The sequence below is a fragment of the Acinetobacter sp. ESBL14 genome (assembly GCF_036668815.1).
In the GTDB taxonomy this organism is placed as follows: domain Bacteria; phylum Pseudomonadota; class Gammaproteobacteria; order Pseudomonadales; family Moraxellaceae; genus Acinetobacter; species Acinetobacter gyllenbergii.
Genome location: NZ_JAZEVS010000003.1, coordinates 343,040 through 452,991 on the forward strand (window position 1 = coordinate 343,040; position 109,952 = coordinate 452,991).

107 protein-coding genes, 1 tRNA gene and 4 pseudogenes (1 of these 112 cut by a window edge) are annotated in these 109,952 nt (G+C 39.3%); 74 read left to right on the top strand and 38 right to left on the bottom strand.

The genetic code is table 11. The features are described 5' to 3' along the window. A protein-coding gene (gene queG, locus V6E90_RS12720; RefSeq protein ID WP_332605596.1) for a tRNA epoxyqueuosine(34) reductase QueG crosses the window boundary here: on the bottom strand, nucleotides 1-1,072 show its 5' portion. The gene continues 53 nt to the left of window position 1, outside the view; the window shows 1,072 of its 1,125 coding nt (coding positions 1-1,072); the start codon lies at nucleotides 1,070-1,072; the stop codon falls past the left edge of the window. Nucleotides 1,073-1,095: 23 nt separating this feature from the next. On the opposite strand from queG, the gene V6E90_RS12725 reads away from it, so the two are divergent. Beyond that, complete coding sequence (locus V6E90_RS12725; protein WP_332605525.1) at nucleotides 1,096-2,583, top strand: NAD(P)H-hydrate dehydratase; 1,488 nt, start codon at nucleotides 1,096-1,098, stop codon at nucleotides 2,581-2,583. Nucleotides 2,584-2,638: 55 nt separating this feature from the next. Here the strand turns inward: V6E90_RS12725 and V6E90_RS12730 are convergent, their stop codons facing one another. Both V6E90_RS12730 and ruvC read right to left on the bottom strand, forming a co-directional pair. Further along, the gene (locus V6E90_RS12730; protein WP_065342771.1) at nucleotides 2,639-3,034 is read right to left on the bottom strand and encodes a hypothetical protein; all 396 of its coding nucleotides are present in this window, start codon (nucleotides 3,032-3,034) and stop codon (nucleotides 2,639-2,641) included. 36 nt (nucleotides 3,035-3,070) lie between these two features. Continuing rightward, nucleotides 3,071-3,616, bottom strand: a complete 546-nt coding sequence (ruvC, locus tag V6E90_RS12735; protein ID WP_005241027.1) for a crossover junction endodeoxyribonuclease RuvC — start codon at nucleotides 3,614-3,616, stop codon at nucleotides 3,071-3,073. A 319-nt stretch (nucleotides 3,617-3,935) separates the two neighbouring features. On the opposite strand from ruvC, the gene V6E90_RS12740 reads away from it, so the two are divergent. The 10 genes from V6E90_RS12740 to V6E90_RS12785 all read left to right on the top strand — a co-directional run bounded on the left by V6E90_RS12740 (nucleotide 3,936) and on the right by V6E90_RS12785 (nucleotide 9,624). Further along, nucleotides 3,936-4,012: transfer RNA gene (locus V6E90_RS12740), tRNA-Met, on the top strand. A 189-nt stretch (nucleotides 4,013-4,201) separates the two neighbouring features. Continuing rightward, entirely contained in the window at nucleotides 4,202-4,435 is a 234-nt protein-coding gene (locus V6E90_RS12745) for a hypothetical protein (protein WP_016540430.1), read from the top strand. Between the two features lie 110 nt (nucleotides 4,436-4,545). Next, complete coding sequence (locus V6E90_RS12750) at nucleotides 4,546-4,755, top strand: cold-shock protein (protein ID WP_004653101.1); 210 nt, start codon at nucleotides 4,546-4,548, stop codon at nucleotides 4,753-4,755. A gap of 451 nt (nucleotides 4,756-5,206) precedes the next feature. Beyond that, entirely contained in the window at nucleotides 5,207-5,419 is a 213-nt protein-coding gene (locus V6E90_RS12755) for a cold-shock protein (protein ID WP_004653102.1), read from the top strand. A 232-nt stretch (nucleotides 5,420-5,651) separates the two neighbouring features. Beyond that, the gene (locus V6E90_RS12760) at nucleotides 5,652-5,783 is read left to right on the top strand and encodes a hypothetical protein (protein ID WP_262758204.1); all 132 of its coding nucleotides are present in this window, start codon (nucleotides 5,652-5,654) and stop codon (nucleotides 5,781-5,783) included. Nucleotides 5,784-6,002: 219 nt separating this feature from the next. Continuing rightward, nucleotides 6,003-7,421: an NAD(P)/FAD-dependent oxidoreductase gene (locus tag V6E90_RS12765; RefSeq protein WP_332605526.1), complete on the top strand. Its 1,419-nt coding sequence runs from the start codon at nucleotides 6,003-6,005 to the stop codon at nucleotides 7,419-7,421. Between the two features lie 180 nt (nucleotides 7,422-7,601). Further along, nucleotides 7,602-7,763, top strand: coding sequence for a hypothetical protein (locus V6E90_RS12770; RefSeq protein WP_262758201.1), 162 nt, complete (start codon nucleotides 7,602-7,604; stop codon nucleotides 7,761-7,763). 32 nt (nucleotides 7,764-7,795) lie between these two features. Next, on the top strand, nucleotides 7,796-8,344 hold the full coding sequence (locus V6E90_RS12775) for a hypothetical protein (RefSeq protein WP_332605527.1): 549 nt from the start codon (nucleotides 7,796-7,798) through the stop codon (nucleotides 8,342-8,344). A gap of 98 nt (nucleotides 8,345-8,442) precedes the next feature. Beyond that, nucleotides 8,443-8,877 (top strand): putative hemolysin, encoded by a 435-nt coding sequence (locus V6E90_RS12780; protein ID WP_332605528.1) that lies wholly within the window; start codon nucleotides 8,443-8,445, stop codon nucleotides 8,875-8,877. Between the two features lie 186 nt (nucleotides 8,878-9,063). Continuing rightward, a complete protein-coding gene (locus V6E90_RS12785) occupies nucleotides 9,064-9,624 on the top strand; it encodes an FxsA family protein (protein WP_016660343.1) in 561 nt (186 codons plus the stop codon). Between the two features lie 44 nt (nucleotides 9,625-9,668). On the opposite strand, the gene V6E90_RS12790 is transcribed toward V6E90_RS12785, so the two are convergent. After that, the gene (locus tag V6E90_RS12790; protein ID WP_332605529.1) at nucleotides 9,669-9,854 is read right to left on the bottom strand and encodes a hypothetical protein; all 186 of its coding nucleotides are present in this window, start codon (nucleotides 9,852-9,854) and stop codon (nucleotides 9,669-9,671) included. Between the two features lie 242 nt (nucleotides 9,855-10,096). Here V6E90_RS12790 and V6E90_RS12795 point away from each other — a divergent pair, with 242 nt between their 5' ends. After that, complete coding sequence (locus V6E90_RS12795) at nucleotides 10,097-10,354, top strand: hypothetical protein (protein ID WP_004653110.1); 258 nt, start codon at nucleotides 10,097-10,099, stop codon at nucleotides 10,352-10,354. Between the two features lie 59 nt (nucleotides 10,355-10,413). On the opposite strand, the gene metK is transcribed toward V6E90_RS12795, so the two are convergent. Further along, nucleotides 10,414-11,580 (bottom strand): methionine adenosyltransferase, encoded by a 1,167-nt coding sequence (gene metK / locus V6E90_RS12800; protein WP_332605530.1) that lies wholly within the window; start codon nucleotides 11,578-11,580, stop codon nucleotides 10,414-10,416. A gap of 383 nt (nucleotides 11,581-11,963) precedes the next feature. Between metK and tkt the strand changes: the two genes are divergently transcribed. Beyond that, nucleotides 11,964-13,952 carry a transketolase gene (gene tkt / locus V6E90_RS12805; RefSeq protein WP_332605531.1) on the top strand — a complete coding sequence of 663 codons (1,989 nt, stop codon included), beginning with the start codon at nucleotides 11,964-11,966 and terminating at the stop codon, nucleotides 13,950-13,952. Nucleotides 13,953-14,092: 140 nt separating this feature from the next. Then, a complete protein-coding gene (locus V6E90_RS12810) occupies nucleotides 14,093-14,725 on the top strand; it encodes a hypothetical protein (protein ID WP_332605597.1) in 633 nt (210 codons plus the stop codon). A 36-nt stretch (nucleotides 14,726-14,761) separates the two neighbouring features. Here the strand turns inward: V6E90_RS12810 and V6E90_RS12815 are convergent, their stop codons facing one another. Then, on the bottom strand, nucleotides 14,762-15,172 hold the full coding sequence (locus tag V6E90_RS12815; protein ID WP_332605532.1) for an OsmC family protein: 411 nt from the start codon (nucleotides 15,170-15,172) through the stop codon (nucleotides 14,762-14,764). Between the two features lie 227 nt (nucleotides 15,173-15,399). Between V6E90_RS12815 and V6E90_RS12820 the strand changes: the two genes are divergently transcribed. Beyond that, nucleotides 15,400-15,978, top strand: a complete 579-nt coding sequence (locus V6E90_RS12820) for a YceI family protein (protein ID WP_005189293.1) — start codon at nucleotides 15,400-15,402, stop codon at nucleotides 15,976-15,978. Between the two features lie 123 nt (nucleotides 15,979-16,101). On the opposite strand, the gene V6E90_RS12825 is transcribed toward V6E90_RS12820, so the two are convergent. Next, entirely contained in the window at nucleotides 16,102-16,779 is a 678-nt protein-coding gene (locus tag V6E90_RS12825) for a LexA family protein (protein WP_332605533.1), read from the bottom strand. Between the two features lie 136 nt (nucleotides 16,780-16,915). Between V6E90_RS12825 and V6E90_RS12830 the strand changes: the two genes are divergently transcribed. The 6 genes from V6E90_RS12830 to V6E90_RS12855 all read left to right on the top strand — a co-directional run bounded on the left by V6E90_RS12830 (nucleotide 16,916) and on the right by V6E90_RS12855 (nucleotide 21,963). Further along, a complete protein-coding gene (locus tag V6E90_RS12830; RefSeq protein ID WP_016540419.1) occupies nucleotides 16,916-17,323 on the top strand; it encodes a hypothetical protein in 408 nt (135 codons plus the stop codon). A gap of 133 nt (nucleotides 17,324-17,456) precedes the next feature. Beyond that, nucleotides 17,457-18,008 carry a hypothetical protein gene (locus tag V6E90_RS12835; protein WP_332605534.1) on the top strand — a complete coding sequence of 184 codons (552 nt, stop codon included), beginning with the start codon at nucleotides 17,457-17,459 and terminating at the stop codon, nucleotides 18,006-18,008. A 223-nt stretch (nucleotides 18,009-18,231) separates the two neighbouring features. Continuing rightward, nucleotides 18,232-18,978 (top strand): hypothetical protein, encoded by a 747-nt coding sequence (locus V6E90_RS12840; RefSeq protein ID WP_332605535.1) that lies wholly within the window; start codon nucleotides 18,232-18,234, stop codon nucleotides 18,976-18,978. 135 nt (nucleotides 18,979-19,113) lie between these two features. After that, nucleotides 19,114-20,832, top strand: coding sequence for a hypothetical protein (locus tag V6E90_RS12845; RefSeq protein WP_332605536.1), 1,719 nt, complete (start codon nucleotides 19,114-19,116; stop codon nucleotides 20,830-20,832). Between the two features lie 123 nt (nucleotides 20,833-20,955). Beyond that, nucleotides 20,956-21,351 carry a hypothetical protein gene (locus V6E90_RS12850; protein WP_332605537.1) on the top strand — a complete coding sequence of 132 codons (396 nt, stop codon included), beginning with the start codon at nucleotides 20,956-20,958 and terminating at the stop codon, nucleotides 21,349-21,351. A gap of 60 nt (nucleotides 21,352-21,411) precedes the next feature. Further along, nucleotides 21,412-21,963 (top strand): hypothetical protein, encoded by a 552-nt coding sequence (locus V6E90_RS12855; protein ID WP_332605538.1) that lies wholly within the window; start codon nucleotides 21,412-21,414, stop codon nucleotides 21,961-21,963. Nucleotides 21,964-22,021: 58 nt separating this feature from the next. Here the strand turns inward: V6E90_RS12855 and V6E90_RS12860 are convergent, their stop codons facing one another. The 3 genes from V6E90_RS12860 to V6E90_RS12870 form a co-directional block, all read right to left on the bottom strand. After that, a complete protein-coding gene (locus V6E90_RS12860) occupies nucleotides 22,022-23,089 on the bottom strand; it encodes a bifunctional HD family hydrolase/N-acetyltransferase (RefSeq protein ID WP_332605539.1) in 1,068 nt (355 codons plus the stop codon). Between the two features lie 110 nt (nucleotides 23,090-23,199). Beyond that, nucleotides 23,200-23,457, bottom strand: a complete 258-nt coding sequence (locus tag V6E90_RS12865; protein WP_005241091.1) for a YjhX family toxin — start codon at nucleotides 23,455-23,457, stop codon at nucleotides 23,200-23,202. 231 nt (nucleotides 23,458-23,688) lie between these two features. Next, complete coding sequence (locus tag V6E90_RS12870; protein WP_016540412.1) at nucleotides 23,689-24,222, bottom strand: lecithin retinol acyltransferase family protein; 534 nt, start codon at nucleotides 24,220-24,222, stop codon at nucleotides 23,689-23,691. A gap of 167 nt (nucleotides 24,223-24,389) precedes the next feature. Here V6E90_RS12870 and V6E90_RS12875 point away from each other — a divergent pair, with 167 nt between their 5' ends. Next, a complete protein-coding gene (locus V6E90_RS12875) occupies nucleotides 24,390-25,133 on the top strand; it encodes a phosphodiester glycosidase family protein (RefSeq protein ID WP_332605540.1) in 744 nt (247 codons plus the stop codon). Between the two features lie 43 nt (nucleotides 25,134-25,176). Here V6E90_RS12875 and V6E90_RS12880 read toward each other — a convergent pair whose 3' ends face one another. Together V6E90_RS12880 and trmA are read right to left on the bottom strand one after the other, a co-directional pair. Next, on the bottom strand, nucleotides 25,177-25,404 hold the full coding sequence (locus V6E90_RS12880) for a hypothetical protein (RefSeq protein ID WP_005152392.1): 228 nt from the start codon (nucleotides 25,402-25,404) through the stop codon (nucleotides 25,177-25,179). A gap of 249 nt (nucleotides 25,405-25,653) precedes the next feature. Next, nucleotides 25,654-26,739 carry a tRNA (uridine(54)-C5)-methyltransferase TrmA gene (gene trmA, locus V6E90_RS12885; RefSeq protein WP_332605541.1) on the bottom strand — a complete coding sequence of 362 codons (1,086 nt, stop codon included), beginning with the start codon at nucleotides 26,737-26,739 and terminating at the stop codon, nucleotides 25,654-25,656. A gap of 148 nt (nucleotides 26,740-26,887) precedes the next feature. Between trmA and V6E90_RS12890 the strand changes: the two genes are divergently transcribed. Beyond that, entirely contained in the window at nucleotides 26,888-27,322 is a 435-nt protein-coding gene (locus V6E90_RS12890) for a hypothetical protein (protein ID WP_332605542.1), read from the top strand. 81 nt (nucleotides 27,323-27,403) lie between these two features. Here the strand turns inward: V6E90_RS12890 and putA are convergent, their stop codons facing one another. After that, nucleotides 27,404-31,165, bottom strand: a complete 3,762-nt coding sequence (putA, locus tag V6E90_RS12895; RefSeq protein ID WP_332605543.1) for a trifunctional transcriptional regulator/proline dehydrogenase/L-glutamate gamma-semialdehyde dehydrogenase — start codon at nucleotides 31,163-31,165, stop codon at nucleotides 27,404-27,406. A 120-nt stretch (nucleotides 31,166-31,285) separates the two neighbouring features. Here putA and V6E90_RS12900 point away from each other — a divergent pair, with 120 nt between their 5' ends. After that, nucleotides 31,286-31,777, top strand: a complete 492-nt coding sequence (locus V6E90_RS12900; protein WP_004653132.1) for an Lrp/AsnC ligand binding domain-containing protein — start codon at nucleotides 31,286-31,288, stop codon at nucleotides 31,775-31,777. A gap of 44 nt (nucleotides 31,778-31,821) precedes the next feature. On the opposite strand, the gene putP is transcribed toward V6E90_RS12900, so the two are convergent. Then, nucleotides 31,822-33,318 (bottom strand): sodium/proline symporter PutP, encoded by a 1,497-nt coding sequence (putP, locus tag V6E90_RS12905; protein WP_332605544.1) that lies wholly within the window; start codon nucleotides 33,316-33,318, stop codon nucleotides 31,822-31,824. A gap of 480 nt (nucleotides 33,319-33,798) precedes the next feature. Between putP and aspA the strand changes: the two genes are divergently transcribed. Continuing rightward, nucleotides 33,799-35,241: an aspartate ammonia-lyase gene (gene aspA / locus V6E90_RS12910; RefSeq protein ID WP_332605545.1), complete on the top strand. Its 1,443-nt coding sequence runs from the start codon at nucleotides 33,799-33,801 to the stop codon at nucleotides 35,239-35,241. A 262-nt stretch (nucleotides 35,242-35,503) separates the two neighbouring features. Further along, entirely contained in the window at nucleotides 35,504-36,661 is a 1,158-nt protein-coding gene (locus V6E90_RS12915; RefSeq protein WP_332605546.1) for a lytic polysaccharide monooxygenase, read from the top strand. A gap of 73 nt (nucleotides 36,662-36,734) precedes the next feature. Here the strand turns inward: V6E90_RS12915 and gcvH are convergent, their stop codons facing one another. The 4 genes from gcvH to V6E90_RS12935 all read right to left on the bottom strand — a co-directional run bounded on the left by gcvH (nucleotide 36,735) and on the right by V6E90_RS12935 (nucleotide 40,631). Beyond that, a complete protein-coding gene (gene gcvH / locus V6E90_RS12920; RefSeq protein WP_332605547.1) occupies nucleotides 36,735-37,109 on the bottom strand; it encodes a glycine cleavage system protein GcvH in 375 nt (124 codons plus the stop codon). A gap of 80 nt (nucleotides 37,110-37,189) precedes the next feature. Further along, entirely contained in the window at nucleotides 37,190-38,215 is a 1,026-nt protein-coding gene (locus tag V6E90_RS12925; protein ID WP_016540403.1) for an AraC family transcriptional regulator, read from the bottom strand. Nucleotides 38,216-38,343: 128 nt separating this feature from the next. Then, a complete protein-coding gene (locus V6E90_RS12930) occupies nucleotides 38,344-38,784 on the bottom strand; it encodes a MaoC family dehydratase (protein ID WP_065342754.1) in 441 nt (146 codons plus the stop codon). Beyond that, a complete protein-coding gene (locus V6E90_RS12935; RefSeq protein ID WP_016540401.1) occupies nucleotides 38,784-40,631 on the bottom strand; it encodes an ABC transporter ATP-binding protein in 1,848 nt (615 codons plus the stop codon). Before V6E90_RS12935 ends, V6E90_RS12930 begins: the two co-directional genes overlap by 1 nt. Nucleotides 40,632-40,838: 207 nt before the next feature. Here V6E90_RS12935 and V6E90_RS12940 point away from each other — a divergent pair, with 207 nt between their 5' ends. Both V6E90_RS12940 and V6E90_RS12945 read left to right on the top strand, forming a co-directional pair. Continuing rightward, on the top strand, nucleotides 40,839-41,024 hold the full coding sequence (locus V6E90_RS12940) for a hypothetical protein (protein ID WP_023269954.1): 186 nt from the start codon (nucleotides 40,839-40,841) through the stop codon (nucleotides 41,022-41,024). A gap of 212 nt (nucleotides 41,025-41,236) precedes the next feature. After that, nucleotides 41,237-41,599: a hypothetical protein gene (locus V6E90_RS12945; protein ID WP_016540399.1), complete on the top strand. Its 363-nt coding sequence runs from the start codon at nucleotides 41,237-41,239 to the stop codon at nucleotides 41,597-41,599. A 29-nt stretch (nucleotides 41,600-41,628) separates the two neighbouring features. Here V6E90_RS12945 and V6E90_RS12950 read toward each other — a convergent pair whose 3' ends face one another. Both V6E90_RS12950 and gltS read right to left on the bottom strand, forming a co-directional pair. Then, nucleotides 41,629-42,573: a metal-dependent hydrolase gene (locus V6E90_RS12950; RefSeq protein ID WP_016540398.1), complete on the bottom strand. Its 945-nt coding sequence runs from the start codon at nucleotides 42,571-42,573 to the stop codon at nucleotides 41,629-41,631. A gap of 232 nt (nucleotides 42,574-42,805) precedes the next feature. Beyond that, nucleotides 42,806-44,035: a sodium/glutamate symporter gene (gene gltS / locus V6E90_RS12955; protein ID WP_016540397.1), complete on the bottom strand. Its 1,230-nt coding sequence runs from the start codon at nucleotides 44,033-44,035 to the stop codon at nucleotides 42,806-42,808. A 662-nt stretch (nucleotides 44,036-44,697) separates the two neighbouring features. Between gltS and V6E90_RS12960 the strand changes: the two genes are divergently transcribed. The 10 genes from V6E90_RS12960 (at nucleotide 44,698) to V6E90_RS13005 (ending at nucleotide 51,009) form a co-directional block, all read left to right on the top strand. Next, on the top strand, nucleotides 44,698-44,892 hold the full coding sequence (locus V6E90_RS12960; protein WP_023269952.1) for a hypothetical protein: 195 nt from the start codon (nucleotides 44,698-44,700) through the stop codon (nucleotides 44,890-44,892). A 93-nt stretch (nucleotides 44,893-44,985) separates the two neighbouring features. Continuing rightward, nucleotides 44,986-45,291: a hypothetical protein gene (locus tag V6E90_RS12965; RefSeq protein ID WP_016540395.1), complete on the top strand. Its 306-nt coding sequence runs from the start codon at nucleotides 44,986-44,988 to the stop codon at nucleotides 45,289-45,291. 189 nt (nucleotides 45,292-45,480) lie between these two features. Beyond that, nucleotides 45,481-46,137, top strand: a complete 657-nt coding sequence (locus tag V6E90_RS12970; RefSeq protein ID WP_332605549.1) for a hypothetical protein — start codon at nucleotides 45,481-45,483, stop codon at nucleotides 46,135-46,137. A 184-nt stretch (nucleotides 46,138-46,321) separates the two neighbouring features. Then, on the top strand, nucleotides 46,322-48,193 hold the full coding sequence (locus tag V6E90_RS12975) for a non-contractile tail sheath protein (protein WP_332605550.1): 1,872 nt from the start codon (nucleotides 46,322-46,324) through the stop codon (nucleotides 48,191-48,193). Between the two features lie 133 nt (nucleotides 48,194-48,326). Then, entirely contained in the window at nucleotides 48,327-48,707 is a 381-nt protein-coding gene (locus V6E90_RS12980; RefSeq protein WP_332605551.1) for a hypothetical protein, read from the top strand. Beyond that, nucleotides 48,686-49,084 carry a DUF4882 family protein gene (locus V6E90_RS12985; RefSeq protein WP_332605552.1) on the top strand — a complete coding sequence of 133 codons (399 nt, stop codon included), beginning with the start codon at nucleotides 48,686-48,688 and terminating at the stop codon, nucleotides 49,082-49,084. The genes V6E90_RS12980 and V6E90_RS12985 overlap by 22 nt, the downstream gene beginning before the upstream one ends. Nucleotides 49,085-49,149: 65 nt before the next feature. After that, nucleotides 49,150-49,482 (top strand): hypothetical protein, encoded by a 333-nt coding sequence (locus tag V6E90_RS12990; RefSeq protein WP_016540391.1) that lies wholly within the window; start codon nucleotides 49,150-49,152, stop codon nucleotides 49,480-49,482. Between the two features lie 126 nt (nucleotides 49,483-49,608). Then, nucleotides 49,609-50,121, top strand: a complete 513-nt coding sequence (gene lptA / locus V6E90_RS12995; protein ID WP_332605598.1) for a lipopolysaccharide transport periplasmic protein LptA — start codon at nucleotides 49,609-49,611, stop codon at nucleotides 50,119-50,121. Between the two features lie 160 nt (nucleotides 50,122-50,281). Beyond that, nucleotides 50,282-50,563: a hypothetical protein gene (locus V6E90_RS13000; RefSeq protein ID WP_016540389.1), complete on the top strand. Its 282-nt coding sequence runs from the start codon at nucleotides 50,282-50,284 to the stop codon at nucleotides 50,561-50,563. A 191-nt stretch (nucleotides 50,564-50,754) separates the two neighbouring features. Further along, a complete protein-coding gene (locus V6E90_RS13005; RefSeq protein ID WP_332605553.1) occupies nucleotides 50,755-51,009 on the top strand; it encodes a hypothetical protein in 255 nt (84 codons plus the stop codon). Nucleotides 51,010-51,044: 35 nt separating this feature from the next. Here the strand turns inward: V6E90_RS13005 and V6E90_RS13010 are convergent, their stop codons facing one another. The 10 genes from V6E90_RS13010 to V6E90_RS13055 all read right to left on the bottom strand — a co-directional run bounded on the left by V6E90_RS13010 (nucleotide 51,045) and on the right by V6E90_RS13055 (nucleotide 61,706). Further along, nucleotides 51,045-52,286, bottom strand: coding sequence for a mechanosensitive ion channel family protein (locus V6E90_RS13010; protein ID WP_332605554.1), 1,242 nt, complete (start codon nucleotides 52,284-52,286; stop codon nucleotides 51,045-51,047). Nucleotides 52,287-52,406: 120 nt separating this feature from the next. Further along, nucleotides 52,407-52,946, bottom strand: a complete 540-nt coding sequence (locus V6E90_RS13015) for a DUF2058 domain-containing protein (RefSeq protein ID WP_065342746.1) — start codon at nucleotides 52,944-52,946, stop codon at nucleotides 52,407-52,409. Between the two features lie 3 nt (nucleotides 52,947-52,949). Continuing rightward, the gene (locus tag V6E90_RS13020) at nucleotides 52,950-53,630 is read right to left on the bottom strand and encodes a YoaK family protein (protein ID WP_005203216.1); all 681 of its coding nucleotides are present in this window, start codon (nucleotides 53,628-53,630) and stop codon (nucleotides 52,950-52,952) included. A gap of 6 nt (nucleotides 53,631-53,636) precedes the next feature. Beyond that, nucleotides 53,637-54,839 carry a serine/threonine transporter SstT gene (gene sstT, locus V6E90_RS13025; RefSeq protein ID WP_016540384.1) on the bottom strand — a complete coding sequence of 401 codons (1,203 nt, stop codon included), beginning with the start codon at nucleotides 54,837-54,839 and terminating at the stop codon, nucleotides 53,637-53,639. Between the two features lie 197 nt (nucleotides 54,840-55,036). Continuing rightward, the gene (locus V6E90_RS13030) at nucleotides 55,037-56,737 is read right to left on the bottom strand and encodes a SulP family inorganic anion transporter (protein WP_332605555.1); all 1,701 of its coding nucleotides are present in this window, start codon (nucleotides 56,735-56,737) and stop codon (nucleotides 55,037-55,039) included. A gap of 81 nt (nucleotides 56,738-56,818) precedes the next feature. Then, entirely contained in the window at nucleotides 56,819-57,130 is a 312-nt protein-coding gene (locus V6E90_RS13035) for an ArsR/SmtB family transcription factor (RefSeq protein WP_065342743.1), read from the bottom strand. 561 nt (nucleotides 57,131-57,691) lie between these two features. After that, a complete protein-coding gene (locus V6E90_RS13040; RefSeq protein ID WP_065342742.1) occupies nucleotides 57,692-58,258 on the bottom strand; it encodes a TetR/AcrR family transcriptional regulator in 567 nt (188 codons plus the stop codon). A gap of 477 nt (nucleotides 58,259-58,735) precedes the next feature. Continuing rightward, entirely contained in the window at nucleotides 58,736-59,248 is a 513-nt protein-coding gene (locus tag V6E90_RS13045) for a hypothetical protein (protein WP_065342741.1), read from the bottom strand. A 37-nt stretch (nucleotides 59,249-59,285) separates the two neighbouring features. Next, nucleotides 59,286-60,341 (bottom strand): linear amide C-N hydrolase, encoded by a 1,056-nt coding sequence (locus V6E90_RS13050; protein WP_332605556.1) that lies wholly within the window; start codon nucleotides 60,339-60,341, stop codon nucleotides 59,286-59,288. A gap of 198 nt (nucleotides 60,342-60,539) precedes the next feature. After that, on the bottom strand, nucleotides 60,540-61,706 hold the full coding sequence (locus V6E90_RS13055; RefSeq protein WP_016540378.1) for a cupin domain-containing protein: 1,167 nt from the start codon (nucleotides 61,704-61,706) through the stop codon (nucleotides 60,540-60,542). A 202-nt stretch (nucleotides 61,707-61,908) separates the two neighbouring features. Here V6E90_RS13055 and dnaX point away from each other — a divergent pair, with 202 nt between their 5' ends. The 19 genes from dnaX (at nucleotide 61,909) to V6E90_RS13150 (ending at nucleotide 82,001) form a co-directional block, all read left to right on the top strand. After that, nucleotides 61,909-63,957 carry a DNA polymerase III subunit gamma/tau gene (dnaX, locus tag V6E90_RS13060; RefSeq protein WP_332605557.1) on the top strand — a complete coding sequence of 683 codons (2,049 nt, stop codon included), beginning with the start codon at nucleotides 61,909-61,911 and terminating at the stop codon, nucleotides 63,955-63,957. Nucleotides 63,958-64,066: 109 nt separating this feature from the next. Then, a complete protein-coding gene (locus tag V6E90_RS13065; protein WP_016540376.1) occupies nucleotides 64,067-64,705 on the top strand; it encodes a vWA domain-containing protein in 639 nt (212 codons plus the stop codon). A gap of 34 nt (nucleotides 64,706-64,739) precedes the next feature. Further along, entirely contained in the window at nucleotides 64,740-65,381 is a 642-nt protein-coding gene (locus V6E90_RS13070) for a TerD family protein (protein ID WP_332605558.1), read from the top strand. A gap of 37 nt (nucleotides 65,382-65,418) precedes the next feature. Continuing rightward, entirely contained in the window at nucleotides 65,419-66,054 is a 636-nt protein-coding gene (locus V6E90_RS13075; RefSeq protein ID WP_004807629.1) for a vWA domain-containing protein, read from the top strand. Nucleotides 66,055-66,084: 30 nt separating this feature from the next. Beyond that, nucleotides 66,085-67,143: a TerY-C metal binding domain-containing protein gene (locus tag V6E90_RS13080; protein WP_278491856.1), complete on the top strand. Its 1,059-nt coding sequence runs from the start codon at nucleotides 66,085-66,087 to the stop codon at nucleotides 67,141-67,143. 21 nt (nucleotides 67,144-67,164) lie between these two features. Then, nucleotides 67,165-68,973, top strand: coding sequence for a PP2C family serine/threonine-protein phosphatase (locus V6E90_RS13085; RefSeq protein WP_332605559.1), 1,809 nt, complete (start codon nucleotides 67,165-67,167; stop codon nucleotides 68,971-68,973). Beyond that, the gene (locus V6E90_RS13090) at nucleotides 68,966-70,495 is read left to right on the top strand and encodes a helix-hairpin-helix domain-containing protein (protein WP_332605560.1); all 1,530 of its coding nucleotides are present in this window, start codon (nucleotides 68,966-68,968) and stop codon (nucleotides 70,493-70,495) included. The genes V6E90_RS13085 and V6E90_RS13090 overlap by 8 nt, the downstream gene beginning before the upstream one ends. Next, entirely contained in the window at nucleotides 70,492-71,547 is a 1,056-nt protein-coding gene (locus V6E90_RS13095) for an ATP-grasp domain-containing protein (RefSeq protein ID WP_332605561.1), read from the top strand. The genes V6E90_RS13090 and V6E90_RS13095 overlap by 4 nt, the downstream gene beginning before the upstream one ends. 42 nt (nucleotides 71,548-71,589) lie before the next feature. Continuing rightward, nucleotides 71,590-72,729 (top strand): phosphoribosyltransferase domain-containing protein, encoded by a 1,140-nt coding sequence (locus V6E90_RS13100; RefSeq protein ID WP_332605562.1) that lies wholly within the window; start codon nucleotides 71,590-71,592, stop codon nucleotides 72,727-72,729. Continuing rightward, nucleotides 72,722-73,543: an HAD hydrolase family protein gene (locus V6E90_RS13105; RefSeq protein WP_004653179.1), complete on the top strand. Its 822-nt coding sequence runs from the start codon at nucleotides 72,722-72,724 to the stop codon at nucleotides 73,541-73,543. The genes V6E90_RS13100 and V6E90_RS13105 overlap by 8 nt, the downstream gene beginning before the upstream one ends. Further along, nucleotides 73,527-74,678, top strand: coding sequence for a cysteine protease StiP (stiP, locus tag V6E90_RS13110; RefSeq protein ID WP_332605563.1), 1,152 nt, complete (start codon nucleotides 73,527-73,529; stop codon nucleotides 74,676-74,678). Before V6E90_RS13105 ends, stiP begins: the two co-directional genes overlap by 17 nt. 4 nt (nucleotides 74,679-74,682) lie before the next feature. Beyond that, complete coding sequence (locus V6E90_RS13115) at nucleotides 74,683-75,564, top strand: HpcH/HpaI aldolase/citrate lyase family protein (RefSeq protein ID WP_016540367.1); 882 nt, start codon at nucleotides 74,683-74,685, stop codon at nucleotides 75,562-75,564. Between the two features lie 25 nt (nucleotides 75,565-75,589). Next, complete coding sequence (locus tag V6E90_RS13120; protein ID WP_332605564.1) at nucleotides 75,590-76,789, top strand: TerD family protein; 1,200 nt, start codon at nucleotides 75,590-75,592, stop codon at nucleotides 76,787-76,789. 103 nt (nucleotides 76,790-76,892) lie between these two features. Further along, nucleotides 76,893-77,471 (top strand): TerD family protein, encoded by a 579-nt coding sequence (locus tag V6E90_RS13125; protein ID WP_016540365.1) that lies wholly within the window; start codon nucleotides 76,893-76,895, stop codon nucleotides 77,469-77,471. Nucleotides 77,472-77,530: 59 nt separating this feature from the next. Then, nucleotides 77,531-78,601: a DUF475 domain-containing protein gene (locus V6E90_RS13130; RefSeq protein ID WP_023269938.1), complete on the top strand. Its 1,071-nt coding sequence runs from the start codon at nucleotides 77,531-77,533 to the stop codon at nucleotides 78,599-78,601. An 87-nt stretch (nucleotides 78,602-78,688) separates the two neighbouring features. After that, nucleotides 78,689-79,264: a TerD family protein gene (locus V6E90_RS13135; protein ID WP_016540363.1), complete on the top strand. Its 576-nt coding sequence runs from the start codon at nucleotides 78,689-78,691 to the stop codon at nucleotides 79,262-79,264. Between the two features lie 81 nt (nucleotides 79,265-79,345). Next, entirely contained in the window at nucleotides 79,346-80,644 is a 1,299-nt protein-coding gene (locus tag V6E90_RS13140) for a VWA domain-containing protein (RefSeq protein ID WP_332605565.1), read from the top strand. Nucleotides 80,645-80,658: 14 nt separating this feature from the next. Beyond that, entirely contained in the window at nucleotides 80,659-81,378 is a 720-nt protein-coding gene (locus V6E90_RS13145) for a TIGR00266 family protein (RefSeq protein ID WP_004807604.1), read from the top strand. Between the two features lie 41 nt (nucleotides 81,379-81,419). After that, nucleotides 81,420-82,001, top strand: a complete 582-nt coding sequence (locus V6E90_RS13150) for a TerD family protein (RefSeq protein WP_016540361.1) — start codon at nucleotides 81,420-81,422, stop codon at nucleotides 81,999-82,001. 79 nt (nucleotides 82,002-82,080) lie between these two features. Here the strand turns inward: V6E90_RS13150 and V6E90_RS13155 are convergent, their stop codons facing one another. After that, a complete protein-coding gene (locus tag V6E90_RS13155) occupies nucleotides 82,081-82,515 on the bottom strand; it encodes an acyl-CoA thioesterase (protein WP_332605566.1) in 435 nt (144 codons plus the stop codon). Continuing rightward, nucleotides 82,512-83,672: an iron-containing alcohol dehydrogenase gene (locus V6E90_RS13160; protein ID WP_332605567.1), complete on the bottom strand. Its 1,161-nt coding sequence runs from the start codon at nucleotides 83,670-83,672 to the stop codon at nucleotides 82,512-82,514. The genes V6E90_RS13155 and V6E90_RS13160 overlap by 4 nt, the downstream gene beginning before the upstream one ends. Nucleotides 83,673-84,224: 552 nt before the next feature. Between V6E90_RS13160 and V6E90_RS13165 the strand changes: the two genes are divergently transcribed. After that, nucleotides 84,225-84,686 (top strand): hypothetical protein, encoded by a 462-nt coding sequence (locus V6E90_RS13165; protein ID WP_332605568.1) that lies wholly within the window; start codon nucleotides 84,225-84,227, stop codon nucleotides 84,684-84,686. 65 nt (nucleotides 84,687-84,751) lie between these two features. Here the strand turns inward: V6E90_RS13165 and V6E90_RS13170 are convergent, their stop codons facing one another. Next, the gene (locus V6E90_RS13170) at nucleotides 84,752-85,507 is read right to left on the bottom strand and encodes an SDR family NAD(P)-dependent oxidoreductase (RefSeq protein ID WP_023269933.1); all 756 of its coding nucleotides are present in this window, start codon (nucleotides 85,505-85,507) and stop codon (nucleotides 84,752-84,754) included. A gap of 238 nt (nucleotides 85,508-85,745) precedes the next feature. Beyond that, entirely contained in the window at nucleotides 85,746-85,988 is a 243-nt protein-coding gene (locus V6E90_RS13175; protein ID WP_016540355.1) for a hypothetical protein, read from the bottom strand. A 933-nt stretch (nucleotides 85,989-86,921) separates the two neighbouring features. Here V6E90_RS13175 and V6E90_RS13180 point away from each other — a divergent pair. From V6E90_RS13180 to V6E90_RS13200, 5 genes are all read left to right on the top strand, one after another. Next, nucleotides 86,922-87,620: a hypothetical protein gene (locus V6E90_RS13180; protein ID WP_332605569.1), complete on the top strand. Its 699-nt coding sequence runs from the start codon at nucleotides 86,922-86,924 to the stop codon at nucleotides 87,618-87,620. 547 nt (nucleotides 87,621-88,167) lie between these two features. Then, complete coding sequence (locus V6E90_RS13185; RefSeq protein ID WP_332605570.1) at nucleotides 88,168-88,677, top strand: low molecular weight protein-tyrosine-phosphatase; 510 nt, start codon at nucleotides 88,168-88,170, stop codon at nucleotides 88,675-88,677. 13 nt (nucleotides 88,678-88,690) lie between these two features. Then, nucleotides 88,691-89,725: a UDP-N-acetylmuramate dehydrogenase gene (gene murB / locus V6E90_RS13190; protein WP_262758172.1), complete on the top strand. Its 1,035-nt coding sequence runs from the start codon at nucleotides 88,691-88,693 to the stop codon at nucleotides 89,723-89,725. Between the two features lie 8 nt (nucleotides 89,726-89,733). Further along, the gene (locus V6E90_RS13195; protein ID WP_016540351.1) at nucleotides 89,734-90,870 is read left to right on the top strand and encodes a YdcF family protein; all 1,137 of its coding nucleotides are present in this window, start codon (nucleotides 89,734-89,736) and stop codon (nucleotides 90,868-90,870) included. Next, nucleotides 90,870-91,898, top strand: a complete 1,029-nt coding sequence (locus V6E90_RS13200) for an alpha/beta hydrolase (protein ID WP_016540350.1) — start codon at nucleotides 90,870-90,872, stop codon at nucleotides 91,896-91,898. The genes V6E90_RS13195 and V6E90_RS13200 overlap by 1 nt, the downstream gene beginning before the upstream one ends. A gap of 30 nt (nucleotides 91,899-91,928) precedes the next feature. Here V6E90_RS13200 and V6E90_RS13205 read toward each other — a convergent pair whose 3' ends face one another. Then, complete coding sequence (locus tag V6E90_RS13205) at nucleotides 91,929-93,599, bottom strand: FMN-binding glutamate synthase family protein (RefSeq protein WP_023269926.1); 1,671 nt, start codon at nucleotides 93,597-93,599, stop codon at nucleotides 91,929-91,931. Nucleotides 93,600-93,872: 273 nt separating this feature from the next. Between V6E90_RS13205 and V6E90_RS13210 the strand changes: the two genes are divergently transcribed. Next, on the top strand, nucleotides 93,873-94,622 hold the full coding sequence (locus tag V6E90_RS13210) for an IclR family transcriptional regulator (protein WP_332605571.1): 750 nt from the start codon (nucleotides 93,873-93,875) through the stop codon (nucleotides 94,620-94,622). 43 nt (nucleotides 94,623-94,665) lie between these two features. Here the strand turns inward: V6E90_RS13210 and V6E90_RS13215 are convergent, their stop codons facing one another. Genes V6E90_RS13215 through V6E90_RS13225 form a run of 3 tightly spaced genes read right to left on the bottom strand, consistent with a single transcriptional unit; the run spans nucleotide 94,666 to nucleotide 98,791 of the window. Then, entirely contained in the window at nucleotides 94,666-96,162 is a 1,497-nt protein-coding gene (locus V6E90_RS13215) for a CoA-acylating methylmalonate-semialdehyde dehydrogenase (RefSeq protein WP_332605572.1), read from the bottom strand. 36 nt (nucleotides 96,163-96,198) lie between these two features. Then, nucleotides 96,199-97,362 (bottom strand): iron-containing alcohol dehydrogenase, encoded by a 1,164-nt coding sequence (locus V6E90_RS13220; protein WP_332605573.1) that lies wholly within the window; start codon nucleotides 97,360-97,362, stop codon nucleotides 96,199-96,201. Nucleotides 97,363-97,399: 37 nt separating this feature from the next. Next, complete coding sequence (locus tag V6E90_RS13225) at nucleotides 97,400-98,791, bottom strand: GntP family permease (RefSeq protein WP_332605574.1); 1,392 nt, start codon at nucleotides 98,789-98,791, stop codon at nucleotides 97,400-97,402. Between the two features lie 808 nt (nucleotides 98,792-99,599). On the opposite strand from V6E90_RS13225, the pseudogene V6E90_RS13230 reads away from it, so the two are divergent. The 10 genes and pseudogenes from V6E90_RS13230 to V6E90_RS13280 all read left to right on the top strand — a co-directional run. Continuing rightward, nucleotides 99,600-102,599: pseudogene (locus V6E90_RS13230) on the top strand (hemagglutinin repeat-containing protein); the annotation flags it as partial. A 1,323-nt stretch (nucleotides 102,600-103,922) separates the two neighbouring features. Next, nucleotides 103,923-104,276, top strand: a complete 354-nt coding sequence (locus V6E90_RS13235; RefSeq protein WP_332605575.1) for a hypothetical protein — start codon at nucleotides 103,923-103,925, stop codon at nucleotides 104,274-104,276. 41 nt (nucleotides 104,277-104,317) lie between these two features. Continuing rightward, nucleotides 104,318-105,658: a hypothetical protein gene (locus V6E90_RS13240; protein ID WP_332605576.1), complete on the top strand. Its 1,341-nt coding sequence runs from the start codon at nucleotides 104,318-104,320 to the stop codon at nucleotides 105,656-105,658. Beyond that, nucleotides 105,659-105,973, top strand: a complete 315-nt coding sequence (locus V6E90_RS13245; protein WP_159724577.1) for a hypothetical protein — start codon at nucleotides 105,659-105,661, stop codon at nucleotides 105,971-105,973. A gap of 58 nt (nucleotides 105,974-106,031) precedes the next feature. Continuing rightward, nucleotides 106,032-106,346, top strand: a pseudogene (locus V6E90_RS13250) (EndoU domain-containing protein); the annotation flags it as partial. Between the two features lie 56 nt (nucleotides 106,347-106,402). Beyond that, on the top strand, nucleotides 106,403-106,684 hold the full coding sequence (locus V6E90_RS13255; RefSeq protein WP_332605578.1) for a hypothetical protein: 282 nt from the start codon (nucleotides 106,403-106,405) through the stop codon (nucleotides 106,682-106,684). Nucleotides 106,685-106,968: 284 nt separating this feature from the next. Further along, nucleotides 106,969-107,352: a hypothetical protein gene (locus tag V6E90_RS13260; RefSeq protein WP_332605579.1), complete on the top strand. Its 384-nt coding sequence runs from the start codon at nucleotides 106,969-106,971 to the stop codon at nucleotides 107,350-107,352. 63 nt (nucleotides 107,353-107,415) lie between these two features. Beyond that, nucleotides 107,416-107,946 (top strand): DUF2247 family protein, encoded by a 531-nt coding sequence (locus V6E90_RS13265; RefSeq protein ID WP_332605580.1) that lies wholly within the window; start codon nucleotides 107,416-107,418, stop codon nucleotides 107,944-107,946. 162 nt (nucleotides 107,947-108,108) lie between these two features. Beyond that, nucleotides 108,109-109,553, top strand: a pseudogene (locus tag V6E90_RS13270) (VENN motif pre-toxin domain-containing protein); the annotation flags it as partial. Next, nucleotides 109,550-109,952 (top strand): annotated as a pseudogene (locus V6E90_RS13280) (hypothetical protein); the annotation flags it as partial. The pseudogenes V6E90_RS13270 and V6E90_RS13280, both read left to right, overlap by 4 nt.

Genomic DNA, 109,952 nt, shown 5'->3' on the forward strand with positions numbered 1-109,952 from the left:
CATTGACGATCTCGTCGTGCCGTGTTTTTGCATCTTGCAATTGCGTCACGATCTCAGGCGAGTATGGAGCATTTCCTAGACCGATTGCAATATTGCGCTTAAAGGATTGGTAGCCTGTACGGCGGATTGGACTGCCTTCGGTATTGGCGAGAAATGTTGCCTCATCCCATTGCCAAATCTCTAGTAAGCTGATGTCATCTAGGTTATGTCTTGGGTCAAAGTCTGGAATTGAAGCCTTTTTAGCAAAGCTATTCCAAGGGCAAATCAACTGACAATCATCACAGCCAAAGATGCGGTTGCCGATACCTGAACGTAACTCTTCAGGAATGATGCCTTTATATTCAATGGTTAAGTATGCAATACACTTTCTGGCATCTAACATATAAGGTTCAACAATTGCCTGTGTGGGGCAAATGTCGATACAGGCTGTACATGACCCACAATGCGCGCTAGCAGGCTGATCAAAGGGCAGATCAAGAGAGGTGAACAGTTCACCTAAAACGAAAAAAGAACCTGATTTTTTATGAATCAATAAGGTGTGTTTACCCGTCCACCCCATACCCGCACTTTCAGCCAAGGATTTTTCAAAGATTGGGGCTGAATCAGCAAAAGGGCGTGATTCAAAATCGCCCACTTTTTCTTTAATACGAGTCGCTAAAGTCTTTAAGCGTCCACGCATGACTTTATGATAGTCACGACCACGTGCATAGCGCGCAATAATGGCCGAGTTGGGTTCAAATGGTACATAACGGGGCTTCGGTGATGCCACAAGATAGTTCATACGCACACAAATAATGCTTTTTGTGCCAGGAACGAGCAAGGTTGGATCAGCGCGTTTTTCCAAGTTTTCTTCTAAATAGTGCATATCTGCATGATAACCACGTTCTAAATATTCCTTAAAACGTGGCATTTGATCTTGAGCATCTGGTTTGGCAATGACACAATCAGCAAAGCCCAAGTCTAAAGCCTGTGCTTTGATCCAGTCTTTTAATGCTTGCGGGTCAAGTTGTTGTAACTTGATTTTATCAGGCATTTTCTGTGACTGTGTTTGAGATGGTGTGCTTGAAGCCATAAAACGAGAATAAGGAAAAAAACATGCAAGCTGTAGTTTACCATAGCCAAAGTATCCAAGCATGGGAGCAGCGTTGGTTTGCTCAGCAAAATTCATCTTTAGGGCTCATGCAGCAAGCGGCTTGGACAATTACACAACAGTTAATGCAACAATTTCAGCAAAATAAAATTCAAAAGATCGCAGTTTGGTGTGGGCCGGGCAATAATGCTGGCGATGGCTATTATATTGCTGCATTTCTAAAGCAACTGGGGGTTAACATCACTGTTTATGCGACTGAACTCGGTCAATCAGTAGATTTAAAACAAGCAGCTGATTATGCACAGTCTCATCAAGTCGATATTCAAAGCATTGATTATTTATTGTCAGAAAACGCAATTCAGCAAAAAATTCCCACTTTTGACTGTCATATTGATGCTTTATTTGGCATTGGCCTCAACCGAACACTAGACCTAAAATGGCAAGAAATTATTCAGCTGTATAATGCGCAAACAGGCTTAAAAGTTTCAATCGATATTCCGAGTGGCTTACAGGCCAACACAGGACAAGCTTTGCCGTGTGCAGTACAAGCCGATCAAACCTTTACCATTCTGGGCTATAAAGCAGGTTTGTTTACGGGTCAAGCTAAGCAATATGTGGGAAAACTACATTTGCTGAGTTTGATTCCTGTTGACCCAGAGTTAAACCCACTTGCCTATCTGTCACCCGAAAAAATCGTATTACCCAAGCGTCAAGCTTTTGGACACAAAGGCAGTTATGGGCATGTATTGGTTGTAGGTGGACATGCCGATATGGGAGGTGCAGTCATTATGGCTGCTGAAGCTGCGTTTCATGCAGGTGCAGGCAAAGTCAGTGTGATCTGTCATGCTAAACATCATCAGGCCATTTTGGCACGTTCACCAAATATTATGGTGCGAGACATTAATGCTTTAGATCAACAAACCATTCAACAGCTATTAACACAGGTGGATGCAGTCTGTTTTGGGATGGGCTTAGGTCGAGATGAATGGGCAGAGCAGATATATTTGCAATGGTTTGATTTACTCAAGCAAAACTCTCATTTAGAGGTTGTACTTGATGCCGATGGCTTGTGGTTTCTGGCCAAGCATCCGCAACAATTAAACCAGCATCTCTATGCAACGCCACATTCAGGTGAGGCTGCAACACTCTTGGGGTGTACTGCTGCGGATATAGAACACGACCGTATCGCTGCAATTTATCAGTTACAAAAAAAATATGCTGGACGGTGGGTGTTAAAAGGCGCAGGTAGTTTAATTTTAGAAGAGCAATTATTTATCTGTACACAAGGTAATGCGGGCATGGGTACTGGTGGAATGGGCGATGTGCTGGCAGGCATGATTGCCAGTTTAAAAGCCCAATTCCATCAACAGATTGCTTTGCATGAGATCGTCAGCCTGCATGCGCAGGCAGGTGATCTGTTGGCTGAGAAGGGGATGAGAGGATTACAAGCCCATGACATGGGAAGAATGATTTATCATGTGGTGAATCAATAATTTTTATTGATGGTGGTGAGGGGGAGTTAGGTTTTTTAACTAGATTGCTTTTAGATTAATCCCATAAATGCTGATAATAGCTTGTAAATAATCTCAAACCTTCCTCGATTTGTTTTTCAGCCTCTGTACTATGATTTCCTGCCAAGACCAACTCAAAAGCAAGAATCATTTTATTTAGATAGTCCAACCAGATGGAATTTAGCTCATCATCACTGAAATCTTGAGGATACTTTGAGTCTACAACCCATGTAGGTAGAGATATATTGTCTTTTTTAATAATTAATTTTCTATATGATCGTAATATAGGAAGAATTTTGTGGGCAATTTCTTTTTTAGAGTCAGCATAATAAGAAATGGGGACAAAGCCGTACCCTTTAATCAAACTTTCCAACTTTTCTTTAAAGTCTATACATGGCTTGATGATTTTATCTAATAGATTACTTTTAATCATATTGGTTTCTTATTTATTTATAGGTTTGTTCATAATTTAACGACGTCTCGTACTGGCACGGCTACGCCCACGAGCCATACCCCCTAAAGCATTAAGTACTGCCATTTTGCTCATACTACCAGAAGCATGGGCGTGACAAATTGCAGCAGCAAGCGCATCGGCAGCATCGGCCTGTGGCTTAATGGTCAAATTGAGTAGACGCATCACCATCATTTGCACTTGTTCTTTATCTGCAGCGCCGTAACCGACAACAGACTGTTTAATTTGGCGAGCAGTGTATTCTGCAACCTGTAAATCCAGATTGACTAATGCGGCAATTGCCGCCCCGCGTGCTTGACCAAGCTTTAAAGCAGAGTCAGGGTTTTGCGCCATGAAGACTTGTTCGACCGCTGCTTCTGTTGGTCCATGAAATTTAACAATTCGCTCAACACCTGCAAAAATACGTTTTAAGCGTTCAGGCATACCTTGTGTTTCAGTACGAATGGTTCCTGCATCAACAAACCGCAGCTTATTGCCATCTTTTTCGATAATTCCATAACCTGTTAAGCGTGAACCAGGGTCAATACCAATAATTAATGACATGAAGCACTATAAAAATAAAAGATTGCCAATATTGTTACATAATGGACTTTTTACTGCATAGCTTTTTTGTAGTATTTTGAATTATAAGAAAATAGTTGATTTATTGAACGATTCATTAAATCACACTTAAAAAAATTAAAATTGAAGCATGATCTGAGTGCAATCTATAGGAGTAAGGAAAAGTCGTAAAAATGATCGATTTGTACTTAATTTAGGCATTAAGAAGGAAATTATGTGATTTTTCTAAAAAAAATTTGCATTGTGGGGGAGATGGGCGTATAAAGCATCTCATTGATCAGATGTGATGATCAAATGTTGATGCGGGATGGAGCAGTCTGGTAGCTCGTCGGGCTCATAACCCGAAGGTCGTTGGTTCAAATCCAGCTCCCGCTACCAATTTAAAAGTTAATTGAATATTAGCTCTGTGATTATTGAATTGCTGTCTACTTAAGAAGTTAGACAGTAAAAAGTTAGCTGAAATAACCCTAAAGAAAGCTAAAAATTATTAGATTCTAGAATTGTAGTTATCCTCTCTCAATTAATCTAGCGTTATAGTAAATCCAAATCGATCACTTGAGCTCAGGAATGAGTGATTTTGTGTTGAAAATTATTAATGAATGGCGTGTAGCCAAAGCCATAAATGGCAATGAGATTTGTGTGCAAATCATCCCTTTAAAGCGTCAGCAAAACACGTTGAACGGCTTTAAATGGGTGGAAGTAGGAAAGAAAGTACTGTTGGAATCGGGTCAGGAAATTGACTTTAATCTAGACGGGAAAAGTTTCTATACCGATGTTAATCAACTTTATCGATTGACATAAATGGTTTACATACTTGTAGTATCTATTTAATACAGATAGATTGTATTAAATCATAATGTAAAAGTTATGGTTTAATTCATAAATGAACAAAGTTTAAAAGGTTTAAAGGTATGTCTGATACAGTTACTGGTACTGTTAAGTGGTTCAACGAAACTAAAGGTTTTGGTTTTATTCAAGCTGACTCTGGCGAAGACGTTTTTGCTCATTTCAGCGAAATCCAAAGCAAGGGCTTCAAAGTATTGAATGAAGGCCAACGCGTTTCGTTTGTTCTTGGTCAAGGTAAAAAAGGACCACAAGCAACTCTAATTACTGTTATCTAATTACTTTAGACCAGTGAAAAAAAAGCTCACACTCTGTGGGCTTTTTTTGTACCTTAAAAAATGCTCATGAATGATGGATATTTGTGAGCATATGGAAATGAAATAATATGTTAAAAATTTATATAAAAAGCAGAATTTTGAATGTTAAATAAAATGAAGTTTTTTAACTATATGAATATTAAAATAAAAAAAATATTAATCTTTACTCGGTTTTGCAGAAATGCCTGCTTAAAAACATCATTTAAGCCAGCTGTAAAAGATAGAGATTGCGTGAAAAATGTAAAGTCGTGTATAGTAAAACTGACTAGAAGAATAACACTGTTGATTCAGAAAATCTTTGATCTCGTAGTTTTAGACAAACCTTTCGTTTTATCAGATTTCCTTTCAAAGTTTATGATTCCAAGTTGCTCGCTGCCAAGCGCCCCAATTTTTTAAATATAGGTTTAAGTATATGTCTGATACAGTTACTGGTACTGTTAAGTGGTTTAACGAAACTAAAGGTTTTGGCTTTATTCATGCAGATTCTGGACAAGATGTTTTTGCTCATTTCAGTGAAATTCAAAGCTCTGGCTTCAAAGTTCTAAAAGAAGGTCAACGCGTTTCATTTATTTTAGGTGAAGGCAAGAAAGGACCTCAAGCAACCCAAATTACTGTGATCCAATAATCTTAGATCAGTAAATAAAAAAAGCTCACGATTGATGGGCTTTTTTTATGGCAATCTTTTGAGCATACGTTCCTTTACATAATTCGGTTTATTTTTAAATTTTTTAAATAAACTGTCACTTTTTGTCATAAATTAACCATCTGGTTGAAAAATTGCACTAGTCAGATATACGACTTTTTGCTAATTTATTCTTGTTAATTTATTAGGCAAATTAACAAGTGTGGTACATTTAATGAGCGTTAAAGTTATGGAAAACTTGGAGCCGTATGCTCAAGGGTTTGAGCAAGAAGTTCATGTACATTGTAAAAGATCTTTAGGGACGTTGTTATTCAGCTTTGTCGTCTTGATTGCAACCAGCCTATAAGAAAGAAAAGCACCTTCGGGTGCTTTTTTAATGCTCACTCCTCAGTTTTATTTCGACTTTGGTGTATTTCATTGTTGGCTAGATTTATAAAACAATAAATAGAAAGATTTAGGTAAATAACCTATCAAAAATATTGAAAGATTCTGGTTTTATTGCTCATTTTTTTTGCGATAAACTATAGCAATTAATCAGTAAGAAATTGTTTTAGGTGAATTTCAAATGTATAGCGGTATAAACAAGCCAGCGCATTTAGATGATGTTGTTTTTAAAGAAAGTAAAGCATATAAAAATTCGAATGAGTGGAGCTGGGTAAATCCGAAACATGGTCAGTTTGATCATCCTGCAAACTATTATGAAAGTTCCTTAGCGGATTGGCATTGTTTTGATGCGCTTAATTCGGATCAAACCTGTGATGTCGTTGTGATCGGTGGCGGATTATTGGGTGCTTCAGCGGCATTGCATTTGGCTGAACAAGGTGTGGATACCATTTTGGTTGAAAAGAACCGAATTGGTTCGGCCGCTTCAGGCCGAAATGGAGGGCAGCTTACGCCTGGCTTAGCCCGTTGGGAAGCCGAGGAGATGATTAAGCGCTTTAGCTATGAAGATGCTAAAAAACTTTGGCATTTTACGTCGACAGAAGCGATGTCTTTAATTGATCATATCGCAGAAAAATATGCTGTTAACTTAGCACGTAAACGTGGACATATTACCGCTGCTGTACATGAAGGACATTTGATTGCTTTGACTCAAGGTGCAGATGCTCGGAAGTATTTGGGCGAAGATCATACACAGGTTGTTGGTGAATACGAACTTAAGGCTTTAATCAAATCTGATCTTTATAAGGGTGGCTTGGTTGATGACTTAGGTGGCCATATTCATCCACTGGCACTTAACCGCGCCTTAGTACACGGCTTCTGCCAGAATGGCGGGCAGGTGTTTGAACAAACGGAAGTGTTATCAATCACTGAGCAAGCTGATGGTGTTTATGTACAGACAGCATCGGGGGTAATAAAAGCACGTAAAAGTGTAGTCATTGCAGTACATCATAATGCATTTAGACTACTTCCAGAGAAGAAGCAAACAGCCATCCCATTTCATACCTACATTGCCGTTACTGCACCTTTACAACTGCCATTAATAGATTTGTTGCCACAAGATCATCCTGTTTATGACACGCAATTACAGATTGATTATTATCGTGGAGTCTCCAAAAACCGTTTGCTGTTCGGTGGGCAAGGAACAGGTACAAGTTGGTCTGCTGCTAAGATGAATCAATACTTGCTTGGGCGTATTCACAAAGTTTTCCCTCAACTGGAGACTGTTGAGATGGATTTCTGTTGGAGTGGGGTCAGTGATTTGACCATGAATGGCGCGACAGATAACCGTAAGTTTGGAAATAAGTATCCAATTTATGCAGTACATGGTTGGAGTGGGCATGGTGTGGCGCAAACGGTACGAATTGGAAAAGCAATTGCAGACGATTTTTCTGGTGCAAATGCAGATTATGCAATGCTCACCAAAATTCAGCACAGCGATATCTTATTTGGTCGTTTATTGGCTCCGCTAGCGATCCCAATGTCTAAAGGGTGGTATGGTGTAACAGGGATGCTGAATCCTGGAAAAATGATATCGTTCTAATCTGCGTTCTTATTTGGAAAAAATGTCTCTTCAATGTGAGACATTTTTTCTAGTCTCTAATGAAAAAGTTGTATAAAGCATGGCCTGATCGAAAGCTACGACAACTGACTGATTAGGCTTTATTTTATTCTATATATGAATAAATATAATATGTTAGGCTAAATAAAAAGGATGAAGTCCATGGATGTTATACAAGTTAAAGATTTTTCAGCGGCGACGGGGTACACGCAGGCCATTATGGAAATGGATGAGTGGATCCATACTCGACCTTATTTTTATCTCATCAAAGAGCATTACTTGGTCGATGAGGCGATTCGATTGGAGTTTATTATTATTCAATAATCATGATGAGTATTTTAAAGGGAGATTCGGTTTTGGATTATTATGCAAAAGTAGATGCATTCTGGGGGAGTGTGAATATTGCTGATGAAAATAAACTCACTTATTTGATAGAAATGTTTGAGCGTGGCGTTCAGCAAAGTGATACCGATATGCTTGAGTTTGTGGCTGATTTGGCATTTAAGATAGAAAATCAAGAGATCAAGGTTTCAGTTTTAAATCATTTGTTATTGTTAGATGGGCATTACCAGCATCAAATGATAACAAAAGAGCTGCAAGATATTGCCCATCCATCAAGTGTGGCTAGTATTGCAAAGGTTCTTGAGCAGGGTTTTAAGCGGTTTGAATATACGGCTTCTGATGATGGGGTCATCACAAAATGGTTTAGTCATGCCTTGGCAGATATTGGCACTGAAGAAGCGATCGCTTTAATAAGGCAGCATGCACAAAGCGAAAATGAAGAAATAGCTCAGGAGATGAAATACCGCTTAAGGCGGATAACAGATAAACAATATGGTAGTTTGATAAACAAACCGAAAATGAATGTATTTAAGAGATTTGTGAGTACTTTTAAAAAATTATAAATTAGAGTGTATCGGTTTGCTTCCTGTTTCAAATCATAGACATAATAATCTAAACTATTTTGTTATCTTTGCTTTTTTACTTTATCAGAATTCAAATCATGAAAAAGATCTTACTTTTAGGTGCAATTGTAGCCTCATTGGCAGCGTGTTCCACAACACCAAATAAAGAGATGACGCCACCAAAAATTGGTATGGCAAACCCTGCGAGCAAATATTGTGTAGAGCAAGGTGGTCAGTTAGAAATTAAAAATGAAGCCAATGGTCAGGTTGGATACTGTAAGTTACCCAATGGTCAAGTTGTCGAAGAGTGGGAGTTATTCCGCGCAAACCAGCCAAAATGTCTAGCAGATGAAGCGACGAAGCTCATTGGTCAGTCTGGATTAAGCGAAGATCAAATCAAACAGAAAACCAAATCAGAGATTGTTCGCAGTGTTGGACCAAACCAGCCTGTCACCATGGATTATCGTGAAAATCGTGTGACGGTAACGATTGACCCTCAGTCTAAGAAGATTACTCAAGCAACGTGTGGTTAATCATTAAAGGCTGTTTAGGCTCTCAATTAGATCAAATTTAATTGGGAGCTTTTTTATACAAGCTATCACATTGGACTTGATAAATTGAGAAATGTACCCATCAATTAGTTTATTGAGTTTATTTTATTTGTTGTGTCAGGATTGATTGTTCAAGATTGCACAAGGTTTTAATTTTCGAGATTTGACATGAATCTACTTCTTATCGTGGTATTTGGCACAATTGCTGAAGTTTTAGTCTGGATTGGCGTGGGTGACCTCGTTGGAAGTATGTGGTATGTCTTTTTCTGGTTCATTATCGCATTCTTCATTGGCCTGAATATGGTTCGTTCAAGTACATCGGGTATTATGCCTCAATTGCAGCAAATGCAGATGACAGGCCAATTAGGTGGTGATCCAGCAGTCACCAAGAAATTAGCACTGGCGATGTCTGGTTTTCTATTGATGGTTCCCGGTTTAATTTCTGATGTATTGGCTGTATTAGTTTTAATTCCACCTGTTCAAACGGCGTTTCGCAATGCATTGATGAAAACCATGGCCAAGCGTCAGCAAGCCATGATGGATAAAATGATGGGTGGTATGGGCGGTGGTGCTGCAGGCCCGAATCCATTTGCTGATTTGATGCGTCAGATGCAGGATATGCAGAATCAACAAGGTGGTGGTCAGTATCGTGATTCAACCATTATTGATGGTGAAGCACGTGAAGTAAAACCTGATCAGAAGAAAATTGAATTTAAAGATGTGAATTGATTTTAATTTGCTTCAAAAAGCACACTTGATCAAGTGTGCTTTTTTTATGGCTTATCTTTTGGGTCTTGAGGATTCTGTCTGGGTTCGGAGGTAGCAGCTAAGTTGGCTTCCTTACTTTGTGGTTGGTAATGGCTCGGTTGCAGTGTCGTAACCTCATTTTCTGATTGTTTATACTTTCGACTGCGGTTTGCCCGTTCGCGAAATCCACCTTTATTAATTAATTGAGTCATGCTGTATTCCATAACATGCAAAAGTTTATTTTATCAAATTACGTGAAAGATCAAAATAATATTAAGCACTTAAAGATTTGCTTAAAATCAAAATTCTAATCAAATTGTCATAAAAAATTGTTAATTTGAATGGGTAGGTCAGAAAACTAGATTGAATTCTTGGTTTTTTTTTCATAGGATAAAAGTGCGACATATGAAATTGTTGTAAAAAGAAAATAAAAAATAAGTGGTAGGAGGAATTAATGATGTTATATCAATATCATTGTGCATGTTGTGACAAGGTTGTTGCATCAACTGATAAAGAGTGCCCACACTGTGGCTCTCATCATATCCGCAGTCCGTATGGCATGTGGATGTTCTGTGTGGCGGCATGTCTGGCAGTTGTGGTAGTCATTAAGCTTGCACATTTGTATACGCAACATCATCAAGAAGATCAGCCAGTTCAAAGCAATTCACTCTTTGAAATGTTTAAGCAAGATAATACCAATTCGAATAAATGATGTTAGGGGTAATAAAAAAGCTCGCAAATGCGAGCTTTTTTATAAAAGAGCAGTGTGGATTACAATCCAGCAGCATCTTTAAGGATTTCAACTTTATCAGTTTTTTCCCACGTGAATGCAGAATCAGAACCTTCACGACCAAAGTGACCATAAGCTGCAGTTTGCTTATACATCGGTTGGATCAGGTTCAGCATACGAGTAATACCATATGGGCGTAAGTCAAAGTGTTCGCGCACCAATTGAATAATTAACTCGTCTGATACTTTACCAGTATTGAACGTATTAATAGAAATTGACGTTGGTTCAGCAACACCGATTGCATAACTCACTTGGATTTCGCATTTATCTGCTAAACCAGCAGCAACAATATTTTTTGCCACATAACGACCGGCATATGCAGCAGAGCGGTCTACTTTCGATGGATCTTTACCAGAGAAAGCACCACCACCATGGCGTGCCATACCGCCATAAGTATCGACAATAATTTTACGGCCTGTTAAACCACAGTCACCTACAGGGCCGCCAATTACAAACATACCCGTTGGGTTGATGTGGAATTTAGTACCAGCATGGAACATTTCAGCAGGGATGATTGGCTTAACAATCTCTTCAATAATCGCTTCTTTAAGCTGAATTTGAGAGATTTCAGGATCATGTTGAGTTGATAATACAACTGCATCTAAACGAACTGGTTTGCCATTTTCATAAGCAAAAGTCACTTGGCTTTTCGCATCTGGGCGTAACCAAGGTAATACACCTGAACGGCGTAATTCTGCTTGACGCTCCATTAAGCGGTGTGCATAAGAGATCGGAGCAGGCATGAGTACATCTGTCTCACGGCTTGCATAACCAAACATAAGGCCTTGGTCACCTGCACCTTGATCTTCTGGCTTTTGGCGGTCAACACCTTGTGCAATCTCAGGAGATTGTTTACCGATCATGTTGATCACGGCACAAGTCGAACCATCAAAACCTAAATCAGAATGGTGGTAGCCGATCCCATTTACGGTTTGACGTACAATCGCTTCGAAGTCCACATTTGCTGTTGTTGTGATTTCACCAGCAAGAACAACCGCACCTGTTTTTACTAATGTTTCACAAGCGACACGCGCATACGGGTCTTCTTTTAGGATTGCATCTAAAATTGCATCGCTAATTTGGTCAGCCATTTTATCTGGATGACCTTCGCTTACAGATTCTGAAGTAAAAACAGCATACTCGCGCATGAACGTCCTATCATTGGTATTTTCAAAAAGACAGAGTATGTTACATCGACTTGGCGGATAGGACTAGCACAAGCTGACTAAAAAGCATGAATTTATTTCATTTTCATGATGTTTTTATTGATATGAGTATCAGCAAAAGTGATATTTGGTGATTTTGATATGAATAAATCTGTAATTTGATGTTCTAATTATTATCATTCTGTTGTGTGTTCTGTTTATCACTTGAACATTTACACAGATAATGCCAAATGAATGCGGGAAAAATAAGAAATATCGTGTATTGCACTTTACCCACTGTCGTTTTTTTAAGACAATAGTCTCAGTTTTTGAAAGATGATTTCTCATCTTCTCTCATCTTATTTGATTTAATCGGATTCTGACTTATGACAACCCCTTTAAATGAACGTCGTATTGCAAACGCAATTCGTGTCTTGGCAATGGATGCTGTGCAACAAGCAAACTCAGGGCATCCAGGTGCACCAATGGGGATGGCAGATATCGCTGATGTTGTTTGGCGTGAATTTTTAAATCATAACCCAAGCAACCCACAATGGGCGAACCGCGACCGTTTCGTATTGTCGAATGGCCATGGTTCAATGTTGCAATATGCATTATTGCATTTGACTGGTTATGATTTATCTATTGAAGATTTAAAACAATTCCGTCAATTACATTCTAAAACACCGGGCCACCCTGAATATGGTTATGCGCCTGGTATCGAAACTACAACAGGTCCATTGGGTCAGGGTATTGCCAATGCGGTTGGTTTCGCTTTAGCTGAAAAAACTTTAGCAGCTCAGTTCAACAAAGACGGTTTGAATGTTGTTGACCACTTCACTTACTGTTTCTTAGGTGATGGCTGTTTGATGGAAGGTATTTCTCACGAAGTATGTTCACTTGCAGGTACTTTGGGTCTTGGTAAACTTGTTGCGTACTATGACGACAACGGTATTTCGATTGATGGTGAAGTTGAAGGTTGGTTCAGCGATGATACTGAACAGCGTTTCAAAGCGTATGGTTGGCAAGTTCTTCGTGTAGATGGTCATGATGCCGCTGCAATTCGCCAAGCAACTGTTGAAGCGAAAGCTGAAACCAATAAACCAACCATCATCATCTGTAAAACGATTATTGGTCTAGGTTCACCAAATAAACAAGGTAAAGAAGATTGCCACGGTGCACCATTGGGTAAAGACGAAATCGTTTTAACTCGTGAAGCATTAGGCTGGAAAGAAGATTCATTTGTTATCCCAGAAGATGTATATGCAGCTTGGGATGCAAAAGCAAAAGGTCAAACTTCTGAAGCAGCTTGGAATGAATTGTTCGCGCAATACCAAGCAAAATATCCAACTGAAGCGGCTGAATTATTACGTCGCATCAATGGTGATTTACCTGCTGAATTTGCTGCACAGGCAGATGCATTTATTGCTGAGACTAATGCAAAAGCGGAAACCATTGCAACGCGTAAAGCAAGCCAAAATACCTTACAGGCCTTTGGTCCATTACTTCCTGAGTTATTGGGTGGTTCTGCTGACTTGGCGGGTTCTAACTTAACACTTTGGAAAGGTTGCCAAGGTGTACAAGAAAACCCAGCGGGTAACTACGTGTACTACGGTGTGCGTGAATTCGGTATGACAGCAATTGCAAACGGCGTGGCTTTACACGGTGGCTTTGTTCCTTATGTTGCAACATTCTTGATGTTTATGGAATATGCACGTAATGCGGTACGTATGTCTGCATTGATGAAGCAACGTGTGATTCATGTGTATACGCATGACTCGATCGGTTTGGGTGAAGATGGTCCTACGCATCAACCAATTGAACAAATTGCATCATTGCGTGGTACACCAAACTTAAATACATGGCGTCCATGTGACACAGTTGAAGCTGCTGTTTCTTGGAAATCTGCACTTCAACGTAAAGATGGCCCATCAGCGTTAATTTTCTCTCGTCAAAACTTGCCATTCCAAGCACGTAATGAAGCTCAAATTCAAAACGTTGCAAAAGGTGGTTATGTACTTGCTGAAGAAAAAGGCGAGTTAAAAGCAATCATCATCGCAACAGGTTCAGAAGTTTCATTGGCAATGGAAGCATATGCACAGCTTGAAGGTGTACGTGTCGTATCTATGCCATGTGCTGAAGAGTTTATGAAGCAAGATGCTGCTTACCGTGAAACTGTATTACCAGCGCATATCCGTGCGCGTGTAGCGGTAGAAGCGGCTCATGTGGATTACTGGTGGAAGTTTGTTGGTTTAGACGGCAAAGTGATCGGTATGACCACTTACGGCGAATCTGCACCAGCAAAAGACTTGTTCCAATTCTTCGGTATTACCACTGAAGCGGTTATTGCTGCGGTTAAAGAATTGACTGCTTAATCAAATTAAGTGGTATAAAAAAGCGTCCTGATTCAGGGCGCTTTTTTACATATGTGCATTGAGTTTCTTAAAACAATGATGATAGAAAGTTAAAGAAATTATGAAATACTCTTTGGTTTTATAAGTGAATAAAAATTATGATGAATTACATACACCCACATTTATTTTCAATAATTTGTAGAATCGCTGCTAACCAGACTTATTATTTTGAGTGTGATGACTGGCGTTTAAAACTTAGAGAAGCTTTATTTGAACAAAGTACCATGGCTGATCTCGATATAGGTTTTGATACAGAAATTCTTTTCACAGAAGATCCAAAACAAAATTTATTTAAATATCAATTGTTTAAATATACAGACAGTTTAATTCAGAGTTTGAACGACGTTGAAAATTTATCTACTTGGCGGGTCTTTGGAGTCAATTGTATTGATATGTATGAAACACATTTTTTGAAGATGGCAAGCTTGGATATGGTTCATAATTTTGAAAAAACAGAGTTTTTTCCGCAATACAAGACCAAAATTATGGAACTGATTAACATGCTTTTAACCAATAAGTATGGTTATGAGTTAAGAAGTGTCGATGAAAAATATATTAAATTGGACCAGAAACAGGGGCTTTTCTTCTGTCCAGATGACAAAAGCGAAGCGAATTGGTATGACTTAATGTATATGATTATAAGTCCAGAAGCAAAACAGATCATTCCTCCAGATATGTTGGAGGAATTTAAATGTCAGGAATTATCTTACCAGTTCAGTATTAGTTTTTTATAAATATGGTCTTTAAAATAAAGACCATATTTATATGTGTTATCTGATACTTAATTCACTCTGAATCGAAATATTTGATGTTAATAACTTATGAATCGGGCAGCTTTCCGCGACTTTTAATAAACGCTTATGCTGATCCTCGGTAAATTCACCTTTTAAGATAATTTTACGTTCAATATTATTTTGACCTGATTCAGGCTCACCATTAGGATTTAAGGCTAAATCGACCTGCACATGCTCAAGTTTAATCCCTTTATGATTGGCATACATTTCTAGAGTAATGGTCGTACAGGCACCTAAAGCCGACAGTAAAAGCTGAACTGGGTTAGGTGCTGTATCTTGACCACCTTTATCTGTAGGTTCATCTGCATACCAAGTATGACCAGCAGGGTCTGTCAAGCTAACGCGATAAGGTGTGGATGTACTGAGTGCTTGTGCTGTATGTGTCATGTTTTACCTTGTTGTTTATCGTGAAGTATCTAAATCAAAATATACTCATTGATCATGTGAGCTTGCCGATCAATTGTCCAGTATCGAATAGGCTTATGATATTGATTTTTGATAAGCGCTGTAACGCTTTTATTGTTGCACTGGTGAAACATATCGTTTTATAAAGACTAGTGAATAAAAATACTTGATCTATACACTAATCACTATATCAAACAAGGATACGAAAAATGCAATTTAAAACATTAAGCCTCGGTTTAGCAGTCGCTTTAGCTAGTTCTGTAACGTTGGCTGCGCCAGTCGACTATAAAATTGACCCAACCCACACAGCAACTGTATTCAGCTGGAATCACTTTGGTTTCTCTACACCAAGTGCAAATTTCACTGATATTCAAGGGACAATTAAAGTTGATACTGCAAAACCTGCAAATTCATCTGTGGAAGTGACGATTCCTTTAAGTAGTGTAAATACTAATGTTGCTGCTTTGGACAAAGAATTCCAAGAAGAAGCTTGGTTTAATGCTGCGAAATACCCGAACATTACTTTCAAAAGTACTAAAGTAGAAACTAAAGACAAGAAACACTTCAAAATTACAGGTGATTTAACCGTGAAAGGCGTAACTAAACCTGTGGTATTAGATGCTGTACTGAATAAACAAGGCGAGCATCCAATGGCGAAAGTACCTGCAATTGGTTTTAATGCAACAACAAGCTTTAACCGTTCTGCATTTGGTATCGGTAACTATGTACCTAATGTTGGTGACAAGATCACGGTGAATATTACAACCGAAGCAACTGCTGCGAAGTAATATCATATTGCATAAAAAAGCCTAGATCATCATCTAGGCTTTTTTATGGTTGTGATGGTCAGATTTATTAAAATACTAATATTTATATAAAATAAGAGTACTAATAAGTCATTTGATGAAAAATTAGCTATGTTTTATTTTAGATCTACGTTTGGATTGGTAAATATAGCGAATGGAGTCGACCACTTCACCAACAAAAATACATTCTTCATCTAGGGGAATGATATTGGGCTTGAATTCTGGATTCAATGCTTGTAGATATCTTGAATTATCGGTTTCGATCACTAGACGCTTAAATGTCGCATCTTCATGCTTTCTCACCACAATCATGTCACCCGATTGCATATCGCTATATTGCACAGTAGGGTCAACTAAAATGTAATCACCCTCATGAAAGACAGGATAATTACTTAAACCTTGTACCTTTAAATAAAAACAGTCATCACAATCATCGGGTAGTGGCAGCCATTCCTCAATCTGTGTGATATCAACCGATTCAACATTGGTAAACACACCAGCCTGTACCCAAGACAATACGGGCGCCATATTGGCCTTTACCGGGGTGATATTCAAAATATCATCATGGCCTGATTCTTTTGGCGTAGCACTGCCAAGACCCGTTTGTAGCCAATAAGCATCTACACCCAAAAAATTAGCAATCGAGGGTAAATGAGATGAGGAACTGACCAGTCCGGTCTCAAGCTGGCTGAGGGCTGATTGGGTAATGCCTACAGCAACAACCACATCTTTTTGAGACTTCTTGGCTTTTTTTCTTGCTTCTTTGAGCCGATCTTTAAGCATTTTAATGCACCTTAAATCAATAAATTAAGAATATTAGCAAGCTAATGTGAAGTCAAATTAGTATACTTATTGAATTAATATTAGTTTGCTAATATAATTGACCTATCCATGAAGTTATAAATGCTAGAGGTGCGGTATGAACAAACTCATCAATCCAAACATGCATATTAAGCAGAATTTAAATGCAGAAATTGAAGCATGGTTGGCTCAAGGTAATGCAATCACAACGATTCAAAATAACTATGAACAAAGATTGAAAGCAAGACCAAGCCATGTTGCAACGTTTGTATCTCAAGAAAAAACACAAAAAGAATTAAAGCGGCTCGAAAGAGTTGCGAAGCAGGCCACAGAAGATCAAATCCAGATGTTCAGTGCTTGGTTGGATGAGCAAAAGGGGCGAGCGAAAGCCTTGGTGAACGTTTTAGGTTGTGCACATAGTTATATTTCTCAAATTAAAAGTGCAACCAGACCTTGTACTAAAACACGATTTGAAGAAATTTATCAGGCAATGAAGCTTGTAGAAGTCAGGGAAAAATATCACTAAGCACATCAAACTTGAACTTAAAGTAAGTGCACGATGAATACTGAGAAATAACACAAGACTTGATTTATTCAATTTACATTTTATAAAACATGAATCAAGCCCAAAATGAAATGACATTGGTTTAGGTGACGATATGAATGCAAGTATTGCAAAGTTTGAAAAATTTGAATGGTTGACGCAGGGTTTAACACTAAGCTCAGCGGGTTTAGAGCCATTTATTCGTGGGACAGGCGATCGTCCTTTAAATTATGAAGATCGTTTAGGTGCAATCGCATCTATGAATACACAATTGGCAAAGTCGGTGACAGCGCTCATTGTATTTGAGCATAAAAGCAAGAGCGATTATGACTATGTTCGCCAGTATTTGACAGACCTTTTTATAGAACAAGCCGAGCGAGATAAAAAACGTGAGCCAGAACGTATTGCGATGTATCACTTGGCTTGGTTAGTGGCGCGGATGGTATTGGATTTTGTGCTAGATCCTGAGTTGGAGGAAAACTATACAGCAAAAGGGCGTCTTGCTTATGCAGGTATTCATCGACTACAGATGAATGTCGAGAGTTATAGAAAGACATGGAAGGGTTATGAAAGCTTAATGATTCAGACGATTGAAATAGCTATCTATGAGGCTGAAACCACAATTGAACAATACCGGAAAAATACTTACAAAAATATGCAGGCTTAGGGATTCCATTATTTCGGAAACTAGGCTATAGTTTTTATATACTGGTCGTATTACATTTGACTTCGACCAAATTGAAAAGCTCACATCTAGTGGGCTTTTTTATTGCCTAAAAACTCGGTATCCGTCAGGAGCCGAGTTTTTTTATATCTGAAGAAAAGCAATCGTCCATTTAATTTTATAGCTGGGTGCTTTAAAAGCCACTCAATAACGCAAGGTGATTAAAATGAATTGTATCAATAATATGATGTTGGGTTCTTTTTCAATTAAACACTTAGACATTCTTTCTTATGCAGAAATTGTACCTGCGGTCATGCGTACCACAGCAGATCGATCTGGTATGACGTATATCCATGGAAATGATCAACTTGGTTCAATAAAAATAACAGAGGTAGTCGATGGATCTTTAGCTGTTTCTGCCTATTTTCAAGCACAAAAAGGCCGATTTTCATTTACCCATGCCAGTACCGCAAACCAGTCAATTGTGATTTTGGGGGTAAATCACCAGCCTGAAAATATCGTGGCAGTCAATCAAATTGAATATGGTTTTGTCATTTATAGTCATTTTGACGCTGGTAAATTCGTGGTGGTATTGGGTGATTTTAATAGCTTAAACAATGTCACTTATATCCAAGATAACCCATCCGAAAACCCCATAGTGACCTTTGAAATTACCAGTTCTCAATCGATGAATGTTTATATTGATTATGAATTTGTTGGTGCATGGCATTCAAATAATGCATTGAAATTGCCACAGTATTATCAAGTGGTTGCACAGGAAGGTTTAACTCAGCTTGATTTTGATTTGCGTGAAGCCTACGCCAGTTTGGATTTTAAAATGCCTCCTGAACTTGAAGATGGTATCTATTATCACTTAACCAGTCATGGTGAAATCTTGGGTTCAGAAGTCAAGGTCGGGGACTTTGTGCAGTTTCATGATCAGCAAAGTTGGATGATGCATTATCCGCAATAAATTATAGATTGTATTTTTAATTGTTTTAACTGTGGGAGGATATTAATAAGCAATTTATTTTAACTTTTATTAACCGAGTATTAAATCCTTTATTTAAATTATAAGTCACCATTCGGTGATTTTTGGAGAAGAAAAATGAATATTTTATCTGTAGAGAGTATTTCTGAATTACTATCAATTAAAGGGCCTGTGGATGGACAAGTAGTTATAGTGAAAAATTATTATGATAATAAAATTGGTCTAGGAGGTAATTTTGTATATAGGTCGGAAAATATTAATAAAACTGATAATGGAATTTTTTTTAATGGTTGGGAAAGGCAGGTTGAAGGTGAGTACCTAATAGAGTTCTGGGGGGTTGTTTCAGACGGTAAAGATCAATCTTTAAATATCCAAAAGGCACTAGATTTTTGTTTGAAGAACTCAATCAATTATTTGACAACTTTAGGTAAATCTAGTTATCTGTTAGATAGGACCATATTTTTTAAACCATCTTTAGTGATAGAACCTTGGGGTTATGGTGATAAACAATTTGTATTTGATTTAAAAGGTACTTCGTTTATAACAAATAATGATAGTTTAACCTTTTTTAAAATATTGAGAGATCATATCCTTATAAAAAATATTGGAATTTTTGGAACTTATGGTAAGCAGCAAAGAGGGATAGTATATGGCTATGATATGGAGGAAAAGCATATAGCGAATACGAGAGAGTCAGTAATGTGGTGTGGACTAGATAATGTTAAATTTGGTGGTCTGGATATTGGAATGCAATTAAATCCAAATTATGGTGGCTATGGTATGTATTATCATAAATTTTGTAATATTGATGCTAGAGATGTAAAAATATTAATTTATGGTGAACAGACAACAACAACAAAGATTGATATTGATGCTGGGCGAGGAAGTAATAAAGTAACTAGAACAGAATTTAAAAATATTACGCATAATCGCGGTTCTTGCACAATCTTTTTTAAAGACATAGAAACAACTAATTTTAGTGGAATTTATGCTGAAGATATAAATTATGATGATTCAAGATTGCCAGATGGAAAGGCTGTTTGTGTTTTTATACCAAAAGCTCAAAGCTATAATCAGCTTGCCTATGATAATAATGGTTTGAGTTTTAATGGTGCTTTTGAGTATATTAATAGATCTTATAATTTTCAGCAGCCTAATCAACCGGTAATATGGGATGTTGTTGATTCTATTGCTTTAAGAGATGAGGTGTTGGGGAAGCAAGGTGAAAGTTTGGTGATTAGTGGGAGTAATATTGGGAAAAATTTATTTAACAGAAATTTAAATATAAATAACAATCTTGGTTCTATTGATGCATATCCTGTCACAATGATTAAAGATAAAACATCACCTTCAGATAGAGCTAGCTATCCATTTCCTGATTCTGATTTTTGGGGAGCTTTGATTAATATAAGTTCTACGGCATATCAATCGCCTGAAACAATGCAAATATTAGGATCAGCAGTAGAGAATATATTAAGATTAAGATTTTTTTCATCTGGTAACTGGAGTAATTGGCAGGAAATATTAACAACAAAAAATAGTTATGGTTTAGGTAGCTCTTGGAAATATTTAGAAAATCAGAACTTAAATAATTTTAAGTTCACTGGTGGGGGATTGAGAATAGCTCAGGTTAATTTTAATAATGGTAATATAAGTATAGCCAGTAGTTACCCCCAAAATAATAATGTTTATGGGGCCTTAGCATGGATTGGATCAACTTCACCAAATTCTCAAGAAGGAATGCAAGTTTTATTTTCAGTTTCACCATTAAATATTTATTATCGAGCTTATACAAGTGTTTGGTCTGAATGGAGGAGACTATCTACTTCTAGTTAATGGAATATTTACTCTTTAAATGGAGTTGGTTAGCCGATTGGATAAATTTTTAATATAAAACCTAATCACTAAAACCCAAAATCCCTAATTTAATTAGGGATTTTTTTATTTATGGAGGATAAAATGACAGAGGTTGTTTCAGCGGGTGCAGGGATTGCAGCCGTGATTAAATCCTATGGAGTATTTTTTATAGTTGTCATGGCACTCACTTTTATGTTTTTGGCATGGATGGTGGTGATTATGACAAGGTTACCCAAGTCTCGACGTGAATGGGTGGTTTCACTTATTTCAACAGCAGTTGGCAGTATTGCAGGAGGTGCTTTTGTGATTCAGCATTTTGGCTTGCAAGCCTGGAGCGAAAATGCTTATGGCGCATTCGCATTAGGTGGTTTGTATTTTCTGTGTGGATTACCCGTTTGGGCAATTATTCGCTGGACTTTTAACTATATTAATGCCAGAGAAAACGCCACCATTTTAGATGTAGCAAAAGAGGTGAAAGACTTTAAAGACAAATTTTAAATAATAGATTCAATCAAATGCCGCCTTCGGGCGGTTTTTTATTATAAAGAGGAAAAAGACATGACAATAATACAAGATGGTTTCAATATTTTACGCAACAACTTTGGCAAGTTGAGTCAATCCCAAGTCGATGGCATCAACTTCCTCGTCTCGGTACTGGTTGGTGAGCAAACAATTACATCTGCTCAAGCTGCTTATATCTTGGCAACAGCTTGGCATGAAACAGCCAGAACCATGCAACCTGTGATCGAGTACGGTTCTGAAAAATATTTAAAATCTAAGCAGTATTATCCCTATATTGGCTATGGCTATGTGCAACTGACTTGGTTGGCAAACTATAAGAGAATGGGGGATTACTTAAAAATTGATTTAGTGAAAAATCCAAAATTGGCTTTACAAGCTGATATTGCAGCGCGTGTCATGATTGTCGGTATGAAAAAAGGGATGTTTACGGGCAAAAAGCTCGAAAATTACATCAATCAAGATAAAAAAGACTATATCAATGCGCGACGAATTATTAATGGAACAGATAAAGCCGAGCTGGTCGCAGGTTATGCAGAAATCTTTGAGCAAGCCCTGCAAGTTTCCGAAACAATGGTCATGCCTGATTAAAGTGCAGAAGTTCATTCCATATTGTTATGAACTTCTGTCTCGTCATTTAGCAGTTAGCTTATGCAGTCGCATTAAATGCATCTACATAAACGACTTCACCAGTGGGGATATGTTCAGTAAATGGCAAGATTTGGAAATATTCAGCAGGTACACCTTGCAAAACAAGTCTTGCATCTGCTTTAAAGCCAAATTTACTGTAATAAGCTGGATCACCCAGTAAAACACAACCCATAGCATCTAAATCTTTGAGTGCTTCAAGGCCAGCATGCATCAGTTTTGCACCCACACCCTGACCTTGATATTCAGGTAAAACTGAAATTGGCCCTAAGCCATACCAACCTTTGGTTCCATCTGAGATTTTCACAGGGGAAAATGCAATATGTCCAATCAGTTTATGGTTACTGATCGCAACCAAAGATAAACTCAATTGGCCTGAATTACGTAAAGCATTCACAATAAATTGCTCTGTATGACTGGAATGCTCTACAGTCACGAAAGCCGCTTGAGTTAAATCGAAAATACTTTGAATGTCTGTTGGCCGTTCATCACGAATGTGTATATTCATCTTTATTTTCTCTTGTGTTTCCTGATTTAGGATGGCCCGAATCTGCTTGAGAGCAGGGTTGGCTTGAGTGTATTTTTCACCATAACTAAGATTAAATGCATAATCGAAATTAACGGGGTTAATACCTTGATTGTGTTGCAAAATGGTCTCTAACTTATCCAATGCTTTAACCAGTCTGGCTTCAGCTGTTTTTGCATTTTCATATTCTTGCCATAATGCTCGAATCAAATTTTTCGTGTGTTCATCAAGACATTCGGTCAATTGATCAAGATCCTGTTTTTCCTGCTGATTCTTCGTTGGAAATTGATCTTTCATAATGGCTGGAATATCACCATGAAGAGCTTCACCCAAGTCATGAATCAGGCACATTTTTAGTGTCTTCTCGAGATTAATGTCCTCGAATTGATCTGCAAAGGTCATGGCCATTAAGCATAAACGCCAGCTATGTTCAGCGGTACTTTCTTGGCGACCATTGGAAGTATGTGAAAATCGCAGCACATTTTTTAGTTTTTCCGCTTCTCGTAAAAAAGCTAAGCGGTTTTGAATTACGTCTAGTTCCATTTTCTTTCTCAAAATAAACCATATGTAATTTGGATAAACCCGATCTAAGATTAGATTGATAGACATCATCTAAGTACAACCAAGGATTTATCCAAACCTATGGTTGTGTGTTAACGATTGTCTAACTGTGGGCGTACTGATCTAAGCCCATGTAAATTAATTTGATAGGGCTGTCCATTGATGGATTTAATCAGTTTTTTCTTTCTTAGCTTATTAAAAACGGCAAGGTCGCAATCGGACAGCAAGAAACCTTCACGGCTATAGCACTCTACAGCAATGGTTTGACCTGAGTCATCACGAAGTTTTACGATTTTTCCGCCTTTTGCTAAGACGTGCAGTGTCCGTTGTTCGGACTTAGATAAGTTCATGTTGTTATCCAGATAGAAATAATCAGAGGCAAAGTTAGGCTTAAAGCCCAAAAAATCGCGCAGATAACCAATTTCAATGTGCTACTGAAATTTAGTTACCAGATTACTGCTATCTCCAACATAGAACCCTCGATAAGGATGGGATACGACATGTATCGAAGAAAATATTAATGCAAGCTGAGTGAAAAATCAATCAATTGCTGGAAAAACGTTTTAAGGATCGTGTGACAATTATTTTTTTGAATGCTTTTGTTTGAGTTGTAAGTAAGCAGGTACGGATTTTTTGGCTTGCCGACGTAACATCATTTTGATGTATAGCACGATTGCAAAGCAGGCAGTAGCTACAGTGAGCATTAAACCGTTCATATAACTCATAACTGAACTGACATAGCCAATGGTGGCAAGACGACGCTGCATACGTTCAACTTGAGTGCTGGATTCAACACCTGTAATCGCCCAAGTACATAAATGTTCACAGTTGTTAATGATGAGATGGTAGTGGTTTTCGTGCATGCGTGAACGCATACGCCGTACCACTGTTTTGGCTTTGTAGCGTGGGGATGGATAATTCCTGATGTAAATTGGCTTATCACGTGCAAAACGTTGGATAGAAGTCATTTCAATGGGATGCTTTTTAAAGATATGGGCAAATCCAGAATAATGAATGACTCGACCGCGACCTGCATAAATGCCGTGGTGACTATAACCAAAGTGTTTTACGATCAGATGTGCGCCAATTGGAAAGCGTGGATGTCTTTGCTGCATGTGGATACAAGGTTATTGTATTTACCCTATTATTTTAGTGAAAAAATGTGAATCAATCGAGCTTATTTGTTCCGCTAAATCGATGATTGTGTGTGGTGTTTGTATCTGTCATTCAGCCTTGAGCTTTGCTATGAGAAAATAGACCAAATTGATCTTAAATATTTACCATGATGAAAAATTGGCTACTGTTCACTTTTACATTTTTAGCTGCCTCCACTCCTTATGCAATGCAGCATCAAACCATTCAATTTAAGCAACAACACTATGATGTCATCAAAGTCGAACAGCTGGATCAATTACAATTATTTTTAAAAAGTCCTAAAACTAATCGCTACTACCAAAAGTTTGCCGCGATTCAAAAAGCGCTACCTGCTTGTGAGCAACTCAGTTTTGCCATGAATGCAGGGATGTATCATGCAGATTCTCAACCTGTAGGTTTATATGTCGAAAATGCTAAAGAGCTAGCGAAATTAAATGAGACACAGGGCTTTGGTAATTTCTTTATGCAGCCGAATGGGGTGGTGGCGTGGAATGATCATCGTGCTGTGATTAAAACGACTGCTGATTATAAGCATGATCAATTTAAAGCGCAGTTTGCAACACAGTCAGGGCCCATGTTGATCTATAAGGGCAAAATCAATAGCCAGTTTCTCGCTGATTCGAGCTCATTAAAAATTAGAAATGGGGTGGGTATTAAAGACAATCAGTTGTATTTTGTGATTTCACAACAACGGGTGAGTTTTTATCAATTTGCACAATTTTTTAAGCAGCAATTGAAAATCGACAATGCTCTGTATTTGGATGGTTCGATTTCAAGTTTGTATTCAGCACAAACTAAACGACATGATAAAAATTTTAACTTAGGACCAATTGTGGCAGAAGTGAATAGAGAGAAGTGTAAGTCGTATTGACTCCCTAATCTCTTAATCAAAAGAGATTAGGGAAAGCTTATTTTTATTGGATTGGCGGGTTGATCATCGCAAGTAATTCTTTGCGGCTATAACCTCGGGAAATCAGTACTTTTTTGATGCCTTTAATCACATCTTCATCTGTTGCTTTGACTAAAGCATCCAACAGTTGTTCATTGGTTTTGCAAGAACAATCATTTTCAACGCAAGAAGTTTGGTTCTTGTGTTCGTTATATTGTTCATCTGCATTGAACAGTTTTTGCCAAAAACTCATAGAGCCTTCATATACAACCTAACATAGCTCGAAATATAGCCGCTTTAAAATAAAATACAAGTCAGCTTAAGTGATAAAAGCAGCAGTTGAACTTCAATTTTTTCGATGAGACTTTTAAAGTTTAACGAAATTATGACATTTGGATGACTTGACCTTTGAAAAACATCACTTTTTTATAAATATACTTTGAGAAAAAATAAAGGGTTACTGGAACCCTTTATATAATATTGTTACGTTGAAATAATTTGTTTAAATCTTTTCAAGTAAAATGCCTGATTCCACATGATGGGTAAAAGGGAATTGATCGAACATGGCAAACTTGACAATGCGATGGGTTTGGCTAAGTATTTTTAAGTTGTCATGCAGGGTATCTGGGTTGCATGAAATATATAGAATACGTTCAAAACCCTGTAATAGTTTAAGTGTTTCATCATCGATGCCTGCACGCGGTGGGTCAACAAAAACCGTGTCAAAGTCGTAGCTTTGCATGTCGATTTTAGCTTCTTGCAACCGTCTAAATTCACGCTCACCTTGATAAGCTTGAGTGAATTCTTCCGCAGATAAACGAGCAACTTGAATATTCTCAATCTGGTTTTGCTCAATGTTCCATTGTGCCGCGTAGACGGAAGACTTGGCCAGTTCAGTTGCGAGTACACGCTTAAATTTCAAGGACAGTGGTAAGGTAAAGTTACCATTACCACAGTACAATTCTAACAAGTCTTTTTGGGATTCTTGCGCAGCATCGCAAGCCCATTCCAACATATGCTGACACACTTGAGCATTAGGCTGGGTAAAGCTGCTTTCGATTTGTTTATATTTAAAGGTGCGACCGTGAACATTCAGTTGTTCAACCACATAGTCATCACCAATAATCACTTTTTGGCCACGGCTACGACCCATGATTTTAATATTCAGTTTTTCAGCTAATGCTTTAGCTGCTGTTTCCCATTCAGCATCTAATTTACGGTGATAAATCAGGGTAACTAGCATTTCTCCACTTAAAGTTGAGAGAAAGTCAGCTTCAAAAACTCGTTGTGATAGAATCGGGACTGCTTTTAATTCTTCTAATAGGCGGGGCATTAAATCATTAATGCTTTGATCCGCGATGGGAAATGTATCCACGCGGACAACTTCTTTTTGCTTACCATCTTCAGCACGTTCAAACATGGCATAGAACAAATCATCTTCGGTATGCCAGATACGAAATTCTGCTCGCATACGGAAATGTTGTTCAGGCGATTGAAACACTTCTAAAGCAGGTGGATTGAACGGGGCAAATTGTGCGGTAATGCGTTCAACTTTCTCTTGAAGTTGCTGCTGGTAAGATACGGTCATAAAAAAGAAAACTACAGCTGAAATCTAAACGGGAATGGTATCAAAAAAGTGCAATCAGGTGCAGGAAATTGAGAGTTTCATTCATTAAATATAATTTTTATTAGGTATATTGAGCTAAGGTATTAAATTTTATTAAGTAGGAATTATTATGTTTAGAATAAGAATTTCTTTGCGACTACAGTGCTTGAGAGTATTTCTTTTATGTTTACTTCTTCTCGGTTCTAACATTATTAAAGCAGATCAGAATTTCATCGATAATTTTCAACGAGAACTTAAAAATTATAAGCAAGTTGAGCAAGAGTTTTATGAACTTGTTGGTGTTGAGGAAGATAGAAAGTTTACTTTTTATGAAGAGCTAAAGTTTGCTAATTCTATTTGTAAACTCGTTGAATCTAAAAATAAATTAAAGATGATTTTAAGGGATAATTTTGATCAGGCTAAATTGATTTTTCCAGAAGTAACTTCTATGAGTGATTTGGAAAAAGAGCTTGAAAAAGAAATACAACCATTTCATGGCATGATTGATAAAGCTGCTAATACTCCATATGAATGTGCTAAGCAGAATTATAAAGAGATTCTTTAGTAGATAATAAAAAACCCGAACCATGTAAACATGATTCGGGCTGGGATGAGGAACGTTTGAAGTTCCGCAAGGGATTTAAAATTAATCTTCAGATAAAGTCATTAAACTCGCGTTACCACCAGCTGCAGCGGTATTCACACTGATTGCACGTTCGATAACAAGACGCTCTAAAGGAATTTGCTCATTGGCTTGTAACTGAGTAATCCCGACAATCGCACCTGAACGAGCAGCAACTTGTGTTTGCAAGTTTTGCAATTGCTCAACAGAACCGTGATGAAGCACTGCATCAAACGCATCTTTTTCAACACTTGAAATCACAGTGATTGCATCTAACACATCTTTTGGTAAAGACGCTTTGTGTTTTGCCAAGAACGCATTGTCTTTCAACACAGCCGCAGTACTGCTGACGGAGAAAATCGCAAGTAATTGCTGTAACTGGCTTGCTTCATCATTGGCAATCGACAGCACACGGTGACGTGGCAAGATAATGTATTGGTTGCTTTCACCCGTTGGGCCTTGCAGCTCGTAGAACTTGCCTACACCAAATGCTGGGATTGTAGTAATTGCTTGCGGCATGTTTTGGTTTGCCCAAGACAATAAGCTTTGATAAGCAACATTTGATACAGCATCAAACTGAGAGATTTCAGCTTTCACCGCAAATGGGGTTGCTAAAACTTTCTCTGAACAATGTTCCATCAAGCGGTACATATAAAGCGGACCACCTGCTTTCGGACCTGTACCCGATAAGCCCTCACCACCAAATGGTTGAACGCCAACCACTGCACCCACGATGTTGCGGTTGATATATAAGTTACCCACCTCAGCACGTTGGATCACTGTATTAATAGTTTCATCAATACGTGTGTGTAGACCCATGGTTAAGCCATAGCCTTTGGCATTGATACGGTCGATCAACTGTTCAAGTTCACCATACTTATAAGTAATGATGTGCAAGACAGGACCAAACACTTCGCGTTCTAGATCGTCAAGGTTTGGTAATTCGATCGCTGTTGGCGGAACAAATGTACCTTGTGCAAGTGCTTGTTGGCTCACTGCATCGTTAAACATTAATTGATGAACAGGGTAGCCCTTAGATTTCATCTTTTGAATGTGCGTATCAATGGTCTGCTTTGCTTCAGTGTCGATTACAGGCCCAATGTCAGTTTTTAGGATTGCAGGATTACCTACGATCAACTGTTGCATCGCACCTTTCAACATTTTGATGACCGTTGCAGCGCTATCTTCTTGAACACATAAAATACGAAGTGCAGAACAACGTTGACCAGCACTGTCAAATGCAGAGCTTACAACGTCTAATACCACTTGTTCAGTCAGCGCAGATGAATCAACGATCATCGCATTTTGACCACCGGTTTCCGCGATTAACGGAATTGGTTGACCGTTTGGAGATAAACGTTTTGCCACAGTTTTTTGCAAGATTTTTGCAACTTCAGTCGAACCTGTGAACATAATGCCTTGAATACGATCATCTTGGCTTAATTGCGCACCAACTGTTTCACCACGACCAGGAAGAAGTTGAACAACGCCGTGCGGTACACCAGCTTCCCAAAGCATTTCAACGGCTTGTGCTGCAATCAATGGTGTTTGTTCAGCAGGTTTGGCAATCACACAGTTACCGCTCACCAATGCCGCTGCAATCTGACCAGAGAAAATCGCAAGAGGGAAGTTCCATGGGCTAATACACAATACGGTACCTAATGGCTTGACTTGTGCATTCGCAGGTAAAGCTTCGATTTGAGTTGCGTAGTAACGTAAGAAATCTACCGCTTCACGGACTTCGGCAATGGCATTGGCATAGGTTTTACCACTTTCGCGGCAAAGTAATACCATCAATTCTTGAATGCGTGCTTCCATCAAGTCAGCAGCGCGTTTTAAACAAGCAGCGCGTTCAACTTTATCGGTTGCAGCCCAGCTTTGCTCAGCTTGTACTGCAGCTTCTAGTGCCAGTTGTACATCAGCGCTGGTCGCTTCATTGACATAACCGACAACTTCGCTATTTTGTGCAGGGTTTGTAATTGCAAGTGCATTACTTTGGTCGTGTACTGTTGATTCGAAGCCAAGTAATGGTGCACTTTTCCAAATCTGACTACGCAATTTCTGTGCAGTCGCATCCAAGTCAGCTAATGGTTGATCGTTATTCAGATCAAAGCCATTTGAGTTTGGACGTAATGGGTAAAGATCATGCGGAAGTGGAATCGCAGGGTGTTTTAAGCCAAGCTGACCTTCGTCTTTTGCAGAAGTTTGAATATCTTTGATTGGAGACTGAATTAGGTCTTCAACTTTTAAAGTCTTATCTGCAATACGGTTTACGAACGAAGTATTGGCACCATTTTCAAGTAAACGACGGACTAAATAAGCCAATAAAGTTTCATGGTTACCAACAGGCGCGTAAACACGACATGGAACACCTAACTTGCCATCTTCTTTTGAACCAACAACTTGCTCGTACAATGGCTCACCCATACCGTGCAAGCATTGGAACTCGTATTGACCTGGATAGTACTTGCTTGGATCAGCAAGGTTGTAAATGGTTGCAAGTGATTGCGCATTGTGTGTCGCAAATTGTGGGTACACTTGGTCTGGTGCGGCAAGAAGTTTTTTCGCGCAAGCAATGTATGACAAATCCGTGTGAACTTTACGAGTAAACACAGGGTAGTCCGTCATACCATCAATTTGTGCTTTCTTGATTTCGCTGTCCCAATATGCACCTTTCACCAAACGGATCATCAGGCGTTTGTTACTGCGTTTTGCAAGGTCAACGATGTAATCCACCACGTAGAAACAACGTTTTTGATAGGCCTGAATAACGAAACCGATGCCTTTCCAGTTAGCAAGTTTCGGTTCGAAACATAAGCGCTCAAGTAATTCGAGTGAAATTTCTAAACGTTCAGATTCTTCAGCATCGATGTTTAAGCCGATATCATATTGTTTTGCCAAGCACGCAAGTTCAAAAACTTTGTTATAAAGTTCGTGATGAACACGGTCAATTTGCGCACGTTGATAACGTGGATGCAAAGCAGATAGCTTGATTGAAATACCTGGGCCATCATAAACACCACGACCGTTCGATGCCTTACCAATGGCATGAATCGCTTGTGTGTAGTCGTTGTAGTAGCGATCTGCGTCATGTTCAGTCAGTGCAGCTTCACCCAACATGTCGTATGAATAACGGAAACCTTTGTGTTCAAATGGTTTTGCATGTTCAAGCGCTTCTTCGATGGTTTCACCTGTAACGAATTGCTCACCCATCATACGCATGGCAACATCAACCGCTTTACGGATGATACCGCGACCACTACGTGCTAAAAGGCCAGTCAAAACACTTGATAAGCTGGTTTGCTTCGGTGTTTCCATTAACTTGCCTGTTAACATCAAGCCCCATGCAGCAGCGTTGACGAACATCAGGTTACTTTGACCAACGTGTTCCTTCCAGTTACCTTGGTTGATTTTGTCGCGGATCAACAAATCACGTGTTGCTGTATCTGGAATACGAAGCAATGCTTCTGCTAAACACATCAATGCCACACCTTCTTGTGAAGAAAGTGAGAATTCTTGTAGAAGACCTTGAACGATTCCTGCTTTACCCGCCGAGCTTTTACGTTCTCGTAAATTATGCGCTAGGCTAAAAGCAAGTTCATAAATTTTTTGATCAAGCTCAGGGGAAATGTTTGCAGCTTCAGCAAGTACAGCGACTGCTTCAGGCTCTGCGCGTCGCCAAGCCGTATTAATGCGTTGCTCAAACTCACTTTTTTCTTTAAATTCGGTAATATAACCGTCGATGTGAGCTGTTTCCATTTGTGCGGGAGTATCCAATGTATTCATACTAAATTCCAATAACAATCTCTAGAACATATTGAGTAGAGAGGTTTAGATAATTTATGATTACAGAATAAATCCCGAGTAACTCACTATAATTTACCCATTTTTTAGAGGAAAATTCAGTTGAATGGCCCTATTTATACACTAGATCGAACCGATCTAAAAATTCTGGATATTCTTCAAGCAGATGGGAGAATTTCTAATAGTAAATTGGCAGAATTAGTGAACCTTTCACCGACTGCGGTGATGGCACGTGTTCAGAAGCTGACCAAGGATGAATTTATCTTGGGATATGAGGCAAAGCTTAATCCGAATAAGCTGAATGCGAACTTTTTAGTGTTCGTGGAAGTGTTACTTGATAAGACCACACCACACGTATTGGATGATTTTATTGATGCGGTGACGCAATATCCTGAGATCGTGGAATGCCATATGGTCAGTGGTGGCTTTGATTTCTTGATTAAGCTGCGGAGTGCTGGGATGGAGGAGTTTCGCCGTATTGCAGGGCAGATTTTATGGCAGCTCCCTGGTGTGAAGGAAACACGGAGTTATCCTGTGATGCAGGTGGTGAAAGACAGCTCTAAAATAAAAATTAAATCAAAAACAAAATTTTAAGTAAAAGAAAAGGGGCTCGAAAGCCCCTTAAATTTTTATCAGAATTATTTCATTTCACGTGCATAGATTTCATCAGCTTGTTCAAAGCGACTGGTTACAGCAGCATTTGGTGCTTTACCAAGTAAGCTCACTACAACGATGCTGATCAAGGCAAAAACGAAACCTGGAATAATTTCATAGATGCCCGTGTAACCGAAGAAGTTTTTCCATAGGATTACAGTCAAAGCACCCACAATCATACCCACCAATGCACCGTTTAACGTCATACGTTTCCAGAACAATGAAAGAATAATCAATGGACCAAATGCCGCACCAAAGCCAGCCCAAGCATAAGCAACTAAGCCAAGAACTTTACTGTCTGGGTTTTGAGCAAGAGAGAGGGCAAGCATTGCAACAGCAAGTACCATTGCACGTCCAATCCAAACCAGCTCTTTTTGAGAAGCATTCTTACGGATAAAGCCTTTGTACAAATCTTCGGTTAAAGCGCTTGAACATACCAGAAGCTGACAGCTTAACGTACTCATGATTGCAGATAGAATCGCAGCAAGGATCACACCCACAACCCAAGGGTTGAATAGGATCTTGGTGAGTTCCATAAATACCGTTTCAGGGTTAGCTGTTACTGCTGCTGCAAATTCAGGATGCATTTGGAAATAAGCAATGCCGATAAAGCCCGAACCCACTGCACCTGCTAAGCATAAAATCATCCAGGTCATGCCAATACGGCGTGCAGCTGGAATTGATTTTACTGAATCAGCTGCCATAAAGCGGACAAGGATATGCGGTTGACCAAAATAGCCGAGACCCCAAGCTGCAGCAGAAAGAATCGCAACAACGCTTAAGTTTGTCGCAAAATCAAATGCATGTGGACGTACACTTTCAACAACCGCAGTAAACTCTTCCATACCAATGCCTAAAGACATGTAGGTCACGATTGGAAGCAGCAATAATGCAAAAATCATTAAGCCTGCTTGGAAAGTATCAGTCCAGCTGATTGCAAGGAAACCACCGATACACACATAACCAATGGTTGCAAAAGCACCTAACCATAAGGCTGTGCTATACGGCAAATGGAATAATGTTTCGAATAAACGTGCACCAGCGACCATGCCAGAAGCACAATAAATCGCAAAGAAAACAAGAATAATCAATGCAGATGTGACGCGTAAGATTTTCTTCTGATCATCAAAACGACCAGTAAAATAATCTGGTAAGGTGAGGGCATTGTTTTGTACTTCAGTGTGTACACGTAAACGTCCTGCAACCAAATACCAGTTTAGCCATGCACCAATAATTAAACCGATGGCAATCCACGATTCAGATAAGCCAGTTAAGTAAATAGCGCCAGGTAAACCCATGAGTAACCAACCACTCATGTCTGATGCGCCCGCAGATAAAGCGGTTACAAAACTGCCTAGACTTCGGCCTCCAAGAATATAATCGTCAAGGTTTTTGGTAGAAAAATAGGCGTATAAACCGATGCCAAGCATGGCCAGGATATAGACCACGAATACAACAACTGTGGGATTAGAAAAATTCATAATGGATGCCTGTCCTTACATATCCATAATTTGCAATCACACCTGAATAGCTAAAAAAATCATTGACTATTCTTGGGATTGATAAGGTCACAGATTCAAGCACAAATGATTTTTAAAATACTGTTATGTTTATGTATTTTATTTGTATGTTTTGTGTAATTTAAAATAAGTGTATGAATCTTAATTTTTTAATTCAAAAAATAGGTTTTTTTTTCATCAAAATATGAATAGGTAACGTTCAAAAAAAACTCAAAATGTATACAGAAGTTACAATTCATAAAATGTACATCTGTAGATTAAGTTGATTCAGTTAAAAACTAGGCAAAAATTCAGAAATATAAAGTTACAAAAGCTACAATCTAGAGAAATTCCATTATAAAAAAATATAATCTTAAGCGCTTTTGCTAATGAAAAGTCAGTTGCAATCTTTCATATTAATCCATTGCACCATTAGGGTGCATTGTCTGAGAGAAATGGAAAGTGGAAACGGTTCAAACGGCAACGATAAGAATAGAGCATGATTTGCTTGGTGCGAAGGAAGTTCCAACAGAATGTTATTACGGAATTCATACCTTACGTGCCATGGAAAATTTTAAGATCTCCTCACAAAAAGTTGGACAAAATGCTTATTTTATCCGCGCTTTGGCACAGGTAAAAAAGGCCTCGGCACAAGCGAATTTAAGCTTTGGCAAACTCACTGAAACTCAAAGTCTGGCAATTCAACATGCCTGTGATGTACTCATCACTGATGCAGAAAAATGGCAAGATTCCTTCCCAATTGATATTTATCAAGGTGGAGCGGGCACTTCAATTAATATGAACACCAATGAAGTGATTGCCAACATCGCATTGGAGTCATTAGGTCATCAAAAAGGTAAATATGAGGTGATCCATCCCAATGATCATGTCAATAAATCCCAATCGACCAATGACATATACCCAACAGCGCTTCGTCTATCAACCTACTGTTCTTTAGATGCTTTGTTCACACAAATGGACAAGCTAATTACCTCATTTGAAAACAAGGCGATCGAGTTTCGTTATGTGTTAAAGATGGGGCGTACTCAATTGCAAGATGCGGTTCCTATGACATTGGGCCAAGAGTTCCGTGCTTTTGCAACGCTATTAAAAGAAGATATCCGATTAATCAAACGCACTCGTGAATTATTGCTTGAAGTGAATTTGGGTGCGACAGCCATAGGAACAGGTGTGAATACACCCAAAGGTTATGCCATCAAAGTCATTTCTTGTTTAAAAGATATTACAGGCTTGAATTTGGTTGGTGCAGAAGACTACGTTGAAGCAACCAGTGACTGTGGTGTATTCATCATTTTATCAAGCGCCTTAAAGCGTCTTGCGTGTAAGCTTTCAAAAATCAGTAATGACTTACGTTTACTGAGTTCAGGTCCACGTACAGGATTAGGTGAAATTCAGTTACCTGAGTTGCAGGCCGGTTCTTCGATTATGCCAGCGAAAGTAAATCCTGTAATTCCAGAAGTGGTGAATCAGATTGCATTTAAAGTGATTGGTAATGATTTAACCATTACCTTTGCTGCGGAAGCGGGTCAATTACAGCTCAATGTGATGGAACCTGTGATTGCAATTTCATTGAACGAATCGATTGAATTGCTTACGCATGCAATTCAAAGCTTGGATGAAAAATGTGTACGTGGCATCAAAGCAAATGAACAAGCTTGCCATGATGCCGTCATGCGTAGTGTGGGGATTATCACTTTACTTGATCCGCTCTTAGGTCATGCTTTATGTGATGAAATTGGTAAACAATGTATTGCAGAGAATAAAACCATTCAAGAGGTGGTTTTAGAACGTGGGTTACTGACTCAAGTCCAACTGGATGAGATTTTCTCTTTTGAAAACTTGGTTTCAGAAGTCGATGGCATTCAAGTGGACGATGTCGCTTAAATCCTGAAAATTAAGTTGTGAAAAAGCCCAGTTCAAATCGAATTGGGCTTTTTTTGATTGCACTGAGAATTAATGGATTTATAAAATAATTTGATCGGGTCATCATAAGCTTTTATTGCTGTGATCAAGTCAACTGGCATATTACAGATTATTACAGCGTAGGGAGTTGTCTTGTTTGAGTGGCTGACCTATGGTCTAAGAGGTGTCTTAAGAACACCAATGCTTAACAACAATAAATAACTGAAATGACAAAGGTAGAAGAATGATGATGCATCACTTTATTAGACGCAGTTTAATCTCGATTGGAATATTGGTACTGTCTATTATACCTTCTTTGGTTTTTGCACATGGCTATGTACTGAAACCAGAATCTCGAGCCTATGCCTGTAAATTAAATAAGAATACTCAATGTGGCAGCATTGTTTGGGAGCCGCAAAGTTTAGAAGCTCCGAAAGGTTTTCCTCAGTCTGGACCAGCTGATGGGCAAATTGCCAATGCAAATTTGAGTCAATTTTCAGAATTAAATGCACAATCACCGACACGATGGTTCAAAACAAATTTGCCCACAGGCGCAAATGACTTTACTTGGCAATTTACCGCACAACATGTGAGCCAAGGTTGGCGTTATTTCATCACTAAGCAAGGCTGGAATTCTTCAGCAGCTTTGGCTCGTAGTTCTTTTGATCTCAATCCCTTTTGTACAGTAGATGGCAAATACCAAAAGCCTGCCAGTGTGGTCACACACCGTTGTCACGTGCCTGCTGACCGCAGTGGCTATCATGTCATTCTCGCGGTATGGGATATCGGAGATACCAGTAATGCCTTTTATAATGTCATTGATGTAAATGTCGGTTCAGGCAACCCAACTACACCAGTCGATCCGCAACCCCCAAAACCAGTTCAAAGCTGGAACGATATCGGTGATATTAATCCGCTTGATGACCTATTGGTAAATGATCGGGTATCCACACGAGTTTTTGATACCAATGGCGAAAATCCAAATTTGAAAACAGAATTACGGATTACCAGTACTGCCAATGGCAATCGAAATGTTTGGCCACGCTTATTGGCAGAAGCCATTAATCGAGAGCACAGTGCTTTACGCGCAGGGGTTAAAAATGCACAGGGTGAGATTGTAGCTGTAAGTGGAAAAAATGATGTTTATAGTAGTTTAAATAGCGGTATTCAGCGTGTCGAAATCAAAATTGAGCGTGCTCCGATCAGTGGCGGTGGTTCTTATGATTTTGTTTATCCGAAGAGTATTGCTACATATAAAGCGGGGACAAAAGTATTGGGCAGTGATGGGCGTATATATCAGTGCAAGCCTTTTCCTTATAGTGGTTGGTGCACCATTCAAGCACATCAATATGTTCCTGCTACTGGTTCGAACTGGCAGGATGCATGGATTCTCATAAAATAATAATAGTCGGTGTAGAAATAAAAAACCGAGTGAATACATCACTCGGTTTTTTTTAATATTCAAGATCTAAGAATTATAAACCTGATTCGTATTCGTTATTTGAAAGCAGTTTTTCAACATCAGCCATATTATCTGGCTTAATCTTATAGATCCAACCCTTACCATACGGCTCGTCATTGACAAAGTCAGGATCGTCTTCAAGATCAGTATTCACTTCAACCACAGTTCCAGAAATAGGTGCGTGAATATCAGAGGCTGTTTTAACTGATTCAACAATGCCTGCTTGTTCAGTTGCGGTGACATGGCTGCCCACTTCTGGCGTTTCCACATATACTAAATCACCCAACTCATCTTGTGCATGGTCAGTAATCCCCGTGACAACGAGGTCACCCTCAATTCTTACCCACTCATGCGTACGTGCATATTTCAATTCTGCTGGATGATTCATGACAACTCCTTAACAATCTGTCGTATCATTTTTATTTGGTTTATACATGCTTTTCAACAAAAACAAAAGCTTTCGTGAACTTATAAGTATGGGTCTTTACGCCAGTTACTTGGGCTACGACCACTCCAACGTTTAAAGGCACGGCTGAAATTCGCGACATCCGAATAACCGAGTTCGTCTGCAATTTGTTCCAAACTATAATCGGTACGAGACAGCAAAGAGGTTGCATGACGATAACGGACTTCATCCACGAGCGTAGAGAAGGACGTGCCTTCCGCAGCCAATTGGCGTTTCAAGGTACGATCTGACATGTGCAAGCGTTCAGCCACACTTTCAATACTCAGATAATGCTGTTCTGAATTGGTTAAAATATCACGAACCCGCATGGCTAAACGACGACGTTCACCCAGTGCAGAGAGTTCAGTTTCACATTGGTTAATCGCAATCTGGCTGGCAATTGGATCTGCATTGACCATTTTTAAGCCGAGATATTTTTTATCGAAGCTGGAAATCAGATGCGGCTGATTAAAACGTACTGTACTGGTTAATCGATCTTTATATTTTTCAAAACCAGCAGGTTCAGCAAAGTCCAAATCGACTTCACCCCTCAAATCTTCAATGCCTGTGAGAGCTTTGGCCATGGTCATAATACCAATGGTCAGACCTAGAATAATTTCAGTGCGTAATGGCTCAACTTCAATATCACATTGTAGTTGTAGCGTGGCCTTGGGTCCAAAGGTAGAAAAATAAAGTTGTAAAAAGGGAAGACGTAACTGAATAAACCGGCTTGCTAATGCAATGGCATCGGTAATGTCATGTGCCGTCATAATGGCATAGCCAATAAAGCCATGAATGGAAATACGCATCTGCGTTCCTAGATGAAAGCCCAATGTGCTTTCACCGGTAAGACGCAAAGAATGCTTGACCAATTCATTCGCAATCGGTGTTGGAATTCGATAATTTGGATCAGCCAGTTGTTCGCTAGTTAAGTGAAACGGTGCAAACAATGTTTCGTCGCTATATCCCCAGCGCGAAACGACGTCTAAGAGCAATAAGCCATAAACGCCTGGTATTCCTTGATCTTGACGAGTTGAGGTTGTTTTCATGTGCTTTCCGTGGCGCTCATCAATTTTGCCAATATCTTTTAAACATTTAAGTCTTAAACATCTTTACATGAAATAAAATAATCAATCATAAAAATTGTTGGACAAAAGAGTCACCGAATGTTCAAGAATCAAGTTGGTTTTCTAAAGACCATAATTTTGGTTGTCGATATTAATAGCACATCCCCATGTTGGTTCAAAGCTTGTGTTACGTAGCTGACGATACCACGATCATTTTTTGTTTTAGATGGCACAATTGCAGTAATTTCAATCTCAACATGAATTTTATCGCCAACACGGGTTGGACGCGGCCAGCGTAGGCTTGATTCGGTACCCAACAACCCACCAGCAACTGGAAAACACTCTGTCCATAAGCGCATGGTTACAGCGGAGGTATGCCAGCCACTTGCCGCTAAACCTTGAAAGATAGGATGTTCTGTTGCAGCAACTTCATCAAGATGGAAGGGTTGTGGGTCATATTGCCCAGCAAATTGCTTTACTTCTGCAAGCGTCATTTCATATTCACGGCTGGTGAAGCGATCACCAATACTTAAATCTTCTAAATACAACATTATTCTGTGTCCTGAGTCACTCGTTGTTCAACTAAAAAGCCACCCGTTTGGCGTTTCCATAACTGTGCATACAAGCCATCGTTCGCAATCAGTTCCTCATGTGTGCCTTGCTCAGCAATTCGGCCTTGGTCAAGCACAATCAGGCGATCCATTTGAGCAATAGTAGATAAACGATGCGCAATTGCAATCACCGTTTTGCCAACCATCAAGTCATTTAAGCTGCTTTGGATCGCAGCTTCGACTTCCGAATCCAGTGCACTGGTGGCTTCATCTAAAATCAGAATAGGGGCATCTTTTAAAAAAACACGTGAAATCGCAATCCGCTGGCGTTGTCCACCAGAGAGCTTCACACCACGCTCACCGACATAGGCATCAAATCCAACACGTCCTTTTTGATCTGTCAGTTGTGGAATGAATTCTTCTGCTCTGGCTTTTTTCACTGCGAGTTGCACTTCAGCCTCAGTCGCATTTGGACGCCCATATTTAATATTTTCAGCAACAGTACGGTGTAATAAAGAAGTATCTTGCGTGACTAGCGCGATATTGGCGCGTAAGCTGTCTTGAGTAACATCATGAATATTTTGACCATCAATCAAAATACGACCTTGGTTGATATCGTAAAAATGAAGCAGTAATTGAATTAATGTTGATTTACCAGCACCAGAGCGTCCAACAACGCCAATTTTTTCACCAGGTTTGATGGTTAAGTTAAAATGCTCAATGACATTTTTTTGGTTATAAGCAAAGCTCACATCCTCAAATCGGATCTCACCATGCTGAACTTTCAATTCAGTCGCATCTTTCTTGTCTTGGATCTGGATCTGTTTCCCTAAAGTTGACATACCATCCTGAATGGTGCCGACATTTTCAAATAGCATGGTGACATGCCACATTAAAAATTCAGCCATACTGTCTAACTTCAGTACCATCGCCGTAGTTGCGGCAATGACACCAATCGCCGCTTGTCCTTGTGTCCATAACCAAACTGAAGTGCCAATGACACCAATATATAGAAACGCACTGAGTAAACGAATGCTGATTTCGTATTTGACTCCTAAGCGCATTTGCTTATAAACCGTAACCATAAACTCTTGCATGGATTCTTTGGCATATTGGCTTTCACGGCCTGCATGCGCAAAAAGCTTTACGGTTTGGATATTGGTATAAGCATCGGTTATACGACCTGTCATGACCGCACGTGAATCTGCTTGTTTTTTGGAAATCTTACCTAAACGGGGGATAAAATAACTGGCAATTACTATAAAAAAAACCAACCACAACATTAAAGGAATAATCAGTACAGGAGAAATGGAGCCTAAGACCACACTAATTGTAATGAAGTAAATCAGTACATAAACCAGCATATCGCCTAAAATCATCCAGAATTCACGTACAGCCAAAGCCGTTTGCATGACCTTTGCAGATAGACGCCCTGCGAAGTCGGTATGGAAGAAATCTAAGCTTTGTTGTAGTAACAAGTTATGGAAGCGCCAACGCATACGCATCGGAAAGTTGCTGAATAGCACCTGATGCTTCACCACAGATTGCAGGCTGACAAAGAAAATATTGGCAAAGAGGATACTGATGAGGATGGTTAAATTTTGTTGATTATTCGCTAAGAAAGTACTGGGTTGACTTTGTGTCAACCAGTCGACCAATTTCCCGATATAGGAGAAAAATAATGCTTCAAAACTGGCTGCAGCTGCCGTACATGCAATTAAGATAAAAAGGTAAGGGCGAATTCCTTTGGTTGCTTGCCAAACGAAAGCAAAGAAAGTGGTGGGTAATGGTTTGTTTAAGTCTTTCGTTGGATAGGGATCAACTAATTTTTCAAACCATTGTAGCATGCCGCTTTTCCTCTAGTTCTACAGTACGATTCAGCTCACCTTGGTAGGATAACAGAAAAGCGAGTTGGAGTCGGTAAAAGAACATAAATGATGAGCATGTCTTTTATGCCATAAACAAAATCATTTCTAGAATTCACAAAGTTTTATCTTAAGCATATGATATTTATTTGTAAGGTCAATCATCCATCATTGTAGAGGTAGAAAAAAGTGAATAACACCAATAATCCAGTAGATGAATTAGGGCAATTAGAAAGTGACCAGCAACAACAGAATTCGACGGTAAATTCAATTGATCTTAATCCAGTCGATTTAGTTGAAATTGTTGTTGAGATGGGGAAAGGAGCATTAGATGTGGCTTCATCCATTATAGAGAAGATTGAGATTGATTTTTGATTAGAAAGTTTGTCTTATAATTAAATGTAGTTATTTCAAATAGGCGAAGGTTAAATAAGATTTTTATTTAGTTATTCTTCATGCTTTGTTTTGTATTTTTAAAGGTTTTGGTGTTTTATTTTGAGGCGGTTTTTTGTTCAATATGATGTTATAATAAGTGAAAATTAATATATATAGAAACGGTGATGAAAATAATATCTATAGTTATACTTATGTTTTTATTCGGTATATGTCGTACAGCAGATGCTAAAAACTTTAAAGATGATTACGTTAATTTATCTGATGTTTATTTCAAATCTATAGATGATCAAATTCAATTTGAATATGGTTTGAGAGGCAAGGAAAAATCGGGCATTGAACAACTAAAAGCAAAGCAAAAACAATGTTTAGTTGAAAAAAGTAAAGTAAATCTACATAAGTTGATTATTGAGCGTTATTCAGATTATCAGCACTATATGCAAGGTGCTACTGAAAGCATTATGGAGAAAAATGAGTTTGTATTTACTCAAAATGAAGCGCAAAAAAATTATTTAGCATTGAAAAATGAGTTAAAAAAAACCCCATATCCATGTTGAATAATGAGGTTTTTTATTGAATTAAAAAACTAGCTTAATGTCGTTTTGTTTGAACTTTGCGTCGTCTGTTCAAAATATTGTACTGCAGGTGAACGAGCCATATAAGCCAATGCTTGCTCGGTATCACCTTCATGTATCGGATTAAATTTTGGCGACACCCAGCGTAAAGTTGCTTTCCATAAGTACTTTATGGTGGGGAGGTTATCAGTTTGCGTTGCCGTTTTTTCGAACTCACGAATAAAGCTAAAGAATCCGCGGCGCATCAATTTTTGGATCTCTTGATGTTCTAGATCTTGCTGTCCAAGACTACGTGCAAAATCTGCAAGGAAGTAAATAAACAGAGGGAACACACCCATCATGATCACTTGACGAGAGACATAAAAACCAAATTTGTTTGTGAGTAGATGTTCAAAAAGGTCATAGGCTACACAACGGTGCTCAACTTCTTCTGCAAGGTGCCAACGAAACAAATCGGTCATGGCTGGATCTGCTGTATCCCAAGACTTACTATCGAGTGTCCATTGTCCAATCGTTCCAGTAAAGTGCTCGATTGCAGCAATAACACCAACGCGAAACAGTAACCAGTATTCCTCCAACTTCTCACCCTTGAGAAAGGGTACTCCTAAGGGTTTGTCCCCGAGAAGAATATTAAAAATAAAGTGAGCACGATTTAAAGGATCTTGGATGTCATAGCCATTTTCTCTTAAGAAATCTTGGGCTTTCTCATGGGCACGGGCATGGGCAGCTTCTTGACGGACAAAGCCAATTACTTCTTGTTTGAGTTTTTCATCTGAAATATAGGGAATTGTCTTGTTAAACACACGGCAGAACCAAAATTCACCCGCAGGCAACAGCATGTTAATCCCATTGGCAATATGTGAGCATAAAGGATCATTCTGCATCCAGCAGACGGAAGATTCAGAAAAATCGAAATGTACTTTTCTTGCTTTAAGTTGATGATTTTCTGTGATCATACATGTCACCCGATATAAAATTACAAATCAAATTGAATACGTAATTTTTAGCATTGAGTAAAAATGTGCGCCATGTGCATATAGGACAAAAACAGGGTTTCAATTGGTTTTAAGGACAAACATTATGCTTTTTGCTGAATCGAGGTTTAAAAACTATATATAAAAAAGCCACATCTTTTGAAGATATGGCTTTAAGACACTTAATTAAGTCGTCATTGCTTTGTTTTAGCGATTAACCAAAGATTTGTAAGATCGTTTGAATAACAACAACGTTCACTAGGTCAATAAAGAATGCACCGACAAGAGGAACGATCAAAAATGCTTTATGCGATGGACCATACATATTGGTAATTGCTTGCATATTTGCAATCGCATTTGGCGTTGCCCCCATGCCAAAACCACACAGGCCAGAAGCCAACACCGCTGAATCGTAGTTTTTACCCATAACGCGGAAGGAAATATAAACCGCAAATACCCACATTGCAATAGACTGAGCAATCAACAAAATAATCATTGGAATTGCAAGATCAGCCAGTTGCCAAAGTTTCAATGAAACCAATGCCATTGCTAAAAATAACGCCAGCGCTGTATTGCCAAAGACATCTATCGAGCGATCAAAGATTTCTTGTTTAAGGCCAGTTTCCAAGATATTACGTAGAAGAATACCACCACCCAATGCCCATACAAAAGTTGGTAATTCAATTGCAGTACCAATGGTTAGGTTTTTCATGGTTTCAGCAAAAGCCAAAGCAAAGGCAAACATACCTAAAGTGACAATGGCATTATCCGCAGTGATTAAGCGAACTTTTTGTGGTGCTTCGAATGTGTACTCACTATCAGTAAGCGGTGCGTCTTTATTTTCCTCACGAACTTCCGCTTTCAATGGTGACGCTAGGTTGTGTTTACGAATGAGATAACGGGCTAATGGTCCTCCCATTAAACCACCAACGACCATTCCGAAGGTCGCACTTGCAATGCCCATTGGTAATGCACCTTCAACGGCATATTTGGTCTCAAAAATTGGTCCCCATGCTCCAGCAGTGCCTAAACCACCCACCAAAGCAATTGAACCTGCAACAACCCCCATTAATGGATCAAGACCAACGGCAGAAGCAATTGCCATGCCGACACCATTTTGAATGATGACAAAGAAGGAAATGGCAATTAAGAAGATAATTAAAGGCTTGCCACCTTCCTTAAGTTTGGCGAAATTAGCACTCAAACCAATCGATGCAAAAAACATAAGCATGAATGTATCTTGCATTGGCTTATTGACCGAAATGGTATAACCCGCAAATTGATGAATCAAATAAAAAATAATTGCACCGACCAAACCACCTGCCACTGGTTCAGGGATATTGTATTTGGTTAAAAAGGGGATGTGCTTATTTAAAATGCGTCCGACATAGAGAACCAACACCGCTAGCATGAGCGTATATGTTGGATTAAGTATGAAATCCATAGATATCCTTAAAATATGAACCGTCGAGAGAGCAAAAGGCGCTCTGAGAGAGCTAGATTAAATTAAAAAAATCAGCTTTAAAATATGTGATCTGGTTAACAATTATACATTTCTATGTCTAAGCTGTAGCTACAACGTATTTGATTAAACAAAGCGTAAAATTCCAGTAAATTTAAGCATTTAATTTAATGGTTGTTTATTTTCAGGTTGCATTTGGTTGTATTGAATATATGGTATAGTTTGCAAGACTTTTTGTTTTTAAGTGCTAATCGTTCAAGCGAATATTTTTTATTCATTTATCGCGCATGTTAATGCAATAAAGATGAATCAAGCACTTTAAAGTGTACTGCTCTAGCTCGCAGCGTAAGTTAAACAATGGCCTATACTCGCAGGTCAAATTTTAAAAAAATGATCAATCAGTTGCTTCTAAATTTAAGTTCACTGAAAAGTAGCATCTCAAATGCATCAGAACGTTTAAATTGTAATTAGCTTTTCATTGGGGGAATGAGGCGAAATATCGCTATTAAACAGTCCACCTTGTCGAGCATTTTTAATGCAAGATGTATATCTGAGTTTTATAGTGCAATAGAAAAAGAAAATGCTATAACTACATAGAGTAGGCGTATACTGTTTATAACTATTAGAATCATAAGGAATCCAAAATGCTGGTTAAATTTGCAATGCGCTTCATAGGTGTTTTGTTTGCGGTATTGGTTTTGGCTGCTCTCGTTATACATTTCTTTTTTTCGAGTAAGTTAACAACGGATTTATGGATTATTGTAGTCCCAATTATCTTGGGTATTCCAATGCTAACCTCTGTGATTGTTGCACGAGACGATGAGTTAAACGTTCACTAAAAATTACAGTTTAATTGAATAAAAGCTCGTCAAAAGATGGGCTTTTTTGATTTCTGTGATATAAAAATATTTCCCATGACTCAGGAGATTGAAGTGGTTATTTCTCAGATAAGACAAAATCTAGGCCGAGAATATGAATTATTCATACATTCCACCAGCTACCAATCTTATAAAAACAGTGAGGTACAAACCAAAGCACAGTTTTTAACGAATGCTTTAAAAGCGATGAAATATCCTCATACGAATTTAATCCCTTTAGGTGGTGGTATTTATAAATTACTGAATTTTGATCACTTTGAATTAGATCTTAATTTGTTTAATACACCCTCATTTCATCATAAAACTGCTTTTATCGACTGGGTATCTAAAAACCTGTATCAAGATCTCTATGCAAAATAGTTGAATCAATGAGCTCAAACAGCAGAACATGCTAAATAAAATATAAATAATCATATTCACCCGATAAATGGCTTGACCAGATATCGGGTTTTAATTTTTATCGGAGTTATTTAAATAAAAATGATTTTTTAAAAATAAAAAATAAATTATCCTCTAAGCTCTTAAATTCAAATAAAAATAGGTATTCGGATGAAAACAATATTCGTTGGGGTCATAGGTTTCGTTACATGTTTAATGACTATAAATGCATGTGCGGATACACCACTACAAGTCAATTACGGCGCACCTCAAGCACTAGGCGAACCGATTTTAGTACAGCAAACAGAGCAGCACCATCGTAGTGAAAGCAGTAGTGGTATTCAGAGCTCTGTATTTGCTGAATACTATGGTTCAAGATTAAAGTCTGATGAAATTGATGGACATGAAAAGCTTAATGGTTTTGGTACAGGTGTGACATTTACAGCTTTAGATACACTTAGTTCAACATTTGGCCTGAATTATCAAAAAAATGCGGATTGGAAAAGTACTGAGATTAATGTGAAAGGAGGCTACACCTTTTACGATCATAACAATAGCTATGCAAATGCAAGTATTGGTGTGGGATATGCGTGGCTGAAAGCTGATGACTATGATGTCAAATTACGTTATGTCACATTACCAATAGAGTTTGAGCTCGGACATTATATTCAATCAAATATTGCGGCTTATGTTGGGCTAGGCTACAAATGGCTTTATATTGAAAATTATAAAGATGTCTGTACAGGTTATTTTTGTGATAGCACCGCGGCTGATGTGCTGGATATGGATGGGATGACTTATAAAGTGGGGATGCGCTATCTGTTCTGATGAAGATCTGAATGATTAACTCCTGAGGCTTATCTATGGATAGGCCTTTTTGTTGATTGAAAATATGCATTTACATAAAGTCGATATAACTGATGGTGTTTTGATCAGCACTTACGCTTGCAAACAGTTAAAAAATGGTGATCAATTAAGATAAAAGCTCAATGATTAATTAGAGCATTTTCAAATGACAAATACTTTTGAATATAAACAAAAAAATTTAAAAACATCTCCTGTATTGAATGTTGGTACTTCTGCTATTCATCGTTTCAGTCCGAAATACTGGCGTATTGATGGACCGCAGACTATGTCGTTTGCAATTACCAATTATGCCAATGGTTTTGAAGCATCATTTCGATCTCGAACCACGACAGATTTAGCAGGAGTGATTTGGGATTCTTACGATGCAAAAGACCATAAATTTCTCGCCTATGAAACTAAATATGATTACACCGGTGTGATTTGGGATTTTGATATTGAGTTGTCTCCATCCATGCCGATGTTGAACAATCCTACTTTGACACCAACACTTACTGTGCAATACAAAGCCAATGGTGAGGACAAGGTTGCTTACATTGTCTTGTTTAATTATGCAAATCAGCCAGCATCTCGCTCAGCACATATTCATATTAATTGGAATACGGTTAAAGCTGGTTTTGCGGCAACTGATACTTTTCCTGTGACCAATATTCAGCGAATTTCGTTTTCAGGTTTTACGAGCAGTTATAATGGGCATTCTACCCAGCCTTTAGCCCAAGCCGAAGAGGGTTATATCCGAGTTACTAATTCGGTGACTACTGGCCCAAATGCCGAACTTACTCTAAAGCGAGTGTCTGTGCCTCAACATAATTACGGCCTATGTACCAGTTATGACGACCATTACGATCTTAATCCACAGCGTTTGGTCGATAATTTGCAGGCTTTGGGCTATCACGGTTTGATTAATCATTATTGTGGTATGTCAAAGTATCCTGAAATGTCTTGGGACAGTAGTATTCATAAATGGCAAATTCCAGATACGTTGGTGACCAATGAAGCTGTTGTAAATCCATGTACACGTAAATGGCATGAGCATTTTGCTCAAGCATTGCAAAATGCTGGGATGCAGCCTGTATTTGGTGTCAGTTTTGAAATGTATTCATTAGGCGCAAATGAATTCTGGGCACAGCGGGATTGGAACAGTAATTTAGGCCGTACCGGATATGAACCGCCAAGTTATTTCTTTAGCCCGTGTGATCAAAATGCGCTTGCTTATCTACATAAAGCGTTTATTGAGTTTGCTGATACGATGGCTGTAGGCGGCTGTCCTGTAAATATGCAAATTGGTGAACCTTGGTGGTGGTATAACCAGGGCACGGATTTACCATGTGTCTATGATTATCCAACTAAACTGGCTTTTAATGCAGATACTGGATTGTATGCACCAGACTTGGGAACGATCTATGAGGCCGTAAATAAAACTGGAACACCGTATGATGAATTTAAAGCTTGGTTAAAAAATAAATTAGGGCAAACCTGCCAAGACATTCGCACCGCGATTAAAGCCAAATACCCAAATGCTAAGGTTTGTCCATTGATTTTTTTCCCGACCATTCGAACGCCGATCGAAACCTTGGCAACTGATATTAACTTTCCGCGTGAGCATTATGCTTACCCGAATTTTGATTATCTGATGACCGAGGCCTATGACTGGATATTAGAGGCACGATTAAATTTGGCGCACCAAGCTGTTGCTGAAATTCCAAGCCAAGATCTGGACTATCCAGCGGATAAAGTCGCTTATTTAGCCGGATTTGTTCCTGATTCTTCGATTGCCCATCTTTATGGCTTTGATAAGAACAAGCCATATCGAACTCCAATTTGGCAACGTGTGTTTGGAGATATGCAGAATAATAACCCTTTGGGGCTGATGAAGCAGTTGATCTGGGCTTATCCGCAAATCATGCAAGATTCTGTAACGATTGATATAGCTCAAGCACCAAATGGTTTCTTTGTCGAAAATACACTCTATACCCCTGTGACGGATGATACGCCGTATCCACCTGAGATCTATTTGTAAGTTTTACATAAATGATAAAAGTGGCTTGTACTGCCAAGCCACTTTTACTCTAAAGTTTCTATTTATCTGAATTTTATAATTAAAATTAATAAAATAGATATACTGTTTTTTCTATTATAAAAAGGCCTAATACATGAAAAAAATAATTTTTGCTATGCTTATTACTTCAGTTGTGAGTGGCAGTGCATTTGCAAGCTGTACTTATAATTTTGATGCCACCCACGCACAAATACAGTCCATGGGAACAGATGGCGCAACGTTGCCAAGTGTGATAGGAACAAAGTTGTCTTATCAAACGGCACAGCAAAATAAGGTTTATGCTGCATATAGCCAAAATTATTTAGCAAAAATGCTCGCTGCTAATAATCCAACAGCGATGGAATTTACCAAGGGAGATAAAGCAATTCAGACCAGTGGAATCATGGCATTTGAACTTAAAAACTGGATACAAATGGGTCCCTCAATATATTTCCAATCCATGCCAGTGGAATTATGCAAAATGGAAAAGCATTGAATATATTAATCGGTTACCAGAAAAATAGCTCATCAAATGGCTTTTTAGTGACAGTCACATCAAACGATAATTCAGTGACAAGTAGCTTATTACAACTCCCACCAGAAGCAACGTCTGACTCCTATCAAAAAATTGGCATCTATATGAATCAAAACTCTAATCAAGTTGGGTTGATTTTCAATGGTGTAAATAAGGGCTATTTTGCAGCGTACCCATCTAAACTCGATAATCTATACTATGGGGTAATTTCTAACTTTTATGGACTTACAGCAGCTGACAGCGCCAAGGATGTATCAATAGAACTTCTACTCGATCATACACAGTTAAATTTTTCTTACCCAACTGGTACAAAAGATATCTGCGGTGTCGCACTTTAATGATAAATTAGAAGAAATAACCCGCCTCGGCGGATTTCAATGAATTTATCGTATGCAGCATTGTTATGAAAAGCAAAATTCTATTTTTAGGCTTAATCTCCATCTTATTGGTAGGTTGTAATAAACAACCTGAAGTCAAAAATGAGCAAGCGCAAGAGAGCTTTGAAGTCGTAGATAACAAGATTTCAGAATATATGGATATTTTGGATAATCCAGATACTCCCAAAGAAGAGCAAACACGTGTTCTTTGTAAGGATTATCCAAAATTATATGAATCGAAATATATTCCTGCATTGTTAAAACTGGCACCTAAAGACTATACACAAGAAAAGTTGATGGCTGATCTCAAAACCTCGACTGATTACTATGCTGAAAAGTTGGATATCACCTGTAAATAACGGCTAAGAGAGAGGGCGCTGCGCTCTCTTTTTTATTTTAAAATAAGAATTATTCTCATTTGTTGTGAGCTAGCGAGATAACTATGCTAAGATTCGCTGCTTATAAATTTATCGCTTAACAATAAAATCATGAAGAAAATTTTTTTGATGACATCAGTTTTAATCACTTGCTCGTCTATTTTCGCTATTGAATCGGATTTTCAGCAATCGATTTATCTAGATGCTGAAAATACCCGTTATAGTCCGAACCAAAATACTTTTTCGGCTGCTAATATTCAAATCAGACAAGGCACGATTGATATCCACGCTGCAAAAGCGATTGGGACATTGAGAAACGGCCAACCTCATCAAGTTACGCTTACGGGAAGCCCCGTCAAGTTTCAACAGAAAGTGAGTGAAGCAAAAGGGATGGTCTATGGTAAAGCCGATCGCATAGATTACAGCACGTCTGCAACGGAGATCATCTTAAAGGGCAATGCATCAATGATCATGGAGGGCTCCAGTATTTCAGCCGAAACACTCAGATATAATTTAACAGTTGGTGATATAGAGGCTCAAGGTGTACCAAACAAGCGTGTCCAAATGATTATCCCGCCACAGAAGAATGTACAGATGAAGCCGCTCATCAGGAGTCAGTAGGCGAGTCTAAGTGCTTCTATTTGCTTATTTACGGCGTAAAATCTTTATTCTTGTATTTACGCGCCAAAATCTGTCGTTTAGTTGAGTTTATGGACTTGAAAAACTGGAAATAGAACATATTATAATTTTTTTCTTATTCTGATATCACAGGCGGAATACGGTGAACGAAGAAGTTTTGTTACCTGCATCACGAGCGACTGCAATTTCTAATGCAAATGTTAAAAAGTTAACAGTAGATAAAATTCTCTCAAAAATTTCCAGTACGATTAAATTAAGAGCCAGTGACGGTGATCGAGATGCTTTACAACAATTTTCAAAACATGAAGTCAGTAGCGAAGATGCAGATATTGTTGTGAACGAGCTAAAAACAGCGGGTTATCGGGTATTTCTCAATCCTAATTTTACCAATACCAATATTCAGTTTCAGCTAGAGTGGGACTGAGTTTTTAAAGATCATAAAAAAAGCTCCAACTTTGTTTGGGGCTTTTTTATATTGTACCTAAGCTGTTTGTTACTGCATTGAACCAAGCTTAGAGCTCTCTATAGGTACATTTTCAGCAGATAAATCAGAATCCTTTCCTTAAATGTTTAATAAAAATGCCTATAATGTAAAAAAAGCATGATAGAGCAAAAATGAGTTTAAGAGGGTGGCTACTGATTCTGTCGGGACTGACATTGGCTTTCGTTGGCTATTTATACTGGAACTATACGCAAACGGGTGGTTATAACAAAAATAGTGATGGTTACTATGGCTATTCCTTCCCCATGGACAATGGTTTAAAAAACGCGGCTGATTGTGAATTGGCAAATACTGAGAATCCAGATGAGTCACCTGTATCACAAGAATGGATGGAAGGGTGCAGGAAGTACTTTGAGATCAATCAATAAAAAAGCACCTGACGGTGCTTTTTTATTGGGCTAGATTAGGCTTTATCGGTTTGTTCAGTAGAGAGTACCTGAAAATCGTGACCTGATGGTGCTTGATAAATTCTTAAACCAAACTCAGGAATAATGGCAATCAGGTGATCAAAAATATCAGACTGAATTGCCTCATAAGAAGCCCATGCAATGGTATTGGTAAAGGCATAGATTTCTAAAGGTAGGCCTTCACTGGTGGGCTGCATTTGACGCACTAAAATGGTTTGATTTTGGGCAATCCCTTGATGCTGACGTAAGTAAAACTCAACATAGGCACGGAATGTCCCAAGATTGGTTAAACGACGCTGATTATACCGAGACTGATTGCTCAAGTGATTGTTGAACTCTTCAATTTCTGACTTCTTAGCATCGAGATATTGATCCAATAGTAAGAAATCTTTTAATTTTTGCTGTTCTTCATCACTCATGAAGTGAACACTACTTTGATCTAGGAACAGTGAACGTTTAATACGACGGCAGCCTGATTCACTCATCCCACGCCAGTTTCTAAAGGTATCCGTCACCAGTTTGTTGGTTGGAATGGTGGTGAAGGTCTTATCAAAGTTTTGTACCGTCACGGTATGTAATGACATATCAATGACATCGCCGTCTGCATTCAATGATGGCATTTCGATCCAGTCACCAATGCGAACCATGTCATAAGAGGCAATTTGGACACTGGCCACCAATGAAAGAATGGTATTTTGGAATACCAACATTAACACGGCAGCCATTGCACCGAAGCCTGCAAGTAGGGTGAAGACATCTTTTTTTAAGAAAGTCCCCAAAATCATCAAGCCGCAGACCACGAACAAAATAAGCTTAACCAGCTGTAAATATCCTTTGATCGGCTTGTTTCTTGATTTAGGGTTACGTTGATAAATTAAGTTAAAGATATTCAATGCTTCACTGACGGTGAGTGCTAGGGTCAGGAAGATAAAAGCCTGCGCACCCATTTGTACAAAGCTGATGAATTTCTCTGGTAGATGCGGAATCGTGGTAATGCCATTCATGATGACAATCGCAGGAACGATATTGGCAAATCGTTGAGTTACACTATGTTGTGCAAAAATCGATTGATTTGGAGATTTAAATTTTGTAATTAAATGGCGAATACCACGGACGATAATTCTTTTCGCAATAAAGTTTGCAAGTGCAGCAAACAAAATCAAAATTATTAATGCAATCGCTGTTTCTAGCCATGGGTAATGGCTTAACTCACTACGCAAATACTTTAAATAATCCAAACCCAAAACACCTTATAAATTCTTTGAGCGGGAATTGTAAGGTGTAATGGTGTTTTATATTAACTTGATCACAGTTTATATACGATTTGTAAAGGCGTTTTTACATAACTGTTGGGTGGTTTACCACATCAGATCATCAGGAATCACATAGGCTGCATATGGATCTTCTTCATCTGTGGTTTGATCATTATGTTCAGTATTGTTATTGACCAAGATAAAACCCTGCATTTTTTGATCAATTTTTTCTGCCAGCGCTTTAGGTAGGTAGGCGTAACTGTCTTGATCTTTGGCAATAACAAGCGAACCTGAAACAAGAGCATTATACACTTGCTGTGAAAGATAGACTTTTTTGATTTTAGCTTCGTCAATAAATTGATAAATTACATCACCTTCAATGTCTTTGACTTTGTGGTGTTTGATCATTTGGATGATCGAGGCTTTTAAGGCCTTTTCTTCGAGTATGGCTTGTTTTTCTTGATTTAGTGCTTGGTCTTTGGCTAGTTTTTCTTGCTTGGCACGGTCAATGTCAGCTTTTAAGATAGCATCATCATTTTGCCCAAGACGTTGTTCATGCTGTACTTGCTTGGTTAATTTTTTTGCTTTTTTATTGTCAACTAAGCCTGCTTTTAACAGTTGAGCTTGCAATGCATTTTTAACCATAATTCAATCCAAATTTGAGTTTGATGAAGAACGAAAATAGAAAATCCAGTAGGCGACACTCATGGCTAAGCTTAACGCTGCTGGAATGAGGAAGGTCTGTAAGTTTAAATAAGGATAGAGCAGACTCGCAATCAGTCCACCACATAAAAAACCGATAAAGATGAGAAGATGCAGAAAAATACGGCGTTTTTCTACTTTCAAGCCACGTGCTTTATAGCCTAATGCTAAACCGATATCGGTCAGGACGCCAGATAAGTGCGTTGTGCGGATAATTGCACCTTTATAGTGACTCACCATCGCATTCTGTACGCCCATGGCAACACAGGCCCATAACAGGCCGTAGCGTGGAAAATAAGGCAGTAAGAGCCAAGTGAGCACCAGAAAGATCGCAACTAAACTCAGCGGTAAACCATAACGTCGACCAAAAGCAACGCTCCCATTGCCCAGGATTAAGCCACTATAAAAAGAGCCAATCACAAAGCAAAGGATAACTAGGCTAAGGTAGATAAAATGTTCAGGCTGCCAGTCAAGTAAACTCATTGCGAGCATACTGACGTTGCCTGTCATGTGTGAAACGGACTGATGCAGGACTGTAAATAAGCCCAAAACGTTTACCATTCCTGCATTCAGTGCAAGGAAGAAAGCACCAAGTTGAATCCAGTTGGGTAAACGTTGAAGTGGCATAGTAACCTATGATCTTGGATGGTCTTTAAAATCAACAGCAGCAGTAAACAGGACGTCAGTTGAAGAATTTAATGCAGTTTCTGTTGAATCTTGCAATACGCTGATAATCATCCCAATTGCAACGATTTGCATCGCAACCTCTGATGATATACCAAATAAACTACACGCAACAGGGATTAACAATAACGATCCACCGGCCACTCCAGACGCGCCACAAGCAGAAACTGTTGCAACCACAGATAAAATAATCATGGTACTTAAATCAACAGGGATACCAAGCGTATGTACAGCAGCGAGTGTTAGCACCGTAATGGTGACTGCTGCGCCTGCCATGTTGATGGTTGCACCCAATGGAATAGAAACGCTAGCCGTTGCTTCATTCACACCTAAACGCTGTGCCAAATCTAGGTTTACTGGAATATTGGCAGCTGAACTACGGGTAAAGAAGGCAGTGATACCACTTTCTTTCAAGCATGTGAATACGAGCGGATATGGGTTTGCTTTCATGGTAATCGCAACCAAGATTGGATTAATCACAAGAGCAACAAATAGCATTGTGCCGATGAGGACGGCTAATAGATGTGCATAACTAGTCAGGGTTGCTAAGCCTTCACTTGCAAATGTCACCGCAACCAAACCAAAGATACCAACTGGTGCGAAACCAATTACGGTATGAATGATTTTATTGACTGCTCCAGCCACATCAGTCAAAACTTGCTTGGTCGTGTCGGAGCTATGGCGCAACGCTAGACCTAAACCAATTGCCCAAGCCAAAATACCAATAAAGTTGGCTTCACCAATTGCTTGAACAGGGTTTGCAATAAAACTTAAAAGTAAATTCTTTAGAATCTCTGCAAGGCTACCTGGTGCTTGAAGGCTAGTTTCTGCCGGTAAATGTAAAAATAGTTGGCTTGGGAATAATACGCTGGCGGTGACTGCACTGAAGGCAGCAAGTAGCATTCCGACTACATATAAAACCAGCACAGGTTTGATATTTGAGTTCTGACCAATCTGGAAATTTGCAATTGAAGATAAAACTAAAACAAAAACTAAAATCGGTGCAACAGACTTTAATGCTTTAATGAATAATTCACCCAATAAACTTAAATAGGGTGTAAAGTTAGGAAAGAGCAAAGCGACGCCAATCCCTAAAAAAATAGCGATAATAATTTTGCTAACTAAGCTCAAGCGAGACAGTACATTAAACATATAAAGGCCTTATAAACCTATGCACGGTTTAAGGTTAAACAAGCGCGGTATTCTATACCTAAGAACCGTGAATAATAAAATTTTTTTTGCAATTCAATTACTTTAAAAATCCCGAAAAAATTAACACAATGTTTTTAAAAAAAAATTATGAAAACATGGCACATCCTTTTGTATAAAAAAAAATCAATAAAAGCTGCTTATTCTACAAGCATTTCAGGCGAAAGTGTTTGTATTGCTTGATAATGTGATAAAAATATTTGGCCTGTCAGATCATTTTTTAGCTGCGATTTACATAGTCGCTCCATTACTGGACTCTTTACTTCGGATAGATGCAATTGGATATTTAACTGAGCCAACTCTCGATTGAGGTGCTCTAACATTTCTAAAGCGCTGAGATCAATATTGCTTATGCTTGAGCAGTTGATCACGACATGTTGCAATAGCGAATTTTGACTCACTGCTGTAATTACATGGCCTTTAAGTACATGGGCATTTAAAAAGTTGAGATTTTCATCAACACGCAAAGAAACCACAGCTTGCGTTGTAATGACACTGTAATTTGAAATATTTCTAAAGTGTTGAGTTCCTTCAATTAAACCAATTACAGCAATATGTGGTCGACTGATTCGCCAAAGCAACAGAACAAAAGTCAATACAATACCAATAATGAGTCCAGTTGAAATATCTATACAGGTGACACCAAAGAACGTCACCCACATTGCTAGTCCGTCAGCTTTTGAATATTTCCATGTTTCAATAAATGGAGTCAGCGTTATCAACTTCCAGATAGAAACAAAAATTGTGGCAGCTAATACAGCTAGCGGTAGGTTTTGAAAAAAGCCTGTAAAGTAAAGACTGACAGAGATCATCAATAAAGATGAAATAACACCAGACATTGGGGTTTTTGCTCCTGCATCAGCGTTGACAACAGTACGAGATAAGCTACCAGAGACTGCAAAACCAGAATTGAGTCCTGCGGCAATATTGGCTAAGCCTAAGGCAATCAGTTCTTGGTTACTGTCTAAGTCATCACGCTTTTGTAGTGCCGTGGCTTGTGCAATGGCTAGTGATTCCACAAAGCTAATCATTGCTATCATGAATGCACTTGGGAGTAGTTGCAGAATCAGCTCAGTGTTCCAGGTCGGAAAATGGAAATTAGGTAGACCTGTTGGAATGATACCGACAGTTTTGATTGCTTGGTCATCATTCCCAAGCAAAGTAATGATTGCAATCGATGCCAAGACCATGAGTAAGGGTAATATTTTATTTAGAAAACTGGATCGAATCAGTTTTGGAAGCATGAACAGGAGTAAAACAGAAATTAGCCCAAAGCTTATGCCTGTCAAAGTAACTTGGTGCAAGTTTTGAGATAAGCTCAGTAAAAATTCAGGAATATTGCCTGCCTGTAATGGAATATCCAGTAAAAACTTAAACTGTCCTAAGGCGATGAGTAAAGCGGATGCAATGATAAAGCTTTGAATAACTGGATGACTAATCAGCTGAATAAGAAAACCGAAACGCAATAAACCTAAAAGCAGAGAAATGATTCCGACAAGTAGCGCTAATAAATAAGCAGCCTCTATATAGGCAGTTGATCCAGCAGCAAATAGAGGATCAAGCGCTGTAAATACCATCATCGAAATAATGGCAACAGGACCAATGGAAAGAGTAGTGCTACTGCCAGTAAAGGCATAGACAATCATGGGTAATATACTCGCGTATATCCCCATAATTGGTGGTAGCCCTGCCAGCATTGCATAAGCCATACCTTGTGGTACCAACATAGCTAATACAATGCAAGCAGCGATCAGATCAGACTTTAAACTAGAAAGCTGATACTGGCTTAACCATTTTCGCGCAGGAAATAGTTTAGATAGGTTTGGCTTTAACATTTTCATGCACAGCAGCCTAAATCATAAAATGATATATATTATGCAGAAAAAATGCTAAAGAGGGTATGGTGGAATTTGTATAGAGAATTATGCCTGAGGACAATAATGCTCATATAAGGTGTTTAAAACAATTTTCAATTTAGGATCTAAAATTGAATAAAAAATTTGTTTGCCGTCGCGACGGGTTGAAACAACATTACTTTTTCTTAGCATCATCAATTGCTGAGAAAGCGTCGGTTGGAAGATTTGGGTCAACTCTTCAATTTGTGAAACATTAAGTTCTTGTTTAGCTAAATGACACAAAATAATTAAACGATCAGTATTTGCCAGAGATTTCAGTACAGTTACAATTGTACTGGCAGATTCTCTCATTGCGTCGATCTCGAAATCCTTTTGCATGCATATACTCTCTCGGTTACAGCCGTGGCTAGTATAAAGTCACATAACGGAAAAATTGTAGTAAAACTGAATAATTGCAATGGTTTTTAATGAAGAAGTATATCAGTAAAAGTGATAACAAATAGTGATACTGTTGAATAATCGGTAATTAATGAGAAATATGTGATTTAATTCACATTATTGTGATTTTGATAGTTTTTTATCAAGTTGGCGGTAATCAAAATCGAACCTTGGTCAAACAATTTATTAAAAATACTAAACAATAAAATTAAGTAATTAATATAATTAATAAATATAAAAAAGTTCAAAAAAAGATTGTGCTTTACAAAAAAATATATATAATGAGAAACAAGACAGAACGATCTGTCTGCATAAGAAGGATCGGAAGTGCGAAAGTACGACCGCCAGAGGGTAATAATACTTATTATTCTTTTTACACTCAGACGCAAGCGTGAGCCACAATAATAACTATAAATCACGCTTTATTTTTTTATTCTGATATATCTTTATTCTTTTTTTCATAAAAAAATATCCCTTTATCTATAAAGGGATACTTGATAATTACGCTAATGCTTTTTCAAAACTAATTAGATGCTCTACGCGTTTCCAGTATTCATCCATTTCAACGGAGTGTTTGTTAACATGTGCTTGAATGGTCATACCATCTAAAATACTAACAATCAGAGTTGCTAGATGAGTTGGATTGCGAATATCTAAGTTCTTTAATAAGTTTTCAATTAAAGCCGTTAACCAAATTTTGTACTGGGTGGCTGGCTGCAGCGTGGAAGGGTAAATTTTAATCACTTCTTCCAATGCTTTTTGAAACATACAACCATTAAAATCTTCGCTATTAAACCACGCAGCATACCATCCAAAAATTGCTTTAAGCTGGGCAAGATGATCATCTGGATCACATTCTGCCAAAGTCGCATTTAAAGAAGTTTGGAGATTAATGTTGCGTTGCACTAAGCATTCTTCAATTAACTTCTCCTTAGAAGGAAAGTATTTGTAGAAAGTCATTTTTGCAACGCCAGACTCACTAATAATTCGATCTACACCGATCGAGTTATAGCTGTGCGAATTAAAAAGTCTTAATGCAGTGGTAATAATATCTTCTTTTTTTGACATATAACGCCTCGAGTTCGCCCATCGCCAAGAGCATCATGTTGCATTTCATCATGCAATTTTGGCAGGGATTTTACATGGTATTTTGAAAATATCATAGGAAAAAATAACATTATTTATTTAAATGATTCTTTAGTCCGCATTTTCAAGTGCGGGATTTAAAAATAATGTTCTATATCTATAGAAAATAACTATTAATTAAATCTTAAAATACGATAAAACATTAGAATAATTTAAAATTATTTGATTGGTGATTATTCATCTAATTGTTTTCAAAGGACAACTAGTTTTTTAGGCGATTTAGATTTAATAATCGGACTATATTGAGATCTATTCTTGTTTGTAATTTTGTGTATATTTAAGCAACGGTTCTAATTTTTAATGTTTGCTCAGGAATCTATTTTGAATAAATACATAATATAAAAGCCAGTTAGTTATAGTTAAAATAAATAACTGACTTTCATCATATAATTTTCTATTTTAAGATTTACTTTGTTGAGATGGCAGGGTTGCAATCAGCTTGATAAAGTTGTGATACAACATCGATTGCTGGCTTGGTGTGTAGACAGAACGCTTGATGTTGCCTTTGTCTGTTTCGATTGAAAGTTCAACATTTTGGGCTTTTTTCAGCTCATATAGAAATGTGCTTGGCAGAACAAAGCTATTCGATGAACGTCTTGGAATCAGTCGATTGATGTCTTTTTGCTGTGTTGGACCAACAGGCTGATAAGTGAATGCTTTATCATCAATTAAGAAAGTAAGGCTTTTGATATCATAATAATCATAACTACTATTGAGTACCGTCTCGACTCTTAATTGCTCTTTATGTTGTTTATCCCATTCAACAAAAACATTTGGGCACAGTTCGTTTGCTTTGCAGTTCAAAGAGCCTGCGGTTGCAAGATTGCCTGTTGAGCTGGCAGAAGAGTCAGGTAAGGTTGCACAGCCACTCATCACAATACAAAGGCTCAGTAAACTTAAAGTTTTTTTCATCTTTTTAACTCTCTAGGATGTACTCAATATTTCAGTGTTAATGATGTAGTTGTGGACCAAGAAATTCAAATGGTTTTGATATCTTAAATTGATCGGTTGCATCACCAGCAAAAGTATTTTGTTGATCTTTGCCAAGGTCAAGTTTACGCGCTAAACCATCTTTAAAGTTAATTTTCTTTAAATCAACCCAAAATACATTTGGGGAAACAGCGGATTCAAAGAAATAGAGCTGCTGTTTATGGTCTGCGACGGTTCTCCAGCGTGTCGATGAAATATTAGGTTCTTCTGCTGTATTTAAACCATAAGGCACAGAAGCATTACGAATCACACTAAAAACAGACGCTAATGCATCTTTAGGATTGTCATTTTTGGGGATGGCATTAATATAAAAAGAGGCGCGTGCAAAGCGGTCAGCAGCACGATTGGTACCTGGTAACATAATCGTTCCGCCAATTTGTTGCCAATACGTATTCAGCGCCAGTTGTTGATCAAATATTGGTGAGTTGGTCATGACTTGATATTTTTTGTTGTGATGAATGACTTGCTTGCCCCCGATATATTCGATAATGGCGCTATCACCTGTTTTGTCCGAAATGGATAAATGCAATGTTGCAAGGCGTTGTTCTCCAGGCACACTGTCAGTTATCAGATCAAAAGGTTCTTTTTCTAAGGCATTGACTGCTTCAGCAACGCTTGCATAGTTATCCAGAACATATTGCGCCCAAGCCGAAATGCTGAGTTGCGGTTTTTTAGATTGTTTGGTGTCTGGATACTGAGATTCAACTAACCATAATACATTGGCAACCAATCCTGCTTCATTCATACCGTCGGTCGTTGAAATATCATAACCTGTGGCAATCACACTACCGTATTTGGCTTTCCATTTTAAAGATTTTGGCCCTGCATTGCTGTCACGAATTACACCACTGGGTAAAATCCAGAGGTTGGTGCCTACATCAACCTTCCAGTCCATTGATCGAGCGGTAATGATATGGTTATTATTACCTAAATAGACTGCTCGGGTGCAGGCGTGGCTTGTCTGTAGAATGAAAGAGGATGCGAGAAAGGAAAAACATAATATTTTTTTAAACACAAGTCATACTCCTTGCTGTTGTATCAAAATGATTTCTATCAAATATTTTTATAATGACTTGGCTTTAGTCTATTAAAAAAAAATTCTTATTCAAGCATTAAAATGTAATCATTATAAAAAGTAGGGTTTTATTTTTGGATCTGGATTTTAGATACATGTGGATAGAGATTAATCTCTATCCACAGAGAAATACATGTTCTAGTTGTCGTTTGGTGGTAATAACATCACAACGGCTGTATTCAGCAGTGTTGTGATATCTTCTAGAATCTCAACTTGATTAAATCGGTCATCTAACAATAAGCTTTCACCATCTGCGATTTGCTTTAGATAAGGAGTGAACGTTTCTGAAACACAGACTGTATCTCCATTCGCCCAAAACTCTAAAGATTCTCCTTGTTTTCTATACAGCAAGCGAGAGGCTGGCTCTAGAATAATTTGATAATCCGCCCCAATAATCTCGGCAACATCATGAGTATCCACTTCTTCGGGCTCTGGAATGTTGTTTGGATAGCTTGCTTCGCTCATATAGGCCATGATCGCTGCATCAAATTCAGGTGCCTGAGTGAGATAATCAAGTAATTGGGTCTTTAAATATGAAAACTCAGTACTGTTAATTTCCCCTAGATGTGCTGTCTGCTGACGTGCAATATCGATCAATGGATTTTTGAGTAAGGTATTCTCTGCAAATTTATCACTGACCTGATCAATCATTTCTGAAAGATTAGGCATGCGGAAACCAAAAGAGAAGGTTAAACAATCATCTTCTGCAACGCCATAATGTGCAAGACCTGGTGGGACATAGAGCAGGTCACCAGGTGCAAGTACTTCATCAAACTGAATATCTAATTCAGCTAAAAGTTTCAGTGGCTGATCTGGTAAAAACTCAGTTGATTCATCGCACATTTGGCCCAATTGCCAACGACGATGGCCATGACCTTGTACCAAAAAGACATCATAAAAATCGAAGTGTTTACCAACAGAGCCACCTTTAGGTGCGTAAGACACCATGATGTCATCACGACGCCATTGAGGGATAAATGGAAACTTCTTCCAAAGCTCTGAAATATCAAATGAATAGTGATCTACTGCTTGAACCAAAAGGGTCCAAAGATTCGGCAGCTTTTGGAAATCACCTTTGGTTAAAGGAGATGATTTCACATGCCATTCATTTGGATTTTTATTTTTTTGACGAATTAAGCGAGCAGTAACGTCTTCTTCTAACGCCAGTTCTTGCACATCTTCTGGCTCTAATAAACCAATGATTTCAGGCATTGCATTACGAACCAGCAACGGCTTTTTCTGCCAATATTCGTTAAGAAATTGTTCTGCGCTGATACCGCCGAGTACCGTTAAAGATTGAGACATGGGAAATAAAACCAACAACATATAAATTAGTGCGTATTCTCCCTTGAGTTGAATATTGGTGCAAGTCTTGTCTGAATGTGATGAAAAGCTCCGAAATAGTCATCAAAAGTGCAGCAATGTATTTAATCTTGATCAATTAGAAGCGGATTCATTCACAGACTTTCAAAAAAACAGTATGCTTAAGACGCAAAAAGGAGCATTCATGTATCAAGTACTGGCAAGAAAATACCGTCCACGTAATTTCAATGAGTTAGTGGGGCAAAACCATGTTTCTCGTGCTTTAACCAGCGCATTAGAACGTGGGCGTTTGCACCATGCCTACTTGTTTACAGGAACGCGTGGTGTTGGTAAAACCACGATTGCCCGTATTTTAGCCAAATGCTTAAACTGCGAGACAGGCGTGACTTCAACGCCGTGTGAAGTCTGTGCAACCTGTAAGGCCGTAAATGAAGGTCGTTTTATTGATTTAATTGAAATCGATGCGGCATCACGGACCAAGGTTGAGGATACACGCGAATTACTCGACAATGTGCCTTATGCGCCAACGCAGGGGCGCTTCAAAGTTTATCTGATCGATGAAGTGCACATGCTTTCAACGCATTCATTCAATGCCTTGCTCAAGACACTGGAAGAACCACCAGAGCATGTGAAGTTCCTCTTTGCAACCACTGATCCACAAAAACTGCCGATTACCGTCATCTCACGCTGTTTGCAATTTACCTTACGTCCTTTGGCTGTTGATGAAATCACAGAACATTTGACAGCAATTTTAAATAAAGAGCATATCGAAGCCGATCAAGATGCGATTTGGCAAATTGCAGAATCTGCACAAGGTTCATTGCGTGATGCATTGTCTTTAACAGATCAGGCAATTGCCTATGGTCAAGGTGCAGTCCATCATCAAGATGTTAAAGATATGCTCGGTTTGATTGACCGAACCATTATTTATGATTTGATTCTGGCAATTCATCAAAATCAGCAAGCACGAGTAAGTCAGCTACTTCTACAATTTAGACAGCAAGCTTTAGATGTATCTTTGGTTTTGGATCAATTGGTTTCGACCTTGCATGAACTGGCATTGTTGCAATATTTGCCTGATCTTGCTTTGAAATATAGTGAAGAAATTAACCAAAAGATTCTACAATTGTCGAAACTCATTTCTGCTCAAGATTTGCAGTTGTATTATCAAATTGCCTGTAAAGGTCGAGCTGAGTTGCAACTTGCAGTGACGCAAGAGCAAGGCTTTGAAATGACTGTGTTGCGTTTACTGGCGTTTAGACCTTTGACTTTGAATGAAGTTACCGTAACTGCAACACCTGTTACGCAAATTACAGCACCTGAAGTGCATCAGCCAGTACAGGATTTAAGTACAGAAAATCAGTTTGCAGTTCAGCAAGAAACGGTTAGCGTTGAACCTGAACCTGAACCTGAACCTGAACCTGAACCTGAACCTGAACCTGAACCTGAACCTGAACCTGAACCTGAACCTGAACCTGAACCTGAACCTGAACCTGAACCTGAACCTGAACCTGAACAGCACAATCAAGAACCTCATCTCATGGTGTTTGATGCCGAGGAAGGTCAGTTAATTGGATTGGATCTATCAGTACAACAACACACGATTCAGTCGAATATCGTTGCGGCGGATGATGTGCTGGTTTTTCCTGTCGAGCAAAGTCCTCAAGTACCGCTGCAGCAAGTGAAAGTTGAGCAAGTACTTGATCTCGTATCGGAGTCCGTAGCTGAAGTGGTTGTTTCGGAACCGAATGTTGTCGCAGACAAGCCAGTTGCACCCGTAATAAAACAGCAAGATCATGGACAAACTGATCTGATGCCTCAAGATATTTTAAAACTGCGTGAGCAGGTTTTGGAAGGTGAGTGGAATTTAGAGAAATGGGAATATTGGTTTAGAACCAGCCAGCTTTCACCTGCGGTTCAAGAGTTAGCCCAACATGGTGTGATGCAAGGACAGATCAATGCTGTTTCTGTTTTTCAGATTCCTCAAGAATATGAAGGTATGTTATCGCAATTGCAGCATGGCTTGGAGGATGCGTTAAAAGCACAATGGCCACAAACACTGTTTAGTGTGCAATATGCTGCGGTAGATTCCAATACACCTTTAATGATGCAGAATGAGCGTAAAGAAAGAGCCTACCATCGTGCAGTCGAGTTATTACATCAAGAGCCGACGATTAAGAGTTTGGTCGATACTTTTGATGCCGAATTGGTCAATATTAAGCTTAATCCTTAGCTGAAATAGACAGAAGAGTATTTATTTTTTACTTTGTAATGATTTAGATAAGCTAAAAGTGTAATCTATGCTTAAAATTTAAATCATAACGAAATAAGGGTAAAAAATAATGCGTCGTTTACCAGTTTATTTATTACTTGATACCTCAGGCTCTATGCATGGCGAACCTATAGAAGCTGTAAAAAATGGGGTACAAATTTTACTTTCGACTTTGCGTCAAGATCCTTATGCGCTGGAAACGGCTTATTTATCTTTAATTAGTTTTGATAGCCAAGCCAAACAGTTAGTCCCATTAACTGAATTGGCTGTTTTCCAAGCGCCAGATTTGCAGGTCACAGGCACCACCGCCTTGGGTGATGCTTTGGCGCTGTTAGCCGATAAAATTGAACAGGAAGTGGCAAAAACCACCGCAGAGGTCAAAGGTGACTGGAAACCTTTGATTTTCATTATGACGGATGGTGTGCCAACAGATGATTGGCGTAAAGGGTTGCAACGTTTACAACAAGTTAAAACTGGGGTGATTGTCGCCTGCGCAGCGGGACATGGAGCCGATACTTCAATTTTAAAACAAATCACAGAAGTTGTGGTTGAATTGGCAACGGCAGATTCAAATACGATTAAAGCATTCTTTAAATGGGTTTCTGCCAGTATTTCAACAGGCAGTCAGAAAGTGGATGCAGGACAAAAAGAAGTTACGGGGTTGGGCGATTTGCCACCACCGCCACCTGAAGTCAACATCGTACTATAAAAGTAAAACAAAGTTTAAATAAGAGGGTAAAACCATGGCTGTGAGTTTAAATAAAGGTCAAGGAATTAGTTTAAGTAAAACTGAAAATAATTTGTCTCAAGTAACGATTGGTTTAGGTTGGGATATTCAGGAACAGAAAAAAGGCTTTCTTGGTGGATTATTTGGTGGTAATGGCGCTGAATATGATTTGGATGTGATCGCCTTCCTTGTGGGGAGCAATGGCAAGGTCAATAATCTGGGGCGAGATGCGCAAGGAAATGTCACCTTAGAAAATAGTGACGTTATCTTTTTCAATAATCAAAAACATTCTTCTGGACATATTTGGTTAACTGGTGATAACCGTACAGGTGCGGGAGATGGCGATGATGAACAAATTGTCGTAAAGCTCAATGACCTTAGTCAACAATACCAAAAAGTCGTTTTTGTGGTGCAAATCTATAAAGCTGCTGAGAATAAACAACATTTTGGGCAAGTCAAAAATGCATTTATTCGTGCAGTGGATACTACAGGTAAGGAAATGGTCCGTTTCGATTTGTCAGGTACTGGGCAATATGATCAGCAGCGCTCACTACTGTTTGCTGAACTTGTTCGTGAATCGGCAGGATGGAAATTTAATGCAGTCGGACAGGCATCCCAATCTGATTCATTTGTGGAATGGTTAAAACAATACGCTTAAAAAATTGATTTTCGGCTAAAGAAAGGTTTAGAACAACATGCGCCGTTTACCCGTTTATATTTTATTAGATACCTCTGGATCAATGCGAGGTGAGCCAATTCATTCGGTGAACGTCGGCTTGCAGTCTATGTTGAGTGCATTGCGCCAAGACCCTTATGCATTGGAGAGCGTGCATTTAAGTATTATTACCTTTGATTTGGAGGCGAAGGTTTATTTGCCTTTAACGCCTTTAGATCAAGTACAACTTGCAGATATCGATGTGCCGAGTGCAGGTGCAACATTTATGGGCGCTGCACTTGAGTTGCTGGCAGAGCAAGTGAGTCAGCAATTACAAAAAAGTACCGATGAGGTCAAAGGAGACTGGCGTCCACTGTTATTTGTGATGACTGATGGCTCGCCTTCAGATGTCTACGCCTATCAGCAAGCAATTCCAGTCATACAACAGTTAAATTTTGCCAGTATCGTTGCTTGTGCCGCTGGACCAAAGGCCAAACAGGAACATCTCCTGCAACTTACTGATAAAGTAGTGGTATTGGATACCATGGATGCGGCTTCTTTTGCAGGATTCTTTAAGTGGGTGTCTGCCAGTGTCGTCGTTGGAAGCAGTAGTGCTGGGATTTCAGGTTCTGTTTCATTGCCACCACCGCCGCCTGAAGTGCAGTTGGTGTTGTAAATAAAAAAATACATTAAGGATAATCAGAAGATGCGCCGTTTACCTGTTTTTTTCGTATTGGATTGTTCTGAGTCGATGGCAGGGCAAAATATTCAGCAGATGCAACAAGGCATCCAGTTGATTATGCAACAATTACGTCAAGATCCATATGCCTTGGAAACCGTGTATGTTTCTGTTATAGCATTTGCAGGGATTGTTCGAACCTTAGTTCCTTTGGTTGAGGTGTATGCCTATTATCCTGCGAAATTACCTTTAGGTGGTGGGACACATTTAGGTAAGGCCTTAGAACATTTGATGAATGAATTTGATCGTCATTTGATTAAAACAACGGAAGACACCAAAGGGGATTGGAAGCCAATCGTATATTTGTTTACGGATGGTCGTCCAACTGATGAATGTAAAGATGCGATTTACCGATGGCAAAAAAAATATGCACGACGTTGTACGCTGATTGCCTTGGGAATGGGTAAAAACGTTGATTATGCAACGCTCAAGCAATTAACAGAACACTGTATTGCTTTTGATGAGTTGAATGAACAAGACTTTAAAAAGTTTTTCCAATGGATTAGTGCTTCTGTCGTTGCACAAAGTAAAAGTATTGGGGATGGGCAGCAGCAAGATCATTTACCACCAATTGATGAGCGCTATATGCGTCTGGTCAAGGATTTGCCAGCCAAGAAAACCTTGGTGGATGAAAACTGTGTCACTTTTGTGGGGCGCTGTGGCAAGCTGAATCGACCCTATTTAATGAAATTTGAACGTGAAATTCAGTATCAAGCGCCTCAAGATCTAAATATCAACCTAAATTTATATCATTTTCAATTGACTGAATGCTGCAAAATTGATGAGGACTATTTCACTTGGTCTGATCAAACCCAGCATCAGCAGCAGGTCAATACCACGCTGTTACAAGGCACCCCAGAATGTCCACATTGTTTGGCTGAAACGGCTTTTGCGATGTGTGGTTGCGGCCAATTGATGTGTTATGACGGTTTTAGCGAGGACGTGACTTGCCCATGGTGCCGTCGCCAAGTCAGTTTTGGTTATGGTGGAATGGACGGCTTCGATGTGCAACGAGGACGTGGTTAAAAGTTGGATTGAGGAAAAGCCATGTCGCAAACATTGACTCATGAAGTTCAGACTGTTTTTTTGAGTACATTGAAACAGCTGTTACAAGATCAAACTCAACCGAACCAATTTGTGGTGGATGATGAGTCCTTTAATCAATTGTTGAAAAATAAAAAAATTTATAATGCCTATCATGATTTGGCTGAACAGATATATGCGCTGATGGGTTTTCAATTAGAGCAGTCACCAGCCTTCCAGCATTCTTCATTACAGCGCATTCTGGAGCAGGGTCGCTTACCGATTTATGCTTCTATCAGCGCTGGGCTTGATCGTACTGAACCAAATCAACAGCAATTCGATCATACGCAAATGATGTTGAATCCAATCAATGAGGGTGATGCATTGGAGTCAATTGATCAGCTTGATTTTTTAGATGAACTTTATTTGTCTGCACCTATTGATGCAGAAACTGAGCCTTCTTTGATCAATGATTGTTTCGTTGCTAAGCCATGCTCTACAACGCCGTTGCTACTTAGTACAACTGCAAATATCGACTCCAGTAATACAGACCACAAGCAGAATAATCCCTCAGGAAAACAAAATCATGAGGTGAAAATGGTGAAAAAAATGCCTCATTTTCAGATCCCCAATGCGCGTGTTGGGCAAGACTATCAAGCACGTATTCAAATGCAATATCCGGTCAAGGAGGATGTGCTGATTTGTTCTGAATCGATCAAAATTCCAGAAGACTTAGGTATTGTATTTGATGATGAAGCCCAACAGTTACAGGGCATACCGTTGCAAGCAGGCGAGTTTAAACTGGTATTTCAGTATAAAAACAGTGAAGCCGCACAAGCATGGTCTTCGGGTGAAGTGACCTTTATTATTACTGCTGATCCACGTAGTTTGTGGCAAGTTAATGAACCTGATATCAATGCGCCTTATCAGAAAGCACATAGTGACCATCAACTGATTCAGACTGAGTATTTTAACCTCGTGGCCTGTAGCCAGCGTGGACGCTCCCATGAACATGCGGGGACTTTCCGTGACGATGACTTTCTGATTGCTCGTGTTGCTGAGACCGATTGGTCGCTATTAATTGTTGCAGACGGCGCTGGCAGTGCCAGTTACTCTCGACAAGGTTCTTTGCTTGCGGTGCAAAGTGCAGCAAAAACGCTGACGGATTACCTCGAACAGCATCATCCGCATCTAGACCTGTTATTGCAGCAATGGCAAGTTGGCAGTGACGATGAAATGACCAAGTCGGTTGCACAGCAAATCTATAAAGATTTTCACGATACCTTCTATAAAACAGCACAAGTGGCGATTGAGGCTATTGAGCAGGAAGCCGAGTTAAAGCAAGTTGCAGCCAAGGCGTATGCCACGACTTTATTGGTGGCTGTGGTTAAACAGTGCGAGCAAAAAACCTTTATTAGCACCTTCTGGATGGGTGATGGCGCGATTGCTGTATATGCCAAAGATAAAGTGCGTTTAATGGGTAAACCAGATGGTGGAGAGTTTGCTGGGCAAACCCGTTTCTTAGATCGTAGTTTTGCACAACAGTTTGGTAGTCGCGTCAATATTGGCTATTACGATGATTGTGAAGCTGTGATTCTAATGACAGATGGTATTTCCGATCCGCGTTTTGAAACGGATGCTGGACTTGCAAACCACGAAAAATGGCAGGCATTCTGGCAAGAAATTGAACCTCAGTTACAGCAACCACACCCAGATCAAGCTTTATTGGAATGGTCAAAGTTCTTTAGTGCAGGACATCATGATGATCGTACGTTAGCGATTTTATGGAATAAGCCTGTGATTGTGGATGTAGAGGGTCTTGCCCATGACTAAGATTATCCAGTGTCAAACTTTAGATGGTCGGCCAGTCGCATTTGTTGATGAAGTCATTGGCTCAGGAGCAATGAAAGATGTCTATTTTTCACCTGATAAATCTTATGTGGTGTGTTTTTTTAGCAAAGAAAAAAACCATTTTTATCAGTCGCATGCTGAGCTAGAAAGACAGAGGGACCGTTTAAAGGAAATTGTTGGCAATAAATGGCAAGGTATTTTCAACAGCGCCGGCGGGGATTATTGGAAAAATGTCTTTTGCTGGCCCGATGGTTTGATTGAATATAATGGTTTATTGGGCATTACCGCCCCGACGTACCAAAAACAGTTTTTCTTTGAATATGGTTCTAAAAATAATGACTTTTTAGGTATCAAGGGTAAGGAAAAAGAAGGGAAATGGTTTGCCAGTGCCAATAACCAAAATCGGTTTTTAGATGAAAAAGAAAAAGGCAATTGGTCGAATTATCTGCGAATTTGTATTTTGATTGCCCGAGCTGTGCGCCGTATGCATGCGGCAGGTTTGGCGCATTCAGATTTATCCTATAAGAATATTTTAATTGATCCTGTAACTGGCCGTGCCTGTGTGATTGATGTTGATGGCTTGGTTGTACCTGGTAAATACCCACCCGATGTCGTGGGGACACCTGATTTCATTGCGCCTGAAGTGGTGAAAACCAATCACTTTAAAAAGGATGATCCGCAACGTAGTCTCCCAAATATCATGACTGATCGTCATGCCTTGGCCGTATTGATCTATATGTATTTGCTGTATCGGCACCCGTTGCGTGGTGGTAAAGTCCATGATGTGAATGATCCGCAGCGCGATGAAAATCTGGCAATGGGTGAAAATGCCTTATTTATTGAGCATCCAACTGATCCAAGCAACCGGGTGAAAGTTAGTCAGGTGCGTCCAAGCGCTTTACCATGGGCCGATCCAGAAAAAATTCCATTCACCGTGACAGGTCCTTATTTAAAAGAACTGTTTTTACAAAGCTTTGTGACGGGTTTACATCAACCGCAGCAGCGACCATCTGCTAATGATTGGGAAACTGCTTTGGTTAAAACGGTGGATTTGATTCAGCCTTGTTTAAATAGCGATTGCAGTCAAAAATGGTATGTGTTTGATAATACAACAAAACCAGTATGTCCATTTTGTGGCACAGCCTTTAAAGGCAAGTTACCTGTATTGAATCTCTATTCGGCACGCCGAGAAGGCAGTTTTAGACCTGATAATCACCGTTTAATGGTCTGGACAGGGCAGTCGCTTTACCCGTGGCATGCCAATAATCTGATTGCGCCGAATGAGCGTTTAACAGCAGAACAAACCAAACGTGTTGGCTACTTTGTTTTTCACCAAAATCAGTGGTGGTTAGTGAATGAAAATCTGCCCGATCTCATGGATGTGGCAACTAAAACAACCATTCCAATTGGCGAAAAAATCGAATTGCTGGATGGAAAACAAATTTTACTTTCACGTCAGGATGGAGGTCGCTTAGTGGTGGTGCAAATGGTGGAATGTTTATGACGCAAATAATAGTGAATGAGCTTGCTCAGATTGACATCGCAGAAAACTCGATCGGGATTTGGTTTACCCAAGCGCATTCTTGTCAACGTGATTTAATTTTGGCAGCAAAAACTGCGCCTTTTAATCTCCCAATTCATGTGGTGGCATCACATGCAGACGATCGTCCTGAAATTACTTCTGTTGCCGATATTGCTTTACAAGAACCGTCTTTGTCAGAGCGAGTCGAGTGGGTGTTACAACAGGCGCAGCGCTTAAACGTCAAATTGATCATTGCTGGGCATCATGCTGTAATTTATCTGGCTCAAAAGCATCGCTTCGAGCAATTGGGTATCCGTCTGATGGCGGGCTGTGATACGGTGGAGCAGGTCGAGCAACTGAATGACAAATCACTGTTCACTCAAATTTGTGTGACTCACGGTTTGGCGGTTGCACCAGCAACCATTGTTGAAAATGCTGAGCAATTACAAGATGCATATCATGACTGGCTGCAAAAAGGCGATGTGTGCGTCAAGCCTGCCAAAGGGGTTTTTGCTTCAGGGTTTTGGCATTTAGATCCTAAAGCGGATGCTTTTGATGTCTTTGCCAATAGCATGAGATTTAAAGCACATCCTGAAAGTTTTATCGAGAGTTACCGGCAGTTAGAACAACCCCCTGTGTATTTAGTTATGCCATTTCTATCTGGGCTTGAGTGTTCAGTCGATATGTTGTGCATACATGGTGAGGTGCATGGTGCGATTGCACGTTATAAACAGAACAATGGTTGCCAAAACTTAACTTTTGAAGATCCAGCGATTGAGTTGGCACATCAGGTGGCTGCACTATTTGGTTGTGATGGACTCGTCAATATGCAGGCTCGATATAATGATCAACAGCAGTTATATATCTTGGAGGTGAACTCTCGACCTTCAGGTGGCATAGCACATACCTTTATGAGTGGCGTGAATTTGGTTCATTTGGCGATTGCTCAAGCACTACAGCTCAATTATCAACCTGAAAAGATGGAAAGTTCGGTCACTGTACGCAGCATAAGTCAGAGTATTTGTGTAATATAAAGACCATTATGTATATTATTTTAACTTAGATTTAAGAATTATATGATTGAGATTGAATTACAACGTGGCAAACTGGATTTACAGCCCGATGACAATAGCCATTGGAAATGGCAGGATTTACTCGGTTTTGCTGAACGAATAAATCCGAAAAGAGCTTTTTTATTTGTTTCAAAAGTCTTGGGAAGACATATTCCGGTGAGTCCTCAAGTGATGCGTCATGCGTTTACTGATTTAGCTCAACTGATTCCGAGTGATTTACCTGAACCAATTTTGGTGATTGGAATGGCAGAAACTGCGGTAGGTCTTGGTGCAGGTGTACATCAAGTTTTACAAGCAAGCTATCCCGATGCACTGTATGTCACGACGACTCGTCATCCCGTTGATGGTGCACCGTTATTGGCTCGCTTTTTAGAAGAACACAGCCATGCGCAAGATCAATTGCTGTATGGTTCTCCTGATGCGGATATCCAAAAGAAAATTTTAGCCAGCAAAAGTATTGTATTGGTCGATGATGAAGCTTCTACAGGAAAAACCTTTATCAATTTAGTGTCTGCACTACAGGCGGCTGGTTTTGATCAAATTTCCCATATTGTGACGGCCACTTTGGCGGATTGGTCATCAGGTATTCATATTGCTGGATTAGATTGTCAGTCCGTGGCATTGATGACAGGTAAGTGGCAGTGGCAGGATGCTGAAAATCCGCCACAGATCAATATGCCCAAAGTCGATACCGTGGCATTTGGTGAGTATGCAACCTTGTCTGAACCGACTTGGGGACGGTTACCGACTCAAGATACTTCTGCCTATATCCGTTTAAAAGTCGAACCTCAACAACGGATTTTAGTGTTAGGAAGTGGTGAATATGTCTGGTCTTCATTCTTATTGGCCGAAGATTTGCAGCGACAGGGTGCTGAGGTGAAATTTAGTGCGATCACGCGCTCACCAATCGCAGTAGGACATGCAATTCAATCTGCTTTGGCTTTTTCAGATAACTATGGTTTGGGTATTCAGAACTTTGTTTACAATATCAACCCATTAGAGTATGACCGAATCTTCATTACAGTGGAAACCTGTGCCGAGTCAGTCGCCAATAGCCTATTAGACGCGATTCCAAATGCTGAAGTTATCAGCGCAGTAGAATTTCCACATCAAACTTTTAATCTGTGTAGTGCAAATGACTAATTTCTTATTTGACGCGCAAAATATTGCAACGCCGCTTATGTTGGTTGATCTGGATGATACTTTATTCCAGACCCATCGCCGTATTGTTCCCCAAGCTGACTTTAAAATGGTCACCACGGACAAACAGGGGCAAGCATTGGCGTATATGAACCCGATTCAGCAGCACTTTGTGCAGTGGTTGTTGCATAGTACACATTTGATTCCTGTTACGGCACGAAGTGCAGAAGCATTGTCTCGGGTCCATTTACCTTTCCAATACGGGGCCGTCTGCTCCCATGGCGGTACGGTACTAAATGCCGATTTCAGTGTAAATCTGGATTGGCATGCGCAGATGCAAGATGCATTGGCTCCTTATCAAGCGCGACAACAGGCTTTGATTGAGGTGGTACAACAACAGGCAACCCATTTTGGTTCTATCCGTACTTGGGTGGTCGAAGAGCAAGGTTTGGGCCTATACGTGGTTGCCAAGCAAAATACCGAAAATGATAATCCCTATGCACCGAATTTCTTACCAGAATTATTAAATAGCTTAAGCCCAGCAGTTTTGGATGGGTTCTATTTTCATTTAAATGGCAATAATTTGGCTTTGATTCCAGAACCTGTGAGTAAAGCCAATGCTGCCCGTTTTTTATTGCAACAGTTTGCGTCTCAACAACGCCCGATTCTCGGTTTTGGCGATAGTTTATCTGATGTAGAGTTTTTGAATCTCTGCCATTGGTGGGGCATGCCAAACCACAGTCAATTGAATCGTTGGGTAAAACATAATTTGACGCAGCAATATAAACAAGAAGGATATTATGGCGATTATCAATAAAGATAAAGCAAGTGAATTAATTTTAAAACAAGGGTTTAGTGGTAGTTACCAATCGGAACAAGTGACTTTTTTACTTAAACGGACGCATATTGAACCAACCGATACCATCGAAAAAGAACGCCTGATTCAATCGGGAGAAAAACATTATTCGCAAATGATCAGTTTGGAGAGTGCACCGACTGAACGTCATTTACAGTTGTTTGAACAGGCCATGCAGCAAGGGCAACAACGTTTGGCTCGAGAAGTTCAACAGTTGGCACAAAGCTTGATTGCACAATTCAAGGAACCAATTGTATTGGTGAGTTTTGTACGTGCGGGCGTACCCTTAGGCGTACTGCTTTATCATGCGATACATGACTTAGGCTGTGACTGTGTACATTATGGCATCAGTATTATTCGAGACCGTGGTATCGATTTTGCTGCCTTGGAAACCATTATTGCTAAACATGGACACGAATCGATTGTATTTGTGGATGGTTGGACGGGGAAAGGTGCGATTCGCCAAGAATTACAACGTAGTTTAGGTGGAGATCCTCGTTTTGCAGGACGACCTTTACCGTTGGTGGTTTTATCTGATATTGCCGGTTGTGCATGGTTGGCGGCCAGTGGCGATGACTGGCTGATTCCATCTGGTATTTTGGGTTCGACCATTTCAGGTCTTATTTCACGTAGCATTTGTGAAGGTGAAGCCTTGAGTGCCGAGGAAATCAATGCGGATAACATTGATCAATGGCATCGCTGTATTGAATATAGTCATTTAAAAGAATTTGATATTTCGCAGCAGTTTATTCAGCGCATCAACCAGATTCGCACACAGCTTAATCCTCAACCGAATGCTGTTTGGGGGCAAACACAGCAACTGACACAACAAGATCAAAGCCAGCAGGTGGTACAGAAACTGGCCCAAGAATACGACATTCAAAATATTAATCGGATAAAACCGAGTATCGCAGAAGCAACCCGAGCAATTTTAAGACGAGTACCTGATCTGGTTTTACTTCGCGATGCTGATGATGCCGATACCCGTTTATTACGTTATTTAACGCAAGTCACAGAGACACCTGTACAAGTGGTTGGTGATCAAATTGCGCCGTATAGAGCGATTACATTGATTCAAAAATTGGGGAAAGGATAATTTTATGTTATCTGCATTATCTTTAGGGGCAACATTATATATGCCTGCCACGCGTCCAGACTTATGGGCTGTGGTGAAGGGTGAAAAATATCCAGAGTTGCGCTCATTGGTGATCTGTCTGGAAGATGCCATCACTGAACAGGAAATTGAGTTTGCCAAACAAAATCTCAAACAGTTGTTGCAGCAAATTCAGCAACAACAGCGCCTAGAACAACATCCAAAAGTTTTTATTCGCCCTCGTCATATTGCAATGGCCGCTGAGTTAGCAGAATGGCAAGAAATCACGGCTTTAGATGGCATGGTGTTGCCGAAATTTGGTTTAGCCAGTTTTAAGCAATGGCTTGAAGTTCTTCCACCAGAACTTTATTACATGCCTACGCTTGAAACAGCAGACAGTTTTGATATGGGGCAAATGAAAGAGCTGAGACAAGCTTTGCCAGAATTTCATAAAGTATTGGTACTTCGGGTCGGGGGCAATGACTTACTGAATTGCTTGGCTTTACGTCGGCCGAGTGATATGACTTTATACCAAACGCCTATCGGCACACTCATTGCAAATCTAGCAGGTCAGTTTTTGCCTTATGGTTTTGCACTGAGCGCACCTGTCTGTGAGCATTTTAGTCAGGTGAAATTGTTGCAAGATGAATTATATTTGGATTTACAGCACGGCTTATCTGGTAAAACCGTGATTCATCCTGCACAGATCTCGATTGTGCATCAGGCTTATCAGGTTAATGAAATCGAGTTAAAACAAGCGCAGGGTATTTTGTTGGATGGCAGCAAGGCTGTATTTGCCTGTCATGGCAGTATGCTTGAACCTGCAACACATCGTCGGTGGGCGGAACGAATTTTAGAGCGAGCAAAAGTGTTTGGGCTAAAAGTATAAAAAACAGAAAATATAGGAATAATCGATGCAACAACTCATTACAGGAGCCAATCTGGCATTGAGCCAGTCACAGTGCCAAGTGAAAATTAAAACCACATTGGCGGCTCATATCGGTTTAGATGTTACCGCTTATGTCTTAAATGCTCAGTCCAAGGTTCGTGGTGATGCGGACATGATCTTTTATGGGCAAAAGCAGACGCCGAACCGTAGTGTTGAATTAATCGAGGCGACAACAAAAGCCCCCTATATCGCGCAATTTAATCTGAACACTCAATTGTTCGATGCAGACATCAGCAAGCTTGCGATGTGTGCAACGATTGATGGGCAGGGCGCAATTAATGCGATTCAAGATATTCAAATTGAATTATGGGAAAACGGACAGCTCACGGCATCAGCAACGGTAAAAAGTGCTGAAAAGACTGAAAAAGCTCTGATTTTGGCCGAAGTTTATCGTCATAAAGACCAGTGGAAATTCCGCTTTGTGAATCAGGGTTTTAATGGTGGCTTACAACCGTTAGCCGAACATTTTGGGGTAGAAATTAGTGATCAAGCAACAACGCCTGAGCCTGTGTCTCAACCTGTACCTGCGCCAGCACCTCAGCCTAAAATTAATTTAAGCAAAATTACCTTAGATAAACGCAATAACCAGATTAATTTACAGAAACAGGCGCATGGTTTTGGTGAGATTAAAATTAATCTGAATTGGAATCAACGGACTCAGCAAGCACAAGCAGGAGGCTTCTTTAAAAAGCTGCTTAACCAAAATCAAGGTATTGATTTGGATTTGGGTTGCCTGTTCGAGATGCAAGACGGTAGCAAATCGGTGATTCAGGCTTTAGGTGATCGATTTGGTGATTTTAACGGTTTCCCCTTTATTCAGCTTTCTGCCGATGACCGGACTGGTGCATTGACAGAGGGTGAGTGGCTTCGGATTAATGGACAGCACTGGTCGCAGATTCGCCGTGTGGTGTTGTTTGCCTTTATTTATGAAGGTGTGCCGAACTGGGCTGAAACAGATGCTGTGGTCACGATTTATGTTCCAGATCAACCACCGATTGAAATCCGTTTAACTGAAGGGCAACCTTTAGGGATGTGTGGAATTGTTGAGTTAGTCAATCAAGGCGGTAGTATCCAAGTACAACGTCATGTGCGCTATGTGCCTGGACATCGTGAGCTGGATCAAGCCTTTGGTTTTGGTCTGCGCTGGGTTGCAGGCAGTAAATAAAATTGATATTTAATGATGTATTAGATAACAACACTTTCGATATCTATGTAGACATTATTAAGACCATTGAATTTTAAATGTTCAAACGAGGAGAAAAAACAAAATGGCAATTAGTTTAAATAAAGGTGGAAATTTATCCCTAAGCAAAACAGATCCAAATTTAGTTCGTATTTTAATTGGATTGGGCTGGGATGAGCGTGCGACTGATGGCGCAGCATTTGACTTGGATGCGAGTGCATTCTTATTAACCGCAACAGGTAAAGTACGTGGTGATCACGACTTTATTTTCTACAACCAACTTAAATCGCAAGATGCTTCAGTCGAGCACACGGGTGACAATCGTTCAGGTCAAGGCGATGGTGATGATGAAACATTGTTGGTTGATCTGTCAAAAGTTTCACCTGAAATTGAAAAAATTGCGATTACTGTGACCATTCATGATGCGCAAGCACGCGGCCAGAATTTTGGTCAAATTGCCAATGCCTTTATTCGTGTTGTCAATCAAGACACCAATGTCGAAGTGGTTCGTTTTGATTTGGCAGAAGATTATTCTACTGAAACTGCCATGGTGTTTGGCGAAGTTTATCGCCACAATGGCGAATGGAAATTTAAAGCCGTTGGTCAAGGCTATTCTGGTGGGCTTGCTGCGATGTGCCAACAATATGGTATTCAGGTCGGCTAAGGTTCTCATTTCAACACATAAATGATGAATAGCTCAAAGCTGTTTAGAAAAGGAAAACAATGAAACATTTTCGTTTCTCAATTATTTTTACCGTAATCTGTCTCGGGTTATCAGCATGGTGGGGCTTTACGCACGGCCCAAATGCTGGTTTCTCGATGATGCTTAAAGTTTTATTGATTACGACTGTACTGGCGGTCATGGAAGTTTCCCTGTCTTTTGACAATGCTGTTGTTAATGCTTCAGTGTTAAGAAACTGGGATGAGTTCTGGAAAAAACTGTTCCTGACTGTCGGTATTTTAGTTGCTGTATTTGGTATGCGTTTAATCTTCCCATTGTTGATTGTTGGTGTTACCGCAGACATGGGAATGGTCGAGGTTGCGAAACTGGCGCTGAATGATCCAAAAACTTATTCAGAAAAGTTACTTGCACACCATGCAGAGATTGCAGCTTTTGGTGGGATGTTCCTACTGTTGGTGTTCTTAAACTTCTTGTTTGATGATGGTAAAGATACACACTGGTTCCATTGGTTGGAAACCCATTTGTCGAATCTAGCAAACATTCCTGCGATGTCAGTATTCGTATCACTGATTGCTTTGCTGACTATGGCTGCATTTGTGCCTGAGCAGCAAAAACTGATTGTGATTGTCGCGGGGATCTGGGGCATCGTAGTTTACATCGGTGTACAGGTACTGGGTCATTTGCTTGAAGGCAGTAGTGAAGATGATGAAGCCGATGAAAAACAGGTTTCGGGTACATCAAGTAATATTGTCAAAGCTGGTATTGGTGGTTTCCTTTACCTCGAAGTATTAGATGCGTCATTCAGCTTTGATGGCGTGATTGGTGCATTTGCGATCACAAGTGATGTCGTTGTGATTATGCTCGGTTTGGCAATTGGTGCTATGTTTGTCCGTTCTATGACGATTTATTTAGTTGAGAAAGGCACATTAGAAGCCTTTATCTATCTAGAGCATGGCGCACATTATGCGATTGGTGCTTTAGCTGCAATTATGCTTTATACCGGAACAGGTGGTCATGTGCCTGAAGTTGTAACAGGCTTGATTGGTATTGCATTCATCATTTGGGCTGTATTATCTTCGATTGCTTACAGTAAACAACAAACACAAGCTTGATAAAAATGCATGGATACATCATTTATATGATGTCCATGATTCAAATGAAATAAACAATGAGTTGATATTTAATAAGGAGAAACTCAAATGGCAATTAGTTTAACCAAAGGCGGCAACGTTAGCTTAACCAAAGAAGCGCCTGGTATTACAAAAACGACTGTGGGTTTAGGTTGGAATCCACGTGTGACTGATGGTGCTGCATTTGACCTTGATGCAATTGCATTCTTAGTCAATGAAGGTGGTAAGGTTCGTGCTGATAATGACTTTATTTTCTTCAATAACTTAAAGTCATCTGATGGTTCAGTGGTTCACAATGGTGATAACCGTACCGGTGAAGGCGATGGTGATGACGAAACCTTAAGTATCGATTTAAGCAAAGTTCCAGCTGACGTTGCAAAAGTGATCTTTGCGGTTACGATTTATGACGGTCAAACGCGTAACCAAAACTTTGGTCAAGTTGCAAATGCTTACATTCGTGTAAGTAACGATGCGGGTGGTACCGAAATTGCACGTTATGACTTGTCTGAAGACAGCAGCACAGAAACTGCAATGATCTTTGGTGAACTTTATAAACATGGTAGCGAGTGGAAATTCCGCGCAATCGGTCAAGGTTTTGCTGGTGGTTTAGGGCCTTTAGCGGCTTCTTATGGCGTTTCTGTTTAAGATGCCTGTGGAAGATAGTGTTTAGGCACTATCTTCTTTTTTCGATATTTATAAATGATAAAAAATAGGTTATTGCTTGATATGTTGAATTTAGTTCGCGGACAAAAAATAAAATTAAATGATGTTTTACAGGGGCAATCCTCTTTTTATATCCAGATTCAATACCAAGCAGCTTTTGATTTAGACATCGCCAGTTTTGGACTTGATCCGCAATATCGTTTGAGTGATGAGCGATACATGAGCTTTTATAATCAGCCTGAAACGCCATGCCAAGCGGTTCGTCTGATTGAAAACCAGAATAAATGCAGCCGTTTTTTAGTTGATTTAGCAAAACTACCTGCAAGTATTCAACATCTGGTTTTGACCGCTGCCATTGATGGCCAGAATGTCATGTCACAATTACAGCAAGCCACGATTCAAATTCTTAACTTGCAGTTTCAGCCGATCGCTGAACTGAAGTTAGATGGCATCATCTTCGATCAAGAACGTGCCACCATGCTGATCGAGATTTATCGAAAAGATGGTATCTGGCGTTTAGCAGCGATTGGACAAGGCTTTAATGCAGGTCTTGCTGCTTTAATTCAGCATTTTGGTGGTGAAGTCGCTGAAGAGCCGACAGCACAACAGACGACACCGGTAGCACCACAATCGAATATTGATTTAAAGAAAAAATTATCTTTGCAAAAAGCCGAAAAAACGGGCAATGCATCCATTATCGATCTGACCAAAAAATCATTGGTTCAACTGGAAAAGAGAAATTTACTGGGCGTGACCGCACGTGTTGCCTTAGTTCTAGATGCATCTGGCTCAATGGATGGGCAATATCGTCGTGGTGATGTGCAAAAGGTGGTGAATCGCCTGATGCCACTGGCCATTCATTTTGATGATGATGGTAGCTTTGAGTGTTGGGCATTTGCGGCCAAAACCACACAACTGGATGATGTAACCCTCAGCAATGTCAATGATTTCATTAATACCACCCAACGCGGTTGGAAGAACTGGCAAGTGGGGGCGCGCTATAATGAGGAAATTCCAGCGATTGAAGCTGTGATTAACTATTTCCAAAAGTTCAAAGATCAAATCCCAACTTATGTTTTATTCATTTCAGATGGTGGCGTGGGCAGCCGTAGACAAATGCAGAAAATATTATCGCAAGCCGCCAAACTGCCTATTTTCTGGCAATTTGTCGGGATCGGTGGACGAGATTATGGTGCACTAGAAAAGTTAGATGAAATGTCAGGGCGGATTGTCGATAACTGTAATTTCTTTAGTTTGGATCGCATTGATAGTGTTTCTGATGAACGCCTATATGAATTGTTATTGCAAGAATTTCCGGATTGGTTAAATGCAGCCAAGCAACATCAGATTGTCAGAAATTAAAAGGAATAAAGACGATGGCACAGTTTAGTTTAGTGGGTTCACCAGAGCCGTTCTTACACGTTTCGATGCGCCGTGGCGACAAAATCTATTGTGAAAGTAATGCCATGGTGATGATGGAAGCACCCTTGGAATTAAAAGGACGTTTGCAAGGTGGCTTAATGCAATCTCTATTACGCCGTTTTGCCAATGATGAATCGTTGTTCCAGCAGCATATCGAAGCGGTACGTGGTGATGGCGATTGTCTATTGTCAGCAGCATTGGATGGCGATATGCAGATTTTGGATGTCGGTGCAACACAGTATTTGCTAAGTGACGGGGCTTTTGTGGCAGCCCATGATTCAGTTGAGGTTAAAGCACGTTTAAACAGCAGTCTAGGTGGTGCATTTTTTGGCAATACTGGCGGTTTTCTGGTGATGGAAACCAGTGGGCAAGGCCAAGTGGTAGTGTCTGGCTGTGGGACCTTGTTTGAGCTTGAGGTTGAACCAAACAAAGAAGTCATTATTGATAATGGACATGTGGTCTGTTGGGATTCACGCTTAAATTATAATCTGTCTGTATCGACTTCACAGAGTAGTGGTTTTCTTGGCAATTTGGTCAATAGTGTGACCAGTGGCGAAGGGATGGTATTGCGTTTTTCAGGTCAAGGTAAGGTAGTAATATGTTCTCGAAACCGCAACAATTTCCTTCAATGGCTAACCTCGAAGTTAAACTTAAACCGTAATCAATCAAATTAAAACAATCATTTTTATCGTTTTATCCAGAGGAGTAAAAGTACATGGGAATTAACTTAGAAAAAGGCCAAAAAATCAGCTTGCAAAAAGCAGATGGCAGCAGCTTGCAACAAATCTTTTTAGGTGTGGGGTGGGATGTAGCGAAGAGCAAGGGCTTTTTCGGCTTTGGCGGCGGCGGTGGGGATATCGACCTTGATGCCTCTGTCATTTTATTTGATGATAACAAACAAGTATTGGATGTGGTTTACTTTGGTCAATTACAAAGTAAAGATGGCAGTATCCACCATTCTGGCGACAACTTAACTGGCGCGGGCGATGGTGATGATGAAGTCATTCGTGTTAATTTGAACCAGATTCCTGCACAAGTAAAATCTTTGGTATTTACTGTGAGTAGTTTCCGTGGACAGACCTTTGAGAAAGTCGAAAATGCATTCTGTCGTTTGGTCGATCAATCCAGCAATCAGGAAATTGCAAGCTATAAGCTGTCTTCACAAGGCGCCCATACTGGTTTGATTATTGCAAAAATTTATCGCCACAACGATGCATGGAAAATGCATGCGATTGGTGAAAATGTGCATGGCCGTACCTTCCAAGATATCGTGCCTTATGCTTTACCACATATCTAATGATTTAGATTAATCATGGCATGCCGAAACATTGTTCATGACAATGTTGCGGCATGTTCTTCATTTCTGCGATCTGAAATTACAATAAATAGTGGTTTAGAGCGTCCCGCATCGCTTCTGGAATAGCAGTACTTTTTCGACTTTCTCGGTCTACAAAGACATGGACAAAATGCCCTTGAGCAGCGGCTTGCTGCTGACCTTGTTTAAAGATCGCCAGCTCATATCTGAGTGATGAATTCCCAATTTTGCCAATCGCAACACCAACCTCAACGACATCTGGAAACGACAGTTCCTGTTGAAAGCTACAAGCTGAATCAACCACTAAGCCAATAATTTCACTGTGATGAATATCGAAACCTGTTTTCTGAATCAGTAATGAATTGGCTGCGGTATCGAAATAACTATAATACGTCACGTTGTTGACGTGGCCGTAAATATCGTTATCGGCCCATCGGGTTTGGATTGGAAAAAAGAACTTAAATTGTTCGCGCTGTTTTAAAGTCGGTTTGCTCATGCGTAAATCGCCTGATAGATATCTAATGCGTCTTGCTCAGTCATTTCTCTTGGGTTGTTTTGCAATAGTCGAGTTTGCAACATAGCATCTTTGGCAAGTTGTGGTAGTTTTGCTTCTGCAATATCGAGCTGGCTTAACTTCAGGGTTAAGCCACTTTGGTCTAGATGATTCTGCATATGGTCAATAAATAGGTCACATAAACCATCCGTACAGCCTGTACTGCGAGGGTCTAATAATTGCATTAATTCTGCATAGTGTTGTTTGGCTTTGGGCGCATTAAATTTTAAAACTTCAACCAGTACCAAAGCATTGGTATGTCCGTGTGAAAGGTGAAAATGCCCACCCAATGGATATGCAAGGGCATGTACCGCGCCAACGGGTGCATTGGCAAAGGCTTGACCCGCTAACATCGAACCCACCAACATGTTTTGGCGTGCTTCTAAATCAGCACCATTTTTCAAGACTTTGGCTAAATTATGATTGAGTAGTTTCAATGCATTTTTAGCCAACATATCGGCATAAAAGTTCTTTTTGATATTTGAGGTATAAGCCTCAATGGCATGCACCATGGCATCGATGCCTGTCGCCGCAGTAATATGTGCAGGTAAACCTTGGGTAAAGGTTGCGTCTAAAATGGCTACATCGGCGTATAGAATTGGAGAAACCACGCCCATTTTAGTGGTTGCACCTGTGGTGACAATGGAAATAGGAGTGACCTCTGAACCTGTGCCTGCTGTGGTTGGGATAAGAATCAGTGGTAAACGTGGAGTTTTGGCTTGGTTAACACCATAGATTTCACTCAGATTCTGTTGCTGTTTCGGGTGCGCGAGCAAGGCAATGATTTTTGCCACATCCATGGAACTACCACCACCAAAACCGATGATCACATCAATTTGCTCTTGTTTCGCAAAATCAACAGCTTCTAATACAATATGCTCTGGTGGATCTGCTTGAATATCGGAATAAATAAGATACTCGAGCCCAATCTGAGTCAGGATTTCTAAAATAGGCTGATGCAATTGATGCTGTATCATCCCAGCATCGGTGACAATCAATGCTTTATGGTAATTTTGTTGTGTTAAAACATTTTTAAGTTCTTGTATTGAACCGAGCCCCGCAATGATGTTGGGAACAGTTTGAAATTGAAACGAGTTCATACATACATCCTTATTTTTCATAATAAATACAACATTTTTATATCAAGTGATTAGAGGTCTCACTATGTAAATAAATTAACACAAGACACACTTAAAAAGTGTAGCTTTGACGTGTTGAGTCGTCAGAAGTTTGATCTATAGCACATATCCTAAGAACGAGAAATCTTAGAAACTGAGATTTCAGTTTTTTGAGGAGAAATCTTTAGCGTTTGAAGACAAGGCGGGTGTCGAAGGCATTCATCTTGAGGCTGAGTTTATTTTGCCTGATGACAAAAGTGCGAATTTTTTTATTTCCTGAGTGTTTAGAGGAACCGATCTGTAATGAAACCAATCCTGAACAACTTCCTTCGAGTGAGGGCTCTTGTCGGGTCTATTTACTTTACTTGTGAACTAAAAAATATTCCAGGTGGTCACATCCTTAATGCTCAATAATAGAGGTTATGATTTTATAGAATAATTATAAGTTTTTGTTTTTAATATTTAATTTGAAATAATTGTGAAGAAATAATAAAATATACACTTGTCTTTATTTTTTTTGTGTTGAGTATTTTGGTGAAAAAAATAGTAATTCTTCTTATAAGTACCGTTGTTTGTGGTTCAGTGTATAGTGCTGATGATATCTTCAAAAGAAATTCATCGCTTTTAATTTTAAATAATAAAGAGCCACACCATGAGATTGAAAGTAGTGAACAGTTTGATTTTTTTGAATCAATGAAACAACAAGAACAAGATCTTATCAATCAACGTAATTATGCTTTAGAGCAAGCGCATCAAACACAACAGCATACATCTAATATGAGTCCTCATGATAAGTCTCAATATTATCTAGAACATAGACATTTCGACGCTTTAAATGCTCTAGGACATGAGCAACAGTTCAACTCAATGTTGAAGGCGAAAAACAAAGGTTTAATTTCCGAAAAAGACTATCAGCAGAAAATTGTGAAGCACAATCCGTTACCTTCAGCACATGAAACGAATCAACTTAGATTTTCAATCCCAATAGGGGAATAAGAAAGTTAAGCACTAGAGCTCATCGACAGATGGGCTTTTTTGTTGTCAGTAAACTCGATTTATATTTAGGTCAGATTTAATCCACCATCGGAAATTAGAATTTCCCCAGTCAGATAGTCTGAAGTTACTAACATTGCAACTAAATGAGCAATATCCTCTGGTTTTGCTGCTTTACGCATAGGTGAGCGCTCATTCCAAAGTTCATGGGCAGAAGTCCAATTTTTTGTCAAAGGCGTGTCTACTAAACCTGGGGCAATTGCATTTACGCGTATATCTGGAGCAAGTGATAATGCAAGTAAGCGCGTCATATGGTTTAGTGCGGCTTTGGATGTTGCATAAGGGATAGAAGCACCCTTTGGGCGGATACCAGCGTGCGAGCTGATATTAATGATGCAAGCAGATCGACCATTTTGCGCTGATTTTCTCAGCGTAACTTCTGCTTCAGCTATGAGTCTAAATGGTGCGATGACATTGACTTCATGTAGTTGATTCCAAATCTCTGGCGATGCGGCCATTAGATTTTCATGTGGAATAATACAACTGATACCTGCATTGTTAATCAGAACATCTAATTGGCCTTTCCAAGATACAGCCTCATGGATAAGTCTTATTCTATCCTCATCATTTGATAAATCTGCTTGGATGTAAATTGCATTTCCTAATTCAGCAGCCATGGCTAGTCCAGTTTCGATGGAATTGCGTGAATGAATAACTAATGCATAGCCATCCTTAGATAGTCTGCGGGCTACCGCTGCACCAATTCCAGATGTGGCACCCGTAACAAGTGCAACAGGTAAGGCGCTTTTTAAAGATTGATTCAAAAATTACGTCCCATTAAATTGATTACTATTTATTTGATCTTCAATATATACGATATCATATATATTCTGTGGGCTGAGTGATAATTAATGATCTGCTGAAAGGTATATTTTTTTGAATATAGATTAGGTTTATTTATTATTATAATGGCTTTGGTCTTTATTTTTTGTAGATGAATTAAGTTAAAGCTGATTAGGGCGCTTCTATGATGTCAAAAGAAAAGCCCCGAAGGGCTTAAAATTATTTTGGTAATTTTTCAGTGTGGCTCATACAACTACTCATAGCCACAATAACAAAATTATAATATTGATATTGACCGCTACCTGTACCGTTTGAATTTAAAATTTCACGTTTCCAATAGCATGTTTTTGTCACACCTTGTACAGATTCATTAATATAGGTCCACCAACCATACATTGCAGCATTAGCTGAATTGAGTGTTGTTAATAAAATTAAACCAAGCAACAAACTTTTAATTTTCATGAAATTTACCTTTTTTATTAATTGAGTTGAGAGAGTAGTGTGAATCTTAAAAATTCTCAATAGACTAATTTAGTTGGTTTTTATTGTGCGTTGTTTCAAGTTTTGCAAAGAAAGTTTGATGAACTTTGAATAATTGTTTAGTGCGATTTATGAAAGAAAAATTTCATTGTAAATAGGTTTAGTTTTATTTAATTTTTAAAATAATATAGATAAATATAATTTGTAAATTTGTGTAAATTTTAATAAGCTGATTCAGCTTTTTTTTAAACGTATTATTTAAAACGGAATGCTGAAATATTATAAAATTAAGTATTTTTATAATATTTTATGAGTCTGGTTGTTGGCGTGGATTTTAACTTGCTTAAGAGTTTAGCAATAAAGATCAATTAGAAAGTTGCAGCTGAACTTGTCAGAAATCAAGCCATATTTTTACAAAAAATAATATCAGCTCATAAGAGCAAAAATTAGCAACTAATTTGTATTAGCAGTCTTAGAGTTTTTCATTGAAATTAGGACCTAATCGAAAAAGAACCAATTAATGAAGAAAATCAAAAAAGCAAGCTAAGGGTATTGCAAATAGTTGGTCTATATATGTTGTAGACGTTTCTCATACACGAGTGATTTGAATGCGGTAAAGACGATTGATTTTGCTCTGTCTTTTATTGCTTCAAGCAAATGTTTGTCCTAGTAATTACATTATTCTTTATCAATATCCTATGCAAGAACAGTAACTTGATTAACACAGCGTTGGGTTTAATTGTAAGGGCGATGACAACTGTGTGTGGTTGCTACTTCAGTATTTTGTATTTCACAAAAATCTCATGTTAAAAATAAAAGAGTAGTTAATGCACTACCGAATAGCCTGGAAGGGCAATTGTTTAAATAATCTAATTTTTAGAAGCAACGATTACATCATTATAAAGGAGTTTGCTCGTGGTAAATAACGCAGTAGAAATGCGATCTAGACTTTTAACAAATACTCATATTCCTGAAGGCCATATTGCATTGGTACGGATTCAAGATGAGCTCAATTATGATCAGGTGATGACGAATCTTGAGCAGGTTAATGTATTACCTGGATTTACAGTGATTGGGGTTACCAGTATTCCTAATTCTAATACATCAGATTGGACACTGACTAACTGTGTATATGAGAATGGAGTATTGAGTTGGACAGAAGGGCAGCTTGATTTGGGAACGGACAGCTCTCCTGACCTGTCATATGGTTATCATGCTGGCATTCAGGCAAATATTGGAGATAAGCTTGAAATGATTGTTCCCAATGTTACGGCGTTAGCATCTGGGGTCTTAAGTGGTGCACGACTAGCAGATGTGAATGGTGTTGCTGCAGGTCAATCCAATATTGGATTTAATTCAGGAAATTCGGAGCAGGGATTAACTCTGCTTGGCACTTCCTACCAGACAAAGGACTTGCCTGTAAAATATGTAATGGCTTATCTATCAGCAACTGCTGTGGAGCACGTTATAACTTCGGTCGATGGAGCGATAGAGTTTTTCCGTGAAACACAAATGATCACTGCTTTTGAACAAACAGCGTATTTTAACGTAATTGCTACTGTCAAAGACGATAATCAAATATTTAGCACAACTGTTTCAGTTAATTTAAATTAGACCCATATTGGTTTTTTTGCAGGGGAAATCACACCAGCTTGCCCATTCTACTTCGGTTGTTAAAAAAGAAGAAAATAGAATGGGTTAGTGCTCGTCGTCAGCCGTCTTCGGGTGGTTTCTTTCTAGAGCTGACTGTAAGATGTTATTTTTATTGGTTTTAACTAAGCTTTGATTGTAGCGCTTTGTTTTAAAAACCCATAACCACAATGAAACTTTCCTTAGCAATTTCAATTATGAGCGGCTTTTATATTTGTTTTATGCAATCAATCTTTAAAAATTAAGTTTCTTTATCTGCTTGCTTGCTCCGTATAGCAGCTTTATAGGAGATAGATATTCTTAATTTCAAAAAAGTACATATTCATACAGAATATTCATTAGAGATAAACACTATTTCCTTTCAAATCAATGCAATTTTTGACAAAATAGTGGATGTCAGAATGGTCAATTGAGGCATAATGACAGTGAATCGTTTTGCGTTTATTTTGCAGGAATTTTGCATGAAATATTTTAATTTTCTTATAAGACAGAATGTTGGAATGTTTTTCTGATGGCAACACAATATAAGGTGTTATGTGTCTGTTTAGGAAATATTTGTCGCTCGCCAACTGCTGAGGCAATTCTTAGACATTATTGTGATGCGCACGGCTTAAATGTGATGGTCGATTCTGCGGGAACCAGTAATTATCATCCGAATAAAGCACCAGATGCACGTAGTCAAAAACATGCAGTAAAACGTGGTTATGATTTATCTGCGCTACGTGCCAGACAGATTGTTTTAGCAGACTTTGTTGAATTCGATTTGATTTTAGCAATGGACCATGAAAACTTCGATGATATTCAAACACTCATGTCACAGGCTGTACAACAGTTCGGTACACATCAGATTCGAGCCAAGTTAGCTTTGATGAGTGAGCATGATCCGCAGTTTAATCAACAAGCGGTGCCTGATCCTTATTATGGTGGTGCAGATGGATTTGATCGCGTACTCGATCAGTGTGAATCTAGCAGCCAAGCATGGGTCGATATTTTTAAAAAGCAAATGAAAGCAGGGCAATAGGATTTAATTTAATATGCAGCTACACGCGCAGGTTCAGCTTAAAAACTTAAATACATTAAATTTGAATGCGATTGCTTCACATTATGTGCAAATCAATCATCCTGATGAGGTCATTACTGCATTAGCATTTGCGGAACAGCAGCATTTAAACGTTTTGGTGCTCTCGGGTGGTAGTAATGTGTTATTGCCACAGCAAATACAAGCCTTGGTAATGCATTTAAATATTCAGGGTATAGAAGTACTTTCTGAAGATACAAATACCATTACCGTTAAAGTAGGTGCTGGCCAAGTCTGGCATGACTTTGTGTTGTATAGCACCCAGCAGCAGTGGTTTGGACTGCAAAATCTTGCTTTGATTCCTGGGTTAGTCGGTGCTTCACCTGTACAGAATATTGGTGCTTATGGCGTTGAAGCAGGTGAGTTTATCGAATCTGTGCAAGTCTATGATCGTGAATTGAAACATTTTACTTCGATTGCAGCAGAAGATTGTCATTTTGCTTATCGTCATAGCATTTTTAAAGATCAGCCCAATCGTTACATTATTGTCAGTGTGACATTTAAGTTGTTGAAAACAGCTGAACTGAAATTGAGTTATGGTGATCTTAAGCAAGCTGTTGGTGATGAACTGACTGCAGAGAATTTACAAAATCAGGTGATTCACATTCGTCAGAGTAAACTACCCAATCCGAAAGAATTCCCAAATGTTGGCAGTTTCTTTAAGAATCCGATTTTGTCACAAGCTGAATTTGACAAAATTACTCAACAATTTCCAAACATACCGCATTATCCGCAAGCAAACAGCAATGTTAAAGTGGCAGCAGGTTGGTTGATTGACCAAGCAGGTTGGAAAGGTAAGCAACTCGGCTCTGTCGGCATGTTTCATAAACAGGCTTTGGTATTGGTGAATTATGCAGAGGCGACACTAGCGGATGTACAAAACACCTATCAAACTGTACAAAGTGATGTAAAACAAAAGTTTAGTATTCAGTTAGAACCTGAACCTGTGTTATATAGTGAACAAGGGTTAATTCAAGCTCATCTTGGATGAAGAAATCTATGGCGAAAGTACATTGGATGGTCAGTTTAGTACGGGTAATTACCATATTATTCGTGCTATTGGGCTGTTTTGTGCTTTTTTTATATTCGCCTTTTTACTCTCAGCTGGTCGTGAAAGGTCTGAACCGCTTTGTTCCTGTCGATGTCAATGAAGTCGCAGCACAGAGTCAGCGCCCTGCAGCGTTGAGTGAACATGAAACCTTAGAACCTGGTTCGAATCTCTGGATTGCTCGTCAGGCTTATTTGAAACTCATGGAGCGGAGCTTTCAATCTGAGCAATCGGAAGATTTAAGGTTAATTCAAGCACGCTACAAGTTGTTGCAGGAATTGATTGCTGAGGAGCAGGAAAAAGAAAGCCAAAATGAGAAAAAGCAACCCAGTATTCCGTTGATAAATGATCAACAGTCTGAACAGGATCAAGAAAGCTCAGCTGTTGTAATGAATACACCATTAGATTTTTTACAGTGGAATACGCCTGATAATCAGGCACTTATGGGGAAATATATTGCCTTTTTAGAAACCTATCCAATTGCATTACCAGTCAATGAAGAGGATAAAGATCAGACCAATAAAGACCTGATTGAATTGAAAAATAATAAAGAGAATTTGGTTGAGCCGCAAAGTGCTTCACAGCCGAATGCGATTGTCGTACTCGGCGGTGGTCTGACCTTAGGTGCGAATGGTAAAGATATTGTGGTGAATAATTACACCCGCTTACGCTTGGAAAAAACCTTACAAGTGGAGAAGAAATATGCTTTACCAATCGTACTGAGTGGTGTCGAGGCGCCTTATATGCAGGCGTGGTTAAAAGAGCGTGGCGTGGATGCTAAATTGTTAGAAAACCGTAGCATGAATACTTGTGAAAACTCTCGATTTAGTTCTTTATTGCTACAAAAGAAAGGTGGCGCACCAACCGTTATTTTGATTACTGATGAGTATCACATGCCACGAACACGACGTTTATTTGCTTTAAATGGTATTGAGACTGTGCCTGTCATGGCCCCAATGCCAACGACCTTAACGCAATGGCGGCCAAGTGAACAAAACTATGACCATAGCCGCCGTGCCAACTATGAAATGCTGGCTACGATTCGTGATATGTTATTTGGCTCAAGTGATTGTCGAGAGATACCCTAATGTCTGATATTCCATTTTTAAATCCGACAATTTTAAAACAATTAGATTTACCTGTACCGAATCGAGAGACCACACCACAGTTGCTTGAACCTTTGGATCTATCTACTGTCACTGAGATCTCTAAGCCATTGCAAGCTTATCGCAAACTATATGGTTTACATTTACTTGACTGTGAACATTGGCAGGGCTATGTGGAAATGCCTTTGTTTCGCCTGCATGTGCAAGTCTTTCAGCCGAAACAGCAAAAAATACAAGGTACGGTGTGCTTGTTACATGGCTATTTGGAACATAGTGGTATTTATCAACCGATCATTAAAGAAATCCTTGAGCAAGGTTTTAGTATTGTTACCTATGATCTGCCTGGGCATGGTTTAAGTAACGGTTCACCCGCCAGTATCCAAAATTTTGATCATTATCAACAAGTTTTACATGCAGTTTATGATGCAGTCCGTGGTGCGAAACAACTACCTAAGCCGTGGTTAGGGATTGGACAGAGTACGGGTGGTGCAATTTGGATGCATCATTTACTGGAATATGCTGAACGTCGAGAAGACCCTATTGTCGATCGCGTATTATTATTGTCGCCATTGATCCGACCAGCGAAAACAGCATGGTGGCACAACTCTGTGGGTCTGGGTATTATCCGTCGCATTAAAAGCCAAGTCCCACGACATTTCCGTCGTAATAATCATAATCCTGAGTTTTTACGTTTTGTGCGTTTAAAAGATCCTTTGCAACCTCGAATGATGGGCATGGACTGGATTTTAGCCATGTCAAAATGGATGCTGGAAATGGAACAACGACCAGCATGTCGTATTCCTGTGTGGTTAGCCCAAGGGGCACTCGATCAAACTGTAGACTGGCGTTACAATATTGAATATATCCGCCGTAAGTTTAGATTGCAGACTTTATTGATGTTGGAAGAAGGCTCACACCAATTAATTAATGAACGTGCAGATATTCGTGCTGCACTGACGGGTTTAATTCCTGCTTTCCTGCATGCAAAACCAAATCACCACTATTACTAGTGGTGATTTTTATTGGTTTAAACGTTTATCTTAAAAGTGATTGGCATCCGCCATTTTCCACATACGATAATAGAAATTCTCGTCATCATTTAAATCGCTGTGCAGCAATTCATTTTCTTTTAAGAAGAAATGGATTTGCGCATAATTTTTAATTTCACGGTCATTCATACGCTGTGCCAAATGATGCGCTTTAATGTCAGATGGATGATGTAAACCTGCAGCTGCAATCATTTCAGATAAGGCATGCAGGGTGTTTTTATGGAAGTTAAATACACGTTCAGCCTTACTTGGTACATCAATCGCTTTTTGGCGATCTTTATCTTGTGTCGCGACGCCAACAGGGCATTGGTTGGTATGACAACTTTGTGCTTGGATACAACCGACGGCAAACATAAAGCCACGTGCAGAATTGACCCAGTCCGCACCTAAGGCAAAGGTGCTGGCAATGTCAAAGGCGCTGATCATTTTACCGCTGGCACCAATTTTAACTTGATCACGAAGTCCTGCACCCACCAAAGTATTGTGTACAAAGCGTAAACCTTCTCTCAAAGGTGTACCAATATAGTCACTAAATTCGATTGGTGCTGCGCCAGTTCCGCCTTCAGAACCATCCACCACCACAAAGTCAGGTACAATTTTGGTTTCGAGCATGGCTTTGACAATACTCATGAATTGCCAAGGTTGACCAATACACAATTTAAAGCCGACAGGCTTCCCACCTGAAAGTTCTCTAAGCTTTTGAATGAAATGCATCATTTCAATCGGTGTGTTAAAACTTGGGTGTTTGGAAGGAGAAACACAGTCATGATCTCTGGAAATACCCCGAATTTGGGCAATTTCTTCAGTGATTTTATGTTTGGGTAAAATACCGCCGTGACCTGGTTTTGCCCCTTGTGAGAGTTTGACCTCAATCATTTTAATATTTGGATTTTTAGCTTGCTGTGCAAACTTATCTGGATCAAATAAACCTTCAGCTGTGCGGCAACCAAAATAACCACTGGCAATTTGCCAGACAATATCGCCACCATGCTCTAAGTGGTAGGGACTCAGACTGCCTTCACCAGTATCGTGATAGAAGTTACCTAAATGTGCACCTTTATTCAGCGCACGAATTGCGTTGGCGCTGAGGCTACCAAAGCTCATCGCTGAGATATTCATGATCGAGGCGCTATACGGCTGGCTACATTGCGCATTGCCAATCAGCACACGGAAAGACTCGGGATTGGCTGGTGGGCAAGGGGCTATCGAATGCACAATGAAGCGATAGTTTGGGTCATAGACATCAATGATAGAGCCAAATGGTTTATCTGCATTTTCATTTTTTGCACGTTGATAAACCAAGCTACGTTGCATCCGCGAAAAAGGCAGTGCATCCTGATCTGATTCAATGAAATATTGACGAATTTCAGGGCGAACATCTTCAAACAGAAAGCGAAAATGTCCAAGAATTGGATAGTTTCTTAAGATGGCATGCTTCTTTTGTAGTAGGTCACGTAAACCAACGATACTGAGTAGTCCCGTTACTAACCAAAGACCGTTTAAAAGTGTATCGGAAATAAAATAGTAAATTGAATGTGGGGTATAAGTAAATTTAAACCAAGTAATGGTTAAAGCGGTAAAAATACAAAGAAACCAAACAGAATGTCTTGAAAAGAAAGTGTTAAGTAATTTATGTCTTATAGCTTGCGCTGGACTAGCCATCGGCAGGAGATTCCTATAATGAAGCAACTGACAAACGATGCCAAGAAGCCAACATAAGCTCAAGTAATGAATTGTTAGATATGAGAATTATTCTCTTATAAATTTCCTTATTTGATTTTTACTGGAAAAATCAACTTGAGCGTTTACAGGATAATATTTACTTGAATCCAAGTTCCTAACCCGATTACTATCGGGGATATTGGTAACTTTCATCAATATAGATTCACCGTATTCGAAAAGAGATTGGCGATATGCAGGTGTTGGGACTTAAAAATGAATAAAAAAGGTTCATCCATTACTCGAGTTTTAGACATTATTGAGGCAATTTCTACTGCAAAACATCCACCGTCACCTTTAGATCTTTCGGTAGAGCTGGATATTCCAAAACCGAGCATTCATCGTTTATTACAAATGCTAGAGCAAGAAAAATTTGTGAAGATGGATATGTATGGTGGTTATATTCTTGGGGATCGAACCTATAAGCTACTAATGAGTTCTTGGGAGCAGGAACCTCGTAAGATGGAACGCTTGGCTATCCTGCAAAAATTATCAGATCAAATTAATGAAACCTGTGGTATTGCCATACTTAGTGATAATCAAATGCTTTACACCGACAGGGTGCAGGCGAATTGGCCGCTACAGGTGTATTTACCTGTTGGTGCGACAGTGCCTTTGTGGTGTACTTCGAGTGGAAAACTATTTTTAAGTTTTCAGCCTGTGAGTCGCAGGAAAAATATCTTAGCGCATTTACCGATTGTACAGCTCACCAAAAATACCATTACCGATCCCGTCTTACTTGAAGACAATTTGGATCAAATTTTTCTAAATAAACTCGGCACTGATAATGAAGAGTTTATTTCGGGTATGGTGGCTTGTTCCGTCCCCATTCAAAGAGCAGGTAGTATTGTGGCATGCCTCTATGTTCATGCACCTACGATTAGAAAATCCCTTGAGGATCTCTTAACTTTTGAGCCTTTACTACGTCAGGCTGCACATGATTTAAATAAACTGATTGATGTTTAAAAAGAGTGAGCTGAATGCTCACTCTTTTTAGTGAGTGAATAAATTAGTTAAGTGTTGGCATTGAAAATTGTGCCCCTTCACGGACATTGGTGCTCGGCCAGCGTTGAGTAATGGTTTTACGACGCGTATAGAAACGGGCACCATCTGGTCCGTAGGCATGTAAATCACCAAACAGCGAGCGCTTCCAACCGCCAAAACTATGATAAGCCACAGGCACTGGAAGCGGGATATTGATGCCGACCATTCCGACTTTAATATTATCGCTAAAATAGCGTGCAGCCTCACCATCACGCGTATAGATACAGGTGCCATTTCCATATTCATGGCTGTCGATCAGATCCATGGCTTCTTGCATGGTTTTTACACGAATAACTTGCAGTACGGGACCAAAGATTTCTTCTTTATAGCTGGTCATATTCGGTGTGACTTGATCAATGAGTGTCGCACCCACATAAAAACCATTTTCATAACCTTCAGGCGCTGCATTGCGTCCATCGACAATCACGCTGGCGCCTTGTTGTTCTGCACTATTAATATAGTTGACGACTTTGGCTTTATGTTGCGCGGTAATCACTGGACCAAAATCATTGTCTTTATTTGAGTATGGGCCATATTTGAGCAAATCGATTTCTTTGGATAGTTTTGTGATCATTTGATCAGCAATGTCATCACCGACAGCGACTGCGACAGAAAGAGCCATGCAGCGTTCGCCCGATGAACCAAAGGCTGCACCTAATAAAGAACTGACCACATTATCTAAATCTGCATCGGGCATGACAATGGCATGGTTTTTTGCACCTCCCAAGGCCTGACAGCGTTTACCTGCTGCAGTTGCGGTTTGATAGATATATTCTGCAATGGGTGTGGAACCAACGAAGCTAACCGCCTGAACACGTGGATCATGCAGTAGCGTATCGACCGCTTCTTTATCTCCATTAACGACATTCATTACACCATCAGGCAGTCCCGCTTGTTTGAGCAGTTGAGCAATAAATAAAGTGGAGGATGGATCGCGCTCGGAAGGTTTCAGCACGAAAGTATTTCCACATACAATGGCCATGGGGAACATCCAAAGTGGAACCATAACTGGAAAGTTAAATGGGGTAATTCCTGCAACAACACCTAAAGGCTGGAACTCACTCCATGAATCGATTGCGGGTCCGACATTTTTACTAAATTCACCTTTTAGAAACTCGGGTGCACCACAGGCATATTCAACATTCTCAATGCCACGTTGTAACTCTCCTGCGGCATCATGTACGATTTTGCCATGTTCTTCACCAATCAACTGGCAGATTTTTTCAGCATTTTGTTCAAGTAATTCCTTAAATTTAAACATGACGCGCGCACGTTTAATTACAGGGGTATTGCGCCATTCTGGAAAAGCCGCTTCTGCGGCAGCAATTGCTTCTTCTACAGTTGCTTTGCCAGCAAGCGCAACCTCTTTGACTTGTATGCCTAATGATGGGTTGTAAACAGCTTGCGTACGTGCATGCGTTGTATGGATTGCACCATTAATAAAATGTCCAATAAGTTCCATGTGAATTTATCCTCTGTTATAAAAAATGAAAGATTTTTATGCTGACCAAAGTTGTTGATACAAGCTGACCATTTGCTCAATTGTCGGCACGATAGGGTTATTGGATGGTGAGCCAGAGGCCAGTGCCTGCTTGGCCATGGTCTGAACGACCTCATCAAAATAGTGTTTGTCGACCCCAAACTCAGCCAATGTGGGGACTTTTAAATCTTGATTAATCGCGATTAAGGTTTTGATGAGCTTTTGATTGGTGATCTCAATCGAATCATCTGCATGTGCACAGCCGATTGCCTTGGCACAGTCGGCGTAACGTTCTGGTGCTGCTTGGATTGAAAACTCAGTGATGAGGGGGAGCAACATTGCATTGGATAGTCCATGCGGAACATGGAAAAAAGCACCAATGGGGCGGCTCATACCATGCACCAAGGCAACAGAGGCGTTTGAAAAAGCAATCCCTGCCAAAGTCGAACCGAGCATCATTTTTTCACGTGCTCGCTCATTGCTGGGTTGGTGATAAGCGATCTGTAAATTTGGACCAATCAGTTTCATCGCTGCGAGTGCTTGCGCATCACTATATGGGCTGGCTTTCTTACTGACATAGGCTTCAATGGCATGGGTAAGCGCATCAATACCTGTATCTGCAGTGGTACGTGGGGGCAGTGAAATGGTAAGTTCGTAGTCGATAATTGCCGCGATTGGCAGAAAACCAAGCCCAGCACACAGCATTTTCTCATTGGTTTTATCATTGGTAATGATGGTAAACCGTGTGCATTCAGATCCTGTTCCTGCGGTGGTTGGAATGGCAATGATAGGCAGACCGAGTTCATTGACTTGTCTAGGAAATTTATAATCTGAAATCTCCCCACCATGTTTACTCAAGATACTAATCGCTTTGGCACTATCTATCGGGCTACCACCACCAATTGCAATAATGGCATCATACTGCTGTGCCTGAATATATTTCACACCTGCTTCGATGGAACTAGAGGTCGGCTCTGGAATGGTTTCAGCAAAATAGTCACTGTCTATATTCGCTGCTTTTAGCAGGTCTTGAATTTGCTTGATATAGCCAAGTGAAACCATCATTTTATCGGTAATAATGAGTGGCTTGTTTGCACCTAAGCTTTCTAAAATCATCGGAAGCTTAGCCCGCGCATTTTTTCCAATTTCCATAATCCTTGGAAGGTGAGTTGAAAATGACATTTTTAATTCTCCGTATTAACGTCAAAATTGATTGTTTTTAGAAAGAACCGAATACTGTTCCTAGCGTGATCACACCACTGAGCGCAATCAATGGAATGATGACGGCGACAATGAACATGTCGTAATAAGATTGTTTATGGGTTAAACCACACAAGGTAATAATGGTAATGACCGCACCATTGTGAGGAAGGGAATCCAGTGCGCCAGAAGCCATAGAGGCAACTCGATGCATCAGTTCGAGTGAAATACCATGTTGCAAGGCCAAATCCTTATAGGTTTCTCCCATGGTATTCAGCGCAATACTCAAACCACCCGAGGCAGAGCCCGTGATACCTGCTAATACATTAATCACGATGGCTTCTGAAATAAGCGGATTGTTGGGTGCAATGCCGACAAGAAAGTCACGTAAGATGATAAAGCCAGCCAAAGACGCAATGACCGAACCATAGCCGACTTCTGAGGCGGTATTAAAAATAGGTAAAAAGGATGACGAGACACCCTGTTGAATTGAATTTTTAATATCGACAATAGACTTCCAGTTCAAAACAATAATGCTTAAACAAGCCAGAACCAATGCACATATGATTGCCCATAATCCAATCACTGAATTGAGCGAAGTATTCCCAAATTGATCCGTGGCTAAATAGGCAGTGTCCAGTGAGGGTAAAATCAGTTTAGTGAGTACTAAGTTGGTCACAATCACAATAAAAATTGGAGCAAATGCGACCATAAGACTTGGCTTGGCAGATATTGAATTCTGCTCAAGATGATTCTCGATATGGTTTCCATATCCTTCATTCCTCAAATCCGCTTTTTTTACCCGTCTATTGAGCCACCACATGCCAGTGATCAAAATAAAGATAGATGCTAAAACACCAAGTCCAGGTGCAGCATAAAGATCGGTATCAAAGAAAGGCATTGGAATTGCATTTTGAATTGCCGGTGTGCCAGGTAATGCGGTCATGGTAAAGGTGAGTGCACCTAGCATAATCGCTGCTGGGATCAGGCGTTTAGGAATACCAAGTTCTTTAAATAATGCCGAGGCAATTGGAAAGACAGCAAAACCAACAACAAAAAGTGAAACGCCTCCATAGGTTAAAATTGCACAAGACAGAACAATAGACAGCATGGCTCTGTGATGTCCGAGTTTTTCAACAAAGAAATTGGCAATGGTTTGTGCAGAGCCAGAATCTTCCATTAATTTTCCAAATACCGCACCTAGTAAAAATAGAGGGAAGTATTTGATGATATAACCGCCTAAACCTGTCATAAACACTTGGGAATAAAACCCAAGGAGTTGATTGCTGAGACCGCTCCATGCAACAGCAAATAATGCCAGTAAGGGTGCAAGTACAATTACGCTAAATCCTTTATATGCTAAATACATCAACAATATTAAGGACAAGACTATTCCGATTAGTCCTACCATTTTATACACCTGTTTTTGTAGTTTTGTATAATGATACGAAACGTATCATTATTAATGTATATAATTTAATCGAGTTGAAGTCAAGCGCTGAAAGTAGCGTGAAAATGAAAGATGGCTAATCATTTTTTGTATTTGAAATTTTGGGGGGCATTCGGGAGACTTTTAATCCTATGAATAAAATTATCTTTGATTGAATACTTATAAGTTATTTAATTTAATAGGATTTACTTTTAAATGAATCCAAATGCCTAAAAGATGAATTGAATCTCACAAAACCAAAAAATCATTAAATAAATCACCTAAATGGTAAAAAATGAGATAAAAACCATTTTTTATTTACAGCACTTAACCAATTGGTAATAATTCAACTGAAATTTTTACTATTTGTTTAATGTGAATCTAAAAAAATGAAAAAAAAACAAATATTCATTATGTTAAGTTTACTTGGAACATCCATTTATGCTGCTGAACCACCAATAAGTGGAGCAATACAGTCTGATGCTACACAGCGGCAACCATAGAGAACATCAATGAAAACTTTGAGGTCAAGGATGCTGCGATTTTAGAGTCATCGGTCAAGGTTCATGGTTATGAGGATAACCGCCATCCGGGGATTGATGTTTCAGAGGATATTGTTGAATTCCAGAAACAAGGTAACTTTTTGTGGATGTTACTCAAAGATGGTCGTCGTTTAAGAACCTATAACATTTTTGAATACGATAAAGAAACCTATGTGCCAGAAGTGATCAGCAGTACCCCAGGGCAGATTATCAGCGGTGGCAATATGTTGATCAATGCAGAGGGTATTCTGAATGATCAGAGTCAGATTCTAGCTGCCAAAACCTTAACGGTTGAAGGTACAAGTATTGAGAATAAAGCATACACGGCCAATAAAACCACGAAGTTTAAGAATCCAATCAGATGGTTCTATGATTCAGGAAGAAAGACCCAAATCGGATTTAATCCTGCCGATGAAACAGAACCTTTTGTACTGAGTGGTCTCTATGGTGGGGATCAGGTCATTGGTACGCAGACCCACCAAATCAAAGCAGTAGAGCCAACACAAGCTGAGACAGATATTCAGGCTTCGCAGCAAGCTGGGAAAGTTGAACTGCAACAGCAGCAAACTGAACAAAAGCAGATTGATACAAAATCTGGTCAGCCTGTCAATCAGGACAACCAGAACGGTTCGAACAATGTTGATGCGGCCAAACAACTGGATGCATCGCAACAAACCCTAGGGCAGACCGAGACTTCAACAGGCTATGAAGTCCGTACGGTTCAGCAGAAAAGCATTCGCTTGCCGAGTAATGCATTATTTATCCAAACCAAAGACAGTCAGGCAGGCTTTTTAGTCGAAACTGATCCAGCCTTTAGCAATTACAAAAAATGGCTGTCATCAGACCATATGTTGAATGCACTCGGTCTTGACCCTGCGAAACAACAAAAACGTATGGGCGATGGTTATTATGAGCAGCGTCTGGTGCAAGATCAGATTGCGCAATTGACGGGTCGTCGTTTCTTATCTGGCTATGGCAATGATGAAGAGCAATACAAAGCCTTGATGAACAATGGCCTGACTTTTGCCAAGCAGTTTAATCTGACACCTGGTATTGCCCTGACTTCAGCCCAAATCGCGCAGTTGACCAGTGATATTGTATGGCTGGAAGAGAAAACCATTCATTTGCCAGATGGCAGTACGACTAAAGCGTTGGTTCCGCAGGTCTATGTCAAATCTCAGGTGGGTGATTTAAAAGGTGACGGGACTTTAATTGCCGCAGAGCAAGTGCAGTTGGATATGCAAGGTGACGTGCTGAACAGTGCCACCATTGCAGGCCGTGAAGCCTTAAAGATCAATGCCAATAGTATCAATCAACTGAATGGCCGTTTAGAGGCGAACCGTATTGGGATCAGTACCAAACAAGATCTGAACAATATCGGCAGCCAGATTATAGCCAAAGATGCGCTTAGCATGGAGATTGGTGGCAACTTTAATCATAGCAGCACTCTGAGCAGTAACAGCAATAAATCAGGTCAAAATGAGTTTGGCTTTACCAAGATAGATCGTAAAGCGGGTATTTATGTTGGCAATGGTCAAAATACCGATACGCTGAAAAATACACTAAATATTCGTGTGGGTGGAAATACCAGCCTAAAAGCTGCTGATATCATTAATAGTAATGGTTCAAGTGTGATTCAAACACAGGGCGATGTTTCCCTGGACACGTTGCAAACTGAACGTGTTACCAATAGCTATACCAATAAAAAGAATTTTGATTTTGGTACGCAAAAGCAGGATGTGGGCAATCAGATTCAATCGAAAGGTGATTTGACGCTAACTGGCAAAAATATTGATATTACAGGTTCGCAGCTCAGTAGTGAGCAAGGCAAGACTTTAGTTAGTGCCAGCGAAGATTTAAGCATCAAAGAGGGTCGTAAGAGCAGCAGTTATGAGCATGCTGATGAAACCAAAAAGAAAGGCTTTTTAAGTAAAAAGACCACACAAAACTATATTAAAGATGTTTCAAATGAAGCTGTAGCAAGTACGGTAGATGGAAAGCAAGTCATTCTTGATGCCAAGAATATCAAGATCCAAGGCAGTGAGGTGGTATCGGATGAGTTGACTCAAATTCAAGCCAAAGAAAATATTGAAATCAAGGGTGCAGACAGTAACTATCTGAATATTCACAACACCCAAACCAAGAAATCGGGTTTGATGTCTGGTGGTGGGTTTGGTATCAGTATTGGTTCTAAAAAAGAGAAAACTGAACAGGAACAAACCCAGCATACCAATAGTGGCTCAATGGTTGGCAGCCTTAACGGTAATACCAATATTGTTGCTGGTAAAAACTATCAGCAAACAGGTAGTACGGTTTCTTCTCAACAGGGTGATGTCAATATCTTGGCGCAGCAAGTTACGATTGAAGCGGCTAAAGAGCAAAGTACCAGTCAGTATAAGCATGAGATGGAACAAAAGGGTTTAACCCTTGCTGTGAATGTACCAGTTGTCTCAGCTGTTCAAACAGCACTGGAGAGTGGTAAGCAGGTTGGTCAAAGTAAAAATGATCGTGTTAATGCGATGGCTGCAGCCAATGCAGGATTCGATGCTTATAAAGCGGGTCAAACACTAGCACAACTCAAAGATGCTGCGACAAGTGCAGCCAATCTGGCCCAATCAGCCAATGTGAGTGTAAGTATCACTTACGGAGAACAAAAGAATACTGAGTTTAATCGTTCAGAAAGCAACACTGCGAATCAGAGTACGGTTTCTGCAGGCGGCAAGACCAATATTGTAGCCACTGGTGCAGGTAAAGACTCCAATATCAATATTATTGGCTCTGATGTGATGGGCTTGAAAGGCACGCATTTGGCGGCTGATCAGAATGTAAATATCAAAGCGGCTGAACAAAATAGCAAGGAAGAATCTGGCAACAAGAGCGCAGGCTGGAACGCGGGTGTGGCTGTAAGTTATGGCTCGAATGGTTTGGCACTTGGTGTAACTGCGGGTGGAAATTTAGGTAAGGGAAATGGTAATGGGACTGAAACCAGTTATGTTAATAGTCATGTTGGTTCCAAAGACAGCCTAACCAGTATCAGCAGTGGTAATGCGACGAATATTATCGGTGGTCAAGTTCAAGGTAAGGCGGTACAAGTCGATGCCAAAGCGCTGAATATCGAGAGTTTGCAAGACAAGGCAAGCTATAAGAGCAAACAGCAGAATGTAGAAGGTCAGGTTACGATTGGATATGGAGCCTCTGCATCAGGTAGCTTTAGTAAATCCAATATCAATGCCAACCATGCTTCTGTCAGCGAGCAATCGGGGATTTTTGCAGGTGATGAGGGTTATCAGATCAAGGTCAAGGACAATACTGATCTGAAAGGTGCAATCATTACTTCGACTCAACTTGCCGAGACGCAGAATAAAAACAGCCTCAGCACGGGAACATTGACGCATTCTCAGCTGCGTAATATCAGTGAATATGATGCCAAAGGCATTTCAATTGGTGCAGGCTTTAATGCTGGGAAAAATGATGCTCAGGGACAAAAGCAACCTGATACGGTACTGTCGAAGTCGAATAAGATTGATGGGCATGCTTCTAGTCAAGTGGGGGTGAGCAAGTCGATTGGGTTTGGTCTGGACAGTAATCAAGACAGTAGTGTGACCAAGAGTGGAGTGAATACGAAAAATATCACCATCACCAATGAAGCAGGTCAGCAACAACTGACAGGTAAAACAGCAGATCAGACCAAGTCTGAAGTTCATACGGGCTTAAGCACAGAAAATGCGCGAGAGCATAGTGGTGCTTTGAATAATGTATTTGATAAAGAACGTGTGCAGAAAGAAATTGATGTACAAGTTCAGGTGACACAGCAGTTTGATAAAAACCGACAGGCTGCAGGAGTTACGGTTGGTAATATTGTAAAAGCACTTGATGTTACAGGACAGGCGGTAGACGGTGCGAAACAGGCACTTGCGATAGCAAATAAAATTGAGCAAGAGAATCAGAAACTCAGCCCAGAAGATCAAGTATTATTTGGAAACTTGATTATAGGGCTTTCACAAAGCCAAAAAGTTGATGCAACAGATAGTTATTATCCTCTTATTGTCGGGGCTGGAGAAGCTTTTGCAATGGCAGCAGGCGCCTGTGCAAAAAGCCCAGCTTGTGTAAGTGCGACAGTTAATGCATTAGGAGCAGTAGGTGTAGCAATCTTAAGTGAGCAATCTGAGGATAAAGACAAAAAGTCTACACCAAAGCCATTACCATCAACTTCTGGTAATTCTGCAACAGGTATGCCACCTGATGGGGATGAGAAGAATGAGAAAAAGGGTGTTGAAAAAACATCACATGCACAACTAAGAGGAGAGCAAGGTCGACCAGTTGGGCAAGCTATTAATGATATTCAGAAAGCTAGAAACTCAGATATCATGATACAAAGTAGGGATGGTTCTTATGTTGTGAGAGGAGTTAATGGTCGTGAACATATTGTAAGTCAAGAGGGGAAACTAATTACATCAATTGCTAATAGGAGTAGTCAAGCAAATAGAAATCTTTTGCAATCAGGTCAAAGAAGGCCTGCATCTCAGGCAGAAGTTGATAAAATAAAGTCTTTTACTAAATAGGAGTGGAAAATGGGACAATGTAATGAAGAAGAATATTATCCTGCTTTAGAGGCTTGTTATAGTCTTCTAGCTGATGAAAGTTATTTACAAACTATGAAAGTTTTATTCAACCAACCTGAAAATATATGGCTAAATGTTCGGAAAGATTGGCTTGATATACAAGAGTTAGAGTTTTATACGTCATTTAAAAATGAATTATCAGTTTTTGATATTACTCTTGATGATTTTAATGATCTGTCGGTAATGTGGTCTACTCCACCAAGTGATCAGAGTGCTGGAATGTATTTAGTTCTTTTTTTTAATGCGAAAAATTTTATTGTAAATTCGTGCTTATATAATTACCAATATTTAATGGAACGATAGAAGGTACCTTAACAACAGGTGGTGTTGCATCAGCAGCACCATTGATTAACCAGTTTGAAGATAATGTGACTAATGCCTTAATTGAAAAAGGCATGAGTTCGGATACTGCTAAGTTGGTTGCGAATGGGGTGAGTACGTTGACACTGACAGGTGTAGGTGCATCAACAGGATTATCTACTGGTAGCATTGGCACAGCGATTAATGTTGACTCAAATAACCGACAATTGCATGTTGATGAAGCGAAAATACTGAAACAACTTAAAGAGGGGAAAACTAAAGCAGAACAAGACCGTTTAAACGCAGCGGCATGTGCTTTAGTACAATGTTCGTCAGGTGTACCGACTAGTGACCCAAATTATGTGAAATTAAAAGCATTTGAGGAGCAAGGGAAAAGTTATACCAAAGAAATGACAGCCTTAAAATCAACAGGGTTATTCGAATACGGTTCATGGGACAAGGCTAATGATTTTAGAACACGCCATGATGAAGGTGTAAGCCGTGTTGGAGGTGCAGGCAAAATCGTGACAGGAGGAGTAACGGCTGTCGGTGGAACTGCTGCTGGAGCAGGTTTATGTACTTCAGGTGTTGGTTGTACTATTGGTGCACCACTTGCAGGAACGAGTGTTGTTGGCGGTGTTGGTACGGCAATAGATGGGAAAAACCAACTTTTTGGGGATTATAATTCTCAAGAAGGTCAGAAAGTGATTGACTCGTATAATCCAAATCGAAAGCAAGAGCTCAGTCAATTAAGCCAAGATGTCCTAGGCGGAGCTGCTGCAATTGCAGAAGCAGTTTTACTGGGTAAAGTTGGTGGGAAGTTATCTCAAGGTGTCAAGAGTGAAGTCAAAACAACTGAGAAAGTAGCAGAAGTTGATGCGAAAAAGCAAACTGTTGAAAATAATGCTCATAGAGATGATGATTTATGGAGTAATAAGCCAAGTGGTAAACAAGAGTATGTACCTTTAATAAACAAAGAAAATTTATTAGGGACACCAACAAAAACACACCCGAAAGATGATTTGGTAACAATAAATGCTATTACTCGTGAAAATGAAAGTGCAAGAGTACTTGCAAACTATGGTAAGAAAGTGGAGCAAAATCCACCTACTTTGCCGAATGGGAGAAACCCTGATTATTTGATAAATGGTGAAGTATGGGATAATTATGCACCAACATCTTCTAATGTTAGAAATATCTGGTCAGAAGTTGGAAAAAAAGTTAAAAAAGAACAGGCTCCTAATGTTGTTGTTAATCTTAATGGTTCAAAAACTGAAGTAAAAGATGTTATCAAGCAGTTTGATAAGTATCCAATACAAGGCTTGGAGAAAGTTATTATTATTGATAAAGCTGGAAAGCCAATTGAAATGAAGTTAGGTAAATAGATGGGTATACATATACATGCTTATACTGTTTTTTCTAAAGAGGAAGCAGATAAAATTAATCAAATTATAAAGTTAGAATTTCCTAATTATTTTAATTATGACTTTATAATTTATGACGCTGATGATTTAAGTGGATATGAAAAAGAAATAGCTGTTGAGGATGTTGGAATTCCAACTTCATTTAAAGCTGATTTTTTAATTTCTTTAAATAATAAGAGTTCAACTTTTAATATTTCTGAGGTTGCATTGATTATAAAAGAGAGGTTTGGTTCTGGAAATATTATTTTAATGCAAAATGGTGAGGTAAGAATATAGCTATTTTATAGAGTTGTAGATCAAAAATATTTTTATATTTATCAATTGCCAAATGGAAGATATGGTGTCGGCAGGCTTGTCCGCACCTACTGCGAGTGGTGCAGGTATTGCAGCCTCGACACTGAGTCCAGCTGCAAGCTATGAAATTGGTCAATACTTTAAGGGTAAAGATGCTGAAAGCAGTGCAGCGCATATCTTGGCCCATACAATTTTAGGTGCAGCAGTTGCCGCGACAGGTGGTAATAATGCCTTGAGTGCGGGTATTGCAGCAGGTGGTGCTGAGGCCGCAGCGCCGTTACTTGCTGAGTATTTGTATGGTAAGAAAGCTAAAGATTTAACCGCAAGTGAGAAATCTACAATACTCAAAATATTGATTCTGGAAAGCCAAGAACTTTAACTTTAAAAAATACTTCTACAGGTAAATAAGATATGAATGAAAATGAGATTTATCAAAATCTAGGCAAGTTATTATGGTCAATAATGGCAGAAGATGTTGGAGTAATATTTTGTGAAGGTTATATTTATCCTGATTCTTCATCTTATAGTTTTGAGTGGCTTACAAAAAACAATAAAATGGGATGGTTTGATTTTGATCAAATACCTCATGAGATTGGAGATAAAGTAATTCACTTAATGGAAAATCATATTAAACTAGATGTTTTTAAAGAAAAGTGGACTCAATTTAAAATATCTTTAACTAGATGTTTTTAAAGAAAAGTGGACTCAATTTAAAATATCTTTAACTGATTTTGGGGGAATTAATATTGATTTTGCTTATATTCCAATTGAAGGTCGTTGGCCAGGATTATATATGAAAGCAGTAAGTGATTTAAAAGAAGATGAGTTGGATGAATATAATATTCCTGTAGAAGCATGGAAGGAGTGTGTTAAGAGGAGACGTGAGAATAAATAAAAAATAATTTCTATATGTAGCTTTGGTTTTTTTAAAGGCTTTTTTTGTTGGTGAAGGTATTTGTTGAATAATAGTAGTGGTTATGAAGATAAAGTTTTATTGGTGTTTTGATGATGTGGAACAGCATAAATTAATACCTACAGTTGAAATTAAATGTGTAGATGAAAAGACAATTAATTGTTTGCATGGTGTATTAACTGATGATGCAGGAATAAATTCAATCACTTGGCTAGAAAAAGGGGTTGAAATATTTAAGAAAGTTGAAAATAGCTGTAACTCCACAATATGGGGTCGTGATGCTTGGGGGAGTGAATATACTGATGGTAGAGTTAAGCTATATTCACTCTATGATGATGAATACTATATTTATTTATCTTTAGATAGTTTTAGGGATATTTTAAATGCATGGGTGGATTTTAATAGAGCACCTCCGGATTTAGAAAGTTATATTTATTTGGAAATATAATTTTTAATAAAACTTGAGTGGGTAATTAAGAGCCGCTAAAATTACAGGGGTGCCAACTAAACCATGATAACTCAAGCATATGAAAAACTTAAACAGCTTAATTTTGATGATTTTGGAACTATCTATATTGGATATGTAGGAGTTCCAGAATATGGTTGTTTAAGTAATGAGATGGTAAGTGGTTTTGTAGAAGATTATTTGCTAAAGACGGAGGATATTGGTAACGAATTATCTGAAGTGTTAAATGAGCTGTTAATTATAGATAATGATACTTCAAGAGATGATATTTTGAATTTGTTGAGCAAAGTAGTAAATACTTTAAATATTGATATTTCAAACTCGACTCATAAGTGGTTATTAGTTTGTTTGGACTTGAAGCTCAACGGGCTGAGCTTAGACCCACTATATGGCCTATTAGAGTTATCAAATTTTTGGATTGATTGGGGGCAGCCAAAGAATTCACCACATATGATTCAAGGTGTAAATAACAATGTAGATGCTTCTGATTATTATACAGAAGAAAATTATAAAAAAATGATTTGTATTAATTATGATTGGTTGAAGCTGGAGTTAAGTAAAGAGAGTGTGTGTTAAGTGTAAATATTTTGTTTATGTAACTAATCATTTTAACAGTCATTGAGTATTTTTAGAATTTTAACGAAAGTAGTTATAAAATGTTAATTCTAGCCGTATTTCAAATGCGGCTTTTTTTATGTATAGATTTTGCCTCTGGTCTGGAAAAATAGAGTAAAAATTTTTAGGAAAGATGCTAGCCAGTGGCAAAAAGCGGGTGTGTTATTAGATATGGTGTCGGCAGGCTTGTCCGCACCTACTGCGAGTGGTGCAGGTATTGCAGCCTCGACACTGAGTCCAGCTGCAAGCTATGAAATTGGTCAATACTTTAAGGGTAAAGATGCTGAAAGCAGTGCAGCGCATATCTTGGCCCATACAATTTTAGGTGCAGCAGTTGCCGCGACAGGTGGTAATAATGCCTTGAGTGCGGGTATTGCAGCAGGTGGTGCTGAGGCGGCGGCGCCGTTACTTGCGGAGTATTTGTATGGTAAGAAAGCTAAAGATCTAACCGCAAGTGAGAAATCTACAATTAGCTCTATTGTCGGTTTAGCAGGGAGTGCTGTTGGTGCAACCACAGGTGATGTATCAAGTACAGTTCAAGGTGGACAGTCTGCCCAGAATGCAGTGGAGAATAATAAAACCTCTGTTAAACAGGATATTAAACATGCTTTAACCTGTTGGGGAGCGGAATGCCGTCAGCAATATAAAGACTTAGATGTCGCACAGCAAGCAGCCTATCAGAAAGGTAAGGATCAAGCGGTCACTAAGTTTGTTAATGATTTGAAGAATTTACCTAATGTACCCAAAGAGTTATATGATGCTCTGAAAAATGATCCGCAAGGTACAGCGAAGGCAATCTATGAAGGGGTAAAACAAATCCCAGGAGACCTCATAGACACAGGTAAAACAATAGCTACTGTGAATACAGTAGGAGATACCCCAGCCGAATTTGAAAAATTGGGCAATGTGGAAATGACGGTATCACTAAATGCTCTGACAGCGGCAATTAGTGCAGGCACCGTTACAGTAGCGAAAAAAGGTGGTGGCATTGTTATCGAGGCAGCTAAAGATATCAATCGTGTCTTAAAAAATGACCCAGCAAAATTACCCTCAGTGAATGTGTCGTCTTCAGGGAACATAAGTGCTAAACAAATATCTAAAATGGTAAGATCATTGATCCACCGAAAGATGTGTTAAATAAGCAGAAACAATTATTAAACAATACAGATAACAATAAATCTGGAATATTACGTGAAGAAATTGCAGATAGTTACTTCAAAAACAATGGGTATACAAAACTTGAAAGTAAGTGTGGAAGTAACTGTTTTGATGGTGTTTACACAAAGAATGGAGAAATTTATATAGTAGAGGTGAAGCCGTTGAAAGAAAGAGGTTCAGTTAAGTTAAGCTCAGCAAATCCGTCTACTGGGCTAGATGTACAGATGTCTGATGCGTGGATTAAAAGTCGAGCAAATGAACTTTCTAATCAAAAAAATAATTCAGCTGCTAAGGCTACTGGAGATAAACTTTTACAAGCGATTGAAAATGGAAAACCGATTAATAAGATTGTTGTTGGTGTTAATGAGGGGCGTGCTGTAACACTCAATTTGGGAAATAATGTAAAATGATTGTAAGTGTTGATAAAAAAGAAATTGTTGAAAATGGTAAAGAAGTTGCAGATGGACGAAGCGAAAGACGAATAGATGCTATTCGTTCCAATCTAAAAGAAAAAAAGCCAAAAGGTGTTCTGTATGACTTTTTGGCGATAGACTCTGTTTATTATGGATTCTATGAATTATATTCTAAACAGAATTCAGTGGATACGAAACAATGGTTCTATGTATCTAGCTTACTGCGAGCAGAAAGTTGTAAATATGATGGTGGTTGGAATATGTGGACGCCACATGCTTTTATATTTCCATTATTAACTGATAATGTAGATTTAATAAAAATCTATAGCACATTGACAACAGTAAATGATAATGACCATCATAAATCATTGTTAGAAGCAATTAATTATCCAAAGG

What these genes read in the sequence shown, in the direction of transcription:
- V6E90_RS12985 (WP_332605552.1), top strand. Translation starts at nt 48,686, where the DNA reads ATGCAAAATGGAAAAGCATTGAATATATTAATCGGTTACCAGAAAAAT.
- V6E90_RS13080 (WP_278491856.1), top strand. Translation starts at nt 66,085, where the DNA reads ATGCGCCGTTTACCTGTTTTTTTCGTATTGGATTGTTCTGAGTCGATG.
- V6E90_RS12875 (WP_332605540.1), top strand. Translation starts at nt 24,390, where the DNA reads ATGATGAAAAATTGGCTACTGTTCACTTTTACATTTTTAGCTGCCTCC.
- V6E90_RS12780 (WP_332605528.1), top strand. Translation starts at nt 8,443, where the DNA reads ATGAAAAAGATCTTACTTTTAGGTGCAATTGTAGCCTCATTGGCAGCG.
- V6E90_RS12925 (WP_016540403.1), bottom strand. Translation starts at nt 38,215, where the DNA reads ATGAAAACAACCTCAACTCGTCAAGATCAAGGAATACCAGGCGTTTAT.
- V6E90_RS12820 (WP_005189293.1), top strand. Translation starts at nt 15,400, where the DNA reads ATGCAATTTAAAACATTAAGCCTCGGTTTAGCAGTCGCTTTAGCTAGT.
- V6E90_RS13070 (WP_332605558.1), top strand. Translation starts at nt 64,740, where the DNA reads ATGGCTGTGAGTTTAAATAAAGGTCAAGGAATTAGTTTAAGTAAAACT.
- V6E90_RS12950 (WP_016540398.1), bottom strand. Translation starts at nt 42,573, where the DNA reads ATGATCACAGAAAATCATCAACTTAAAGCAAGAAAAGTACATTTCGAT.
- V6E90_RS13155 (WP_332605566.1), bottom strand. Translation starts at nt 82,515, where the DNA reads ATGAGCAAACCGACTTTAAAACAGCGCGAACAATTTAAGTTCTTTTTT.
- V6E90_RS12815 (WP_332605532.1), bottom strand. Translation starts at nt 15,172, where the DNA reads ATGACACATACAGCACAAGCACTCAGTACATCCACACCTTATCGCGTT.
- gcvH (WP_332605547.1), bottom strand. Translation starts at nt 37,109, where the DNA reads ATGAATCATCCAGCAGAATTGAAATATGCACGTACGCATGAGTGGGTA.
- V6E90_RS12860 (WP_332605539.1), bottom strand. Translation starts at nt 23,089, where the DNA reads ATGGAACTAGACGTAATTCAAAACCGCTTAGCTTTTTTACGAGAAGCG.
- V6E90_RS13090 (WP_332605560.1), top strand. Translation starts at nt 68,966, where the DNA reads ATGACTAAGATTATCCAGTGTCAAACTTTAGATGGTCGGCCAGTCGCA.
- sstT (WP_016540384.1), bottom strand. Translation starts at nt 54,839, where the DNA reads ATGTTTAATGTACTGTCTCGCTTGAGCTTAGTTAGCAAAATTATTATC.
- stiP (WP_332605563.1), top strand. Translation starts at nt 73,527, where the DNA reads ATGGCGATTATCAATAAAGATAAAGCAAGTGAATTAATTTTAAAACAA.
- V6E90_RS12935 (WP_016540401.1), bottom strand. Translation starts at nt 40,631, where the DNA reads ATGCTACAATGGTTTGAAAAATTAGTTGATCCCTATCCAACGAAAGAC.
- trmA (WP_332605541.1), bottom strand. Translation starts at nt 26,739, where the DNA reads ATGACCGTATCTTACCAGCAGCAACTTCAAGAGAAAGTTGAACGCATT.
- V6E90_RS12835 (WP_332605534.1), top strand. Translation starts at nt 17,457, where the DNA reads ATGAATGCAAGTATTGCAAAGTTTGAAAAATTTGAATGGTTGACGCAG.
- V6E90_RS12750 (WP_004653101.1), top strand. Translation starts at nt 4,546, where the DNA reads ATGTCTGATACAGTTACTGGTACTGTTAAGTGGTTCAACGAAACTAAA.
- V6E90_RS12930 (WP_065342754.1), bottom strand. Translation starts at nt 38,784, where the DNA reads ATGTTGTATTTAGAAGATTTAAGTATTGGTGATCGCTTCACCAGCCGT.
- V6E90_RS13205 (WP_023269926.1), bottom strand. Translation starts at nt 93,599, where the DNA reads ATGGCTAGTCCAGCGCAAGCTATAAGACATAAATTACTTAACACTTTC.
- V6E90_RS13145 (WP_004807604.1), top strand. Translation starts at nt 80,659, where the DNA reads ATGGCACAGTTTAGTTTAGTGGGTTCACCAGAGCCGTTCTTACACGTT.
- V6E90_RS13210 (WP_332605571.1), top strand. Translation starts at nt 93,873, where the DNA reads ATGAATAAAAAAGGTTCATCCATTACTCGAGTTTTAGACATTATTGAG.
- V6E90_RS13265 (WP_332605580.1), top strand. Translation starts at nt 107,416, where the DNA reads ATGATAACTCAAGCATATGAAAAACTTAAACAGCTTAATTTTGATGAT.
- tkt (WP_332605531.1), top strand. Translation starts at nt 11,964, where the DNA reads ATGACAACCCCTTTAAATGAACGTCGTATTGCAAACGCAATTCGTGTC.
- V6E90_RS12755 (WP_004653102.1), top strand. Translation starts at nt 5,207, where the DNA reads ATGTCTGATACAGTTACTGGTACTGTTAAGTGGTTTAACGAAACTAAA.
- putA (WP_332605543.1), bottom strand. Translation starts at nt 31,165, where the DNA reads ATGAATACATTGGATACTCCCGCACAAATGGAAACAGCTCACATCGAC.
- V6E90_RS12870 (WP_016540412.1), bottom strand. Translation starts at nt 24,222, where the DNA reads ATGCAGCAAAGACATCCACGCTTTCCAATTGGCGCACATCTGATCGTA.
- V6E90_RS12730 (WP_065342771.1), bottom strand. Translation starts at nt 3,034, where the DNA reads ATGATTAAAAGTAATCTATTAGATAAAATCATCAAGCCATGTATAGAC.
- dnaX (WP_332605557.1), top strand. Translation starts at nt 61,909, where the DNA reads ATGTATCAAGTACTGGCAAGAAAATACCGTCCACGTAATTTCAATGAG.
- V6E90_RS13030 (WP_332605555.1), bottom strand. Translation starts at nt 56,737, where the DNA reads ATGAAAATGTTAAAGCCAAACCTATCTAAACTATTTCCTGCGCGAAAA.
- V6E90_RS13185 (WP_332605570.1), top strand. Translation starts at nt 88,168, where the DNA reads ATGGCAACACAATATAAGGTGTTATGTGTCTGTTTAGGAAATATTTGT.
- V6E90_RS13125 (WP_016540365.1), top strand. Translation starts at nt 76,893, where the DNA reads ATGGCAATTAGTTTAAATAAAGGTGGAAATTTATCCCTAAGCAAAACA.
- V6E90_RS12990 (WP_016540391.1), top strand. Translation starts at nt 49,150, where the DNA reads ATGAAAAGCAAAATTCTATTTTTAGGCTTAATCTCCATCTTATTGGTA.
- V6E90_RS12765 (WP_332605526.1), top strand. Translation starts at nt 6,003, where the DNA reads ATGTATAGCGGTATAAACAAGCCAGCGCATTTAGATGATGTTGTTTTT.
- V6E90_RS12840 (WP_332605535.1), top strand. Translation starts at nt 18,232, where the DNA reads ATGAATTGTATCAATAATATGATGTTGGGTTCTTTTTCAATTAAACAC.
- V6E90_RS12855 (WP_332605538.1), top strand. Translation starts at nt 21,412, where the DNA reads ATGACAATAATACAAGATGGTTTCAATATTTTACGCAACAACTTTGGC.
- V6E90_RS13245 (WP_159724577.1), top strand. Translation starts at nt 105,659, where the DNA reads ATGGGTATACATATACATGCTTATACTGTTTTTTCTAAAGAGGAAGCA.
- V6E90_RS13100 (WP_332605562.1), top strand. Translation starts at nt 71,590, where the DNA reads ATGATTGAGATTGAATTACAACGTGGCAAACTGGATTTACAGCCCGAT.
- V6E90_RS12880 (WP_005152392.1), bottom strand. Translation starts at nt 25,404, where the DNA reads ATGAGTTTTTGGCAAAAACTGTTCAATGCAGATGAACAATATAACGAA.
- V6E90_RS13105 (WP_004653179.1), top strand. Translation starts at nt 72,722, where the DNA reads ATGACTAATTTCTTATTTGACGCGCAAAATATTGCAACGCCGCTTATG.
- V6E90_RS12760 (WP_262758204.1), top strand. Translation starts at nt 5,652, where the DNA reads ATGAGCGTTAAAGTTATGGAAAACTTGGAGCCGTATGCTCAAGGGTTT.
- putP (WP_332605544.1), bottom strand. Translation starts at nt 33,318, where the DNA reads ATGAATTTTTCTAATCCCACAGTTGTTGTATTCGTGGTCTATATCCTG.
- V6E90_RS12945 (WP_016540399.1), top strand. Translation starts at nt 41,237, where the DNA reads ATGTTTTTATTCGGTATATGTCGTACAGCAGATGCTAAAAACTTTAAA.
- V6E90_RS12850 (WP_332605537.1), top strand. Translation starts at nt 20,956, where the DNA reads ATGACAGAGGTTGTTTCAGCGGGTGCAGGGATTGCAGCCGTGATTAAA.
- V6E90_RS12810 (WP_332605597.1), top strand. Translation starts at nt 14,093, where the DNA reads ATGAATTACATACACCCACATTTATTTTCAATAATTTGTAGAATCGCT.
- V6E90_RS12745 (WP_016540430.1), top strand. Translation starts at nt 4,202, where the DNA reads ATGAGTGATTTTGTGTTGAAAATTATTAATGAATGGCGTGTAGCCAAA.
- V6E90_RS13020 (WP_005203216.1), bottom strand. Translation starts at nt 53,630, where the DNA reads ATGCCACTTCAACGTTTACCCAACTGGATTCAACTTGGTGCTTTCTTC.
- V6E90_RS12915 (WP_332605546.1), top strand. Translation starts at nt 35,504, where the DNA reads ATGATGATGCATCACTTTATTAGACGCAGTTTAATCTCGATTGGAATA.
- ruvC (WP_005241027.1), bottom strand. Translation starts at nt 3,616, where the DNA reads ATGTCATTAATTATTGGTATTGACCCTGGTTCACGCTTAACAGGTTAT.
- V6E90_RS12825 (WP_332605533.1), bottom strand. Translation starts at nt 16,779, where the DNA reads ATGCTTAAAGATCGGCTCAAAGAAGCAAGAAAAAAAGCCAAGAAGTCT.
- V6E90_RS12795 (WP_004653110.1), top strand. Translation starts at nt 10,097, where the DNA reads ATGATGTTATATCAATATCATTGTGCATGTTGTGACAAGGTTGTTGCA.
- V6E90_RS13045 (WP_065342741.1), bottom strand. Translation starts at nt 59,248, where the DNA reads ATGAAAAAAACTTTAAGTTTACTGAGCCTTTGTATTGTGATGAGTGGC.
- V6E90_RS12980 (WP_332605551.1), top strand. Translation starts at nt 48,327, where the DNA reads ATGAAAAAAATAATTTTTGCTATGCTTATTACTTCAGTTGTGAGTGGC.
- V6E90_RS12790 (WP_332605529.1), bottom strand. Translation starts at nt 9,854, where the DNA reads ATGACTCAATTAATTAATAAAGGTGGATTTCGCGAACGGGCAAACCGC.
- metK (WP_332605530.1), bottom strand. Translation starts at nt 11,580, where the DNA reads ATGCGCGAGTATGCTGTTTTTACTTCAGAATCTGTAAGCGAAGGTCAT.
- V6E90_RS12770 (WP_262758201.1), top strand. Translation starts at nt 7,602, where the DNA reads ATGGATGTTATACAAGTTAAAGATTTTTCAGCGGCGACGGGGTACACG.
- V6E90_RS12890 (WP_332605542.1), top strand. Translation starts at nt 26,888, where the DNA reads ATGTTTAGAATAAGAATTTCTTTGCGACTACAGTGCTTGAGAGTATTT.
- V6E90_RS12865 (WP_005241091.1), bottom strand. Translation starts at nt 23,457, where the DNA reads ATGAACTTATCTAAGTCCGAACAACGGACACTGCACGTCTTAGCAAAA.
- V6E90_RS13140 (WP_332605565.1), top strand. Translation starts at nt 79,346, where the DNA reads ATGTTGAATTTAGTTCGCGGACAAAAAATAAAATTAAATGATGTTTTA.
- V6E90_RS13135 (WP_016540363.1), top strand. Translation starts at nt 78,689, where the DNA reads ATGGCAATTAGTTTAACCAAAGGCGGCAACGTTAGCTTAACCAAAGAA.
- V6E90_RS12970 (WP_332605549.1), top strand. Translation starts at nt 45,481, where the DNA reads ATGAAAACAATATTCGTTGGGGTCATAGGTTTCGTTACATGTTTAATG.
- V6E90_RS13065 (WP_016540376.1), top strand. Translation starts at nt 64,067, where the DNA reads ATGCGTCGTTTACCAGTTTATTTATTACTTGATACCTCAGGCTCTATG.
- V6E90_RS13160 (WP_332605567.1), bottom strand. Translation starts at nt 83,672, where the DNA reads ATGAACTCGTTTCAATTTCAAACTGTTCCCAACATCATTGCGGGGCTC.
- V6E90_RS13120 (WP_332605564.1), top strand. Translation starts at nt 75,590, where the DNA reads ATGCAACAACTCATTACAGGAGCCAATCTGGCATTGAGCCAGTCACAG.
- V6E90_RS12975 (WP_332605550.1), top strand. Translation starts at nt 46,322, where the DNA reads ATGACAAATACTTTTGAATATAAACAAAAAAATTTAAAAACATCTCCT.
- V6E90_RS12725 (WP_332605525.1), top strand. Translation starts at nt 1,096, where the DNA reads ATGCAAGCTGTAGTTTACCATAGCCAAAGTATCCAAGCATGGGAGCAG.
- V6E90_RS13095 (WP_332605561.1), top strand. Translation starts at nt 70,492, where the DNA reads ATGACGCAAATAATAGTGAATGAGCTTGCTCAGATTGACATCGCAGAA.
- V6E90_RS13220 (WP_332605573.1), bottom strand. Translation starts at nt 97,362, where the DNA reads ATGTCATTTTCAACTCACCTTCCAAGGATTATGGAAATTGGAAAAAAT.
- V6E90_RS13130 (WP_023269938.1), top strand. Translation starts at nt 77,531, where the DNA reads ATGAAACATTTTCGTTTCTCAATTATTTTTACCGTAATCTGTCTCGGG.
- V6E90_RS13215 (WP_332605572.1), bottom strand. Translation starts at nt 96,162, where the DNA reads ATGGAACTTATTGGACATTTTATTAATGGTGCAATCCATACAACGCAT.
- V6E90_RS13225 (WP_332605574.1), bottom strand. Translation starts at nt 98,791, where the DNA reads ATGGTAGGACTAATCGGAATAGTCTTGTCCTTAATATTGTTGATGTAT.
- V6E90_RS13260 (WP_332605579.1), top strand. Translation starts at nt 106,969, where the DNA reads ATGAAGATAAAGTTTTATTGGTGTTTTGATGATGTGGAACAGCATAAA.
- V6E90_RS13200 (WP_016540350.1), top strand. Translation starts at nt 90,870, where the DNA reads ATGTCTGATATTCCATTTTTAAATCCGACAATTTTAAAACAATTAGAT.
- V6E90_RS13115 (WP_016540367.1), top strand. Translation starts at nt 74,683, where the DNA reads ATGTTATCTGCATTATCTTTAGGGGCAACATTATATATGCCTGCCACG.
- V6E90_RS12785 (WP_016660343.1), top strand. Translation starts at nt 9,064, where the DNA reads ATGAATCTACTTCTTATCGTGGTATTTGGCACAATTGCTGAAGTTTTA.
- V6E90_RS13005 (WP_332605553.1), top strand. Translation starts at nt 50,755, where the DNA reads ATGAGTTTAAGAGGGTGGCTACTGATTCTGTCGGGACTGACATTGGCT.
- V6E90_RS13055 (WP_016540378.1), bottom strand. Translation starts at nt 61,706, where the DNA reads ATGTCTCAATCTTTAACGGTACTCGGCGGTATCAGCGCAGAACAATTT.
- V6E90_RS13085 (WP_332605559.1), top strand. Translation starts at nt 67,165, where the DNA reads ATGTCGCAAACATTGACTCATGAAGTTCAGACTGTTTTTTTGAGTACA.
- V6E90_RS12845 (WP_332605536.1), top strand. Translation starts at nt 19,114, where the DNA reads ATGAATATTTTATCTGTAGAGAGTATTTCTGAATTACTATCAATTAAA.
- murB (WP_262758172.1), top strand. Translation starts at nt 88,691, where the DNA reads ATGCAGCTACACGCGCAGGTTCAGCTTAAAAACTTAAATACATTAAAT.
- V6E90_RS13035 (WP_065342743.1), bottom strand. Translation starts at nt 57,130, where the DNA reads ATGCAAAAGGATTTCGAGATCGACGCAATGAGAGAATCTGCCAGTACA.
- gltS (WP_016540397.1), bottom strand. Translation starts at nt 44,035, where the DNA reads ATGGATTTCATACTTAATCCAACATATACGCTCATGCTAGCGGTGTTG.
- V6E90_RS12830 (WP_016540419.1), top strand. Translation starts at nt 16,916, where the DNA reads ATGAACAAACTCATCAATCCAAACATGCATATTAAGCAGAATTTAAAT.
- V6E90_RS13040 (WP_065342742.1), bottom strand. Translation starts at nt 58,258, where the DNA reads ATGTCAAAAAAAGAAGATATTATTACCACTGCATTAAGACTTTTTAAT.
- V6E90_RS13150 (WP_016540361.1), top strand. Translation starts at nt 81,420, where the DNA reads ATGGGAATTAACTTAGAAAAAGGCCAAAAAATCAGCTTGCAAAAAGCA.
- V6E90_RS13195 (WP_016540351.1), top strand. Translation starts at nt 89,734, where the DNA reads ATGGCGAAAGTACATTGGATGGTCAGTTTAGTACGGGTAATTACCATA.
- V6E90_RS13255 (WP_332605578.1), top strand. Translation starts at nt 106,403, where the DNA reads ATGAATGAAAATGAGATTTATCAAAATCTAGGCAAGTTATTATGGTCA.
- V6E90_RS13075 (WP_004807629.1), top strand. Translation starts at nt 65,419, where the DNA reads ATGCGCCGTTTACCCGTTTATATTTTATTAGATACCTCTGGATCAATG.
- V6E90_RS13235 (WP_332605575.1), top strand. Translation starts at nt 103,923, where the DNA reads ATGGGACAATGTAATGAAGAAGAATATTATCCTGCTTTAGAGGCTTGT.
- V6E90_RS13015 (WP_065342746.1), bottom strand. Translation starts at nt 52,946, where the DNA reads ATGGTTAAAAATGCATTGCAAGCTCAACTGTTAAAAGCAGGCTTAGTT.
- V6E90_RS13175 (WP_016540355.1), bottom strand. Translation starts at nt 85,988, where the DNA reads ATGAAAATTAAAAGTTTGTTGCTTGGTTTAATTTTATTAACAACACTC.
- V6E90_RS12960 (WP_023269952.1), top strand. Translation starts at nt 44,698, where the DNA reads ATGCTGGTTAAATTTGCAATGCGCTTCATAGGTGTTTTGTTTGCGGTA.